Origin of the sequence: Desulfovibrio sp. SGI.230, from assembly GCF_050313065.1 — a bacterium.
Lineage (GTDB): Bacteria > Desulfobacterota > Desulfovibrionia > Desulfovibrionales > Desulfovibrionaceae > Desulfovibrio.
The window spans coordinates 55392-170734 of the sequence record NZ_JBNPKS010000002.1 but is presented as its reverse complement, the minus strand read 5'-3'; the positions used below and the strand labels follow the sequence as shown (position 1 = coordinate 170734).

The 115343-nt window shown below is 60.1% G+C and carries 95 protein-coding genes, 6 tRNA genes and 1 CRISPR repeat array (2 of these 102 cut by a window edge); of the genes, 38 read left to right on the top strand and 63 right to left on the bottom strand.

Translation table 11 applies throughout. From position 1 onward, the window contains the following. Nucleotides 1–34, bottom strand: partial view of a sirohydrochlorin cobaltochelatase gene (locus ACQRAG_RS02795; RefSeq protein WP_168936105.1) — the 5' end (the start) only. Its footprint begins 764 nt before the window's first position; only the first 34 of its 798 coding nucleotides appear in the window; the start codon lies at nt 32–34; its stop codon lies beyond the left edge, outside the window. A 106-nt stretch (nt 35–140) separates the two neighbouring features. Here ACQRAG_RS02795 and ACQRAG_RS02790 point away from each other — a divergent pair, with 106 nt between their 5' ends. Then, the gene (locus ACQRAG_RS02790; protein ID WP_289616286.1) at nt 141–1001 is read left to right on the top strand and encodes an SDR family oxidoreductase; all 861 of its coding nucleotides are present in this window, start codon (nt 141–143) and stop codon (nt 999–1001) included. A gap of 522 nt (nt 1002–1523) precedes the next feature. Here ACQRAG_RS02790 and ACQRAG_RS02785 read toward each other — a convergent pair. From ACQRAG_RS02785 to purM, 5 genes are all read right to left on the bottom strand, one after another. Continuing rightward, nucleotides 1524–2144 (bottom strand): hypothetical protein, encoded by a 621-nt coding sequence (locus ACQRAG_RS02785; RefSeq protein ID WP_427803848.1) that lies wholly within the window; start codon nt 2142–2144, stop codon nt 1524–1526. Continuing rightward, nucleotides 2128–2964: an HD domain-containing protein gene (locus ACQRAG_RS02780; protein WP_204625072.1), complete on the bottom strand. Its 837-nt coding sequence runs from the start codon at nt 2962–2964 to the stop codon at nt 2128–2130. Before ACQRAG_RS02780 ends, ACQRAG_RS02785 begins: the two co-directional genes overlap by 17 nt. Nucleotides 2965–3040: 76 nt before the next feature. After that, nucleotides 3041–3508: a YccF domain-containing protein gene (locus ACQRAG_RS02775; RefSeq protein WP_239464943.1), complete on the bottom strand. Its 468-nt coding sequence runs from the start codon at nt 3506–3508 to the stop codon at nt 3041–3043. A 249-nt stretch (nt 3509–3757) separates the two neighbouring features. Next, entirely contained in the window at nt 3758–4117 is a 360-nt protein-coding gene (locus tag ACQRAG_RS02770) for a hypothetical protein (protein ID WP_412388856.1), read from the bottom strand. Between the two features lie 71 nt (nt 4118–4188). After that, nucleotides 4189–5250: a phosphoribosylformylglycinamidine cyclo-ligase gene (purM, locus tag ACQRAG_RS02765; protein WP_006008254.1), complete on the bottom strand. Its 1062-nt coding sequence runs from the start codon at nt 5248–5250 to the stop codon at nt 4189–4191. 282 nt (nt 5251–5532) lie between these two features. On the opposite strand from purM, the gene amrS reads away from it, so the two are divergent. Both amrS and ACQRAG_RS02755 read left to right on the top strand, forming a co-directional pair. Continuing rightward, on the top strand, nt 5533–6543 hold the full coding sequence (gene amrS / locus ACQRAG_RS02760; protein WP_427803849.1) for an AmmeMemoRadiSam system radical SAM enzyme: 1011 nt from the start codon (nt 5533–5535) through the stop codon (nt 6541–6543). Then, a complete protein-coding gene (locus ACQRAG_RS02755) occupies nt 6540–7043 on the top strand; it encodes a cob(I)yrinic acid a,c-diamide adenosyltransferase (RefSeq protein ID WP_168936099.1) in 504 nt (167 codons plus the stop codon). Before amrS ends, ACQRAG_RS02755 begins: the two co-directional genes overlap by 4 nt. 145 nt (nt 7044–7188) lie before the next feature. On the opposite strand, the gene ACQRAG_RS02750 is transcribed toward ACQRAG_RS02755, so the two are convergent. Further along, on the bottom strand, nt 7189–7944 hold the full coding sequence (locus tag ACQRAG_RS02750) for a BON domain-containing protein (RefSeq protein WP_302260143.1): 756 nt from the start codon (nt 7942–7944) through the stop codon (nt 7189–7191). Nucleotides 7945–7966: 22 nt separating this feature from the next. Beyond that, a complete protein-coding gene (gene murA, locus ACQRAG_RS02745) occupies nt 7967–9217 on the bottom strand; it encodes a UDP-N-acetylglucosamine 1-carboxyvinyltransferase (RefSeq protein ID WP_204625079.1) in 1251 nt (416 codons plus the stop codon). Between the two features lie 220 nt (nt 9218–9437). Between murA and ACQRAG_RS02740 the strand changes: the two genes are divergently transcribed. Further along, nucleotides 9438–9513, top strand: a tRNA-His gene (locus ACQRAG_RS02740). Nucleotides 9514–9922: 409 nt separating this feature from the next. Further along, a tRNA-Pro gene (locus tag ACQRAG_RS02735) sits at nt 9923–9999 on the top strand. Between the two features lie 276 nt (nt 10000–10275). Here ACQRAG_RS02735 and ACQRAG_RS02730 read toward each other — a convergent pair. From ACQRAG_RS02730 to hpsG, 8 genes are all read right to left on the bottom strand, one after another. Further along, entirely contained in the window at nt 10276–11139 is an 864-nt protein-coding gene (locus ACQRAG_RS02730; RefSeq protein ID WP_427803850.1) for an NAD(P)-dependent oxidoreductase, read from the bottom strand. A 15-nt stretch (nt 11140–11154) separates the two neighbouring features. Next, complete coding sequence (locus ACQRAG_RS02725; protein WP_427803851.1) at nt 11155–12045, bottom strand: alpha/beta hydrolase fold domain-containing protein; 891 nt, start codon at nt 12043–12045, stop codon at nt 11155–11157. Nucleotides 12046–12107: 62 nt separating this feature from the next. Then, complete coding sequence (locus tag ACQRAG_RS02720; protein ID WP_289616193.1) at nt 12108–13019, bottom strand: amidohydrolase family protein; 912 nt, start codon at nt 13017–13019, stop codon at nt 12108–12110. Nucleotides 13020–13094: 75 nt separating this feature from the next. Continuing rightward, nucleotides 13095–14438 carry an MFS transporter gene (locus ACQRAG_RS02715; RefSeq protein ID WP_289616192.1) on the bottom strand — a complete coding sequence of 448 codons (1344 nt, stop codon included), beginning with the start codon at nt 14436–14438 and terminating at the stop codon, nt 13095–13097. Nucleotides 14439–14891: 453 nt separating this feature from the next. Further along, nucleotides 14892–15848, bottom strand: coding sequence for a (2S)-3-sulfopropanediol dehydratase activating enzyme (gene hpsH / locus ACQRAG_RS02710; RefSeq protein WP_303739827.1), 957 nt, complete (start codon nt 15846–15848; stop codon nt 14892–14894). 17 nt (nt 15849–15865) lie between these two features. Continuing rightward, entirely contained in the window at nt 15866–17269 is a 1404-nt protein-coding gene (locus tag ACQRAG_RS02705; RefSeq protein ID WP_302260042.1) for an MFS transporter, read from the bottom strand. A gap of 115 nt (nt 17270–17384) precedes the next feature. After that, entirely contained in the window at nt 17385–18215 is an 831-nt protein-coding gene (locus tag ACQRAG_RS02700; RefSeq protein WP_204625086.1) for an amidohydrolase family protein, read from the bottom strand. 62 nt (nt 18216–18277) lie between these two features. Further along, nucleotides 18278–20779 (bottom strand): (2S)-3-sulfopropanediol dehydratase, encoded by a 2502-nt coding sequence (hpsG, locus tag ACQRAG_RS02695; RefSeq protein ID WP_204625087.1) that lies wholly within the window; start codon nt 20777–20779, stop codon nt 18278–18280. Between the two features lie 270 nt (nt 20780–21049). On the opposite strand from hpsG, the gene ACQRAG_RS02690 reads away from it, so the two are divergent. Beyond that, nucleotides 21050–23083 carry a sigma-54-dependent Fis family transcriptional regulator gene (locus ACQRAG_RS02690; RefSeq protein ID WP_204625088.1) on the top strand — a complete coding sequence of 678 codons (2034 nt, stop codon included), beginning with the start codon at nt 21050–21052 and terminating at the stop codon, nt 23081–23083. A 134-nt stretch (nt 23084–23217) separates the two neighbouring features. Here the strand turns inward: ACQRAG_RS02690 and ACQRAG_RS02685 are convergent, their stop codons facing one another. Further along, nucleotides 23218–24723: an outer membrane homotrimeric porin gene (locus ACQRAG_RS02685; RefSeq protein ID WP_337382433.1), complete on the bottom strand. Its 1506-nt coding sequence runs from the start codon at nt 24721–24723 to the stop codon at nt 23218–23220. A gap of 418 nt (nt 24724–25141) precedes the next feature. After that, the gene (gene hisC / locus ACQRAG_RS02680) at nt 25142–26275 is read right to left on the bottom strand and encodes a histidinol-phosphate transaminase (RefSeq protein WP_427803852.1); all 1134 of its coding nucleotides are present in this window, start codon (nt 26273–26275) and stop codon (nt 25142–25144) included. 338 nt (nt 26276–26613) lie between these two features. On the opposite strand from hisC, the gene ACQRAG_RS02675 reads away from it, so the two are divergent. Both ACQRAG_RS02675 and ACQRAG_RS02670 read left to right on the top strand, forming a co-directional pair. Next, entirely contained in the window at nt 26614–28329 is a 1716-nt protein-coding gene (locus ACQRAG_RS02675; protein ID WP_427803853.1) for an aldehyde ferredoxin oxidoreductase family protein, read from the top strand. Between the two features lie 4 nt (nt 28330–28333). Then, nucleotides 28334–29062, top strand: coding sequence for a hydrolase (locus ACQRAG_RS02670; protein WP_418740745.1), 729 nt, complete (start codon nt 28334–28336; stop codon nt 29060–29062). A gap of 321 nt (nt 29063–29383) precedes the next feature. Here ACQRAG_RS02670 and uvrC read toward each other — a convergent pair whose 3' ends face one another. Further along, entirely contained in the window at nt 29384–31249 is a 1866-nt protein-coding gene (uvrC, locus tag ACQRAG_RS02665; protein ID WP_204625093.1) for an excinuclease ABC subunit UvrC, read from the bottom strand. Between the two features lie 97 nt (nt 31250–31346). Further along, nucleotides 31347–32468, bottom strand: a complete 1122-nt coding sequence (locus ACQRAG_RS02660; RefSeq protein ID WP_427803854.1) for a radical SAM protein — start codon at nt 32466–32468, stop codon at nt 31347–31349. Nucleotides 32469–32970: 502 nt separating this feature from the next. Here ACQRAG_RS02660 and ACQRAG_RS02655 point away from each other — a divergent pair. Beyond that, nucleotides 32971–33708 (top strand): sulfite exporter TauE/SafE family protein, encoded by a 738-nt coding sequence (locus tag ACQRAG_RS02655; protein WP_168936221.1) that lies wholly within the window; start codon nt 32971–32973, stop codon nt 33706–33708. Between the two features lie 144 nt (nt 33709–33852). Then, a tRNA-Glu gene (locus ACQRAG_RS02650) sits at nt 33853–33929 on the top strand. Nucleotides 33930–34169: 240 nt separating this feature from the next. On the opposite strand, the gene ACQRAG_RS02645 is transcribed toward ACQRAG_RS02650, so the two are convergent. Beyond that, entirely contained in the window at nt 34170–35717 is a 1548-nt protein-coding gene (locus ACQRAG_RS02645) for an outer membrane homotrimeric porin (protein WP_427803855.1), read from the bottom strand. Between the two features lie 109 nt (nt 35718–35826). Between ACQRAG_RS02645 and nikA the strand changes: the two genes are divergently transcribed. The 6 genes from nikA (at nt 35827) to ACQRAG_RS02615 (ending at nt 41874) form a co-directional block, all read left to right on the top strand. Beyond that, nucleotides 35827–37413: a nickel ABC transporter substrate-binding protein gene (gene nikA, locus ACQRAG_RS02640; protein WP_427803883.1), complete on the top strand. Its 1587-nt coding sequence runs from the start codon at nt 35827–35829 to the stop codon at nt 37411–37413. Nucleotides 37414–37472: 59 nt separating this feature from the next. After that, nucleotides 37473–38414, top strand: a complete 942-nt coding sequence (gene opp1B / locus ACQRAG_RS02635; protein WP_427803856.1) for a nickel/cobalt ABC transporter permease — start codon at nt 37473–37475, stop codon at nt 38412–38414. Beyond that, on the top strand, nt 38411–39256 hold the full coding sequence (gene opp1C / locus ACQRAG_RS02630) for a nickel/cobalt ABC transporter permease (RefSeq protein ID WP_427803857.1): 846 nt from the start codon (nt 38411–38413) through the stop codon (nt 39254–39256). Before opp1B ends, opp1C begins: the two co-directional genes overlap by 4 nt. Next, nucleotides 39253–40065, top strand: a complete 813-nt coding sequence (locus ACQRAG_RS02625) for an ATP-binding cassette domain-containing protein (protein WP_427803858.1) — start codon at nt 39253–39255, stop codon at nt 40063–40065. The genes opp1C and ACQRAG_RS02625 overlap by 4 nt, the downstream gene beginning before the upstream one ends. Continuing rightward, nucleotides 40065–40889, top strand: coding sequence for an ABC transporter ATP-binding protein (locus ACQRAG_RS02620; protein ID WP_427803859.1), 825 nt, complete (start codon nt 40065–40067; stop codon nt 40887–40889). The genes ACQRAG_RS02625 and ACQRAG_RS02620 overlap by 1 nt, the downstream gene beginning before the upstream one ends. Before the next feature lie 205 nt (nt 40890–41094). Continuing rightward, nucleotides 41095–41874, top strand: a complete 780-nt coding sequence (locus ACQRAG_RS02615; RefSeq protein WP_427803860.1) for a class I SAM-dependent methyltransferase — start codon at nt 41095–41097, stop codon at nt 41872–41874. A gap of 164 nt (nt 41875–42038) precedes the next feature. On the opposite strand, the gene ACQRAG_RS02610 is transcribed toward ACQRAG_RS02615, so the two are convergent. Both ACQRAG_RS02610 and ACQRAG_RS02605 read right to left on the bottom strand, forming a co-directional pair. Next, nucleotides 42039–42548, bottom strand: a complete 510-nt coding sequence (locus tag ACQRAG_RS02610) for a MucR family transcriptional regulator (RefSeq protein ID WP_204674841.1) — start codon at nt 42546–42548, stop codon at nt 42039–42041. A gap of 1048 nt (nt 42549–43596) precedes the next feature. Further along, entirely contained in the window at nt 43597–43824 is a 228-nt protein-coding gene (locus tag ACQRAG_RS02605; RefSeq protein ID WP_427803861.1) for a recombinase family protein, read from the bottom strand. A 150-nt stretch (nt 43825–43974) separates the two neighbouring features. On the opposite strand from ACQRAG_RS02605, the gene ACQRAG_RS02600 reads away from it, so the two are divergent. Further along, nucleotides 43975–44199, top strand: coding sequence for a helix-turn-helix domain-containing protein (locus tag ACQRAG_RS02600; protein ID WP_204626671.1), 225 nt, complete (start codon nt 43975–43977; stop codon nt 44197–44199). Nucleotides 44200–44201: 2 nt separating this feature from the next. Beyond that, nucleotides 44202–44966 (top strand): ScaI family restriction endonuclease, encoded by a 765-nt coding sequence (locus tag ACQRAG_RS02595; RefSeq protein WP_204626670.1) that lies wholly within the window; start codon nt 44202–44204, stop codon nt 44964–44966. On the opposite strand, the gene ACQRAG_RS02590 is transcribed toward ACQRAG_RS02595, so the two are convergent. The 10 genes from ACQRAG_RS02590 to ACQRAG_RS02545 form a co-directional block, all read right to left on the bottom strand. Next, nucleotides 44952–45800, bottom strand: a complete 849-nt coding sequence (locus ACQRAG_RS02590) for a DNA-methyltransferase (RefSeq protein WP_204626669.1) — start codon at nt 45798–45800, stop codon at nt 44952–44954. The genes ACQRAG_RS02595 and ACQRAG_RS02590 overlap by 15 nt on opposite strands. A gap of 234 nt (nt 45801–46034) precedes the next feature. Then, complete coding sequence (locus tag ACQRAG_RS02585) at nt 46035–46601, bottom strand: recombinase family protein (RefSeq protein WP_297230655.1); 567 nt, start codon at nt 46599–46601, stop codon at nt 46035–46037. A 1197-nt stretch (nt 46602–47798) separates the two neighbouring features. Beyond that, a complete protein-coding gene (locus ACQRAG_RS02580; protein WP_427803862.1) occupies nt 47799–49034 on the bottom strand; it encodes an AAA family ATPase in 1236 nt (411 codons plus the stop codon). Between the two features lie 468 nt (nt 49035–49502). Next, nucleotides 49503–51530: a DUF6538 domain-containing protein gene (locus tag ACQRAG_RS02575; RefSeq protein ID WP_427803863.1), complete on the bottom strand. Its 2028-nt coding sequence runs from the start codon at nt 51528–51530 to the stop codon at nt 49503–49505. A gap of 440 nt (nt 51531–51970) precedes the next feature. Further along, on the bottom strand, nt 51971–53689 hold the full coding sequence (locus ACQRAG_RS02570; protein ID WP_427803864.1) for a cobaltochelatase CobT-related protein: 1719 nt from the start codon (nt 53687–53689) through the stop codon (nt 51971–51973). A 4-nt stretch (nt 53690–53693) separates the two neighbouring features. Then, nucleotides 53694–54641 carry a DUF3150 domain-containing protein gene (locus ACQRAG_RS02565; protein WP_204626531.1) on the bottom strand — a complete coding sequence of 316 codons (948 nt, stop codon included), beginning with the start codon at nt 54639–54641 and terminating at the stop codon, nt 53694–53696. Between the two features lie 24 nt (nt 54642–54665). Continuing rightward, nucleotides 54666–55616: an AAA family ATPase gene (locus tag ACQRAG_RS02560; protein ID WP_427803865.1), complete on the bottom strand. Its 951-nt coding sequence runs from the start codon at nt 55614–55616 to the stop codon at nt 54666–54668. A 75-nt stretch (nt 55617–55691) separates the two neighbouring features. Then, on the bottom strand, nt 55692–56072 hold the full coding sequence (locus ACQRAG_RS02555; RefSeq protein ID WP_427803866.1) for a hypothetical protein: 381 nt from the start codon (nt 56070–56072) through the stop codon (nt 55692–55694). 13 nt (nt 56073–56085) lie between these two features. Then, complete coding sequence (locus ACQRAG_RS02550; protein ID WP_427803867.1) at nt 56086–57252, bottom strand: hypothetical protein; 1167 nt, start codon at nt 57250–57252, stop codon at nt 56086–56088. A gap of 9 nt (nt 57253–57261) precedes the next feature. Next, on the bottom strand, nt 57262–57933 hold the full coding sequence (locus ACQRAG_RS02545; RefSeq protein WP_427803868.1) for an ERF family protein: 672 nt from the start codon (nt 57931–57933) through the stop codon (nt 57262–57264). Between the two features lie 198 nt (nt 57934–58131). Here ACQRAG_RS02545 and ACQRAG_RS02540 point away from each other — a divergent pair, with 198 nt between their 5' ends. The 11 genes from ACQRAG_RS02540 (at nt 58132) to ACQRAG_RS02490 (ending at nt 75673) form a co-directional block, all read left to right on the top strand. Continuing rightward, nucleotides 58132–58353: a hypothetical protein gene (locus ACQRAG_RS02540; RefSeq protein WP_427803869.1), complete on the top strand. Its 222-nt coding sequence runs from the start codon at nt 58132–58134 to the stop codon at nt 58351–58353. Further along, on the top strand, nt 58350–58865 hold the full coding sequence (locus ACQRAG_RS02535; RefSeq protein WP_427803870.1) for a hypothetical protein: 516 nt from the start codon (nt 58350–58352) through the stop codon (nt 58863–58865). The genes ACQRAG_RS02540 and ACQRAG_RS02535 overlap by 4 nt, the downstream gene beginning before the upstream one ends. A gap of 1001 nt (nt 58866–59866) precedes the next feature. Further along, complete coding sequence (gene cas3 / locus ACQRAG_RS02530; RefSeq protein WP_427803871.1) at nt 59867–62233, top strand: CRISPR-associated helicase Cas3'; 2367 nt, start codon at nt 59867–59869, stop codon at nt 62231–62233. 8 nt (nt 62234–62241) lie between these two features. After that, a complete protein-coding gene (casA, locus tag ACQRAG_RS02525; RefSeq protein WP_427803872.1) occupies nt 62242–63711 on the top strand; it encodes a type I-E CRISPR-associated protein Cse1/CasA in 1470 nt (489 codons plus the stop codon). A 28-nt stretch (nt 63712–63739) separates the two neighbouring features. After that, entirely contained in the window at nt 63740–64279 is a 540-nt protein-coding gene (casB, locus tag ACQRAG_RS02520; RefSeq protein ID WP_304050830.1) for a type I-E CRISPR-associated protein Cse2/CasB, read from the top strand. Continuing rightward, nucleotides 64267–64869, top strand: coding sequence for a type I-E CRISPR-associated protein Cas6/Cse3/CasE (gene cas6e / locus ACQRAG_RS02515; RefSeq protein WP_427803873.1), 603 nt, complete (start codon nt 64267–64269; stop codon nt 64867–64869). Before casB ends, cas6e begins: the two co-directional genes overlap by 13 nt. A 46-nt stretch (nt 64870–64915) precedes the next feature. Then, nucleotides 64916–66058: a type I-E CRISPR-associated protein Cas7/Cse4/CasC gene (gene cas7e / locus ACQRAG_RS02510; protein WP_304050825.1), complete on the top strand. Its 1143-nt coding sequence runs from the start codon at nt 64916–64918 to the stop codon at nt 66056–66058. Continuing rightward, the gene (cas5e, locus tag ACQRAG_RS02505) at nt 66055–66753 is read left to right on the top strand and encodes a type I-E CRISPR-associated protein Cas5/CasD (protein ID WP_304050823.1); all 699 of its coding nucleotides are present in this window, start codon (nt 66055–66057) and stop codon (nt 66751–66753) included. Before cas7e ends, cas5e begins: the two co-directional genes overlap by 4 nt. Before the next feature lie 370 nt (nt 66754–67123). Beyond that, nucleotides 67124–68020, top strand: a complete 897-nt coding sequence (cas1e, locus tag ACQRAG_RS02500; protein ID WP_427803874.1) for a type I-E CRISPR-associated endonuclease Cas1e — start codon at nt 67124–67126, stop codon at nt 68018–68020. Nucleotides 68021–68045: 25 nt separating this feature from the next. Next, nucleotides 68046–68306 carry a type I-E CRISPR-associated endoribonuclease Cas2e gene (gene cas2e, locus ACQRAG_RS02495; RefSeq protein WP_304050819.1) on the top strand — a complete coding sequence of 87 codons (261 nt, stop codon included), beginning with the start codon at nt 68046–68048 and terminating at the stop codon, nt 68304–68306. A gap of 8 nt (nt 68307–68314) precedes the next feature. After that, nucleotides 68315–73713: a CRISPR direct-repeat array (repeat unit 28 nt; unit sequence GTCTTCCCCACGCTCGTGGGGGTGTTTC). 364 nt (nt 73714–74077) lie between these two features. After that, nucleotides 74078–75673: a hypothetical protein gene (locus ACQRAG_RS02490; protein WP_427803875.1), complete on the top strand. Its 1596-nt coding sequence runs from the start codon at nt 74078–74080 to the stop codon at nt 75671–75673. Between the two features lie 30 nt (nt 75674–75703). Here ACQRAG_RS02490 and ACQRAG_RS02485 read toward each other — a convergent pair whose 3' ends face one another. From ACQRAG_RS02485 to ACQRAG_RS02445, 9 genes are all read right to left on the bottom strand, one after another. Further along, nucleotides 75704–76186, bottom strand: a complete 483-nt coding sequence (locus ACQRAG_RS02485) for a hypothetical protein (protein ID WP_427803876.1) — start codon at nt 76184–76186, stop codon at nt 75704–75706. Nucleotides 76187–77550: 1364 nt separating this feature from the next. Further along, the gene (locus ACQRAG_RS02480) at nt 77551–79926 is read right to left on the bottom strand and encodes a VapE domain-containing protein (RefSeq protein ID WP_427803877.1); all 2376 of its coding nucleotides are present in this window, start codon (nt 79924–79926) and stop codon (nt 77551–77553) included. 1 nt (nt 79927) lies between these two features. Continuing rightward, on the bottom strand, nt 79928–81880 hold the full coding sequence (locus tag ACQRAG_RS02475; RefSeq protein WP_427803878.1) for a DNA polymerase: 1953 nt from the start codon (nt 81878–81880) through the stop codon (nt 79928–79930). 60 nt (nt 81881–81940) lie between these two features. Then, nucleotides 81941–82450, bottom strand: coding sequence for an ssDNA-binding protein (locus ACQRAG_RS02470; protein ID WP_204626625.1), 510 nt, complete (start codon nt 82448–82450; stop codon nt 81941–81943). Nucleotides 82451–82519: 69 nt separating this feature from the next. Then, a complete protein-coding gene (locus ACQRAG_RS02465; RefSeq protein WP_303933336.1) occupies nt 82520–82738 on the bottom strand; it encodes a helix-turn-helix transcriptional regulator in 219 nt (72 codons plus the stop codon). A 503-nt stretch (nt 82739–83241) separates the two neighbouring features. Then, a complete protein-coding gene (locus tag ACQRAG_RS02460) occupies nt 83242–84465 on the bottom strand; it encodes a tyrosine-type recombinase/integrase (RefSeq protein WP_304005869.1) in 1224 nt (407 codons plus the stop codon). Between the two features lie 185 nt (nt 84466–84650). Then, nucleotides 84651–84745, bottom strand: a tRNA-Ser gene (locus tag ACQRAG_RS02455). A gap of 96 nt (nt 84746–84841) precedes the next feature. After that, the gene (nadD, locus tag ACQRAG_RS02450; protein ID WP_427803879.1) at nt 84842–85555 is read right to left on the bottom strand and encodes a nicotinate (nicotinamide) nucleotide adenylyltransferase; all 714 of its coding nucleotides are present in this window, start codon (nt 85553–85555) and stop codon (nt 84842–84844) included. A gap of 2 nt (nt 85556–85557) precedes the next feature. After that, a complete protein-coding gene (locus ACQRAG_RS02445; protein ID WP_204625426.1) occupies nt 85558–86817 on the bottom strand; it encodes a glutamate-5-semialdehyde dehydrogenase in 1260 nt (419 codons plus the stop codon). Nucleotides 86818–87136: 319 nt separating this feature from the next. On the opposite strand from ACQRAG_RS02445, the gene ACQRAG_RS02440 reads away from it, so the two are divergent. The 4 genes from ACQRAG_RS02440 to ACQRAG_RS02425 all read left to right on the top strand — a co-directional run bounded on the left by ACQRAG_RS02440 (nt 87137) and on the right by ACQRAG_RS02425 (nt 90888). Continuing rightward, a complete protein-coding gene (locus ACQRAG_RS02440; RefSeq protein WP_168935979.1) occupies nt 87137–87844 on the top strand; it encodes a tetratricopeptide repeat protein in 708 nt (235 codons plus the stop codon). A gap of 49 nt (nt 87845–87893) precedes the next feature. Then, nucleotides 87894–89747: an indolepyruvate ferredoxin oxidoreductase subunit alpha gene (gene iorA, locus ACQRAG_RS02435; protein ID WP_427803880.1), complete on the top strand. Its 1854-nt coding sequence runs from the start codon at nt 87894–87896 to the stop codon at nt 89745–89747. A gap of 12 nt (nt 89748–89759) precedes the next feature. Beyond that, the gene (locus ACQRAG_RS02430) at nt 89760–90368 is read left to right on the top strand and encodes an indolepyruvate oxidoreductase subunit beta (RefSeq protein ID WP_168935977.1); all 609 of its coding nucleotides are present in this window, start codon (nt 89760–89762) and stop codon (nt 90366–90368) included. 217 nt (nt 90369–90585) lie between these two features. Beyond that, nucleotides 90586–90888 (top strand): hypothetical protein, encoded by a 303-nt coding sequence (locus ACQRAG_RS02425; protein WP_304038273.1) that lies wholly within the window; start codon nt 90586–90588, stop codon nt 90886–90888. A 231-nt stretch (nt 90889–91119) separates the two neighbouring features. Here ACQRAG_RS02425 and ACQRAG_RS02420 read toward each other — a convergent pair whose 3' ends face one another. The 4 genes from ACQRAG_RS02420 to ACQRAG_RS02405 form a co-directional block, all read right to left on the bottom strand. Beyond that, nucleotides 91120–91791, bottom strand: a complete 672-nt coding sequence (locus ACQRAG_RS02420; protein WP_006008344.1) for an amino acid ABC transporter permease — start codon at nt 91789–91791, stop codon at nt 91120–91122. A gap of 1 nt (nt 91792) precedes the next feature. After that, nucleotides 91793–92542, bottom strand: coding sequence for an amino acid ABC transporter ATP-binding protein (locus ACQRAG_RS02415; protein WP_006008345.1), 750 nt, complete (start codon nt 92540–92542; stop codon nt 91793–91795). Further along, complete coding sequence (locus tag ACQRAG_RS02410; RefSeq protein ID WP_412389819.1) at nt 92539–93210, bottom strand: amino acid ABC transporter permease; 672 nt, start codon at nt 93208–93210, stop codon at nt 92539–92541. The genes ACQRAG_RS02415 and ACQRAG_RS02410 overlap by 4 nt, the downstream gene beginning before the upstream one ends. Before the next feature lie 230 nt (nt 93211–93440). Then, nucleotides 93441–94184: an ABC transporter substrate-binding protein gene (locus ACQRAG_RS02405; RefSeq protein ID WP_006008347.1), complete on the bottom strand. Its 744-nt coding sequence runs from the start codon at nt 94182–94184 to the stop codon at nt 93441–93443. A 168-nt stretch (nt 94185–94352) separates the two neighbouring features. On the opposite strand from ACQRAG_RS02405, the gene wbaP reads away from it, so the two are divergent. Further along, nucleotides 94353–95750, top strand: coding sequence for an undecaprenyl-phosphate galactose phosphotransferase WbaP (wbaP, locus tag ACQRAG_RS02400; RefSeq protein WP_427804028.1), 1398 nt, complete (start codon nt 94353–94355; stop codon nt 95748–95750). Nucleotides 95751–95973: 223 nt separating this feature from the next. Here wbaP and ACQRAG_RS02395 read toward each other — a convergent pair whose 3' ends face one another. From ACQRAG_RS02395 to lysS, 8 genes are all read right to left on the bottom strand, one after another. After that, entirely contained in the window at nt 95974–97068 is a 1095-nt protein-coding gene (locus ACQRAG_RS02395; protein WP_427804029.1) for a glycosyltransferase, read from the bottom strand. A gap of 1 nt (nt 97069) precedes the next feature. Then, nucleotides 97070–97534 carry a 3-hydroxyacyl-ACP dehydratase FabZ gene (gene fabZ, locus ACQRAG_RS02390; protein ID WP_427804030.1) on the bottom strand — a complete coding sequence of 155 codons (465 nt, stop codon included), beginning with the start codon at nt 97532–97534 and terminating at the stop codon, nt 97070–97072. Between the two features lie 136 nt (nt 97535–97670). Then, nucleotides 97671–98207, bottom strand: coding sequence for an OmpH family outer membrane protein (locus tag ACQRAG_RS02385; protein ID WP_168935974.1), 537 nt, complete (start codon nt 98205–98207; stop codon nt 97671–97673). Nucleotides 98208–98313: 106 nt separating this feature from the next. Then, nucleotides 98314–100194 (bottom strand): N-acetylmuramoyl-L-alanine amidase, encoded by a 1881-nt coding sequence (locus tag ACQRAG_RS02380; RefSeq protein ID WP_427804031.1) that lies wholly within the window; start codon nt 100192–100194, stop codon nt 98314–98316. Between the two features lie 221 nt (nt 100195–100415). Further along, nucleotides 100416–103184 carry an outer membrane protein assembly factor BamA gene (gene bamA, locus ACQRAG_RS02375; RefSeq protein WP_239463782.1) on the bottom strand — a complete coding sequence of 923 codons (2769 nt, stop codon included), beginning with the start codon at nt 103182–103184 and terminating at the stop codon, nt 100416–100418. Next, a complete protein-coding gene (locus ACQRAG_RS02370; RefSeq protein ID WP_040369823.1) occupies nt 103165–103848 on the bottom strand; it encodes an ABC transporter ATP-binding protein in 684 nt (227 codons plus the stop codon). The genes bamA and ACQRAG_RS02370 overlap by 20 nt, the downstream gene beginning before the upstream one ends. Nucleotides 103849–103850: 2 nt before the next feature. Further along, nucleotides 103851–105077, bottom strand: coding sequence for a lipoprotein-releasing ABC transporter permease subunit (locus tag ACQRAG_RS02365; protein ID WP_289616579.1), 1227 nt, complete (start codon nt 105075–105077; stop codon nt 103851–103853). Between the two features lie 12 nt (nt 105078–105089). Then, a complete protein-coding gene (lysS, locus tag ACQRAG_RS02360) occupies nt 105090–106601 on the bottom strand; it encodes a lysine--tRNA ligase (protein ID WP_370684895.1) in 1512 nt (503 codons plus the stop codon). A 293-nt stretch (nt 106602–106894) separates the two neighbouring features. Between lysS and ACQRAG_RS02355 the strand changes: the two genes are divergently transcribed. The 3 genes from ACQRAG_RS02355 (at nt 106895) to ACQRAG_RS02345 (ending at nt 109897) form a co-directional block, all read left to right on the top strand. Beyond that, entirely contained in the window at nt 106895–107458 is a 564-nt protein-coding gene (locus ACQRAG_RS02355; protein ID WP_006008363.1) for a glycine cleavage system protein R, read from the top strand. A 60-nt stretch (nt 107459–107518) separates the two neighbouring features. Next, the gene (locus ACQRAG_RS02350; protein ID WP_006008366.1) at nt 107519–108901 is read left to right on the top strand and encodes a PFL family protein; all 1383 of its coding nucleotides are present in this window, start codon (nt 107519–107521) and stop codon (nt 108899–108901) included. A gap of 297 nt (nt 108902–109198) precedes the next feature. Further along, nucleotides 109199–109897, top strand: a complete 699-nt coding sequence (locus ACQRAG_RS02345; RefSeq protein ID WP_239463783.1) for a DNA-3-methyladenine glycosylase family protein — start codon at nt 109199–109201, stop codon at nt 109895–109897. 217 nt (nt 109898–110114) lie between these two features. Here the strand turns inward: ACQRAG_RS02345 and ACQRAG_RS02340 are convergent, their stop codons facing one another. The 9 genes from ACQRAG_RS02340 to ACQRAG_RS02300 all read right to left on the bottom strand — a co-directional run bounded on the left by ACQRAG_RS02340 (nt 110115) and on the right by ACQRAG_RS02300 (nt 115127). Beyond that, the gene (locus ACQRAG_RS02340; RefSeq protein ID WP_204625418.1) at nt 110115–110606 is read right to left on the bottom strand and encodes a GlcG/HbpS family heme-binding protein; all 492 of its coding nucleotides are present in this window, start codon (nt 110604–110606) and stop codon (nt 110115–110117) included. 214 nt (nt 110607–110820) lie between these two features. After that, nucleotides 110821–111600, bottom strand: coding sequence for a sulfite exporter TauE/SafE family protein (locus ACQRAG_RS02335; RefSeq protein ID WP_289616577.1), 780 nt, complete (start codon nt 111598–111600; stop codon nt 110821–110823). Nucleotide 111601: 1 nt separating this feature from the next. Continuing rightward, the gene (locus tag ACQRAG_RS02330; RefSeq protein WP_006008375.1) at nt 111602–111949 is read right to left on the bottom strand and encodes a DMT family protein; all 348 of its coding nucleotides are present in this window, start codon (nt 111947–111949) and stop codon (nt 111602–111604) included. Between the two features lie 61 nt (nt 111950–112010). Further along, a tRNA-Thr gene (locus tag ACQRAG_RS02325) sits at nt 112011–112086 on the bottom strand. 64 nt (nt 112087–112150) lie between these two features. Continuing rightward, a tRNA-Thr gene (locus tag ACQRAG_RS02320) sits at nt 112151–112226 on the bottom strand. Between the two features lie 55 nt (nt 112227–112281). Then, a complete protein-coding gene (locus ACQRAG_RS02315; RefSeq protein WP_427804032.1) occupies nt 112282–112557 on the bottom strand; it encodes a hypothetical protein in 276 nt (91 codons plus the stop codon). Between the two features lie 301 nt (nt 112558–112858). Beyond that, a complete protein-coding gene (yjgA, locus tag ACQRAG_RS02310) occupies nt 112859–113407 on the bottom strand; it encodes a ribosome biogenesis factor YjgA (protein WP_204673915.1) in 549 nt (182 codons plus the stop codon). A gap of 1 nt (nt 113408) precedes the next feature. After that, entirely contained in the window at nt 113409–114233 is an 825-nt protein-coding gene (locus ACQRAG_RS02305) for a 4-hydroxybenzoate octaprenyltransferase (protein ID WP_204625430.1), read from the bottom strand. A 111-nt stretch (nt 114234–114344) separates the two neighbouring features. Next, a complete protein-coding gene (locus ACQRAG_RS02300) occupies nt 114345–115127 on the bottom strand; it encodes a MogA/MoaB family molybdenum cofactor biosynthesis protein (protein WP_168935251.1) in 783 nt (260 codons plus the stop codon). Between the two features lie 125 nt (nt 115128–115252). Here ACQRAG_RS02300 and queF point away from each other — a divergent pair, with 125 nt between their 5' ends. Beyond that, nucleotides 115253–115343, top strand: the beginning of a protein-coding gene (gene queF / locus ACQRAG_RS02295; RefSeq protein WP_006008387.1) for a preQ(1) synthase. It continues 413 nt past the right edge of the window; only the first 91 of its 504 coding nucleotides appear in the window; it begins with the start codon at nt 115253–115255; the stop codon falls past the right edge of the window.

Sequence of the window (115343 nt, the reverse complement as noted above, 5' to 3'; positions counted from 1 at the left end):
TACCGTAGGCGACCAACAGGATAGCGGTTTTCATCTCTGCTGGTGTACGACACTTGACGCACGCTGGCAAGACGGAGCGCCTCACGGTTGACCGTGGGCAGAGGGGAGGCTACAGTGCGCTATACTTTGGAGGATTGTTCGTGAAAGCATTGGTTCTGGAGGGCTGCACCGGACTGCTGGGGCAGGCCCTGCGCCATGTCCTGCTGGGGCGCGGCTGGTCGGTGGAATCGCTGGAACGCTCGGACGGTGACATCCTGGATGCGGACTTCCTGCAGGCCCGTCTGGACAGTTGCGCGCCGGACGTGGTGTTCAGCTCCCTTGGCTGGAACACGGTGGACGATGCCGAGGACCATCCCGACGAAGTCCTGCTCTACAACCGCACCCTGCCGCATACTCTGGCCTGCCTGCTCAAGACCCGCGGGGAAGGCCATCTGGTGCACTTCAGTTCCGGGCTGGTCTTTTCGGGCCAGCACGGCAGCCCCTGGCGGGAAGAAGACGCCACGGCGCCCCTCAATGTCTACGGCAAGACCCGTCTGGCCGGGGAGCAGGCCGTCTTGCAGACCCTGCCCGAGCGGGCCTGCGTGGTGCGCACGGGCTGGCTGTTCGGCCCCGGCAAGCGCAATTTCGTGGACGACATCCTCAATGCCTGCCACCGGCGCGACAGCATCACCATCGTGGACGACCGCACGGGCTCGCCCACCTATTCGCTGGATCTGGCCCTGTGGAGCATCATGCTGGCCGAACGTCAGGCCACCGGCCTGTGGCATGCCGTCAACAGCGGTCAGGCCACGTGGTGCGAGCTGGCCTGCGAAGCCGTGGGCCTGGCCGGCAACGAATGCCGCGTGGAGCCCATCCCCTCGTCGCAATGGCCGCAAAAAGCGCCGCGTCCGCCCTATACGGTACTGGACTGCGGCAAGCTTTCCGAGTATCTGGGGATGCATCCGCGTCCCTGGACGCAGGCCCTGCGGGAGCATTTTTTCTGCGACCCGTTCGATGCCTAAAGGGTATCCGGCACGGGGACCGGTCGTTCACCGACACGTTCCCGGGCACGGAGGCGCGGAGAAGAGCTCCGGGCGAGAGACGCTCCTGCGGGCCGTCGATGGCAGCGGGGCATAGATCTTGAGAGGCTCTTCACGGCATGCGGGAGCACGGCCTTCCTGTGCCGGATCAGGGACGCAAAGCCCTCCATAGTGCAGAGGGATGACATATTTCCGGACTTGCATGGTTTGGACCTGAAAGGCCGCCTTCGGGCGGCCTTTCTCACAGACAGGGGGCTGCGGCTCCCTGTTTTTTTGTTGATGGGCCAAAAGAGGCGTGCACCGAGACCGCCAGCCGGAGATGGCCGGGCGATGAGCCTGCATGGCAGGGCAGGAAGAGCGGCAGAGCTGTTCCGGCAGATGGAGGCGGCGGAGATCGTGTCCGGCTTCCTTCACCGCAGGTATCGGCGGTGACGTCCGGCTTTCCGCCAAGGAGGAGAGGAACGCCGGTCTTTCGGTGGGGCGACTTGCTCCATCCAAAAAGTATCAGGGGCGCGCCGGACGTGGCGTCGTCTGCAGCCGGACGGGCGCCACCCGTATCAGGGCGGCGGCCCCGGCCAGCAGGGTGCGGCGCTGTGCCGCGGCCAGCCCGGCATCACACAGGCACCCTTCCAGCCCGCCACGCCGCAGCCAGATACGGGCGGGCGTCGCAGGCCCCCAGGGCAGGAAACCGGGCAGGAGGCGTCGCAGCAGGGCCGCAGGCAGGCCCAGGTTGCGTTCGGCCAGGATGAAGTCCGCCAGCCAGAGCTGCCGTGCCGCCAGGGCACAGGCCCGCAGCAGGCTCACGGCATCGGGCCAGGGCAGGGAGAACAGCACATAGCCCAGGCGCAGCCCTTCCAGCGAGCCCGCAGGCAGATCCGGCAGGGACGCAAAGGGCGCTTGCGCCGTCGTTCCGGGGAGGCCGGGCAGGGCATTGCAGGGCAGGGCACGGCTCACGTCCGGCCAGGGCACCCGGCGGCACAGGGCGGCGTACAGGCCGGGAACCGGCGGGGCCGGGCGCAAGGTGTGCAGGCGGGTCACGTCGGCAGCGGACAGAAGGTCGCGCAGCAGGGGGACGCTGCCGGTCGCCTCCGGGGAGAAGCAGGGAGCGCTAGGACAGGCAGGCATCAGGGGCCTCCGTGGTCGGGACGGCATCCAGACAGCGCAGCAGGTGGTCACGGGCCGCCGCATAGGCCGGTGTGGCGGGCAGGTCCGTCAGCAGACGGCGCGCGTGGCCCTCAGCCACGAAGCGGGCCCGGCTGGCCGGGAAGTGCATGTCGTAGAACCATGTCCCCAGCAGCACCCGGAAATCGTTGACGCTCTTCAGGTCGGCATAGGCCGCCACCCGCCCGGCCAGGGCATCGTCCAGCACTTTGTCGCTGTGGAGGGCGGGATCATCGGGCAGGCTCAGGACAACGGTGGGGCAGTAGGGCCGCGGGCCGGAAAGGTGCTCGTCCATGACACGCAGGATGTCCAGCTTGTCGGCATCACGCACGGCATGGCAGATGCGGGCCATCCCTTCCGGCAGGCCCGCGGGCAGGGCAAAGCGGTTGTGCAGGCCCACGGCGGCGAGCACCAGCTTGCGGACGGCGGGCGTTTCGTCCTTCAGGCGCTGTTCGCGTTTGAGGATGCGCACGCCCCACTGGCCGTGGTTGCAGGACTCCCGGTCGCGGAAGGTATGCCAGCGCAGGTACTGCTCGAAGCGGGCGACGTCATGGTACAGGGCCGCCAGCAGACAGGCGCGGTCCAGCGGCGGTGCGAAGCGGCCGCCCGCGACGATGGCACGGGCATGGGCCAGCACCTGCATGGTGTGGTGCAGTTTGAGATCCATGGGCGAAGGATCGCCGCCGTCGCGACGACATTCCTTTTCGCGCTCACGGGCCGCGTAGGCGGCGAACCAGGCTTCATGACGGCTGATGTCCGGCAGGACGGGGGATGCGGTGTTCATGTCTGTGGGTGTACGCCCCGGCCGGGAGGGAGGCAAGGGGCGTCGGTGCTGGGGCAGCGTCGCCCCTTGTTTTTCCTCAGCGCCGGAACTGCCCGCTGGCCTGGCGCCAGGCGGCGGCCTGTTCCGCGGCATCGGCCACGCGGGCGTCCACGATGGTCTTGCCGATGGGGCACAGGGCCAGGGCAGCCAGCTTGACGTGCTGCCAGGCGAAGGGGATGCCGATGATGGTCACGGCGCAGGCCAGGGCCGAGAGCAGATGGCCGCAGGCGATCCAGATACCGCAGAGCAGCAGCCAGACGATATTGCCCACGGTGCCCAGCGGGCCGGTGCCGATGTCGCCTTCGCCGGTAAGGACGTCACGGGAGACGGGCATGCGGCCGAAGGGCATGAAGGCGAAACCGGCCATGACGAAGCAGGCCCGGCCCCAGGGGATGCCGATGATGCTGATGAAGCAGAACACGCCCGCGATGCACCAGAGCAGGCCGGTACCCAGACCGAAGGGGAAGAACCAGAGGACATTGCCGAGACAGCCCAGAGCTTGCATGGGAAACTCCTGAAAAAGACGTGGATGGAGCATCCATGCTACACGGGGGCGGGATGCCTGTCCATGTGCCGGGGGAGGGATGGGCGAAGCGTGCGGGGAAGATGCCGCATGGTGCGGTCATCTCCCTCTCTCCATCGAGGAAGAAGGCCCTCACGCAGGATGGCCGTCGGGCAGGAGGCCAGGCAGGATCAGGCAATGATCCCGGCCGTCCCCGTCATGGAAGGAGAGCGGGCCGGAAAAGGCGAAAGGCTACAGTTCCGGCAGGAAAAAATGGAAGGAGGCCAGCATGGCGGCCAGCAGACAGAGCTGGATCAGGACCACCAGCCAGCAGGTCTTGCGGAAGGCGGCAAGACGGCCGTGGGCACGCCCGCACACGGCGCGGGCCTCGTCCCGCACCTGACGGAGGGCCGTGCGTTCCTGTTCCGGAAGAGCGACGGACGCGGCGTCGAGGGCCGTCCCCAGCGCATCGAGCCGGGCCCGGAGCGCGGCCTGTTCCCGCTCCAGTTCCCGCAGCGGTGATGACGGACGGCGGGAGGCCTTGCGCGTGGCCTTTGCGGGGCCCGGGGCCTTGCGGGGCAGGAGCCGCCCCAGCCATGCTTTGCCGTTCATGGAAGTCCTTTGCTAAGAAAAAAGGGGGAAGGCGCAGGCCTTCCCCCTTGAGGATCGGATGCAGGACGAGGCTAGGCCTTGTCGAAGTTGACGACCACCTGTTCGCCGTCGCCGTTGCGGCGGGCGATGGTACCGATGGACCAGGCGGACATGCCGAAGGCCTGGATGCGGTTGATGGTCTCTTCCACCTGCTCTTCGGGCAGCACCAGCACGTAACCGATACCGCCGTTGAAGATCTGCAGGATCTCGGGCCAGGAAAGTTCGCCCACTTCGTGCAGCCACTTGAAGACCGGGGGCATTTCCCAGCTGCCGAAGTCGATGTGGGCTTCCACCTGATTGGGCAGCACGCGCGGGATGTTGTCGTAGAAGCCGCCGCCGGTGATGTGGGCCATGCCGCGCACGTCCAGGTCGCGCAGCAGGGAGCGGACCACTTCCACATAGATCTGGGTGGGGGCCAGCAGCACGTCACGCACGGTGGCGCCGTCGGCACCCGGGAAGGGATCGTCCGGGCCCAGGCCGCTCTTGTCCAGGATCTTGCGGGCCAGCGAGAAGCCGTTGGAGTGCAGGCCGGTAGAGGCCAGACCCACGATCTTGTCGCCCACGCGGATGCCGGAACCGTCCACCAGCTTGGCGTTGTCCACGATGCCCACGCAGAAGCCGGCCAGGTCATATTCGCCATCGCCGTACATGTCGGGCATCTCGGCGGTCTCGCCGCCCAGCAGGGCACAGGCGGACTGGCGACAGCCTTCGGCCACGCCGCTGATGACCGTGTGGGCGGTATCCACATCCAGCTTGCCGGTGGCGAAGTAGTCAAGGAAGAACAGGGGGGTGGCCCCCTGGACCAGGATGTCGTTGACGCTCATGGCCACGAGGTCGATGCCCACGGTATCGTGCTTGTTGAAGGCAAAGGCCAGTTTGAGCTTGGTGCCCACGCCGTCGGTGGACGAAACAAGCACGGGGTCGCTCATGTTGCCGATTTCAGGTCTGAACAGGCCCCCGAATCCCCCGATGTCGGAGATGACCCCCTTGGTATGCGTGCGCTGCACCAGATGCTTGATGCGCGCCACGAGATCATTGCCGGCCTGGATATCGACGCCGGCTTCGGTATATGCTTTTGCGCGATCTGTGGACATGAGTATCCTCCTTGGTGGGAGACACCCTAGCAAAAAATTTGCCGAATCCCAAGCAGCTTTTTGGGGGAAATCCCGGCAGGGGGAGATTTTCGGTCACCTTTTTTCTCGTGGCAGCCGAGATTTTCCCCTGATATACCGGAGTGGCGGGCTTCCTGTTTTCTTCGGGCGGCAGGGCCGGGCCCGTACATGGAGGATGACGGTCCGGTGCAGGTGATGCGGACAGGCCGAGAGGGACAGTGTCATCGGCCGTCAGACCGGCACAGGCCGCCAGGGAGGACAGTTATGGAAAGCATGTTGTGGACACGGCTGACGGATGGCAGGCTGTGCTGCGGGCTCTGCGCCCATGCCTGCGTGCTCTCGCCTGGGCAGCGGGGACGCTGCGGTGTGCGCTCCAACCACGAGGGGCAGCCGCTCTCGCTGGTGGACGGGCTGGTGACGGGCGTGCAGGCCGACCCGGTGGAAAAGAAGCCCCTGTATCATTTCCTGCCCGGCAGCCGGACCTTTTCCGTGGGCAGTGCCGGATGCAATTTTTCCTGCCGCTTCTGCCAGAACCATCATATTTCCCGTGACCCGCTGGAGCAGGAGCGCATCCGCGGGCACGAAGCCACGCCGGAGATGCTGGTGGAGGCGGCCCTGCGCACTTCCTGCCGCAGCCTGGCCTTCACCTACAACGAGCCCACGGTCTTCGTGGAACTGCTGGCGGCCACGGCCGCGCTGGGGCAGGAGCGGGGCCTGCCGTCCCTCCTGGTGAGCAACGGGTTCATGAGCCCCGGCTGTCTGGAGCTGCTGGGCCCCCTGGTGCGGGCGGCCAATATCGACCTGAAGGCCTTCAGCGAGGACTTCTATCATCACTATTGCGGTGCCCGCCTGCGGCCCGTGCTGGACAATCTGGTGCGGATGCGCGCGCTGGGCTGGTGGCTGGAGGTGACGACCCTCATCCTGGAAGGTCTCAATGACGGGGAGGCGGAGCTGCGGGCGCTGGCACGCTTCATCCGCGACGAGCTGGGCGCGGACACGCCCTGGCATGTGACGGCTTTCCATCCCGCCTACCGCATGACGGATCATCCGGCCACAAGGGCGGAGACCTTGCGGCGCTGCCGGGACATCGGTCTGGAAGAGGGACTGCGCTTCGTGTATACGGGCAATGTCTTTTGCGCGGGCGGCGGCGACACGCTCTGCCCGCAGTGTGGCGCCCCCTGCCTGGAGCGGCAGGGATGGCAGGTTATCATGAGGACGGACACAGGCGTCTGTCCGCGATGCGGCAGCAAGCTGCCGGGAGTATGGAAATTATGATCATCGTCTATACGGGCAACGGAAAGGGCAAGACCAGCGCCTGCATCGGGCAGGCCATGCGGGCCCTGGGCCGGGATTTTGCCGTGGGTTTCGGCCAGTTCATGAAGCAGCCGGGCTGTGCCGGGGAACAGACCGTCCTCGCGCGCCTGCTGGGAGATGATTTTCTGGCCGGCGGCAAGGGCTTTTTGCGGCGCGAGGAAGACCGCCCCGCCCACAGGGAAGCGGCCCTGGCCACACTGGACTGGGCCCGGCAGCGTCTGGAACGTCTGGATCTGCTGGTGCTGGACGAGACGCTCTACGCTCTGAAAGCGGGCATCCTGGAACGGAGCGAGGTGGAAGAGCTCATGGACGCGGCGCGCCGTGCCCGGTGCCATCTGGTGCTTTCCGGCCGGGACGCGCCGGACTGGCTGGTGGAAGCCGCCGATCTGGTCACGGAGATGGGCGAAATCAAACATCCCTGGCGGGCGGGCATCAAGGCCGCGCCGGGCATCGAATTCTAGGGCGGGGCGTTTTGCCGGTATCGGCCGCCCCCTGTCGTGCACATTAAAAAAGGAAAGGGCCCGTTCCATCACTGGAGCGGGCCCTTCGTATGAAGGAAGATCGTTCATGACGGGGCGTGGCCCCGAAGATCCTGGGGAGTTTGGGTTAGACGGCCCCGGCGGCCTCGTCGCCCACCGGCGGCGGAGGCGGTGCCGTGGGCGGGGTCAGCTTGTGCGAGGAGTTGGCCGGGGGCATGGTGGGCACGTTCTGGGCCGCGGGCTGGGCGGCCGGTTCCGTGGACGGAGCCGCGGCGGGCGTGGCCGCCGGTTGTGTGCCCTGGCCCGCGCCGGGCACCACCTGGCCCTTGGGCACGGGCATGTCGGCCTGCTTCTGGGGCAGCATCAGATAGCTGATGACCTGCTTGACGCCTTCCACCTGGCGCGCAGCACGGATGGCCAGCTTGCGCTCGGCCTCATCCTTGACCACGCCCAGCAGCACCACGCGCCCGGCGTTGACTTCCGTATCGATGCGGGTGGAGCTCAGGCCCGAGGTGCCGATGAGTTCCGTGCGCAGCTTGGTGGCCAGGACAAAGTCGCCGGTGTCGCTCTTGGCCGGCGTGAACCAGTGCGAGGTGACGGAGCGCACGCCCTTGTGGCGGCGCGCAATGCGGATGGCCTGGGAGCGCATCTTCTCGGGAGCTTCGCCCACCAGGAAGACGTGGCCGTAATAGCAGTAGACCTTGATGCCCCAGCCCTGGGAAAGATTGGCGTCCATGAGGTCGGACTTGATGCCCAGGGAAATTTCCTTGTCATCGCTGATGGTGCCGCTCAGGCGCTGGTCGTCGTACACGCCGTAGAGCGAGGCACAACCGCTGCTGAGCATAAGGCAGCAGAGAAGCAGCAGGGGGACGATGTAACGCATGTATCCTCCTTGCGCCGGAGCGCTATTCCTTTTCACGCCGGATGCGGGCACCCACGGCGTTGAGTTTGTTCTCGATGCGTTCATAGCCGCGGTCCAGATGGTAGATGCGCTGGACATGGGTCGTGCCGCGGGCAGCCAGACCGGCCAGCACCAGCGAGGCGCTGGCGCGCAGGTCCGAGGCCATGACCGGGGCGCCGGTCAGACGGCTGACGCCGCGCACCATGGCCGTATGGCCGGAGATCTTGATGTCCGCGCCCATGCGTACCAGCTCCAGCACATGCATGAAGCGGTTTTCGAAGATGCTCTCCTCCACCATGCTGGAGCCTTCGGCCAGGCACATCAGGGCCATGATCTGGGCCTGCATGTCGGTGGGGAAGCCGGGGTAGGGGCGGGTCTTCACGTCCGCGCCGCGCAGCACGCCCTGGTAGCGGGCCAGCACGCCTTCGGGACGCTGCTCGATGGCCAGTCCCATGCTTTCCAGCTTGGCGATGACGGATTCCAGTTCGGTGAAGGGGCAGTTTTTGAGCAGCAGCTCGCCGCCGGTGATGCCCGCCGCCACCAGAAAGGTGCCGGCCTCGATGCGGTCGGCCATGATGGCATATTCCGTCCCGCGCAGGCTGCTGACGCCCTTGATGCGGATGGTGCTGCTGCCGTGGCCTTCGATCTGCGCGCCGCAGGAGATGAGGAAGTTGGCCAGATCCACCACTTCGGGCTCGCGGGCCGCGTTTTCCAGCGTGGTCTCGCCGTCGGCCAGCACGGCGGCCATGAGCAGGTTTTCCGTGCCGCCCACGGTGGGCATGTCAAAGGTGATGTGGGCGCCGCGCAGCTTGTCGCAATGGCCCATGATGTAGCCTTCTTCCAGCTCGAAGGTGGCGCCCATGAGCTCCAGGCCCTTCAGGTGCTGGTCCACGGGGCGGGCGCCGATGGCGCAGCCGCCGGGCAGGGCCACGCGGGCCTGGCCGATACGGGCCAGCAGCGGGCCCAGACAGAGCACCGAGGCGCGCATGGTGCGCACCAGATCATACGGAGCCTCGGGCAGCAGGCTGCCGGGCTTCAGCTCCACACGATGATCGTCATAGCTGCAGGAGCAGCCCAGCACGTTCAGGAGCTTGATGGTGGTATGGATGTCGCGCAGGTCGGGCACATTGGTGTAGACCATGGGCGCGTCCAGCAGGATGCCGGCAAAAAGAATGGGCAGGGCGGCATTCTTGGAGCCGCTGATATCTATGGTCCCTTTGAGCGGCGTACCGCCTTCGATAATGAGCTTGTCCATCAGGATCCTCGTGCGGCCTGCAGGCTCCGGCCTGCGGCGCATGCTGGGGGTTGCGGCAGCGGTCCCGTCCCCGTGCGGGGGCTGGTCCGTGCTCCGGCAAAACACGGTGTTTGGAGCCGGTATCGGATGCTAGTTTTTTTTCTATAAAAAATCCAGAAAGAGAAATGTAAATTTTTGCTTGCATATTTTTCGGGATGTGCGTATACACGTCTTCGTTACGGCGGAAGTAGCTCAGTTGGTAGAGCACCTGGTTGTGGCCCAGGTGGCCGTGGGTTCAAGTCCCATCTTTCGCCCCATAAGGAAATCCCCCCGCTTTCGAGCGGGGTTTTTCTTTTTCTGCCGCTGGTTACGGCCTGACAGCCCCTCAGCGGCGCTGTGCCGGGAGCCCCGGCCGGGAGTCCGAAAGGACAAATCCCGGCTTTATTCTCGTGTGCACGGAAGGGGATATGCCTCGTTCGCAGGAAAGGGCCTCCGGGAGATCCTTTTCCGGCGGGGAGGGAAGGGCCAGGTCCGTCCCGCGTGTTCCCTCTCGTCCTTATCTATAGATGGAGCCCTGTCCGCGGTCGTCATCTGCCTGGCGAGTGAGAGAGGCCTGCGGTCCTGTCCCGCAGGAGGCGGCTTTTCCCTCAGGCAGGCAACGCCCTTGGCCTCCAGACGGGCCGCCCTTGCCAAAGCAGGGCCTTTTGCGTACAAAACATCCCATCACGGAGCGTGGCGCAGCATGGTAGCGCACCTGCTTTGGGAGCAGGGGGTCGCTGGTTCGAATCCAGTCGCTCCGACCATACATAAAAACAAGCGGTCAGCTGTAACAGGCTGGCCGCTTTTTGTTTTTTCTGCTGCGAAGATCTGTTTGAGGGAACAGGAGCAGCCCCGCTCCGCATCGGGGCAGGCAGGACCGTGCCGCATCTGCCCGGCGGCTGCCGCGGGGGAAGAGCGGGGGATGCCTGTATCCGCCGGAAGGCGTTTGGGGGTAAGTCCCGCAGGGATGCAGCGTCAGTACGCTGCGCCTTCAGGCAAAAAGAAAGGGCAGCCGGCTTTGCAGCAGGCTGCCCCGGCTCTTAGGCTCCGGCAGGGACTTTGGCAATGGCGCTGCAGTCTTCTTTATCGAATGCTGCCGCAAGCTTGAAAAGGCGAAAGGCTTCTTCCGACAAGGGAAGGGAAAGCCCCTGGCTTTGGGCGCTGGCAAGAGCGATGGACATATCTTTCCGAAGCAGGGCAAGAGCAAAGGTCGGACGGTAGTCGTCTGCGACCATTTTGTTGAAGTTCCTTTCGAATTGCGTCGACCCACCGGCGCTGACGGCCACGACCTGCTGCAGGGTATCCATGTCGAGCCCGGCCGACTGGGCAAAGCGGTAGAACTCTCCCACAGCGGCAAGGTTGATGGCTCCCAGCAGGTTGGTCATGGCCTTGATAAGCTTGCCGTTGCCGATCTCTCCCAGCTGGAAGACACGCTCGCTGATGGCGGAGAACACGCCCTCAGCTGCGGCAAAGGCGGCGGGATCCCCCGCGCCCATGATGGTCAGGGTGCCGTCGATGGCCTTGGGAAGGGCCCCCGTGATGGGCGCGTCGATAAGGCGGACCTGTTTTTCGGCAAAGAAGCGGGCCACTTCACGGACGATTTCGGGCGAGCAGGACGTCATCTCGATGATGATGGTCCCGGGCCTGATGGCCTCGAGCATGGCCTGATTCAGATAAAGATCCCTGACGGCGGCATCGTCAGGGACGACACTGATGATGAACTCTGCATCCCCCACGGTCTCTTGCAGCGTCTCATGGATGCAGGCCCCGTATTCCTGGACGGCCAGCGGGCCGTCCATGTGGCCGTTATGGGGCAGGACATGGAGATGATGCCCGGCCTTGAGCAGATTGATGGCCATGGGGACGCCCATGGTGCCCAGTCCAAAGAAGGCGATTTCAGCCATAGTCGTATCCTTTTGTCACCGGCGGACATGCTTGAGCAGGAAATCCCGTGCCGTGCGATAGATGGTGAGCCTGTCGGGGATCGTCGGTGTCTCGGCCGTCGCAGGGGCAAAATTGTGTTCCCCGTTGATGACGGGCAGCTCTTCCCAGTCCAGGCCCAGCGATCTGGCGTAGCGGAAAAAGTCGGCAGCGTGATCGGGCGTGACCAGGGAATCTGCCGTACCATAGACGAGCAGGGCCGGGGCCGATCCGGCATGGAGATAGCTGCGGGGGCTGCTTTCTTTCCAGAGCTCCCTGTCATGGAGGCGCTGGGGGGAAAGCAGGCACTGCATGCAGTAGCGTATGCGGCCGTCTCCGGTCTCATCGACTTTGCGGTCCCCGGACTCCACGATCCAGGCGGTGTCCAGGACACCGGAAAACGATACGGCGGCCGCAAGATCGACATGCAGCGAGGCCAGCTCGGGCGCATCCTTCCAGCGTTCTGTCTCGCTGGCCATCATGATGGCCGCATAGCCGCCCGCAGAAGAACCCGCCGCGAAGATGTTCCGGGGATCGACATGATACTGGTCCGCATGCTTGATGAAAAAGCGTGCGGCGTCGCAGCAGTCCGTGAGCTGGTCCGGGAACACGGCATGTTCCCGCAGCATGCGGTACTCTACGGCAGCGATCTGCCAGCCATGACCGTTGATAAGGTCGGCCCCGACCGTATTGAGGAAACGGGGGACGATCTCCGTTTTTTTGCTCTGCCTGAACCATCCGCCCCCGTGCAGCAGCAGGAGCAAAGGCCCCGGCAGACCGGAGGGCCTGGCGGGGCCGTACAGGTCCAGGAGCAGACGGTGCCCTCCGCTCGTCTTGTAGACGATGTCTTCCGTGCATCGGACGGAATCAAGGAATTCTCTGCTGATCATGTGACCTCCTTTCCGGTCTGGAGGGCTTGCGGGAAGGCGCCTGCCCTCCCGCAAGGAGCGGACTAGTCCTCGATGCGCAGCAGGCGGGCCGCATTGCCGTAAGCGACTTTGTACAGGCTTTCGGGCTTGTCCCGCAGGGCGATCTCCACCTGGGCATAGGCATCGGCGATGGTGGTGAAGGGATAGTCCGTACCAAGGAGGATCTTGTCGTCGCCCATGACCTCGACGGCATCGGCGATCTTGGCGGCGGAACAGAAGGTCGTATCCGTATAGATCCTGTTCAGGCCGGCAGTCTTTTCCGCCAGTTCCCGGACGTAGTTGTTGACGCAGTGGGCGGCGATCAGGTCATAGTCCGGGAACATGTGGGCCACGGTGATGAAATCGTCCAGGCCGCCGTATTCCGGGGTCTCCTTGTAGGGCTGGCCAAAGGTGTAATAGTGGCTGACCCCCACATGGAAGAGCACGGGCAGGCCCGCATTGCCGAAGAGCTCGATGCAGGCCAGCGTGCGGGGATCGGTCATGGGCAGGTTGGAAAGCACACTGTGGATCTTCAGGCCGCGTGCGCCGTTGGCGATGTCCTGACGGAGCTTTTCCAGGGTCTCGTCCTGGGGCAGGGAATAATCGGGGCAGGAGAAGGGCAGGATGCGCGGATCCAGGCGGGAGGCCGCAAGGTATTCGTCGAAGCTCGTATAGGGAAGGATGGGCAGGGCCACGCTGTATGCGGCCTGGACGTCATCCATGCTCTTGCCGAGGTTTTCGCAGGTGGCGTGGGCCAGGCGGTTCTGGCCTTCGCGCATGCGGTCCTGGAGCTGTTCCGCCGTCCTGCCTTCCGCCTTGAAGACGAAGCCGTCGCGTGCGTTCTGGGCGAAGCTGTCGTCGATATGGTCGGGGCGCTGCAGGCGGGTCCGGAAGGTGATGTTCTGTCCGCAGAAAATGTCGCCGAGGTGGGCGTGGATGTCGATGATCTTGTTCATGGTAGGCTCGTTGTCGAAAGGTGGTTGCACTGGACGGGCAGGCGGGCCTCCGGGCCCGCCTGCCGGGATGTACGGTTAAGAGACGGATTCCAGGGACGCGTTACCGGTACGCCAGCCCAGCAGCAGGGTGGCCAGGCCGCCGAAGATACACAGGGCCACGATATAGCCGCACACACCGGAGAAAGACCAGGCGGCGAAGAGGTAGGGGACGATCTGCTGGGAAATGGCCACGGAGCAGCGGCCGCCGGCGATGACGACGCCCGTGCCGGTATTGCGGATCTCGGTGGAATAGGACTCCGACATGTACAGGTTGAGGCACATGGCGCAGCACATGGAAACGAACTGGAAGAGGAAGTAGAGGATCATGAGCATGGTCACGTTGGTGCCCACGTTCATGTAGGCCGAGATCAGGGCGCCCACCAGCAGGATCTGGACACCGATGGAGATCTTGCGGCCACCCAGGGGGCCGACGTAGCCGGAAGCGATGACGCCCAGCGGGATGCCCAGGGCACCCACCGTGGAGATGAGCAGGGAGTCGGCCTGGGAGATGCCGATCTGCTGCAGCAGCGTGGTGTTCCAGCCCAGGAAGACGAAGGAGGGGATGTTCTGGCCGGCGGCCACGCAGAACAGCACGAGGGTGCGGTACAGATACTTCTTGTCGCCGAAGATCTTCTTGAAGGTCTGGGCAACGGTCAGCTTCTGGGCAACGGTCTTGCGGTACTGTTCGGCGACCGCGGTCAGATCGACAGGCACACCGGTGTAGGCTTCCACGACGGCCTCAGCTTCGGCCTGGCGACCATTGGCGATGAGCCAGCGGGGGGATTCCTTCATGAAGAAGTAGGCAAGCACCAGCGGGATGTAGCCGATGACGCCCTGGTAGAAGAGCCAGCGCCAGGCTTCCGGTCCCATGGGGACGACTTCCATGGCGATGAAGCCGATGAAGGGGATGGAGATGTGGCCGACGCCCACGACGATGCCTGACCACTTGGAACGGTCCTGCGAGGAAATGGTCTCGGCCAGATAGGTGAAGGAGATGGCACCGGTACCAAGGACGGCAAAGCCCGTGATCACCCGCCACAGGGTGAAGGTATAGATGTTGTCCGTCATGCCGGTCAGGATCGTGGCGGTGGAGAAGGTGAAACACCCCAGCATGAAGGCCTTGCGGCGACCGAACTTGTCGGAGATGACGCCGGCAACGATACCACCAAGCATCATGCCAAAGAAGTACAGTGACTGCGCAGGGGCAAATTCCTGCATGCCGATGCCAAAGGAACGCATGACGGAAGGCGCCACATAGCCAAGTACCATATTGTCCATCTGGTCAAAGATATAGGCCAGAACAATGATCATGAAGACTTTTATCTGTCGGTGGGACGTGGGGATGTCGTCAAAATAGTTGTTGGGACGCTTCTCTGCCATTTTCTGTTTTCCTTTTTGTCTAGGAACTATCCTCTTGAAAATTTGCAGACCAAAATAGCTGACGTGTACGCGTCTTTTTTGTCTGTCAGGACCTTGCCGAAAGAACGTCGTGCGTATGACCGCTGGGGGAGAGCGGAGTGCGCCATTGGCAAGAGAAGCAGCAAAGATTGTGCCAAAAATATTTATAAATTATTTCAATATATTATTAAATGGTATTATACAAGTGTCCTTTTTGAATACATGAAATGTACATGATGTGTACATGTCGAGGACATGTTGCTTTTGTGGATGCCGGTCTGCAGGGTCCCCAAAGAGCCTAGCAGGATCTGCATAACCTATTAAAGCGATTTATTTACATCAGGAGAAGAAAAAAGAGGTATTGAAAAATCAATACCTCTTTTCTTTTACCTTTCGAAGAAAGGCGCCGGTACGGCATACGATAAGGAATGCTACTTATATAGACTTTCCTTTTGGCTGTATCAGGCGCTCACCAAGGATGTCATGCAGCTTATGCAGGGCCTGTTTGAAAAATTCATTATCCAGACGAACGTCCCCCATGGGACAGGTCTTGCCGATGAAGGTGTACTTTTGTGTCCCGAGGCGATGGTACGGAAGGGGCTCATAGCGGACCTGGGGGAAGGGACGCACCAGTTCCGCTATGGCGGTCAGCACGTCCTGCGTGTCGTTGAACCCGGGGATGACCGGCGTCCGCACCAGGATGTCCTTGTGGGGGAAGCGCGTGACCAGACGCTGGAAATTCTCCAGGATGAGGCCGTTGTCCACTCCGGTGCCTTTCCGGTGTTCCGAGGGATCGATGTGCTTGATGTCGAAAATGACCGTATCCAGCAGCTCCACGGCCTGTTCCAGGCGCTCCCACGGCATGAAGCCCGTGGTCTCCACGGCTGTGGCCAGACGACGGCGGCGTGCTTCCCTCAGGAGGGCCAGAGCGAATTTTTCCTGGAACAGGGGCTCGCCGCCAGAAAGGGTGATGCCGCCGCCGGAGGTACTGAAGAAGATCTCCTGCTTCTCCACTTCCTGGAGCACGGAATCCACGGTGCGGTGCTCACCATACACGATGGCGGCATGCGGCGGACAGGCCGCGGCACACTGGAACGCACAGTCGCGGCACAGCGTCCGGTCGATGACGGGCTTCCCGTCACTGCCGGGGCGGATGGCCTGGTGCGGGCAGGCCCCAAGGCAGCGGGTGCATTTGTCCAGACCGAGGCAGCGCCCCTCTTTGAAGGCCAGCTCCGGCCTGGGGGACTGGGATTCGGGGTTGCTGCACCAGCGGCAGGCCAGGGGACAGCCTTTCAGGAAGATATTGGAACGGATGCCGGGGCCGTCATGCACGGAATAGTGCTGGATGTTGAAAACGATGCCGGTCACTTGGGTATCTTCAGAAAACATCATTGGTTCTCCAGTTGCGGTTAGCGTTTCATTCGTCCGACAGAGCAAAGGATGCTGATCGTGCACATGGCGGCAAACATGAAGAAAGCCTGATGCATGGCCGCGAGGAGGTCGGGGATATTGCCGCTGCTGATGGGGGCGTCGCCGATATGCCAGCGGACGAGGCCCGTGGCGATCATCATGCTGCACAGCATGCCCATGGTCCTGACGGTCCCGACGAGCCCGGATGCCTGGCTCATGTGCTGCGGCGCCACCGATCCCATGATGACGACCGTATTCGGGGCGCTGAACAGGGCGATGCTCAGCCCGTTGAGGCAGAGGATCAGGTACAGCTGCCACAGGGCCGATCCGGCATCCAGAAAAGTGCCCAGCCCCAGGCTGACGGCGCCGACCCCGGCGCCGATCAGGGCGATGCGCTCGGCGCCGTGCTTGTCGGCCATGACACCGGCGATGGCCGTGAACGCCAGCTGGGCCAGCGGTTCGGCAAACAGCACGAAGCCCGCATCCCGGGCGCTGTAGCCTTTGACGTATTGCAGATACAGGCTGAAAAAGAAGGTGATGGCGAAAAGGGAACTGAACATGGCCAGGGAGGCGATGTTGCTCAGGACGAACACCCTGTTGTGGAGCAGGTGTTTGACGTCGAGAAGGGGCTCCGTCGAGGTGAGCCGCGTCTGGTGCATGCCGAACAGCACGATGCCGAGCAGCCCGGCTCCCGCACAGAAGGGGGCGACGGCGGGAGGCACGGGTCCCACGGTCCCCATGACGAAGGCCGTCATGCCGCCGGCAAAAAGGCAGAGGCCCGCCCAGTCATAGGGCGCCTCGGGCTTTTCCTTCCATTCGCGGCGGACAAAGACGCTCATGACGATGCAGGAGAACGCCCCGACGCCCCCAAGGACGCCGAAAAGGCTCCTCCAGCCAAAGGTCGTGTCCATATAGCCGCCCACCACGGGGCCCACAGCCAGGCCCAGATAAACGCTGGTCATGGTGAGGCCGAAGATGCGCCCCCGCAGGTTGGGCGGGGAACAGGCGACCATCATGGTCAGCGCGCAGGTATTGACCGTGGCTGTCCCCATGCCCTGCAGAAAGCGCAGGCCGATGACGGTCTCGATGCCGGGGCAAAAAACAGTGGCCGTGACGGCGGACGTGAGCAGCAGCATGCCGCACAGGCAGACGCGCTTGCGGCCCCACTTGTCGCCGGCCCTGCCCATGACGAGATGAAAAATGGCCAGAGCCAGGCAGTAAACGGTCCCCACAAGACCGAGCTGGGCGCCGCTGGCATGCAGTTCCCGCCCTATGGAAGGCAGCATCACGGCAACGCCGGAGTGCATGAACGGAGCCAGGAGCTGCCCCGCGATGACGGAGATGACGACGCCATGCAGCGTTCTGCGTTCTTCACGGGACATGTTGTCATAGGTTGGCGTCATAGGTTGTCCTTTGGGATGATATGCTTGAGAAGGCAGGCCCTCCTGGAGACGGGAACGGGATGCGATCCAAAAAAAATCCCGGGGGAAGCCGCCTTCCCCCGGGGACCGGTCATGGTTAGGCGATGTTCAGGAAGGCAGCGGCGTTTTCGTACATCACCTTGCGGCGGGCCTCTTCGGTCAGGCCGAAGCCCTGCATGACCTCGACCGCTTCAGCGATGTGCGTGAAGGGATGGGCACTGCCGAAAAAGACCTTGTCGGCGATGCGGTCGTTGATGTGGGGGACGTACAGGTCCATCCACATGTTCATGGTCATGTCCGAGATGTCCATGTACACGTTCTCGTTCCGGAACACGGTGGCCAGGGCCTCGTGGGGGTAGTTCCAGGCGGCGTGGCTCATGACGATGCGCAGATCCGGGAAATCGGCCGCGACGCGGTCCACGTTCACGGGGGAGGTGTGGGCCATGGAGACGCCGCGCATGGGAGCGGGGCCGGTGGTCATGATGACCGGCACGTTGAGCTCGCAGCAGACGGTGTACAGCGGATAGAACTTGGCCGAGCACACGTCCAGGTGGCAGATGTCGCCATCGATGGAGGCACCGGCAAAACCGTCTTCCAGCACGGCCTTCTTGAAGGCATAGATGGCGTCCATGCCCTTGTAGGGATCGATGCCGTAGAAGCCGATGACTTCATTGGGGTAGGCCTTCATGGTCTCCAGGACGCCGTCGTTGGAAGAAGCGGCCTTGGAGACGGATTCGCAGTCACGGCCGTTCATGACGAACTTGACGCCGCCCAGGCTCTTGAACAGCTCCACTTCTTCGGCCAGGGTCGGGGCGGGGCCGCTGCCAAAGCCGGTCTCGGCCACAAAGCCGCCGAACACGGGGTTGTTCAGGATGGAATCGACAACGGCCTTGACGCAGGGACGGAAACGAAAATCGATGAATTTCATGATGTTCTCTGGATAAAGGGTTGAGGCCCGGGCAGGGGGCTGGATCCCTGCCCGGAGTGGGGTTAATCGCAGTTTTCCTGTTCGGTACGGTCGATCAGGTCATTCTGCAGGTCAGGAGAAAGGTCGACGAAGTAGGCGCTGTAGCCCGCGATGCGGACCACGAGGTTCTTGTACTTCTGCGGATCCTTCTGGGCGGCCACGAGGGTCTCGCGGTTGATGATGTTCATCTGCAGGTGCCAGACGCGCAGGTTGATGAAGGCCCGGATCAGGTCGACCAGCTTCTTGGTCCCTTCTTCGCCTTCCACGGTCTTGGGGGCCATCTTCATGTTCAGCAGGCGGCAGGCGCGGTTGGCGGCGTTCCAGTTGGTGCTCTGGTACTGGGAGAGCAGCACGGCGGTGGGGCCGTTGCGGTCGCTGCCATGCGAGGGGGAGCTGCCGTCAGAGAGCGGCATCCAGGCTTTGCGGCCGTTGGGGGTAGCGCCGACGAACTTGCCGTGGGGCACGTTGGCCGTAACGGAGGTGGTGCGGATCTCCAGGGGCTGCACACCGTTCTTGCCGGCATAGCGGGCGGTGAAGTCCAGGGCGGACTTTTCCAGCATGCGGCCCAGGGTGTCCACTTCGAGGTCGCCGTTGCCGAAGCTCGGCGCGCCCTGCAGCAGGGCCTGGATGTCTTCCTTGCCCTCGAAGTTGCAGTCCAGGGCTTCCAGCAGTTCCTTCATGCTCAGGCGCTTCTGTTCGAAGACCAGGGTCTTGATGGCGGACAGGGAGTCCACCACGGTGCCGAAGCCGATGGCATCGAAGAAGGCGATGTCGAGGGCGCCTTCGGGGGCCACGTCGCTGTTGAGGTCCACGCAGGAATCCATGCAGAGCGAGTGCAGGCCGGAGGCCAGGGGGCTGGCGAAGAACTTGGCGCGCGTGTGGTGGATGGTGTCCTGCAGCATGAAGGAGGACTTGATCAGGTTGTTCTGCTGCTTCACGTAGGCATCCCAGAACTCTTCCCAGGTCTTGAAGCTGCAGGGGTCGCCCGTTTCAAAGGTGAAGAGCTCGTCGCCGAACTTCTTCAGGCGGCCGTTGCGCAGCACGAGTTCCAGGGCCGCGCCCAGGTTCACCTGCGTGCCGGGGCTCATGTAGGATTCGCGGTTGATCAGGCGGGTCTCGTTGCAGCCGCTGACCACGTAGTCGAACACTTCGCTGGCCGGGGCGCCCTTGGCCAGCATGCGGGGGATCAGCTCCTCGTCATTGAGCAGCTTGGGATAGCCCTGCCCCTGCTTGATGGTCTCGGCCACGTCCCACAGGAGGCGCTGCGGCGTACGCGCGTGGACGCGCACGGCCAGGTCGGGATAGTGGGTGGGGAACTCGCGCTTGGACTTGAGCAGCAGGTAGGTCAGCTCATTGGTGGCATCCAGGCCTTCGGTGGTCTGGCCGCCGATGGTCACGGCCTCCCAGTGGGCAAAGCCGGCCTGGGTGTCCATGACGCCGGGGGACAGGGGCAGTTCGATGAACTGGGCCATCTGGCACCACATGCAGCCCAGGATCTCCAGGGCCTTCTTCTCGTCCAGGATGCCGGCCTTGATGTCCTGACGGTAGTAGGAGATGAGCTGCTGGTCCATGCGGCCGTTGGAGATGATGCAGCCCGTGCGCTGTTCCAGGCGGGAGAAGGCCTGGGCGAACCAGTGGGACTGCACGGCTTCATGGAAGGTGCGGGCGGGATGTTCGGGCACCCATTCGCAGCGTTCGGCGATCTCCAGCAGTTCCTGCTTGCGGACAGGATCTTTTTCCGCCACGGCCTTTTCACGGGCCAGGGCAGCATGGCGGTGGGCAAAGACCACCACCGCGTCGCAGACCAGGGCCACGGCTTCCAGGAAGGGGCGCTTGTACAGCTGGTCAGCGGGGTTCTCGGGGTCCAGGGCCTCCAGGCGGCGCATGGCGTCGGCCTTCACGCCCGCAAAGCCCAGCTTCAGCACTTTGTCGAAGTCCAGCACCCACTGCAGGCTGGAACGCAGCGAGGAAGACTCGGAAACGATGTAGCGGGGCGAGAGGCCCTCGGCATCGGAATAGGCATTGTGGCGGCAGAATTCCGGCATGTTCTGGAACAGGGCGTGATGGTAGGTCTTGCCCTTCCAGTAGGAACCGATTTCGCCGAGGAGAACGGGGATGTTTTCCTTGTCGATGCGGATCGGCGGGTTCTCGCGCGTGGCGAAGTCAGCCAGGACACCTTCATAGAAGTCGCCGTCCAGTTCGGGATAGACGATGCCGTAGCGCCCCTTGTCGGTGCCCAGACGGCCCACGATGAGCTGGGTATCTTCGATATAGACGGGCATCTTCTGGGCCACGTTCATCAGGGCCTTGGCCCAGCGCAGGGTCAGGTGCTGGCCTTCCGTCTGCTTCATGGATTCGGTGAAATAGCGGGCGCGCTCGATGTCGACATAGGGCGGAGTGCAGTCAAAGGACTCCAGCATGTCGATGACGCGGGGGTTGTCCTTGCGGAACCGGTTGGGCTTGCCTTCGGCAGCTTCGCGGATCCACGCTTCTTGCTGACTTTCACAGCAGCAGCAATTCATCATGACACATCTCCTTGCATAGAAGTGAAATTTGTCCCACTTAATGCACAGGACATGCCAAATATAAAAAAACGAGAGTTTTTAGCCTGTTATATTTTGGTCTGCTTGTTGCTTGTGAAGAAAGGAGCACATGCGGGCGGCGCGGAAAGGCCGTGAGGACATGCTGATATGTCCAAATACAGGACATGTGCTTTCTTTGTGGACAATGTCCGGTGTTTGTGGTGTCCTGTTTCAGGTCATATAAACCGGTCGTCAACCTTGAGCGAGGTCTTTGTGGGGAAAACTATCGATTATCGTGATGCGGCGTACTGGAAGGATATCGTCAAGGCAAAGCAGGCATTCCTGGCAGGGGATCAGGCTGCGGCGGAAGGCCGGGTGCGTCCTCTTGTCCTGGAGTCGTGGAAACGCTGCCTTCCTTTTCTGGGGACGAAACTGGCCAAAAAAAGGACATGCCTCGAGCAGAGCGCCCTGACCCATGTCATGCAGCAGAACAGGGAACTGCTGGCCTGTGCCATCCCCGTCATCGAATACCTGAACACCATTTTGGGCAGTTCCTCCACCGTCGTCCTGCTCACCAGCGGCGACGGGGTGCTGCTGCACAAGCATGTGGGGACGAAGAGCCGCGCGGCGGCGGCCCTGCTTTCCCTGGGGATGCTGATGGGGGAAGAATACGAGGGGACCACCAGCACGGCCTTGTGCCTGCGCGAACAGAGTGTGGTGGAGCTGTTCGGAGCAGAGCATCTCATCCGGGAGGAAGAAGACCTGTGCTGCATCTCGGCGCCCATCTTTGGCGGCAAGCGGCGCATGCTGGGGGTGCTGACCATCGCCCTGCCGCTGGAGCTCTATCATCTGCATACCTCGGGCATGGTCCTGATGGCTGCCAAGGACATCAGTGACCAGCACCATCTGCATGACCTGCTGAGCGACCAGGAGGCCATCCTGGAACAGGTGGACACCGGGATCGTCGTCCTGGACAAGAACGGGGGGATCAAGGCCGCCAACTGCACCGGCCGGAGCATGCTCCACATCTCGCCGCCGCCTGCGCCCCTGGGCAACATCAATGATGTGCTGGGGAGCGCCGAGTCCCTGCTGATGATGATCCAGTCCCGCAAGAACATCCGGGACAGGGAGTGCTTTTTCAACCTGACGGACGGCGGATCGCTGCAATGCATGCTGTCCGCAGCGCCCATCCCCAACGACAAGGGCATGGTCCTCTTCCTCCATGAGGCCAGCAAGGCGCAGCGGCTTGCCGCCCACAGCGTGGGGGCCAAGGCGATCTATACGTTCTCCAGCATCATCGGCGAGTCCCCCAGCCTGCAGAAGGCCATCGAACTCAGCAAGGTCGCCTCGCACAGCAACATCACGACCCTCATCCTCGGGGAGAGCGGCACCGGCAAGGAACTGTTCGCCCATGCCATCCACAATGCCAGCGCCCGCAAGAATGCGCCTTTTGTGGTCGTCAATTGCGGCGCCCTGCCCCGAGACCTCATCCAGAGCGAGCTGTTCGGCTATGACCCCGGGGCGTTCACCGGCGCGCAGAAGCAGGGCAAGCCGGGCAAGTTCGAACTGGCGGAAGGGGGGACCATCTTCCTGGACGAGATCGGCGACATGCCGCTGGAGGCCCAGATCAACCTGCTGCGCGTCATCCAGAACAAGGAAGTGAGCCGTATCGGCGGCAAGTTCTCCCGGCCGATCGACGTCCGCATCATCGCCGCGACCAACAAGCGCCTGCAGCAGAGCGTGCGCGACGGCTCGTTCCGGGAGGATCTGTTCTACCGCCTGAGCGTGCTGACCATCGATGTCCCGCCCCTGCGGGAAAGACAGCAGGACGTCATGCTGCTGGCGGAATCTTTCCTCCGGGCCGGCGTGCAGGCCATCCACAAGCCATGCCGGGGGTTCTCGGCAGAAGTCGCCGAGATCTTCAGCCGTTATCCCTGGCCGGGGAACGTGCGGGAACTGGAGAACATCGTGGAGCGTTCCCTCAACATCGCCCGCGGGGATACCATAGAGCGGGAAGACCTGCCGCTTTCCCTTCTGGAGCGGGAAGACGAGGACCTGGGCGGCAGGAACAGGTGGCAGGCCGCGCCCGCTCCCGGCAATATCCCGGCCGCGGTCCTTCCCGGCAGGGACACGGGCCGGGGAGGGACCCTGCAATCCCGCGAAGTGGAGATCCTGCTGGATGTCCTGAAGGCCAACGGGGGCAATATGCGCAAGACGGCCCAGGAGCTGGGCATCGCCCGGAGCGCCCTGTATGCCAAGCTGCACCGGATGGGTATCGACATCGCGGCCCTGAGATCGGGCAGATGATCCGGGAAAGGAGGCCTGCCTTCGGGCATGCCTCCCTTCCCGGCAGGGTGGGCAGGCCGGGACGCGTGCCGCATCCCGGAACAAAAAAGGCGGCCAGTGGGCTGGCCGCCTGAACAGACCGGAGGAGGGCCTGCTTAGAAGGTATACGTGAAGCCGGCGGTGATGTTCCAGGCATCGCGGACGTCGTCATTGCGTCCGTTGATGCGGCTCTGTCCCCAGACGTCATCGCTCTTGTCGAGCCACAGGGCCATGTAGGAGAAGTCCAGGCTGAACTTGAGGTTTTCGTAGATCTGGTAGTCGTTCTTGATGCCGCATTCCAGGATGGTGTCATTGCGGGTCAGATACATGGTGTCCATGCCCATGATGGTCTGGCCGTCGTAGTTGTTGGGGGACATCCAGACGCCCGTCTTTTCATGGATGGACTTGAGGATGCCCGGGTCGTTGCTGCCGCCGATGAGGTTGACGCGCAGGTGGTGCTTCAGCTTGTCCATGAAGCTCAGGTCGCGGATGCGCAGGCCGACGCCCCAGGTGCCCGCCATGGAGCGGCCGATGAGGCAGTCTCGGTCGCTGCCGGGACGGCTGCCGTAAAAGGCGTAGGTGGCAAAGGAATTGCCCATTTCGTCAACGGACGTGTAGGGAAGGCGTTCCGAGCCGTTCCCCAGGTCGTCGTCATCGCCGGATGCGTACCAGCCGACGATGCCGGGGATGCCCCAGTCCAGCTTGTATTCCAGCAGTACCGAGGCCAGCCAGCCGCGGCGGCTGGCGGCGCCGTCGTCGTAGGTGACGGAGCCGTAGTTGAAGTCCCAGGCCAGGCGGAAGGGATCGAAGGCCGTGACCTCGCCGGTCAGGCCGGCCCAGAAGGCCGTGCCGTAGCCGGTGAGCTTGTTGCCGTGGAAACCGTAATTGAGCGCCGTCAGGTTGGGCACGAAATAGCAGTTGGCGATGTTGGTCAGGTAGCCGTCCTGCGTGCGGAAGGCATTGGGGCCGATCATGCCGCCCATGACCCAGGGCGTGATGCGGGCACCTTCAAAGGTGAGCGGCAGCACAAGCCCGAAAAAGTCCACGTTATCCATGAAATTCTGCTTGTTGTTGGGCGCATCGTCGTCGCTGCCGAGAAAATTGTCGTTGTAGGCACGGGCCCAGAAGGCGGTGAGGCCCACATTGTCATTGAAGGTGTAGCTGGCCGTGATGCCGGCCACGTCGGAACCCATGACCTGGGAGTCCGTGGCAAATCCGGGCAGGTTGATGGCCTGGATGCCCATGCGCAACTTCAGATCGGTCTCCGGAACACGCCAGTCGATATAGGCATGCTTGAGGCGGACCATGTTGGAGTCAGATCCCAGCTGACCGCCTGTGGAGGCCTGGCCCCAGCGGTGCTTGCCGATCTCGAAGTGCACCGTGCCGGAAAGGTTATCGGAAGCAACGGCATCCAGCTGGATGCGCCAGCGCTGCAGGGCTTCGAAGTTGTCAAAGCCCTTGGCATAGCCTGTCGATCCGTTGCCCCCCGTCATGTTCCCGTTCTGTCCGTAGTCGAAAAGGCTGATCCATCTTCCTTTTATTTTAAAGTCGACAGCATTGGCCTGCGCAGCTATGCCAAGAAGCAGACAGGCCGTCAGCGCTATTCTTGCAAATTTTTTCATACTTCCTCCCGAACATTACAATATCTTTGATAGACAACTTCTTTTGCGATTTTCCCCCATCATGATGCATCAACAGAGTTTTTTGCGTACACAAACAAATGCTGACGCATCCATGACATATTCGCAAAAGAGACGGTAACGGAGAAAATCTTCTTCCATGCCCCTCCGCATGCAGCGGATACATGGAAGAGAAAAACTCCCGGCTCGCTTGTTCATAAAATAGCAAGTTGCGTACCATCGAAAAAAATAAATTATTTCAATAAGATAATTTTTTAAGTGAAAAATATGTCCTGAGCATGTACAAGAAATGTCCTCAAAAAGAACAAACATGTTCTCTTTGAGGACATTTCTCCTGTCCCAGGCATGCGCAGGAACAAGCTTGTGAAGAGGGAGTCTTGGTATAAAAAATGTTATATCTTTAAAAGGATTTTTCCAAAAAAGATCTCAATGCCTCCAAAAAAGCTTCATTATCTTCTTTTGTCCCTATACTTATCCTGAGTTTGTCAGGCATTCCGTAGCTTGAAAGCGGACGGATGATGATACCGCACTGCAAAAGATGCTCAAAACATGAGGAAGCACTGTATCCTTCAGGCAGACGTATCATGAGAAAGTTTGCTTCACTCTGCCAGATATCACATCCCAAAAGTCGCAATCCTTCTGTCAGCCGGCACCGTCCGGAGCGTATGCACTCCAGGGTGGCCCTGCGAAATTCGCTGTCCCGGAGCACGGCCAGCCCGGCTTTTTCCGCAAGAGAGTTGACCGAGAACGGCAGCCGGGCCCTCCAGTAGAATCCGGCCAGTTCGGCAGGCAGCACTCCGTATCCCAAACGCAGCCCGGCCAGTCCGTAACTTTTGGAGAAAGTCCTGAGGATGGCCACATTGGCGGGCAAATCCCCTGAAGCCAGCAGGGAAAAGCGGGGGGCCTCCCCGCAGGAAGCGCCCGCAAAGTCCATGTAGGCCTCGTCCACCACCAGCAGGCAGCGGGGAAAATGTCTTTCCAGCTGTTCTGCCAGACGGCGCATGGCCGCCAGGGGCGGGCAGTAGCCGGAGGGATTGTCCGGCGTCGTCACGAAGACGAGACGGGTCCCGGCATCCACCAGGGAAAACAGGGCATCGAGGTCGAAACTGTAGTCAGGGGAAAGGGGGCAGCGACGCGTCTCCACCCCGCAGATCCTGGCCTGTATGGGATACAGGCTGAAGCAGGGCTCGAAGCAGACCACGGAATGTCTGCCCGGTACGGCCAGCATGCGGATCAGCATGTCGATGATCTCGTCAGAGCCGTTGCCGACGACGATGCGCTCCGGGGAGACATGGTGCGCACGGGCCAGGGCTTCCCGCAGCGCGGGATTGCCGCCCTGCGGATAGCGGAAGGCCTCTTCCAGACTGGTGGCGAGCACCTTTCGTACCAGCGGCGATACCCCCAGCGGGTTTTCGTTGCTGGCCATCTTGATGACACGGGAAAGCCCGTAGCGCTTCCTGACCTCGGCAATGGACATGCCGGGAACATAGGCGCTCAGGCTGGCTATCTCCGGGCGTACGGCACAGGTGTACATGGCGTCTCCTCATGGCATGGAAGTTTCCCTGTCGCCGTATCGCAGTGGGCGCAGGGGCGCCGCCCGTATGGCGGCCGGATACCGCGAGGGAAAATGCAAATCCTGTGCAAGGCCGCGGCCGGGGGCTGCGGTGCGGCCTGTATGCATCATGCCGACTGCCGGAAGGGCCTTTGCCGGTTTCCGGCAACAGCCGCTTTTCGTCCGAAGCATGGGCAGGAAAGAGCGGCCGGCAGCAGGTAAAAGCATCACGAGTGTGGCACGCAGCTTGCATTCAGAATCTGCCAATACAAAGAGACTGTTCCCGGATGGAACGCAGATATGGCAGATGGAGCAATGCAATGAAGATACTGCGACTCGATATGCGCACAGGAAACAGCAGCTATGAGGATGCAGACGAAACGTATCCCATGCTCGGCGGCAGGGGCCTGATAGCGGCCCTTTTGCTGAAGGAGATCGATCCCGCATGCGACCCGCTGGGGGACGACAACAAACTGGTGATCTGCAACGGCCTGATGGCGGGGACCCTGGCGGCCACGTCCGGGCGCCTTTCCCTTGGCGGCAAAAGCCCGCTCACAGGCACCATCAAGGAGGCGAACGCCGGGGGGACCGCCGGTCTTGCCATGGCCAAGCTGGGGCTGCGTGCCCTTGTGGTCTCCGGCAGTGCCGACGGCATGCGTGTCCTGGTCGTCGGCCAGGACCATGTTCGCCTGGATGATGCCGAGGGGCTGGCCATGCAGGGGACATACAGGACCTGCGAGCTCTTGCGCAGCCGCTACGGGGAGGGCATCTCCATCGTCTGTATCGGTCCTGCCGGAGAGCGGCGGTACCTCAACTCCTCGGTGCAGGTCACGGACAGGGAGGGGCATCCTTCACGGGCTGCGGCCCGGGGCGGTCTGGGGGCCGTCATGGGCCGCCGGGGGCTCAAGGCCGTCGTTTTCCTGGAGGGGAACCAGCGTCCCGCCATGAAAGACGCCGCCCGCTTCCGCGCAGCCAGCAAGGCCTATATGAAAGCTTTGCGCGAGCACCCCATGACGGGGTCCGTCCTGCCCCGTTTCGGCACGGCATCCCTGGTGACGGTCATCAACGAGATGGGGGCCATGCCCACGCGCAATTACCGGACCGGCAGGTTCGAAGGCGCGGACGGCCTTTCCGGGGAGCGCATGCAGGCCCTGCAGCAGGCCCGCGGCGGCCAGATGACCCATGCCTGCCAGGTGGGGTGCCCCATCGCCTGCTCCAATGTTTATCATGGCCCTGATGGTGAGTACCTGACTTCGGGGATGGAATACGAGACCATCGCGCTCAACGGCTCCAACCTTGATGTGGCGGACCTGGATACGGTCGCGGCGGTGGACCGGCTGTGCGACGATACCGGGCTCGATACCATGGAGACCGGGGCCACCATCGCCATGGCCATGGAAGCCGGGCTCCTTCCCTACGGTGACTCGGCCGGCATCCTCGACATGATCCGCCAGATGCGGGACGGGACGGTGCTGGGCCGGGAGCTGGCCGAGGGGACGGAACGCTTCGGCAAGCGATACGGGGTGCGGCGCATCCCTGTCGTCAAGCGTCAGGCGCTGGCGGGCTATGATCCGCGGGCGCTGAAGGGCACGGGCGTCACGTGCGCCACGTCGACCATGGGCGGTGACCATACCGCGGGCAATACCATCGGCATGCCGGGGCTGGATCCCCTGGGGACTGCCGGACAAGTGGAGGCTTCGCGGGCCGCCCAGACGCTGATGGCCGTCTTTGACAGCCTCGGGATGTGCATCTTTTCGGCCATGCCCTCGGAGGATGCGGCGGTCTTCGGCCTTGTGGGCGAGATGCTGGCCGGGGTCTACGGCGGCAGCTGGACGCCGGACGACGTGCTGGCGCTGGGACGGCAGACGCTGGAGAACGAAAAGCGCTTCAATGCCGGCGCGCATATTGACGCCTCCGAGGACGATGTCCCGGCCTTCATGCGGGAAGAAGCCCTGCCGCCGCATGACAGCGTGTTCGACATCCCGCGGGAACAGCTGGCATCGACGCTCGATTTCAGCGCGGGACAGCGGGGGTAGTCGTATGCAGGCAAGATTCGGCAGTCGTACGGCAGACCTCGTCTGCATGGGGGGCATCGCGTTCTGCGCCCTGGTCCTTTTGTGTTCCGAGAGCGTCATGGAGGCCTACACCTCCATGACGGCGGGGCATCCTTTCTTCATGGGCTTTTGCAAGTTCGCCTTGCTGGCGACCCTGGGCGAATGCCTGGCACTGCGGTTGACCAAAGGGGTCTATGTGACGGCCGGCTTCGGCCTCATCCCCCGCGCCGTGGTGTGGGGCTGCCTGGGGGTCGCCATCTCGGCAGCCTTCATGATCTTTTCTGCGGGAGCGCCGGTCATCCTGCACCTGCTCGGCATGGAAGCGGCGGAACAGGCCCTTTCCGGCCCGCTGGGCACGACGAAGATCCTGACGGCGTTTTCCGTCAGCCTGACGATGAACACCATGTTCGCTCCCATCATGATGATCGCGCACAAGGTGGCTGACCTGCACATCGCCCAGTATCAGGGGCGTCTGGCCTGCCTCTGGAATGCCCCGCAGACCGGCAGGCTCCTGCAGTCCGTGGACTGGAACGGCTTCTGGAAAAACGTGCTGTGCCGCTCCCTGCTCTGGTTCTGGATCCCGGTCCATACCGTGACGTTCCTGTTGCCCCCGTCCTTCCGTGTCCTGTTCGCGGCTGTCCTGGGAGCGATCCTGGGGCTGCTGCTGGCCCTGTTGTCCTCAAAGCAGACGGAGGCCGCATCGGAGGCCGCATAGCGCACGCCGGTTCCCCGAAGGACGGACCGGGGCGATCCCTCCTTGTGGCAGGAGAGCGCCCCCGTGCGTCCGGTATCCCCATCCTTGCATGGGGACAGGGGAAAGGCCTGCCGGATGTACAAAAAAGCCCGCCGGAGTCTTCTCCGGCGGGCTTTTTATCGTTCTTTGCCGCCATGGCGCTCTCGCGCGGGGCGGCCTGTCCCCTGTTCCCCGAGGGGAGCGGGAGGAGGCGTGAAGATTCCCTTTTCCTTCCCGCCATCCTGCAAGCCGCGGCAGAGCGGGAAGACGGGGGAAGGGCAGGGGAGACGAGCTCCCGTTTCCTCAGCCCTCCAGCCCTTTCAGCTTTTCGTGCAGCAGGGCGGCCCTGGAAGCCCCGATGCCGGGCAGGCGGCGCAGATCGTCCACGCTGGCGGCCCGCATGGCCTCCAGACTGCCGAAGGTCTCCCAGAGCAGGCGTGCCGTGGCCGGGCCGATGCCGGGCAGGCGCATGAGCTCGCCGGAAAGGGCGGCCTGACCGCGCGCCTTGCGGTGACGGCCGATGGCGAAACGGTGCGTGGCGTCTCGTACGTTCTGCAAAAAGAGCAGCTCCGCGCAGCCTTCGCGCAGGGGCAGGGGATTGCTGCGGCCGGGCAGGAAGATGCGGTCGGCCACATTGCCCGCGCGCCGGTCGGCATGGCCAGCCTCGTCCCGGGCCTTGGCGATGGCCGCCAGCGGGAAGAAATCGGCCTTGCCCGCATCGGCCAGAGCGCGCTCCACCACGGCCAGCTGGCCGCGGCCCCCGTCGATGAGCATCAGGTCGGGCCAGGGCGGGCCGCTTTCCAGACGCCGGGCCACCCAGGCATAGAGCGTGCCGTAATCGTCGCCGCCGTCGGGCATGGCATAAGCCCGGTACTGGTCGGGGCTGGGGCGGCCGTCCTCATAGACCACCATGCCCACGCGGGTCTGGCGGCCGCCGGTATGAGACACGTCCACGCATTCGATACGCCGGGGCGCGCCCGGCAGGTGCAGGGCCCGCGCCAGCCGTTCCGGCAGGGGCGTTTCCTCCAGCTTTTCGCGCCGCCGGGCCTCTTCGCGGGCATTGGACTGGGCCACGTCCACCAGACGGTTGTCGGCCGGGTTCTGCGGCGCCACCAGCCGCACCGGGCCGCCGCGCCGTTCGGAAAGGGCCTGTTCCAGCAGGCTGCGCTCGTCGGGGGCCCCGTCCGTGCCGCCGTCTTCCCCGTCAGCCTCCTGCACGGCTGCGGGCAGCCAGGGCAGCAGGATGCGCGGCGGCGGGGTGAGTTGTTCGTAATACTGGCCCACGAAGGAAAAGAGCAGCTCCGGCGCGTCGTCGAAGGTCAGGCCCGGCCAGTAAAAGGCCCGGCCGTCGGTCATGGCGCCGCCGCGTACGAAGACCAGCCCCAGGGCCAGGCCCCGCTCCGCCTGGAACAGTCCCAGCACGTCCATGTCGCCGCCGCCGGGCAGGACCGTGGCCTGTCGTTCCACGGTCTTTTCCACGGCGCGGATCTGGTCGCGCAGCACGGCGGCCTGTTCGAATTCCAGAGCTTCCGCAGCGGCTTCCATGCGGCTGTGCAATTCCTTGAGCAGGGGGTCGGCCTTGCCCTGCAAAAGGTCACAGACGCGGCGCACGCCTTCGAAATAGTCCTCGGCCGTGACCAGCCCCATGCAGGGGGCCGGGCACTGGCCCATATGATGGTAAAGGCAGGGGCGCACGCGGTTCTTCATGGCCCTGTCGGAGCAGCGGCGCAGGGGAAAGGCCCGGTGCAGCAGCTTCCAGGTCTCGCGGGCGGCCAGCGAGGACGTGAAGGGCCCGAAATAGCGGGCCCCGTCGCGCCGGGCCTTGCGCACCACCTCCAGCCGGGGGAAGGGGTGCTTGATGTTCACGCGGAAGAGCACGTACTGCTTGTCGTCGCGCAGCACGATATTGTAATGCGGCCGGTATTTCTTGATGAGGCTGGCTTCCAGCAGCAGGGCTTCCTTTTCCGTGGTGGTGGTCAGGAATTCGATGCTCTGCGCGTGGGCCAGCATGGCTTTTGTCTTGGCGGGCAGGCCTTCGGGGCGGAAATAGGAGAGCACGCGGCGGCGCAGGATGCGCGCCTTGCCCACATAGATGACCTGGCCTTTGCCGTCCCGGTACAGGTAGACACCGGGCGAGAGGGGGATGGAAGAAGGATCGGGTTTCTGCATGGCCCCATGCTACAGGCGGGCGCGGAGCAGGGCAAGCCGCGGGTCGGGGCCGGGGGAGCAGGAAGCCCCCTTCCCGCTCCCGCCACAGGATGCCGGCCTACGGGCAGCTGATGACGCCCTCGGACCAGAGGCAGCCGCCACAGGTGGGGGCATCGTTGCCGTAACAGTCGGTAAGGCCCTGTTCCCAGTTCTCGCACAGGCTGCACCGGTAGCAGGGCGAGAACTCGAAATTGAGCACCCGGCGGCGAAAGTCGGCATAGTCCGGGGCGTTCCAGATCTCGTCCAGGCCCTGTTCCGCCAGATCGCCGAAAAAGTGGCTGCGGGTCTCGCGCTGCTTCTGGCGCCAGTAAAGGGTGGCATTGCGCAGCAGGGACATGCAGGGGCTGACATGGCCGTCGAACTTGACGAAGGCCATGCCCTCGTCGATGAAGCGGCAGTGCCGGGCCGCCCGGCTGACGCGCTGGCCGGAAAGGTAGACGCTGCACATGGAGGTGGAGAGCAGGCTGCGCAGGCCTTCCTGGGCCGCCGGGTCCTGCCAGTCCATGAGCGGCAGGTGGATGCGCGGCGAGCTTTCCATGGGCGCGGGATCGCCCAGGCCCCAGTCCACCACGTTGTTGTAGAGCACTTCCGAGGCCGTATGCTCGTCCGTGGGGATGACGTTGGAGATGTTGACCTCGTTCACCTTGTAGTAGGTGGAGAAATAGGGCAGCAGGGCCAGCTCGTGGGCATTGCTCTTCATGACCACGAAGGCCACGCCCAGACGCACGGTCCTGTCCAGACGGGCGCGCTGGCGGTTGAACTCCACGATATGTTCCTTGACCAGCGCCAGCTGGCTGTTGCGGCGGATCTGCGCATAGCGGCCGTCGTCCAGGGCGTCGATGGACAGCCAGAGCATGTCCAGACCGGCATCCAGCAGCTCGGCCGTGCGCCGGGCATCCAGCAGGGTCCCGTTGCTCAGCAGCTCCACGCGCTTGCCCAGCGAGGATGCCGTGCGCACCATCTCCACGATGTCCGGGTGGGCCAGGGGCTCGCCCATGCCGCCGAAAAAGACGGTCTCCACGCTGTCGGGCATGGTCGTCATGGCCTTGCGGAAGGTCTCCGGCCGCATGTCGCCGATGATCTCGTTCTTCCAGCTGTTGCGGAAACACATCTTGCAGCGCAGGTTGCAGCGCGCTGTGGGTTCTATGTAGAGCTTTTTCAGACAGTCATCGGACGGCATGGACTTCTCCTGCTGTGCGCGGGCCGGGAAGGCGGGCGCCGGTTGGGCGACGGTCCTTCCGACATAGCACAGTCCGGGCAAAAGGTCGATGCGGCACGCTCCGGGACGGGGATGTTGTTCCTTTTGGCACATGCGGCGGGCAGGGAGAGGGCGGATGCCATGGGGAGGGTCTCCGCAGCCGTGGCCACAGGCGGACTGCGGGAACTCGCCGGGCACCGCAGCACGCGCGCCCCCTTTGGGGACAACGGCTGTTCCTTCTTTCCGGCAGGGGGCAGCCCGTCTCCTTCGTCCGCGTCGGGGAGGTCTGCGAGGCGGCGGGCGTGGCGTCCCGTCGGCTATTGGGGCTTTGCCATGGAGCAGGGCGGGGAGGGCGGAATGGACATCATCCCTCCGGGATGGCAGGAGAAAGCCATTCTTGTCTTGCCGCCGGAGGCAAAGCCCTGTAAGAGCCATGACGGCGGCAGGGGCACGGCCCCATGCCGGGGCGAGAAAGGAGGATGCCATGCCCGATGCACTTGATATCTTTGTTTTTGTCTGCTGGTTCGCCGGTGGTTTCGTCTCCGGTGTCAGCGGCATCGGCGGAACCATGTTCGCCTTTCCCTTCCTGGCGCTGGCCATCCCCATGCACGCGCTCATCCCTCTGAGCTGCCTGGTCTGCTTTTTCAAGGATGCCTGCATGATCGCCATGCATGTGCGCTTTTGCCGCTTCGATGCCATGCCCTGGCTGCTGCTGGGCGCGGTGCCCGGCTCCTTTGCGGGCGTCTATCTGCTGCAGATCTGTTCCGGCGCCGTCCTGCAGGGCATCGTGGGCATCCTGCTGCTGTTCTTCGTGTACTGGCAGCTCTATGTGCATGGGGGGCGCGGCGGCGGGGCCCGCTTGCAGCCGGTGGGCGTGGCCTGCGGCTTCGGCGCCGGTCTGCTGGGCACGGGCATCGCCCTGGACGGGCCGCCCATGGCCGCCTTTGGCCTGGCCGTGGGCTGGGAGCCGCGTGTCTTTCTGGGCACGGTGAGCGTCTTCTTCATGCTGCGCGGCATCATCACTCTGGTGCTGCAGTGGTGGCACGGCTTTTTCACGCCCGAGGTACTGGGCATGGCCATGTACGGGACGCCCGGCGTGATGCTGGGCAGCCTGGCGGCCTTCCCTGTGGTCAAGCGCATCAACGTGCTTTTGTTCCGCCGTGTCCTGCTGGCCATCATCGCCATCTGCGGCGTGGTCTGCCTGGTGCGCTCCATCTGGTAGGTGGCGGACAGCGGGGAAGGGCAGGCCGGGGGATCGGGCAGGCTGCGACGGATGTTTTCCGACCCTTTCAAAAAAAATTTGCAGATTCCAAAATTTTTGCTTGACCTTCGGCAGCATTTCCCATACATAGAACGAGTTCGATGCGTCCCCATCGTCTAGCCGGCCCAGGACAACGGCCTTTCACGCCGTCGACAGGGGTTCAAATCCCCTTGGGGACGCCAACAAGGAATCAAGGCACCTGCAGTGATGCAGGTGCCTTTTTCGTTTCAGCCCTTGCGGGAGACCGCGAGGGCTTTCTTGTTCGGGACATGCTTTGCGCGAGCGTCCACGGGGAATTGGGCTGGCTCAGGCAAGGTCGTGTGGCCTGTGGCGGAGATCTGTTTTTTCGAACAGAACAGCCGCCGCATCCGGGAAGCCCGGAGTAACGGCGGCTGCGGGAAACAGGCCTTGAGGCCCGCAGGCTAGAATTTGTAGATGAAGCTCACGTTCATGTTCCAGGCATCCTCGGTGCTGTTGGCGGCGTAGCGGCGTCCTCCGGCGTGGTAGCCGCCCCAGACATCCCGGCTGTTGTCCAGCCACAGGGCGATGTAATTGGCCTCCACCAGCAGCTTCAGGTTCTCGTGGAGGGTATAGGTGCTCATGATGCCCACTTCCATGGCCCGGTCCCTGTCGGTCAGGTACAGTCCGTAGTAATTGGCGGTATTGAAGTCCGTCCCGTTGGGGCGGACGATGTCAGGGCCGCCGGCCCCCTTGATGTGGCGGGCCATGCCGGCGCTGTTGGTGCCCTGATAATAGTTGAGATGGATCGTGTGGCTCAGGTCTTCGAAAAAGCTGATATCGCACACGCGCAGGCCCAGGCCCCAGGTGCCCACCAGTGTGGAGCCCAGCAGGGTGTCCCGGCCCAGGGTCCAGGTGCCCAGGGTGCCGAAGCCGGCCACGCTGTTGGTGCCCTCGTTGTTGGCCTCGATGGTGGGCATGCGCTCGGAACCGTTGGCGGGGTCCCCGTCATCGCCGCTGCTGTACCAGCCATAGATGCCGGGAGTGCCCCAGTCCAGCGCGTATTCGGCCAGGGCCGAGGCATACCAGCCGTGACGGTCGAGGGCGGCATCCCCTGTGGCGACGCTGCCCCAGGCCGCGCTCCAGGCCAGACGCAACGGCCGGGCCGCCGTGATCTCGCCGGTGAGGCCCGCCCAGAAGGCCGTGGCCTGGGCCAGGCTGCTCTCGCGGCCATCGAAGCGATAGGCGGACGGGGACAGGCCGATGCCGTAGCTCCCTTCGCTGTTGCGGCTGTAGAACCGTCCGTTGCCGTGGCGGAACGCGTTCTTGCCGATCGTTCCCAGCAGCGCCCAGGGGGTGAGGCGTATATCTTCATACGTCACCGGCAGCAAAAGGCCGAAGAAGTCCGCATTGTCCAGCCAGCCGCTTTGGCCGCCATCGGGGGCGGCCCAGTTGTCATTGAAGGCCCGCGCCCAGAAGGCAGTCAGGGACAGATGTTCCGTGAGCGGAGCGGCGACGCTGATCCCGGCCACGTCGGCATCGAAGACCTGTGAGGCATCGGTGACGAAATCGGGCAGGAAGATGCGCTGCAGGCCCATGCGTGCCTTGAGCCCCGTGCCGGGGAGGTTCCAGTCCAGATAGCTGTGCTTGATCTTGACGATCTGGCCGTCAGCCCCCAGGGCCCCGCCGCTGCGGGCACGGCCCCAGGTGGCCCCGCCTATCTCGAAATAGACGCTGCCGGAAAGGGCATCGGACACCGCGGCATCCAGTTGCAGGCGTACGCGGTTCTTGGCCTCGAAACGGTCCTCGCCCCAGCGACCCCAGCCCTGCACGTTTTTCCCTTCCCTGTCCTTGCGGACAAAGCTGCCGCCATCCCCGTATTCGAGCATGGCGATCCAGACGCCTTTGACACGAAAGTCCACGGCGTGGGCTCCGGGCGCGGTCATGAGCCCCCCCAGCAGGGCCCCGGCCAGCAGGGCGGCGGCTGCGCCATACGGCTTGTTTTTCTTCATCTGTCCTCCTCTGAAATGTGTGGCATGTTTTTAGAAAGTGTGCTACGATTTTCTGGTAGCACGCTTTTTAAAAACATGCCACTATTGTGGGGAGGTTCCTGTGGAAAAAATGAGGATGGGCAAACTGCTGGTATGCTGGCTGCTGCTCTGCGGCCTGAGCCTGCTGGCCGGCTGCCGGGAAGAGGAGAAGGGACAGGCCGGTGCGCCGCGCGAGGAGCTGGTCTATGCCAGCACCAAGGACATCCGGGACATCAATCCGCACCTGTACGGCGGCGAGATGGCAGCCCAGGGCATGGTCTTCGAGCCCCTGGTCATCAACACGGCGGAAGGTGTCCGGCCCTGGCTGGCCGAAAGCTGGGAGATCTCGCCCGACGGCCGCGTCTATACCTTCCATCTGCGCCGTGGTGTGACCTTCAGCGACGGGACGCCCTTCGATGCCGAGGCCGTCCGCCTGAACATGGATGCCATCATCGCCAATCGCCTGCGCCACGCCTGGCTGGACATGATCAACGAGATCGAACGCCACGAAGTCGTGGACAGCCACACCTGGCGTCTGGTACTCAAGCACCCCTATTATCCCACTCTCATCGAGCTGGGGCTGTTGCGGCCTTTCCGTTTCATCTCGCCGTCCTGCTTCATCGACGGCCAGACGCGCAACGGCGTGCGCGGCCTCGTGGGCACGGGCCCGTGGATACTGAAGGAACACAAGGAGAACCAGTACGCCCTGTTCACGGCCAATCCCTCTTACTGGGGAGAGAAGCCCCGTTTGCAGGCCGTGCGCTGGAAGGTGATGCCCGACCACCAGGCCATCCTGCTGGCCTTGCACAAGGGGGACGTGGATCTGGTGTTCGGGGCCGATGGCGACATGCTCAACCTGGACAATTTCGACGCCATCCGCCGTGAGGGGCGCTATGCGGCGGCCATCAGCCAGCCCATCGCCTCGCGGGCCATACTGCTCAATGCCCACCAGCCGTTCACCCGGGAGCGGGACGTGCGCCTGGCCCTGCAGTACGCGGTGGACAGGGAAGGCATCGCCGCCACCATCCTCAACGGTTCCGAAACCGTGGCCCCCAGCCTGCTGGCCTCCACGGTGGCCTATTGCGACCTGCCGCTGGAGGCGCGCGGCCATGACCCGGAAAAGGCGGCGCGTCTGCTGGACGGGGCGGGCTGGCTCATGGCGGCCGACGGCTGGCGCTACAAGGACGGACGGAGGGCCAGCGTGCGCCTGTACTACAATTCGCAGAATGCGCAGGAGCGCAGCATCGGCGAGTACATGCAGGCGGACCTGAAAAAGATCGGGGTGGAGATGAAGATCGTGGGCGAGGAGAAGCAGGCCTTTCTGGATCGCCAGAAGAGCGGCGACTTTGAATTGCAGTATTCCCTGTCCTGGGGCACGCCTTACGACCCGCAGTCCTATATTTCCTCGTGGCGCATCCCGGCGCACGGGGACTATCAGGCCCAGCTGGGTCTGGAGCGCAAGGAATGGCTGGACGCGGCCATCACCCGTTTGATGACCGAGACGGACGAGGAGCGCCGCAAGGCCCTGTATGCGGAGATCCTCGGTTATGTACATGATGAGGGCGTCTACATCCCGCTGACCTATTCCCGCACCAAGGCCGTCCACGTGCGGGAGCTCAAGGGCGTTTCGTTCGGCGTGTCGCAGTACGAGATCCCCTTCGAGAAGATATATTTTTGATGCACTGCGTCCCGGTGTCCGGCAGGCATGGCCTGGAGGCACCGGGACGGAGATGAAGGATGGACATGAAGCATTGCCTGTTGCGTCGCCTGCTGGGGCTCGTGCCGCTCTTGCTGGGGATATCGTTCCTGTCGTTCGTCCTCATCCAGCTCAGCCCCGGGGACCCGGCGGAAGTGGTCATCCGGGTCAATGACATGACCCCCACGCCGGAACTGCTGGCCGAGGTGCGCACGCAGCTCGGGCTGGACAGGCCCTTTCCGGAACGTTACCTACGCTGGCTCGCGGATGTGCTTCGGGGCGACCTGGGCATGAGCTATGTGAACGGGCGGCCCGTGGCCGGGGAGCTGGCCCGGGCCCTGCCGCCCACCCTGATGCTGGCGGGGACGGCCGCGGCCATCACGCTGGCATGCAGCCTGGCCGTGGCCCTGGTCTGTGTCCGCCATGAGGGCAGGGTGGTGGACCGCCTGCTGCGGGCCTTGCTTTTCCTGGGTACCTCCGTACCGGCCTTCTGGGCGGGGCTGCTGCTGATCTGGCTGTTCTCCGTCCATCTGGACTGGCTGCCCACCGGCGGCCTTGAGGGGCCGTCCTCGCTGGTGCTCCCGGCCGTGACGCTGGCCCTGCCCTATCTGGCCGCCTATGCCCGGCTGTTGCGCAACAGCATGGTGCAGACCGCGCAGGAAGACTTCGTCCTCTACGCCCGGGCCTGCGGCCGCAGCCGGGGGGCCATCCTGCACATGGTGCTCCGTAATTCCCTGCAGGCCAGCCTCACGGCCCTGGGCATGAGCCTGCCCAAGCTGGTGGCAGGCAGCTTTGTGGTGGAGTGCATCTTTGCCTGGCCCGGTCTGGGGCGCTTGTGCGTCACGGCCATCTTCAACCGGGATCTTCCCGTCATCCAGGCCTATGTCCTGCTGATGGCCGTGCTGTTCGTGGCCGGCAACCTGTGCATGGACATTTGTGCGGGCCTGCTGGACCCGCGTCTGCGTGAACGGGGGCTGCGATGAGGTGCGTACGGGCATTGCTGCATGACAGGGCTGGCCTGGCCTGCCTGCTGTTCCTGGGCATCGTGCTGCTGGCGGCCCTGCTGGCCCCGTGGCTGACGCCCTGGGATCCGCTGGCCGTGGACGGCAGCCGCAAGCTGGCCCTCTGCGGGCCCGAACACTGGCTGGGCACGGACAGGCTGGGGCGCGACATCTTTTCCCGCCTGCTCTACGGGGCCCGGGCCACGCTGGGCGTCTCGCTGCTGGCCATGGGGGCCACGGTTTCGCTGGGGGCCCTGCTGGGCATGCTGGCGGGCCTTGTGCGCGGGCGGGTGGAGTCCTGCCTCATGCGGCTGTGCGACGTGATGCTCTCCTTCCCCGGCGAGGTCATGGTGCTGGCCATCGTGGGCATGCTGGGGCCGGGGCTGGAAAACGTGGTGCTGGCCTGCGTGGTGGCCAAGTGGCCCTGGTACGCGCGCATGATGCGGACCATCACCCTCCGTTATGCGGACAGGGACTTCGTGCGTTTTGCGCGTGTGGCGGGCTACGGCACGGGCCATATCATGAGGCGTCATCTGCTGCCCTGCGCTGCCGGGGAGATCAGCGTCCTGGCCACGCTGGATACCGGCGCGGTGATACTGATGGTCTCGGCCCTGTCCTTTCTGGGGCTCGGCGTGCAGCCGCCCACACCGGAATGGGGCATGATGCTGGGCGAGGCGCGCGAGGTGATGGTCCTGTACCCGTGGCAGATGCTGCCGCCCGGGCTGGCCATCCTGCTGGTGGTGGCGGCCTGCAACTATCTGGGCGACAGCCTGCGTGATGCTCTGGATCCCAGGCACGCCATGCACAAGGAGCCTGTGCTGTGAATCATGGACATCCCGTGCCGCTGCTGGAACTGCGGCATGTCTCCGTCACGGAGGGCCTGTCCGGCAGGCCGCTGGTGCAGGACGTGAGCTTTTCGCTGCAACGCGGGCACTGTCTGGGCATCGTGGGCGAGAGCGGCAGCGGCAAGAGCCTGCTCTGCCGGGCCCTGCTGGGCCTACTGCCGTCCGGTCTTGTCAGGAGCGGGCAATTGCATTTCGACGGCCGCGATTTGGGCCGTCTCGATCCCGCAGGCTGGCGGGAGCTGCGCGGCACGGGTATGGCCGTCATCCTGCAGCAGGCCATGACGGCCTTCGATCCTCTCAGGCCTTTGGGAAAGCAGCTGGAGGGGGCCTTGCGGGACAGGGGGCGGATGTCCGCTGCCCGGGCCCGGGAGGTTGTTTGCGAGGCCCTGCAGCGGGTGGACCTGCCGGAGACCATCCTGAGCAGCTACCCGCACCAGTTGTCCGGCGGCATGCTGCAACGCTGCATGATCGCCCTGACACTGGCCCTGCGGCCCGCGCTGGTGGTGGCCGATGAGCCTACCACCGCTCTGGATGCCTGCCATCAGCAGCAGGTGCTGCGCTGTCTGGCCGACGTGGCCCGTGATGCCTCACTGATCTTCGTTTCGCACGATCTTGGCGCCGTACAGCAGCTGGCAGACGAGGTGCTGGTCATGCAGGCGGGGCGCTGCGTCGAGTATGGGCAGGCGGCACAGCTTTTCGATGCGCCGGGCCATGCCTGCACCCGGCATCTGGTCCGTACCCGGCTGGCCCTATGGCGGGGCTTCCGGCAGGCTCTGGGAGACAGGTGATGAGCGGCAGCGACATATTTCTTTCCGTCCGGGATATCTGGAAGACCTATGCCGTCCCCCATGGAGGGGGCTCCCGGCCCGTGCTGCAGGGGCTGGACTTCTGTCTGGAGCGGGGCGAGATGGCGGGCCTGGTGGGCGAGAGCGGCAGCGGCAAGAGCACGCTGGCCCGTCTGCTGCTGGGGCTGGAGCGGCCCGACCGTGGTATCGTGCTGCTGGAAGGTCAGCCCTTGCGGCAATGGCGGGCCCGGGGCGGGAGGCTCTCCGTGGTCTTTCAGGACTATGTGACCTCGGTCGATCCGGGCTTTACGCTGGCGGAGGCCGTGGACGAGGGCCTGGGGCCGGGCTGCCGCCTTTCCCGCCGGGAGCGGCGACGGGAAGTGGACAGGCTGCTGGAACGCGTGGGGCTTTCGCCTTCATTGTCCGGCCGTCTGCCGCATGAACTCAGCGGCGGCCAGGTGCAGCGGGCCTGCATCGCGCGGGCGCTGGCCGCGCGACCGTCCTTTCTGGTGCTGGACGAGGCCGTGAGCTCGCTGGATGTCCCGGTACAGGTGCAGATACTGGAATTGCTGCGGGACATTCGCAGCGACACGACCTGCCTTTTCATCACCCATGATCTCCAGGCCGCAACACTGGTCTGTGACAGTTTGCTGGTCCTGGATCAGGGCCGCTGTGCGGAGCATCTGCCGGTGTCGCAGCTGGGGAGCGCCCGCAGCCCGAGCTTGCGGCGGATGCTGGAAACAGTCGTCCCGTTCCGCTCCGCATGGGAGGGGCGCTGTGACGAAGCTGCCGGGGCAGAAAGGGCCACCGGGGCGGCGAAGGTCTGAACGACAGGAGCGCATGGCTCTCCGCCGTAAAGCATCCTGCGGGCATGGCGGCAGGGTGGCTGCAGATTTGTGGCACGGCACCGGCAGGGAACGACCGGCCGCATCCCGTCCGTGAGACGGGCAAGATTTCGTGATCGTGCCGCAGGGAAAAAGACGGCCCAGAGGCAAGGGCTGCCGATACCCGCACGACACCGTAAAGGAGCATATGATGGAGCAGACTGCCGGCATCCCCGGGGATGCTGTTAAGGCCCGGCCCGGGCTCGACGGGCGCATCCGGCGTTACTGGACCCGGCGTTCCGACGCTTTCGGGCAGGTACGCCGTGAGGAATTGCAGAGTGACAAGTCCTCCCTGTGGCGGGCGGAGATCCTGCCCTGGCTGCCGCGCAGGGAAGACGGGACCGCCCTGCGCATACTGGATCTGGGCACGGGCGCGGGATTTTTTGCCATCCTGCTGGCACAGGCGGGCTGCGAGGTCACGGGCGTCGATCTGAGCGAGGGGATGCTCGCCCAGGCCGCCGCACTGGCCGAAGAGGCAGGCTGCACGGTGGACTGGCGCTGCATGAGTGCCACCGAGCTGGATTTTGAGGATGCGTCCTTTGACGGTGTCCTGGCCCGCAACCTGACCTGGACGCTGACGGATCCCGAGGCGGCCTATGCGGAGTGGTTGCGGGTGCTGCGGCCCGGCGGCGTGCTGCTCAATTTTGATGCCGATTACGGGGCGGTGGACTTTACCCGGCTTGCCGATGAAAAGGGGCAACATGCCCATGCCGACGTGGATAGTGCCCTCCTGCAGGAAGGGGAGGACATCCGCCGGGCCCTGCCCCTGAGCCGCCGGGAACGGCCGCAGTGGGACATGGAGGCCCTGGCACGGGCGGGCTTTGTCCGTTGCAGCTGTGATACCGGGCTCAGCGGGCGGATCTTCGTCCGGCGGGATGCCACCTACAATCCGGTGCCCATGTTTGCCCTGCGTGCGTATCGTCCCTGATGCTCTGCCCTGTGGCGGGATTCGGAGGAACTTTGCCGCGACTGCCGGCATGTCGGAAAAAACAAAGAAGGGGGTGCCCGTGGGCATCCCCTTCTTTGTTTCTTTTTACTACGGGACGGATCATGCCCGCTCCTGGGAGCAGAGCAGGTCATGCCATGATGGCGTTAGGCGTTTTCAGCCCGGCGCTTTTCCTTGCGCGCCTGCTGGGCCCTCTGGACATTACGGCGCATCTTGGCTTCGAAATTCCGGGACATCAGCTTCTGTTCGGAAGGATAGCCGCAGAGGTATTTGTACTCTTCCACATTGATGCCGTGATTGGCCAGATGGCGGGACGTCAGGGAGCAGGCCGCCTTGCCGCACAGGCAGCAGGTGATGGTGTTGTCGGTGATGGCTTCCGCGGGATTGAAGACCAGATCGGCCTTGGTGAAGATCTTTTTGGGGGCCGGGGCGGGCTTCTTTTCCTCTTCGACGGGAAGGGGCTCGTCCACGGGGGGCAGAGCGGCAGGCGCGGCCTCTTCGACCTTCACAGGCTGTTCGGCCTGGGCGTTGATCCGGCGCTCGATGGCCATATTAAGGATCTTTGCCTTTTCGTACTGCTCCATGATGAATTCGATGGGCTGGTCGCTGTATTTGTTGAAAATGGCATTAAAAATATCTTTGTCTTCCAGAGCCATAAAAGTCCCTCCTTTTATTTCATATGCCAGAGGCGACCGTATATGAGTAAAAGATATTTTTCAAGAAATAACTGGTTTGTTTTATTTTTTATTGAAACATATTCAAAATAATATTTTTTCTATAGAACAAAATAAATCAATATCTGTTTTTATTAGCCAATGAATTATGAGGCAGATAATCAGGACGGTCTATGCGGGAACGCGATTAGCTCTCGTCTTGTCTGGAGAAGTAAGCATCCCGTGCGATAGTCCAGGGGTGATATTGTGAGACAGCTCCAGGACAATGCGCAGGGATGGATACTTGCTGCGAAACTCGGACAGAGAACAAGTCTTATGTTCGGTATGATTTACTACGGTTCCCTGTCTTGATGAGGCCGTATGGCTGGAGAGCTGAAACTCCTGCCCTTCTTGGGCGAAGGGCATATCTGCATGCAAACGGCTGCGGCCTCCTGTCTTGTTCGGGCAGGCTTATTGCCCAGCTTCCCGCTGGGATGGCCAGGAGAGAGCGGCGGGAAACTATCGCATGGACAGTCTCCAAGATCGAAGATGGTCTGCTGGCCTATGTCTGCCGGGCAGATCTGCTTCGGTAAAGGAAGGGGATCAAAACTCTGGGGCAACGGTGTTGCTATCGGATCGACGGCCTCATCGGGGCAACTTTCAGACAGAGGCCGCCGCCATCCGTCAGCTTGCAGGCTTTTTCCTGGGCTTCGCGCCGCGAATGGCGGTATCCGTGAGCTTTCCGGGCATTGGGGGCAACTCCTGTTTGAAATATATGGGGCAACGTTACTTGCCCCCAAAGTTGCCCCTTTTTTTGTGGCTGTCTGCGATTTTTCGTGAGTCTTCTTGAACCTCAAAAACAGAAAAAGTCCGCTCAGCTCAAGGCTTTGCGGACTTTCTTGGATCTCGGTGGTCTTTGGTATGGCGGAGAGGGTGGGATTCAAGGGATCACATCCTAACAATGCGAAAATATAAGCACTTTTTATTTTCGACTGCTTCCGTGTGTAGCATATTTCCGTTCCTGTGGGAATCGCCTTTTTCCCTCTGCTCGTCAAGCGTCCTGCCCGTCGGTGAGGACCTTGTATAAGGTGGTCCTGCTCACGCCGAAGTGCCGGGCCACGTCCGTCTTGCTCTGTCCCGCCGCGACCATCTGCCGGGCCTGCTTCGCCTGTTCTGCTGAGAAGGACGGCTTGCGTCCCTTGTACTTCCCCGCCGCTTTGGCAATGGCTATACCCTCCCGCTGCCGCTCCTTAATCATGGCCCGCTCGAACTGGGCCACGGCCCCGATGATTTGAAGCTGTAGCTTTGGAAGGGGTCTTCCTTGCTGATTGGAACGTATTGGTACCATTATTACTTTAGATGTGACGTATAGACCGTTGTCTTAAAGTCAACATCATATATTTTATGTAAAAAATATATGGAATGATGTATGGCAGATATCAGGGAGAAAGTTGGCCAAAGAATCAGGGAATTGCGGAGAGAAAAAGGTATTTCTCAGGAAAAATTAGCACTCTTAATCGGTATTGATAGGACATACATTGCTAGTGTTGAAGGAGGCCATAGGAATATATCAATAATAAATCTGTCTAAAATATGGGAAGGCCTTGGGATTAATGCAAAGGATTTTTTTGATACTTCTATTTTTAGGGGGTAGTTATGAATTTAAGCCCGTATAAAAATATAAAAAATGATGAATGGATAAGTATTACTGAAAGACTAATTAGAGAATTCCCTATAGAATTAGGTACCATCGCTGAATGTGTAGATGTTGCTTGGCGCCGTGTGTGGCAGACTCGCATCGGTACAGATAATGTAATTTTTCAATTGAATGAAATAAATCCTCCTGCACCTGTTATTGGATATCTATTTGAAAAGCTATTCGCTAAAGAACTATCGATATTATTTCCAGAGATATGGCGTGGAGGTTCAGGGAATGAAAAAGATGTTGTTAATATTCATGATGAAAAATTTTCATTTGAAATAAAAACATCAGGGCAGCTTGGTACAAAAATATACGGAAATAGAAGTTATGGACAAAAGGTTGAACATACAGAATTAGAGAAAAAAGATAAATCAGGATATTATTTAACTGTCAACTTTTATAAAGATCATATTAATTTGATTCGTTTTGGCTGGATTGATGCAAATGATTGGCGATCTCAAAATGCTGCGTCAGGACAAATGGCAAGCTTACATAAGGATGTATATAAGTACAAATTAAAAAAAATAATATGCCCATATATCCTTAAAGCAGATATTGAGATTATTGATAATATTGGAACGAAGACAGCACAAAAGTTTTATAATTTGAATGTATATACAGTAGGTGATTTGTTGAAAGCAAATAATCTTCCAAAAAAACTTGAAAAATTAAAAAATACAGCTTCCGCTTACTACGGAGCTTTATTACAAATTGAATAGGGGGAGCTTGCTATAAGCATTGCCTGCTGCTTGGATGCGCGTATAGGCAATAGAACAATAGGACTTGTTGATTTCAAATCCGATAGAGTATCGATTATGGCGTAGGCAAGCTTCAATGGTGGAGCCCGATCCGAGAAAAGGATCGATCACAACCTCATTCTCTTGGGAAAACCCCTTAATTACTCGTTCACATAAGTCGAGTGGGAATTGAGCAGGATGCTTTGTTCTTTCTGCGGAAGAACGATTTTTTCCAGAAGTGACTTTTGCAATTTGCCAAACATCAGAAGGGTTTTTCCCAAGAGTATTGCACCGCAATTTTCCCTTCTTTTTTTGATTTGGATAAAGGACATTAGGGTCACGTATATCATCAAGATTAAAACAATAATTATCTTTATCTTTCACATACCATAAAATTTTTTCATTCCGTGGAGAGAGATATTTCTTCATAGCAACGCCTGCTCCATAATTCCAGATAATCTCTTGCTGGAGATAAAATGGGATTTTATCCCATAATAAATATATAATTGGGATTGCATGAGCTATGTTTTCCATGTTTATATATCCTATGTTATATAAAAAAGCTCCATTATGTTTTGTTGCTGTATAAACAAGGCTTATCCATTGCTGACTCCATTTTATATATTCATTAATAGGCATTATTTTTTCATATTCTTTTCCTATATTATAAGGAGGAGAGGTAAAAAATAGATCTATGCTATCGGCAGGAAGTTTTTTTAGTAAAAGTAGAGCATCACCATTATATATTGCATATTTTTCTCCTCTGTATGTTGGTGCCCCAAGTGAGTTTACGATGGACTCAAATTTTTTTTGCATTATACTAGCTCCTTATAGAGAAAGGGTCATATATTTTAATTCAATAGGTCTTATATAATGAAGAAGCGCTTATATCTCCGGTAGGTAACATGCTGATATAGCAACCGGAGCATAAGCGCTTGCTTGTGCTGTTCGGGTCTAATTGCTAAAAAATGCTGGGCAGAGTGGGATTCAAAAGAACCCATCCTAATAATTCACCTATTTTTGTAAATATCGCCTTTTTCTTTCTGCCCGTCAAGTCTCCTGCCCGCCGGTGAGGACCTTATATAAGGTGGTCCTGCTCACGCCGAAGTGCCGGGCCACGTCCGTCTTGCTCTGTCCTGCCGCGACCATCTGCCGGGCCTGCTCCGCCTGTTCTGCTGAGAAGGACGGCTTGCGTCCCTTGTACTTCCCCGCCGCTTTGGCAATGGCTATACCCTCCCGCTGCCGCTCCTTAATCATGGCCCGCTCGAACTGGGCCACGGCCCCGATGAGCTGGAGCTGGAGCTTCTGGAAGGGGTCTTCCTTGCCGGAGAAGGTCAGGCCCTCCTTGTGGAAGACCACGGCCACGGCCCGCTGGTTGAGGCTTTCGATAAGGTGCAGCAGGTCTTGCAGGTTGCGGGCCAGCCTGTCGATGCTGTGGACGTGCAGGGTATCGCCTTCCCGCGTGTAGTCCAGGCAGGCCATGAGGCCGGGACGTCGGGTGTCCTTGCCGCTGCATGTGTCAGTGAAGGTCTTGTCCAGCGGGACCCCTTCAAGCTGACGGGCGGTGTTCTGGTCGATACTGCTCACGCGGATGTAGCCGATGTTCTTCCCGTTCATGGTCGCTCCTTTGTTGTGTTCATTTAGAGTTATAAACTTAAATAGTATTTGTCAAATAAATCGTAAATAGACCCTAGATGAACGTTTAGGGGGATGATGGTCTATGTCCGTCTGATGTGTACCCTAATTGGACAGATGGTAGGCTGCCAAAGTGTTTTTTTAGGCACCGTTGGCGGAGAAAGAAATCTGTACCTTACTGTTTATCCATCAACGCTTAGACCCAATTGGAGGGATGGTAGAATCATATTTATTGAATATATTATATATACGGTTTTATACATTAAGATGACTTTAGTTGCCTTATCCTTCAAACAACTAACAACATCTTGATTCTACTGCTAAACAATTATAATATGGGTGGCGTCTGGAGAATCTAGGGACTTGATGGTAATTAAGGCAGATAAAAGAAAAAAGAGGTCGCTATTATGACGATGAGTGAATCTAATTTGGCAGAAAAACTTGCGTCTTGCAAAACGCAACTTGGGCGTCTTGCAACCTTCGAATGGATTGGATGCTGTATTTGGCATATTTATGCGAGTAATTCTATATCATTGTCTATATATAGTGCATCTGTGATTATTATAGGAATGTTTATATCCGCTGTTGTGTTTGGTGTCATAATGTATATTCCGAGAAGAATTGGAATTAACATTATTTTAAGAATGAAGGGTGATAAAAGTGACAATATAAAATATTATGGAATGAAGTGCGTGTCATTTATTGTTGATGTGATTTCTTTTTTGTGTATATACAATGCTACAAAATTTGCTTTACTATATAGAATATAATTTATACAGTCTATTGATATAAAGCTATTCAAGGAAAGAGAAAGTATAGTTTTTTCATACCTATCTTTAGGTTCGAAGAAAAGCATCTCCGTAACATGGGGGGAAGACCTCCTTTCGTGGATAGGTATAAGCGTTTCACATTTTTTTCGCCTAAAATAGTCGGGAAAGCCTGAAACGCATCTTACTTTGGATGACCGGGAACACCGCGCCAGTCAAGGATATTTCGCGTTCCATGCCTTAGAGATACTGAAACGTGAAATCCTGTTTCCCTTGGGGTGCGCCCAGAGCTTCCCCATATCCGGGAATCGTTGAAACGAGGCGTCCCGTCCGTGTATGATGCGTGGACGGGGCGCTTTTCGTTCCTTTCCCTGCTCCGGGGCTGTCTGGGCTATCCGGGCATGGACTTACATCAAAATTCTGTCTCTTGCGGGGCGTTGCTCTGGCCTGCGGCTTTGAGGAGCGCGTCCCACTCCTTCTTCGTGATGCGTCCTTCCTTCATGGCCTTCTGCTTCATGCGGGACAGTGTGGCGGGACTGGTCCCAAGGGCTTCGGCCAGCTCCCGCTGTGTCGGGCATTGCTTGCTCCGCACCATCTCCAGCATCGCCAGCATCATACCGGATTCCGTATCCATGACGTGCCATCTGGCGGCGTTGCCCTGCGTGTCCACGGACAGGATGAAGATGGCCTTGTCTTGAATGGAAGTATCCCGCCTTCCTCTGTATTTGCGCCACTCAAGAGTAAACGCGCTTGCAGAGCTGTCGCTCTCCCCGTCGTCTTCCTGTCCGTCTTCTATAAAAGGAGGGGCGGCGGCTGCTTTGAGCAGTGCAAGGGTCTCAAAAGTCGTGGCGATACGGCTGGAGCCCCTGAACTCTTCCCCGCCCTTGTTGGTGTGGTGTACGAGGATACAGGCGGTGCCGATGCTCTTGAGACGTTGCAGGAAGTCTACGGGGCCGTTGAAGGAGCTTGCCGCGTTCTCATCCTCAAAGGCCGCGAGGGTGGAGAGATTGTCCAGAATCACAAGGTCGATTCTTTCCCGCTGGATTCGTGCCAGAAGGTTGCGACGGCTGTCGGCATCGGCAAGGTCAACGAAGTCGGCCAGTATATCGTCCTGCTGATGGCGGGCCATGAAGTGCAAGTTCTGTCCTGCCTGCTCCCTGTCGAAGCCGTCTTCCTGCTGTATCTTGCCTTGCATGAGCATGTTTGCTCTGTCGCGGATATCATCGAGCGGCATTTCTCCATCGACATAAAGGACCTTCCAGCCGCAGGGGGCAGTCTCCGCGTTGCTGTCTCTTGTGGCCTCTGGAGCTTTTTCTCTCTGTCCTCCTTCCGTTTTGCTGTCGCCTGCTCCTGTCTGCCACACGCCGAGGGCCTTCCCGCCTCCTGCGACACTCAAGGCGATATCGAGAGCGAAGAGCGATTTACCGACACCGGGGGCTGCGAAAATCATGGAGCTTTCTCCCTGCCGCAGCCACGGAATGACAAGATGGCGGCGGTGAGGGAGCTGCATCTCCATGAGCTCCCGGAGAGTACAGGTCTTGATGGGATGCCCCGGTATGGGGGGCTTGTGCGCCAAGTCTGGCATGATGTGTCCTCCTTTCAGGCCGTGCGGCAACGGCTTTTTGGGTAAAAAGACAATCTGGCTCATAGGCCAGGCCATGCTGAAAAGGTATTTTCCCGACAGCGCGGGTCCTCTTCTTCTACTTAGTGCACCATAATCATGTGAGCTCTATATGGATGGAAATATGACTTACATCATGGAGTAAAATCACATACAAGATGATTTTAGACATTGATAAATCTATGTTTTGTGGAAAACATCAAGTGAAAAAAATACTGTATATAATCAATAGTTACATAGAGTTTCTGAAAATAAAAATAGGGTAAGATGGGAAATCTGCGTCCCTTGCATGGAAAAAGAAAAAAGCTGCCTGAATATCTTTCAGACAGCTTGTTGTTCTTTGGGGAAATCTTGATATGCCTCATTTTGGCCCAGATTTCCCGTCTCCCGCGTTTTTGCCAAAAACGTGATTCGTCATCTGGAAAAAAATTTTCGAGGCATCAAAATTGAAATACGGGGCTCGTAAAAGATTTTTCCGGATGTGATATCAAGTTCTTACAGCATTATGGATGATTCAAGTCCTTGTATCACATCGCTAAAATCAATCTTCTCCAGTGCCTCCTGCAATACAGGCAGGGCGTACTGCTTTCCTTCTTCATCACGTCCGTAGTTCGCGGCGACACCTTGCTGTGCATGTCCCTGTAGCGCATCAAGGAGTTCCGGGGCAATCTGGCCGCTGTTGCGTCCTTCGCGCTTGAAGGTATGCCGGAAGGAATGGAAGTGTTTCCTGTCCCCGTTCTCCAAGTCCAGACTGGTAAGGAAGCGCCGCCACCACTGCGAAAAGGCGTTGCTGCGCTTGCCGCCGTCCTGCTTGTCCGAAAGGAGGGAGAACAGCTTGCCCGTCCCTTCCCCCTGCCGGGTGAAGTCGAGGAAGCCCAGCTCCAGCAGACGGGAATGCAGCGGGACCTTGCGGATGGAGGCTCTGTTCTTCACTCGGCGGCCTGTGGCCATCTCGGCGCGGATATGGATGAACCAGACACCGGCCTCCTGCCGCACGTCCTGCCGGTCGAGCTGGGCCAGTTCTTCTATGCGGGCACCCGTGTACAGGGCCAGCAGGACGAGCCACCTGTAGTCAAGGAGCTTGGTCTTGCTGACATAGAGCCGCCCCACAGCGCCGCAGCCGTGCGGATGGTACAGGCCGGAGCGCTGGAAAATGACGGACAAATCCTCCTTGGAGAAGGGCAGGACGGACACGTCTTCCAGCTCCGTCGTATTGCTGGCGGCCCGTACCCCGGTGCAGGGATTGACCTCCACAAGCCCGTTGTTCACGGCATAGGAGAAGACCACCTGCACGAAGGCAAGATATTTTTCGTTGATGGTACGGGCCGACAGCTTCGGGGCCTGCTGGAGATGGGGGAAGGCCCCCTTGCGGATGCGTTCCAGCACGGTCGGCATGGGCAGCTTGGCGAGGGGCGCGGGCAGGTTCTTGGGCAGGGCCAGCAGGGCGTCCTTGTAGCGGATGATGTGTTCCCGCTTCCTGTAGGCTTTGATGGGAAGGTCGCCTGCCTGCTCCATGAAGCGGCGCACGGCCAGCTGGACAGATAGGAGGCTGGAGGGGGCAAGGCTTGCTCTCTTCTCCCGGATGTAGGCTTCACAGACTTTGCTGAAACGGGGATTGTCCGGGCCTTCCTGTGTGCTGGCATCGCCGCCGGGGACAGCTCCGGCCTGTGCCGGGGACTGCCCTGTGCCGTGCGGAGGCAGCGGGGCCGTGACGAGGGCAGGCTGCCGCATGGAGGCCCACGCTTCCCCGTCCAGATGGGCCAGAAAGAGCTTCTTCACCTGCCATTCCTCGGCCAGCAACTGATGGCATATCTTCCTGAATCGGGAGCGCACAGCGGCGGCTTGCGGGCTGTCGTCTTCCCCGCTGGCGGGCGGCATGGCGTAGCCGTGGCGGGCAAGGAAGGCCTCCACCATGCCCAGCATGGGGGAGACATCCCCGTCCCGGAGGCAGAGGGGCGCGGCCTCAATGAAAAGGGACGCATCCCTGCGGAGCTGTTCCTTGTAGCGGGCGCTGGGAGGGAAGAACAGGGGCGGCTCTTTGGGCGTATAGGACGGGCCTTCCAGCTCTTGCATAAGTTCCTGCTGCTCCTGCCATTCCTTGCGGGCCTGTGCTTCATCTTCGACGGGAGGCGTGTTCAGGGCCTCCAGAGCGGCCTTGAGGGATTCGTCAGGATAGAGGGCCAGCAGGCGTTCCTGCTCCTGTTCGTCCATCTCGGCAAAAGGACGCAGCGGCGCGGTGGCGGGAGAGGGCGCGGCAAGAGCGGCGATGGCCGCAGCCGGGGCAAGGGCCTGCTCCTTCTGTTCGGCAAGGCGGCGGCGATGCTCGCGGAACTCTTGGTCTAGCTGGATGGCACGCAGGCGGGCGTTCTCCAGCGCCTGATGGAAGTCCCGTGTCTTGAGGGAGAAGGTCAGCTCTTTCTTGGGGTAGTAGACAGGCAGGAGGTCTTGCGGGACACGCAGCCGGAAGTAGTAGGTGCGTCCCCGCAGGAAAGGAGTGGGTGTCTTGAATGACAAAGCGCTCATACCTCCGGTGTGTAGCATGTTTGTGTAGCAACCGAAAGTATAAGCGCTTATTTTTCTTGTATATTCTATTATTACAATGCGTTATAATAGAATGGCGGAGAGGGTGGGAGCCAATTGTATTACTCAATATATTGAAATAATTGGATTACACTTCCCCGGGAAAAGCTGCTGTACCACCGCTGGTACCACCGGACTTCCTATCACGATTTTCTTGTCATAGAAGGGCATTCGCGCTTTTTGGGGATTCGCCCGACACCGCCAGACGTTCCCTGCGCTTTTGAAGTATCTCTTTGAAGAGGAAAGGCGTCAAGGTCTGTCTCGTGCCTTTCCTCTGCTTTAGGTTGCTTATTGCCGTTCCGACATGGCCCCACGAAGAATCGTCAGGGCGGCAAGAACGATATCTACGATCACGACAGGGTTCATACTCTGCTCCTTTGCATTTACAAGGTTAAGGTGAGCAGGCCGAATAAGGCCTTCGGTAGTTCTTCGACAGTGCGGATGACGGCTGACTTTAAGAACAGGTTCGTCACGGCGCGGGCGTCGATACCAATACCGCAGACCTCAATACCGAGCCGTTCTGCAGTGTCGATAACGTCCATTGCCGTCCTGAAATCGTCAGGGCTGCCATCGGTGAGAACGATAAGCAATTTACGGCGTTCCCTCTGTCTGAGCAGCTCGCGCAAGGCGTAGAGCATGGCCTCCGCCATGGGTGTACTGCCGTGGGCGGTCACAAGACAGGCATCGGAGATACGCTCTCCGGGACGAAACACAGGGCACACGGACGTATTGTCATCTGTGGCAGGGAAGGCGGTAAGGGCTACCCGGACGCCCTGGATACGCGACAGGGCAGAGGCTACGACATAGCATGACGCACAGGCTGTCTTGAGCTTATGTGCCATGGAACAGGAGCAGTCCAGCAGGATATGGACAGTCGTATCCAGACCCCTGATTTCAGCCTGCTGCCTGAATACCTGTGCGCTACCTGTCGCCAGACGATGCAGCAGGTGGCCGTCGAGCCTTCCGCTACGGCTTGCCCGACTACGACGCAACACTCTGGTTTGCAGTCGGGCTCCCAAGCGTGTCTGGAGAGCATTGCTCACCCGTTTACAGGCTGCCAGCTGTGCAGGATCCAATCTGTGGAGAGGGCAGCGCTGTTCTACGAGCATAGCCGTGTGCGGACGGCAATTCTTCGATTGCTTCAGGCAGGCTTCGAGTTGTTTTGCGATGCGTTCTCCTTCATCAGCGGGCAAGCCTGTGCTTTCTCCGTCCAGAGCTTCCGCCAGCGCCTCCTGTGGCGTGGGAGATGCTTTGCTGTGACCGGAAACTTCGCTTTTTTGATTCTCGCCAGCCGGTTGATCTTCATTTTCTTGCAGTGCCCCCTCTGCTTGTCGCTGCTTTTCCCGCTTGTTCCTTTTGGGGGATGTCGGCTGCCCGGACTGCGCGGGAGCAATAATAGCGGCCGAGTTCGTCTGCGATGGGAGTGGGGCGTTTATTTCAGGTGGTTCCTCCTGTTGTGTGGGGGAGTGCAAATAGCCGCGCAAAAGGATTGCCGCCTCTCTGGCAAGGGAAAGGCAGTCGCGGGTGCTTCGGCAGTCCGTGACTCTGCTGATGAGTGAGGTGAACCCGCCCAGCAGGTTGGGATAATGGTTTTCGACGATCTGTCCCAACAGACAGACTGATCCCCGCAAGACGGGTAGGGAGAGAGCCCTGACAGAGTACAGGACATAGTCCAGCAAGGCGACCAGTGGTTGTGCCGCATAGTTCTCTAGCTCCTCCCGAGAGAAGGGAGTCGCGAACAGATGCCGTATCAGCCAGAGAAAGTCCTGGCGACAGCCGGGATAACGTTCTGCCATGCGCTGCTCGACCCGGTAATCTTCAAAATAGTTGAAGAGACGCTGTTCCAGTGCTGTGAGTGCCTTTGCCCGCAGGTCGACAAAATCCGTGTATCGGATATGTCCGGCCTCATGGCTGATGTACCCCCGCACCAGCCCCAGCTCTGTTTCATCGCCTTCAACACTAAGTTTGGGCAGGAATATGGAAGTTCCATCCGTCCAGGCTGTGCTGTGTTCACCGATGCTGACTTTCACGCCCAGTGAATCCCCTAGTATGGAGGCCACAACTGGCAGGGCCGACATGATATGTTTGGTTTCTGCTTGCATGGTGTCACCACAGGCCGCCGGAATTGAGGCACGCGGGTGTGACCGGTACCACTGTTTGCTTGTTCGGAGAGAAGGCGGAGACGATAGTGTTCAAGGTTCGCTGTGCATTGGACGTATTTTGCATGGCCTCTGCCTGCTTGAGCAGCGCTTGCTTGTCCTTGAGCAGGCAGACAAGGCCTTGCAGGTTCAGCAGCGATTGGCCAGCAATGTACTTGCCTTTGTTCGGTACGCCTCCCAACACCGTATCCATGATGCTGATTACGGGCATGGCGTGGGGAGAAACGAAACTCAGCCCCTTGAGCTTCTCCCGCAGCGTCAGCAGCGGAGACAGGGCTTTATGCGTGACTTCTGTCTTCCCTTCGTAGACCCGAGTCCAGATGTCGGCCGCATCTTTGGCGATCTCGGAGAAGAGCTTGTTTCCCAGGTCGGAGAGACTTTCGTCCAGCGTCGAATCCACCTCAGACGATTTGACACGGAAGAGCTGCCAGGCAAACGTGAGCCTTTGAGCGACATAGTCTGCCGAGACCGTGCTGCTGGCGAGAAATTCCCGCCATACCTCATACTTGCTTATCCACTCCGCGATGAGGCGGTCATAGTTTTGCAGGAACAGGGTCTTTTCGGTATAAAATTCATCTTTGATGGCCTTCAAACCGTCGAGGATGCCGTCAACCTTGGTTGAAGGCACGGCCCAGCCACCGAGAAAGCGGACAGCGTGCCTGTCAAGAAGAGAAACGGCTCTGGCCTTGAGCCTGCTGAACACAGCCATATGGGCCGGATCACAGATTTTCTTGAAGCCCAGACTGGCAAGAGCGGAAGGCGGCAGCTGGTTTTCACTGTCAAAATCGGAGGCCGTGAGTTTGCGGCAAGCAGACCAGATGGTCGTGTCGAGGTTGAGGACATACAGCTTGTCGAGGGCGTCAGGGGGTGTGAGGGTGATGATGTCGTTGGGCATGGAATATGACCTTACGGTTGCTGGTTAGTGAGATGCGGGGAAATATTTTCGTGCGAGTTCGTGCAGTACGGCTTTGTCAGAAGCGGAGGCGCGGGAGGCCAGGGCCCTGTCCAATGCATGTATGATAGGGCTGATGCCCTGCGCCGAAAGCGGGTGGTACGCCAGAGTCAGCCCTGCCCAGCGCAGCAGTGTGCGTGTGGACAGGGTGATAGAGAGCGCGTCGGGACCGCTGTCCGTCCCCATGAATTGCTTGCGGATGTCATTGGCGTAGCTGACCATAGCGATGACAAGCTCCTGGGGCAGGTGCGGGAAACGTTGCTGGAGCAGCGCTACTTCGGTATCGGCTTCGGGATAGCCCATTTCGATCAGCATAAATCTGTCCATGAAAGCCAGATTCAGTCGCAGCACGCCCTGGTACAAACCGGTGTCATCACTCCCGCCATTGCTGTTTGCCGTAGCGATGAAGCGACACATGGGGTGGGGCTTGACGAGTTCGCCGTTGTTTTCGGCGATACACAGTGGCGCGCCGTCCAGGATCGTATTCAGTCCGGCCAGTGTGGCGGGAGAGCAAAGATCGATTTCATTGAACAGCAGTAGTCCCCCCTGCCGCAGAGCCAGGGTGAGCGGTCCGTCAACAAAGCACATTGAGCCATTCTGTACGGACAGATGACCTATGAGGTCAGAGCTTTCCAGACGCTCGTGGCCGTTGACTTCGAAAACAGGATAGTTGAGACGCGCCGCTATCTGGCGTACGGCACTGGATTTGCCACAGCCAGTGGGACCACTGATCCAGAGTGGGTCGGGGTGTTCCATCAGAAACCAGAGAACAAGGTCCCTTCCTGACGTAGGGTTGAACGAATACTGCGAATCCAGGGCCGGAGTATAAGCTGTAGGGGCGTCATACCCTCTGATTTTCGTCCCCGATGCTTTGCCGGAAAAAACAAGGCCGGCGTCAAAGTCCGTGATTTTTGCCATGAGCGTGCTCCCATAAGAAAAAGGCTCGCCGTGCGGGACACGACGAGCCTTCGGTAAAGATGAAAAAAGCCGGTCTTATTTACCGGCGTGGTGTCTTGGCTTTCTGAATGACAGGCTGCGTTTTACATCGAGCCGGAACGGGTTATCCCGGTAGTCGCCGCTTGCCTCTATGTCATCGATTTCTTCGCCGATGCGTAGGAATCGGAAGGCCTCCATTTCCAGCGAATCCAGAAAATATTCCACATATTCGATCTCAGGTTTGTCCAGAGACCAGGAGACGTCGTTCCAGAGGAAAACCTCGGCGCCATCTTTGGTCTTGTAGCACTCCGCGCTATTGAACAGGGCAAGGATCTGGACATTTTCTTCCTTTTCCTTGCTCAGGTGAGACAGCTTTCTCGTCAAACTGCCGGCAGCGGCCCTGTTCAGGCACAAGGCCACATTCGAGGAGTAATCCATATCAGTTCCCGTATTAGGCGTCAGTTATTGTGTTGGAGAAGGGCAGCAGCATAAGGCGCTTGCCGGGGGCCCCCTGCTTCTCATGCTTTGCAAAGAGCGCCGGTACGTCCAGAGCGATTCCCTGATCCCGCATCAGACTGGAGAGTTCGTTGGCCAGCCCGTGTTTATCCAGAGTACGTCGGCCAGCCAGAGGAACGACTTTGAAGCGGTGTTTTCCGGCTATGACCCAATCTCCCTGAGCGTCCGCCCGGGCATACCATTCTTTCATATCGGACTCTGCCTCCTTGATACGTTCATCCAGCGCAGTGCGGTCTGTTTTCCAGTCAACCAGCTTTTGCAGGCGTTGCTCCAGTTCAGGATGCTCAGGACCGGCGAATTTGGGGCAGGTCACAGCATGATCGCAGCAGGAGCAGAGGGGATGAAAGCCCTCAGCCACAGGCAATCTGTCAACAGGATGAGGGAGAAGGCCGTACATCTGCACCGCCATATCAAGGATCGCAGTCTTCATAGTCTTGTTGTAGTGATAAGGGCCGAAGCCTTTGCCGTCGGTCATAGTCAGGGCCAGAAGCCAGGCCTCGACATTTACCTTGCGGATGTTGTCCGGGAAAGATTCCCCCCAGAGTCTGGCGACCACTTCAGGGAAAGACAGCCCCGTGAAAACCGGTGTGCCCTGTTCGTCCCGCAGACTGAACACATGCCTGTTGTAGTAGGCATGGAACAGCGCGATCTGTCCGTAGGCCTGAAGTTCATGGTTGGCGTAAACATGTTCGGGCAGGGCTGTCATACTTTTCACTTCAAGGATACGGATGGTTGGCGTCGGGGAAGAAGACACCAGCACAAGATCAAGATGCGCCTTGATGGGGACGCCCTTGTAGGTCACAGCTATTTCAAGCTGGCGCAGAGGGGACAGGCCTGTGGCTTCCAGAGCGGAAGCTATGCCGTCTTCATACCAGTGTCCCCGCTGAAGCGTCAGTGTCTTGGTAAAATTCGCTGTTCCGGGCTGCTGTTTTTGCAGGACAGCTTTACGAGGGCAGACGCTGAAGGCGGCGATGTCGGACAACCCCACATAGCGCTTCCTGTCTCCCAGCTGGGCCTGTGTCGTCTTTGCAGCATGGAGCCGCAAGCCATTGTGCAGAAGGGACATCAACGCCAGGGGGCGTTGCGAGTTAGTTTCTTTCATACAGACTCCTCACAGCGAACAGCTCTGGGCGCTGTCCTGATTTTCAATGTCCGCGTATCTCCACCAGCACCGCTGCTTGTTGTCCCATCGGAAGCCCGCCTTCTGGAGAAGGACTTTCTTTTCCATTGTTCCGCCGACAGCGACAACATATGTTCGGCCCTCGGAGCTCGTGGCCGTGCTGTAGCTGACCCCATCGAGCTTTGGCAAAGATGCCAGGAGAGAACGTGCTTTCTTGGGGCCGGGCGTTACGTTTGGCGCTTGTCGATTCTCCGGACAGGATGCGGCATTGCCGTCATCATCTTCTGTAATAATGCCCAATATGGCGCAGAGGGCATAACGCCTTGCGTAGGTAATGGCACTGCCCAGGCCTTGGGGATCCGCCTTGGGCAGAGGGACAATGGCAGTGCTGGTAAGATATTCACCGGTATCCACATGAGTGAGTCGCGTTTCGAGAGCAAGGACGTTCTGACCAAGTTCTACAGGCTGGACGACAGGCATCTGGGTAAGCAGGATTCCGTGGCTGATAAGCAACTCACGGCAGCTTGCCATGACACTGTTGAGGGTGGCGTAACGGGTGGCATGATACGGATTTTTGCCATCTTTTGCTGCGGGTTGCAGCGCCTGCTGGACGCAGAGAAGAGCCGATGCAAGGCTGGAAGACTGATTTGTGGCAGTATGCATAAGAAGCCTCCTAACATGCTTTTTTCTATACCCTTATAACAAGTGCCAAGGCTTTTTTTGACTGCTGGCTGCTTTTATCCATGCAATCTTTTTGCGAGGCTTACGTTCTGTATGCAGAAGAAAAAGGAGTTCCTTTCTGAAATTTTGGAAAAGAGGAGGCCAATATTTCTGCATCAAGAAAAAAACACGAGGTGACTTATGCAAAATAGTGATAAGATTAGAGTTATTGGTGCAGGTCTTCCGATCGAGACTCATGCGGCGCTGCGTGATGTGTTGGACAGAAAGCTCTACGGCATGGGGCCGTCGGCTTTTTACAGAAGAGTGACGGAGATGCTGCTCAAGCTTGATGACAAGGCTTTGTATGCCATTTTTAATGATCCTGATTACCTGGCAAATACGCTGAACGAGTCGGTGCGATGACTCAGGCAACCTGCACGAGCGAGTCTGTTTTCGTCCAGAAAACAGAGAATGGCATTGCGCCGGTGCTGCACACTGGCGAGTGCCCGGCGCAATGGAAAGAGCGACTCATGGCCGCATTCGGGGTGAAAGACGAGCCTGCGGCGACGTATTTGCTTCATTGCTTGTCAAGAACAGCCAGAGGAAAACGCTCGGATTTGCTGTTCAATGCCTGCATTGCCGCCATCCGGGAGCTTAGGCCAGGCAACAGCCTTGAGCGCATGCTTGTGGTGCAGATGTGTCTTGCCAATGAGTACGCAGTGAATGCCTTGAGCAGTAGTGACACGGCTGTGTTTACGGAAGACAAGGAACGGCTTTCGGCTATAGCAGCCAAGATGATGCGTCTGTACCTGCAACAGTTTGAGGTACTTCGACGCTACCGCAACGCCGGAAGGCAGAACATCCAGGTCACACACGTCTACGCCGATCAGGACATTGTTGGAGATGTCGTCCAGGGGGGAAATAAAAATGGCTGAATCAACGCCCAAAGGCGGTGCGCCGTACGGGAATCGGAATAGTTTCAAGCACGGGATGTATAGGCGGCAGGAAATGGCAGCCGCAAAGGAGCGGGGACGATTTTATCGCGACTGCGGCAGGCTGTTGAAAGAGATACGTAAGGCTGTAGTGGAAGGACGAAAATTGCCATAAGGAGCAACGTAATTGAGTGCATAGGCTCCCAAAAAACTTCAACAAAGTAAAGGTTCGTTTCCCACTCTGTGGCAAGTTGGGTATTTTGATATTCCTGTGCTTCTTTCCCCTCCGGCTATTGAAAGTGCTCATGGATAATACTTTTTCAACCACAGTACGCGGGAAGCATAACCTATTGGCCTCCGTTCCGGCATTTGTAGCAGATTCCGACAAGAACAGTACGCTGTGAAAGCTGTCTGCTGCCGCCTCTTCTTTTTTGTTTGAAGAGGGCAGTAGCGGCTTGATTCGTTCCCATAGCTCATCAGGCACATCACGAAAATCTGCATGCTTCATGGGACAAGCTTACCTCACTTTTCAAAATCAAAAAGCGTGTCGGACATTCTCCTAGCCAACTGGATGGACATATGCATGATTACAATGAATGTCCTCTCTTTCTCCAAGAGAATTCATCCGTTCTCAGAGAATCTGAAGCAGTCCGTTTTACAGAGAAAACTTCATGTTAGTAATATAGGTTCAAGCCTGAGCCAAAGGTCTTCAGAGATGTCATAGTAGCATATTTCTCAAACGTAACATTGTGAAAATATTAACCAGTCTAGCTTCTCTCTTAGAGAAAAGGATGTGCAGTAACATCTTAGTATCTTTATAGACAAAAGTATGCTACCTGTAGCGCATGAAGATCCCCCTCAAAAATACTTTATCCTCCTGTTGTCCAGAAGTGTCCTTGCCATTGGAAAGATGCTTGGCAAAAACATGGGGTTTCCCGGAACGCCGACTGGCAGGTCGTACAGTGGAAGCACATTGCCGTATTGCTGGTGCTGTAGCTGTAGAGTTGTGTGCTCGCTTGGAGGCCATCCTGCCGGGGCTGCTGCCCCAGGGGGCGGCCCTGCCTGCTCTGCTCCATGATGTGGGCAAGATCTGTCCTCCTTTCCAGCTACGTCTGTACGAGGCGGTCAACGGGCCGGATGTCCGGCAGCGTATGCCGGAGCTGGCCCATGCGGACACGGCACTGGAGAGGACTGTGGGCGGCCATGCTGCCGTAAGCAGTGCCTGCCTCACCGGGATGGGGGCCCCGATATCTCTGGCCCGCATCGTGGGCGCCCATCACGGCAGACGGGTCCGAGCTATCGCGGAGGACGCTGCCGTTGCCGGCGGGACGGCCTGGATGGAGGTGCGCCGCGAGCTGTGCCGCCGTCTCCTGGGCGAACAGCCAGGCTGGCCCTGCTTCGATGGCCTGTGGGAGCGCGTGGTCTGTGGCCTGACGGTCACGGCTGACTGGATCGCTTCCGGGCCGCTCTTTGATGCCCCCGGGGAAGACTGGGTCCCTCTGGTCGAGCGCGCCGTGGACGAGGCCGGCTTCTGCTGGCCCGGTATCCGGCCGGATCTGTCCTTTGAAGATATCTTTTCTTTCTCTCCGCGTCCGGCACAGCGTGCCCTGTATGAAGCCATCACCGGTCCGGGTGTCTTCATCCTCGAAGCCCCTATGGGGCTGGGCAAGACAGAAGCCGCCCTCTATGCGGCCTACCGGCTATTGGAGCAGGGCAAGAGCAGCGGCATCTATTTCGCTTTACCCACACAGCTGACGTCCAACCGTATCCATAAAAGGGTCGATGCCTTCCTGTCCCGCATCCTGGAGAACAGGCAGGGGGCCCTGCTGCTGCACGGCATGGCTTGGCTGGAACGTTTCCGGCAACAGCGCATGGGACAGGATGCCGCACCGAACCGTTCGTGGTTTGAGCAGGGCAAACGGGGCATACTGGCACCGTTTGCGGTCGGGACCATCGACCAGGCGTTGTTCTCTGTCATGAATGTTCGGCACGGAGCCCTGCGTACCTTCGGGCTGGCAGGGAAGACTGTCATCCTGGACGAGGTGCACAGTTACGATGCCTATACCGGGACCATACTGGATGCCCTGGTGGCGCAATTGCGAGCCATTGGCTGTACCGTCATCATCCTGAGCGCCACCCTCACGGCCAGGCGGCGTGCAGCCCTGATGGCCGGAGATACCGCATCCACCGCCTATCCCTTAATTAGTGCCGCTCCTGTCGGGGACGGAGCTCGGGAAATCGCCTGTGATGCGGGGGCTCATGGGGATGTGATCGTGACGCATGCCACGGATGATGCGGCACTGGAAGAGGCCCTGGAGCGGGCAGAGCAGGGGGAGCGGATCCTCTGGATAGAGAACACTGTGGCTGAGGCGCAGGAGCATTTCCGTCTGCTGGCTGCGCGGGCCTCCTCCGTGCCCGGCCTGTCCGTGGGGCTACTGCATTCTCGTTTCACCCCGGTAGACAGGGCACGGAACGAGGATTGCTGGGCGTCCTTCTTCCATCCGCAGGCGGAGGGGCGCGGGCAGCAGGGCGGTATCGTGGTCGGTACGCAGGTGGTGGAGCAATCGCTTGATTTGGACGCGGACTTCCTCATCACCCGTTTTTGTCCCACGGATATGCTGTTGCAGCGCCTGGGGCGCTTGTGGCGGCATGGGGGGCAGGTACGGCGCCCTGCATCGGCCCGACATACCGTCTGCCTCCTGCATCCGTCGCTGGAAGAGGCCACAGCGTCTCCCCGGTGGGCCTTCGGCACTTCGGGCCGTGTATATGCTCCCTATGTTTTATTCCGTAGTTTGGAACGATGGCATGACAAAGTATCCCTGCAGCTCCCTGGAGAGATTCGTCCTCTGTTGGAAGCTACCTATGCTGATCGAGAGGAGAAAGAGCCGTCGGTTGTGAAAGCCTGGCGGGAGCTGTGCCAGGTCAGGGAGCAGTTGCAGCGGCAGGCTCTGCTCACCCAGGCGGATACCGTCGTGACCGGTGAGGACAGCGAGGTACGTACTCGCTGGCAGGAGCAGGAAGATGTTTCTGTGGTGCTGTACCGGCACTGGGATGCGGGTCGTCGCCGTCTGGTGCTGGCGGACGGAAGCGAAGTGTTTCTGATCCTGCCGCAGGGCGGTTCGGATCGGGAGGAACGCCTCGCTTGCTGGCAAAAACGGCAGGAAGTCGCCGTGGCTCTGGCCGGCAATACCATTCGAGTGACTGCTTCACATGCACCGGAACGAGATGCCCCCTCATGGCTGGCCCCTTGGATGCAGAAGGGGATACGGGCCGCATGGTTGGCGGAGGATGGTTGTGTCCTGCATGAGGATGGAGTGCCGCTGGCACATCCTGCCCGCTATGATGCCCGATTGGGTTATGTCGTGAAATGAGGAGTATTATGGACGGGAAACGACGATTCAATCTGACGGATGAACCCTGGATTCCTGTAGCTTCAGGGCGTATCAGCCTGCGCGAGGTCTTCAGTAGACCGGACGTGAGGGGCTTGGGCGGGAACCCGCTGGAAAAGATTGCCCTGCTCAAGCTCTTGCAGGCCGTGGCCCAGGCGGCGCGGACGCCCCGGGATGATGCAGAATGGGCACAGCTCGGTACCGAGGGGCTGGCTGAGGCCTGCCTTGCCTATCTGGAAAAGTGGCATGAAGCCTTCTGGCTGTACGGCCCCGCCCCCTTCCTCCAGGTCCCTGCGGTGGCGAGGGCAAAATTGTTGCCTTATGGCAGTCTGTTGCCGGATGTGGCCACGGGCAATACGTCGGTCCTGTTCCAGTCCCAGAAAGAACAGCCCCTGGACGATGCGCAAAAGGCCCTGCTCTTGCTGGTGAACATGTCCTGCTGCTTCAGCGGCAAGAAGGTGGACAAGTCCGTGGCGCTTTCCCCCGGCCTCACCAAGGGGGCCAGCGGCAAGGCGGGTCCGGCGCTTTGTGCCCTGGGATTGCTCCATTCCTTCCTGATGGGGCGTTCCCTGCGGGAGACGGTCTGGCTCAACCTGCTGACGCAGGAACAGGTGGCGCAGGACATCTATCAGGATGGTGTGGGCGTCCCGCCGTGGGAAGTCATGCCGCAGGGCGAAGTGGATGATGTCGCCACAGCGCTCACGCGCAGCCTCATGGGCCGTCTGGTGCCCCTGGCCCGCTTCTGTTTGCTGGAGGAAGAAGGCATCCATTGCGTGGAGGGCATCCAGCACCCGGACTATCTCCAGGGCGGCATGGTGGATCCCAGCGTGACGGGGGACCGCTCCGCCAAAAAGCCCCGGATGATCTGGGCAGACCCGCAGAAGCGCCCCTGGCGTCAGCTGACTTCCCTGCTGGGCTTTTTGCGGCATGAGCAGGCCGCCGCCATGCGCTGCCTGCAATTGTCCTGGTGCCTTCCCCGTCTGGCTTCCGGCCCTCTGGAAGAAATCACCATCTGGGCCGGGGGTATCCGGGTGCGCAGCAATGCCGGTGAACAGTATCTGAGCGGCTCGGACGATGTAGTGGAATCGGAAGTCTCCTTGCCGGTCGCCTGTCTTGGGGATGGCGAGGAGAGCTCATGGTTCCTGTCCTTCCAAAAGGGCATGGAGGATGTGGAGAACCTGGGTAAGACGGTCTATGCCGCTGTGGCAGGCTACTACAGGGAAGAGAAGGCGGAGTCCGCTGAGGGCTGGGCCGCGCGTGCGTCGCTGGATTTCTGGCAGCAGGCGGAAGGCTTTTTCCCCACTCTGGTAGAGGCGTGCGCCCAGGATGGCCCCGATGCCCGGGAAGCGGTCGTACGCCGTCTGCGTGGCTGTGTGCTGGAATGCTATTCCCGGGCCTGCCCGCAGGAAACGGCCCGGCAGCTGGCGCTCTGGGCGCGTCATCGCCCTTTTTCGGGATAACGCCTGTTTCAGGAAAGGATAGTGATCTATGGAAAACAAGGAACTGACACGGTCGCAGCGTTTCGTGGCCGCCGTCCTGGCGAGGTGCCGGGAGGACAAGGGCTTTGCCGCACGTCTGCGTCGGGCCGACAACCCTGATACGGAGCATTATGCCTACGGCTTGCTGGTGGCGTTCGGCATCGCTCTGGAGCGTGACGGGGAACGCCGTGCCCATGCCCTCATCGGAGCCAGTCTGAGCCGCGGCAAACGGGAACAGGACGGTACGCTCGGTCTGGGCGAGGCCCTGCGGCGCTGCGTGGAGAGTGAGGAGCAAGGGGAAGCACGCCTGCGGCGGATGCTGGCCTGCCGCAGTCAGGAGGAGGCCTGCCGCATGCTGCGGCCGTTGCTGGCGCTCATCGCCTCACGGGACATGCCATTGTGCCATGCCCGGCTGCTGGACGACCTGCTGGCCTTCCATTTCGATGATGCCCGGCGGCGTATCTGCCTGCGCTGGGCCCAGGAGTTCTACGGCAAGCCTGTTCCCGCGGAACCCGTCCCGGGTGGGGAGGAGGGCGCATGCGACATCTGAGCCGTTATCTGCTGAGCGCTGCCGATAGGCGGGCATTGCGCTGGACGGACAGCTATTCCCTGCACCGTATCGTGTATGACCTGTTCGAAGACATGCGGGGCGACGACAGGCAACGCGGCAGCGGTATCCTATTCGCGGACAAGGGCGTGCGTCAGGGCGTGAGCCGGGTCATCATCCTCTCGGACCGTCTGCCGCGTACGCCGCATCGGGGCGTACTGGAGACGCACCCCTTGCCCGAGAGTTTCCTGCAGGCGGCCTCCTATCAGTTCGAGGTCGTCGTGAACCCTGTCTGGCGCGACAGCCGCAGCGGCAGGATCATGCCCGTGCGCGGGCGTGATGCCATCGCTGCCTGGTTCTGTGACCATGCCCCCCGCTGGGGGTTCGAGGTACATGCGGCATCCCTGCAGGTGACGGACGTCCAGGTGGACCGCTTCAGCAAGGGCACGGGGATGGCGACAATCGCGCGGGCTACGTTGACGGGCAGCCTGCGGGTCAGGGAGCGCGAGGCCTTCGTCCGTGCCGCCTGTCAGGGCATCGGCAGGGCCCGGGCCTTCGGCTGCGGCCTTTTGCAGATAGTCCCCTGCCTGTGACCATAACGAAATGACATGTGTCATTTTTGAAAAAAGGACAAAACATATGGCTACCAACATCTTGAAAGGCATCGGCATAGAGTTCCACATCCTGCAATCCTTCCCCGTGACCTGCCTCAACCGGGATGACGTGGGCGCGCCCAAGAGCGCTCTTGTGGGCGGCGTGCCGCGTGCCAGGGTCAGCTCGCAGTGCTGGAAGCGTCAAGTGCGCCTTGCCCTGCACGATCTCGGTCTGTCCACCGGTATCCGCACCAAACGCCTTGCCGAGATGATCGCGGACGCCTGCCTCGCCCTGGGGGCTTCCGGGGAGCAGGCGCTCACCTGCGGCAACGCCATCGCGTCCGGTCTGACGGACGATACGCTGTTCTTCATCTCGCGGCAGGAAGTGGAGCGTCTGGCCGCCTATGCGGCGGAAAGCGGCTTCGAGCTGCCCGTGGAGGCGGCGAAGGCCAAAAAGGGCAAGAAAGGGGACGAGGCCGATACGGGCAAGGTCGCACTCCCCAAAACCGAGCTGGCGAAGATCAGAAAGTGCCTGAGCTTTGCCAAGAGTGCTGCCGACGGGCTGGACATCGCCTTGTTCGGCCGTATGGTAGCCCAGGATCCGAGCCTGAACGTACAGGCCGCCGCGGCCTTTGCCCATGCCCTGTCCACCCACAAAGTGGTCAATGAAGTGGAGTTCTTCACCGCACTGGACGATTACAACCGTCTTGTCAAAGAAGACGGAGAACGACTGTCCGGCTCCAGCCATATGGGCACGCTGGAATACAACGCAGCGACTTATTACCGCTACATCTCTCTGGATCTGGGGCAGTTGTGGGACAATCTGGGCGGCGAGGATATTGTCGCCGCTGTGGAGGCCTTTACCAAGGCCCTGTATCTGGCGGTACCGGCGGCACGGCAGAGCACGCAGTCCGGTGCCTGCCCCTGGGATTATGCCCGTATCCTGGTGCGTCGCGGCCAGCGCATGCAGCTCTCCTTTGAAAAGCCGGTACGCAGTGCCGCTGGTGGCGGCTGGCTGGCCCCCAGCATGGAGGCCCTGGATGACGGGCTCGCGCGTCAGGAAGAGCTGGCTGGTTCCCTGTACGGCAAGCTGGCCGAGGTCACATACGGCGCCGGGGCGGGCAGCATCGATACTGTCTGCACGGTGCTGCGTGATACTGTGGCGGGCCTGGTGGAGTCGGCGTCATGAGCGTCCTGCTTCTCTGGCTGGAGGGGCCGCTGCAGTCATGGGGGGCCGATTCCCGCTATGGAAACCGCACGACGCTCCCCTTTCCTACGCGCTCCGGCGTCCTGGGCCTGCTGTGCTGTGCGGCCGGACGGGGAGGGGAGCAGCGGGAATGGCTGGCCCGCATGGCGGACTGGACACAGACCGTACGTGCCTATGCCCGCCGAAAGGGCGACAGGGCGGCTCTCGCGCCCCTGTTGACGGACTTCCAGATGGTGGGCAGCGGCTATGATGAGGCCGATGCCTGGCAGAGCCTGCTGGTGCCCAAGACGTCCGAGGGGAAAAAGCCCGTCGGTTCCGGCGCCAAGATGACGTACCGCCATTACATACAGGATATGGCCTTCGCCTGCGCCCTTGAACTGCCGGAAGAGGAGGCCGTCGCACTGGCCGCGGCGCTGGAGCATCCTGTCTGGGAGCTCTCGCTGGGACGGCGGAACTGTCCGCCGTCGGACATCATCGGGCGTGGCGTCTTTCCTTCGGAAGCCGGGGCACTAGAGGCTGCGGACGTCCTGGCTGCCCGGAAAGACAGGTCTGCCGTGCTGACTGTACGCGATGGCGCACAGGCTGATGGTGATGAGGTCTGGACCTTGCGGGATGTTCCGCTTTGCTTCGGGATTGTCAAACGCTACCGGGAACGGCAAGTGACCCTGTATCGCTGACAAAGATCCTTCCCCACGCCCGTGGGGGTGTTTCCATGGTCGGGTCCGCATGGCCCATGACCTCTGCGTCTTCCCCACGCTCGTGGGGGTGTTTCTAAGCAAATCGTCGAGGCATGGCAGATTATGACGTCTTCCCCACGCTCGTGGGGGTGTTTCCCATGAGCACCAAAAAGAGTTCGCGCAGAACGGGTCTTCCCCACGCTCGTGGGGGTGTTTCTTGCCAGCACCAAAAAGGTTTTACCCCAAACGTTTTTTCTCCGCATCCGTGGGGACGGGTGTCAAAAAGATCCGCCCGGTATGGGGCTGCCTGTGACCGCGGGCTGTATACGGCTGAAGGCGGTACCATCCTTTCCGGGCGCGAGGAGGTGATATGGCGGAAGAAGGCGGTACGAAGCAAGAGGGCAAGCGTCTTTTTGTCCGGATTACACGGGATACGCTCCCGCGAGTGACGGACAAATATCCGTATCTGTATCTGGAGCGCGGGCGTCTTGAAGTGGATGACAGCAGCGTGAAATGGCTTGATGCCCAGGGCGGCTGTGTGCATCTGCCTGTGGCGACCATATCCGCGCTGTTGCTGGGGCCGGGAACATCCATCACCCATGAGGCCGTCAAGGTGGCGGCTGCCACCAACTGCAGCCTGTGCTGGGTGGGGGAGGATTCCCTGCTGTTCTACGCGGCGGGCATTACGCCTACGTCGCATACGCGCAATATGCAGCGGCAAGCGTGCCTTTCCACAGACCCAGCCCTGTCGCTTGCTGTGGCGCGTGCCATGTTTTCCCGGCGTTTCCCCGGTGTGGACATCACGGCAAAGACGTTGCCGGAATTGATGGGTATGGAGGGCCTGCGTGTCCGTGATCTTTATGTCGAGACGGCAAAAAAATACGGTGTAGGCTGGAAAGGGCGCAGTTTCGTGCCCGGAAAATTCGAATTGAGCGATCTGGCCAACAAGATCCTTACGGCGACCAATGCGGCCCTGTACGGGATCATTGCTTCCGTGATCCACAGTCTGGGCTATTCGCCGCATCTCGGTTTTATTCATTCCGGCAGTCCGTTGCCCTTCGTTTATGACATGGCTGACCTGTACAAGGGGGAATTCTGCATCGACCTGGCTTTTTCTCTATGCCGGGAACTGGCGGGGACATATGACAAGTATGCTGTGGCGACCGCATTTCGGGAACGCGTCATCCGCCAGGCGCTCCTTGAGCGTATAGTCAAGGACATAGACCAGCTGATAGGGGAAAAAAGTGCTCGTCGTTATAGCAAATGATCTGCCGCCGGCGGTGAGGGGACGCATGAAGCTCTGGTTTGTGGAGCCACGTGCCAATATTTTCATTTCCGGCATCAAGGATAATGTAGCACAGAAAGTCGTTGACTATCTGTTGGAACATTGCCCTGCGGAAAGTGGACTGCTAATTTTTCAAAAGATTCCGGAAGCTCCCGGCTACCGGATACATGGCAGGGGAGACCATAAACGGGAAATAGTCCTACTGGATGGCTTGCAACTCGTTCGCGATAAGGATACTTCCAATTTTTTGCGTGATAAAATCCAATAAAATCACGCTGTCTTCCCCACGCTCGTGGGGGTGTTTCCACGACCGGCGAACCTGTTAGCACACAGAAAAGGTCTTCCCCACGCTCGTGGGGGTGTTTCCCAGCTACGCAGCGAGATGGGCGGCGGCCCTGAGTCTTCCCCACGCTCGTGGGGGTGTTTCTGGACAGACACGCTGCGCCTTTCGACCGACCAGGTCTTCCCCACGCTCGTGGGGGTGTTTCCAGCGGTTCGGTTCCGTGCGTGATGCCGTCGACGTCTTCCCCACGCTCGTGGGGGTGTTTCCTGGAGACGAGAGTATGTTCCGTAAATTCGTAGGTCTTCCCCACGCTCGTGGGGGTGTTTCCAGCGACATGGAAGTCAGGTCGAGAACGTAGGGGTCTTCCCCACGCTCGTGGGGGTGTTTCCGTCTCGACCAGAAGCAGGAAGACAAGCGGCAGCGTCTTCCCCACGCTCGTGGGGGTGTTTCTATTTACGATGATTACCGGAGCATTCCTTCTCAGTCTTCCCCACGCTCGTGGGGGTGTTTCCATGATCGCTCGGCGCCGGCGCGACTATCCGCGGTCTTCCCCACGCTCGTGGGGGTGTTTCTTCGTGAGCGGGCAGCCAGCGAAGCCTATGACAGTCTTCCCCACGCTCGTGGGGGTGTTTCTCACCTCAACCACCACACCAGCATCCCGCAGCAGTCTTCCCCACGCTCGTGGGGGTGTTTCTGGATAGCCAGCTCAAGCCATGCCCGCACTGCGGTCTTCCCCACGCTCGTGGGGGTGTTTCCATCGAGGGCGCGTTGACAAGCGCTTTCAATAGGTCTTCCCCACGCTCGTGGGGGTGTTTCGGTGCCCGTAATACGGCCAATCCCTACGGCTACGGTCTTCCCCACGCTCGTGGGGGTGTTTCTACTTACCAGCATCACCAGAAGCAAGAGCTAGCGTCTTCCCCACGCTCGTGGGGGTGTTTCTATTAGGACGCGGAGCGATGCGGCGACCCCTGGGTCTTCCCCACGCTCGTGGGGGTGTTTCCACGTCTTTCATGCTTCGACGACCGGCGACGACGTCTTCCCCACGCTCGTGGGGGTGTTTCCTACTACCGCAAGCGCACCGGCCTTTCCGTGATGTCTTCCCCACGCTCGTGGGGGTGTTTCCAGCTTGCGCCCCGTGAAATGCAGCCGCGCCGCGTCTTCCCCACGCTCGTGGGGGTGTTTCGGCTTCCTTGTACTCCTGCTGCAAAGCCGTGATGTCTTCCCCACGCTCGTGGGGGTGTTTCTTCCGCCCCATGCAGGTACGGGAAGACGATGACGTCTTCCCCACGCTCGTGGGGGTGTTTCTGAGAGCCAGACGTGCAGTCAGACCAGAAGAGGGTCTTCCCCACGCTCGTGGGGGTGTTTCCCTGCCCAGACAGTTGGAGTGGAAAGCAGAAGAGTCTTCCCCACGCTCGTGGGGGTGTTTCCATGCAAGGATGCACGTTCTGTAGGCTTTACTAGTCTTCCCCACGCTCGTGGGGGTGTTTCCGCGGGCATACCATGCTGGCATGGCGTCGGGCCGTCTTCCCCACGCTCGTGGGGGTGTTTCTATTCGATCTTGACCTTGATGGTTCGCCATCCCGTCTTCCCCACGCTCGTGGGGGTGTTTCCCATCGTGATGGACGCCTTGCAAGCCATGCGGCGTCTTCCCCACGCTCGTGGGGGTGTTTCCACGTCTTTCATGCTTCGACGACCGGCGACGACGTCTTCCCCACGCTCGTGGGGGTGTTTCCGCGGTCTGCTTATCCGTCAGCTTGGGCATCCCGTCTTCCCCACGCTCGTGGGGGTGTTTCCACTGCCCAAAAGCTGACAATATGCATCCGCACGTCTTCCCCACGCTCGTGGGGGTGTTTCCCTTTTTCGTGACCTTACGGAAATGGTCTGGGAGTCTTCCCCACGCTCGTGGGGGTGTTTCCGCACAGCAGCCCGTGTGGCCAGATAGGCCGGGGTCTTCCCCACGCTCGTGGGGGTGTTTCCCTGTGAGCGCCTGCTGCGTCCCGCTGACGTTAGTCTTCCCCACGCTCGTGGGGGTGTTTCCGGGTATTTCATCACCGTTCTGCTGGGCGTGGTGTCTTCCCCACGCTCGTGGGGGTGTTTCCGTGAGGGGGCGTTGCAGCAGCTTGGCGAGATAGTCTTCCCCACGCTCGTGGGGGTGTTTCTCAGGGCGTCCGTGTCACAGGCCAGCGAGGCCCGTCTTCCCCACGCTCGTGGGGGTGTTTCTCCTGACGATATTGTGCTTGTGAACCGGGCCGAGTCTTCCCCACGCTCGTGGGGGTGTTTCTATTCCACCAGCGACCTGAAACCCGTCCGTGAGGTCTTCCCCACGCTCGTGGGGGTGTTTCCCCATTCACCTGCGTCTCCGTAGGATCGTTGAAGTCTTCCCCACGCTCGTGGGGGTGTTTCTCCATGTGCCATCCTTATGCATCGTTTGTTACTGTCTTCCCCACGCTCGTGGGGGTGTTTCCATCATGTCCATGATGCGATTGAGGCTGGCGAGGTCTTCCCCACGCTCGTGGGGGTGTTTCCTTTTTGCGCCAGCGGCGGGACTGTTGCCGCAGGTCTTCCCCACGCTCGTGGGGGTGTTTCCTCATCCACATCGAAGACGGGAAGCGGGACGTTGTCTTCCCCACGCTCGTGGGGGTGTTTCTGCCCGTCAACGACACTTTCCATCGCTGCGGGCGTCTTCCCCACGCTCGTGGGGGTGTTTCTGATGGTGGCTATGTCCCCGTGATGTCGAATGAGTCTTCCCCACGCTCGTGGGGGTGTTTCTTGGTGCCCGCCGCCGTATGCCGCTGCTGGCTCGTCTTCCCCACGCTCGTGGGGGTGTTTCCTCGATCCACACCGGCGCTATATCATGTGCCGTGTCTTCCCCACGCTCGTGGGGGTGTTTCTGTTTGCGACTATGCACACCGTCATGCTTTTGTGTCTTCCCCACGCTCGTGGGGGTGTTTCCCTCGCATTGTTAGATGATTATAGTATCGTTTGGTCTTCCCCACGCTCGTGGGGGTGTTTCCTCTAAAAATATGAGGATTTGATCATGGAAAAAGTCTTCCCCACGCTCGTGGGGGTGTTTCCATAGATCGCAAGCACAGACATGATCTGCATCTGTCTTCCCCACGCTCGTGGGGGTGTTTCCCTCGTCACACGCGATCAGGGCCTGACCATACTGTCTTCCCCACGCTCGTGGGGGTGTTTCCTCAGGCTGAAAGCCGTCATTCTTCTTAGTAATGTCTTCCCCACGCTCGTGGGGGTGTTTCCGTCTTGGCTGGTGACTTCGTATGGATCCACGAGTCTTCCCCACGCTCGTGGGGGTGTTTCTCGCACATCATGAGGATACCCGATCAGGTGGCAGTCTTCCCCACGCTCGTGGGGGTGTTTCTCATCTGCCCCCATTCTATGCAGCGACAACCGTGTCTTCCCCACGCTCGTGGGGGTGTTTCTGAGCCCGTGCTTAATGCGGATTTTATTAACGCGTCTTCCCCACGCTCGTGGGGGTGTTTCGGTGGAAAGAACAGAGTGGCACCGCATCACAGTGTCTTCCCCACGCTCGTGGGGGTGTTTCTGTCTATTTTCAATGATTCATCCTCTGATTTTAGTCTTCCCCACGCTCGTGGGGGTGTTTCTCTTTTGCATGTTAGACCCCCAAGGCCTTCACGGTCTTCCCCACGCTCGTGGGGGTGTTTCCGTTTGCAGCTCATGCCGTTCAGCCGTGCCAGCGTCTTCCCCACGCTCGTGGGGGTGTTTCCAACCTTTTTGACCGTGTGGAACGCGTGCGTTTGTCTTCCCCACGCTCGTGGGGGTGTTTCCTTGCAGTGCCTGGACAAGCTCTGTGCCCCGCAGTCTTCCCCACGCTCGTGGGGGTGTTTCCTCTCCGGGCGGCGTGGCCGCCGGGGTCAAGGAGTCTTCCCCACGCTCGTGGGGGTGTTTCCCTGCCTACCAGTGAGCAGCTGGCGGGACTGCGGTCTTCCCCACGCTCGTGGGGGTGTTTCCGGTCCACACCGCTGGCGGCATCGCGCTGGTAGGTCTTCCCCACGCTCGTGGGGGTGTTTCTTGATACGGCAGAGCACAGTGGCGTCATTGGCCGTCTTCCCCACGCTCGTGGGGGTGTTTCCGTATCCCAACCAGAAAAAGAGCGACGCTAAGAGTCTTCCCCACGCTCGTGGGGGTGTTTCCAACCAAGGCAAAGCCCCCGCGATGGCCGTCTCGTCTTCCCCACGCTCGTGGGGGTGTTTCCGCATGATGATCCACGGCCTGCGTCCGCTGGTGGTCTTCCCCACGCTCGTGGGGGTGTTTCTGAATCATGACCTGTCGTTTTTTGACCGATGCCGTCTTCCCCACGCTCGTGGGGGTGTTTCTGACCTTGTGCTGTACGACAGCAGACCACGGGGGTCTTCCCCACGCTCGTGGGGGTGTTTCGGTAATTTCAGCCGTCAGCTTTTCGCCGGGACGGTCTTCCCCACGCTCGTGGGGGTGTTTCTGTCTATTTTCCATGATTCATCCTCTGATTTTAGTCTTCCCCACGCTCGTGGGGGTGTTTCTCTTTTGCATGTTAGACCCCCAAGGCCTTCACGGTCTTCCCCACGCTCGTGGGGGTGTTTCCTGCCTATGTTGATCTGATTCCGCCTTGATTCTGTCTTCCCCACGCTCGTGGGGGTGTTTCCCATGACTGACCGCCACATCAGCAAGCGAGACAGTCTTCCCCACGCTCGTGGGGGTGTTTCTGTGACGCCGTTGTCCTCCACGGGCGCGTCGGTGTCTTCCCCACGCTCGTGGGGGTGTTTCTTTGACCACCGGGATGCGCCACACGCAGGCCAGGTCTTCCCCACGCTCGTGGGGGTGTTTCCGGACAGCGAGACCCTGACCGGACCCACGGTGAGTCTTCCCCACGCTCGTGGGGGTGTTTCCAGGCCGTCGATCCATGTCCCGATGCTGCGGACGTCTTCCCCACGCTCGTGGGGGTGTTTCCAAGCTGCCTCTGATGCCCCTGCGTTTCAGCGGGTCTTCCCCACGCTCGTGGGGGTGTTTCCAGGCCGTAGTCGCCTTGTTTCCGCCGCATGACGTCTTCCCCACGCTCGTGGGGGTGTTTCTATCTCTGGTCGGGGTGATGACATGATCCGGGAGTCTTCCCCACGCTCGTGGGGGTGTTTCTCTATGGCGTCGGCTATTCCACCGCGTGGAGCAGTCTTCCCCACGCTCGTGGGGGTGTTTCTTCTCAGGTCTGACCAGCCAGGCCAGATCGGCAGTCTTCCCCACGCTCGTGGGGGTGTTTCTCGTCCCGGCGGGCTTTGGACAGCAGCATCTGGGTCTTCCCCACGCTCGTGGGGGTGTTTCCGTGAGGGGGCGTTGCAGCAGCTTGGCGAGATAGTCTTCCCCACGCTCGTGGGGGTGTTTCTAATTTATTTCAAAACAATCCAGTGAGTGGTAAAGTCTTCTCCATGCTTGGGGGGTGTTTCTTTGGGGTGTAGGTATCCATGGCCTTGCGGGCGAGCAGCTTCGCTTCATTGAAGAGGATCTCACGCGGGGCAGAACTGGCCCATTTGCAACCTGGTTGTTGAAGCCCCACTGAATCTGTCCAGCAACTTGCCGAGATTATCTAGGGTAGAGCTGCGTCTGTACTCCTGCCACAAGCGCATCTCTTCATCGGCATAGGTGGCATTGGTCGGTTGGATTACTGACATAAAAAACTCCGCGGAAAGATTGCTCACAGGGCACAAACGTTTACAGGTTCATTATATTTGAAATGATCAGGAGGGAGTATGCGAAATATCGTTATTGTTGCTGTAATATTTATTGTGATAATCTTCAGTAGTAGGGCGATATATGCAGCTAGTTTTGCTGAGGAAAAATATTCGGAATTCATTGAAAAATACAGTAGTATAAAAGACTCAGATATATACCTCAATAATATATGGAGGTGTGGGCGAAAAATACTTGGTAAAGAAGAATTTTCAAAATTATTACGAGACCAAAGGAAATGGATTGCTGATAGGAATAAAGTTATTCTAGATGTCAAAGTAAATAATGCTGGAGCTAAGAGGCTCGAACAATTTATATCTGATAGAATCGTTATGGTTAATAGATATATATATGAATGTAAAGTGGTTGATGAAAACAATGAATTTAAAAAAATAGACAAAAATATTACAGCATATTCAGCAGTGCTAGATTTACGCAGGAAAGATGGATGGCAGCAAGAAATTTGGTATCACCTAGAAAGAAATAACATTATTTCTTCTGAACAACAAAGGGGAGAACATGATAATAATGTTGGATATTGGTATGTTGAAGGTAATAAAGTAAATTTAGTGATAAGAAAGAGCTATGATGTATTGTCACTAAGAATAGATGATAATAATAAATTTATTTTTGATGAAGAAGATGGAAGCTATTTTTCTGTCTCATATTGTGATGAGATTGATAATAAGAATGTAAGTCTTTCAAATTTGGAATCGTTAGAAAATAACGCGAATGATGGTAAATCTGCTTATTTAGTGTCGAGAAAATATAAAGAGGCTAAAAACGATATTAAGAGCGCGATATGGTGTGTCAAGGCTGCCGAGTATGGATATAAAAAGGCATACGAGGAAGCTGCTGAGTTATTGATTTCTGGAGAAAATGTACCCAATGATTTCAAGAAGGGACTATATTACTATAAAAAGGCAGAAGAAAGTGGAACTCTCTCTGCTGCAGGTAAAGTAGAATATGCTATCTGTTTAAGGAGGAATGAAAATGGAGTGGCAGGAACTCAAAAAGTTCTGGCGCTAGCTAATCAGACTGATTTCTTAGATAAACTTCCAGTATGGACTAGGGATAGGTTACTTATTGTCGCTGCATATATTGAGCTTGATTTACATAATACTGATAGTGCGATAGGATTCTGGGATAAAATATTAAATAAAGATGAGTACAGAGACATCCATACTGATGTTGAGTACGAATTCAATTATTTGGATACTATGATTCCTAAATTAAAAGCTGAAAATGCTCCAAAAAGTAATGAAGATGTTCTCAATGCTTTTAAAGAATTTTATTTTTCAAAGTTCCCCCAGCAGGAAGGATATAAATCTATACGGGAAGCTTTTTCCGCATTTTTCACTGATCCAGTGTGGAACGTGTATAGGATGGAAAAATATAAAAATACATATGTAATTGTTTTTAAAGGAATTTCAAGCCATCGTGGAATTAAAAAGCTATACGAGTGTCCATTTGTATTGAAATATAAAAATGGGGTACCTAAAATAGAGGCCAGTGCTCATTATGGTTTGTTCTGTAAAGCTAACGGAAAATTCCTTTCAGATGACGACTATATTGACATGCTGTATACTATCATGCTCGAAACAAAAATGTGGTAAAAATAAATGGGGGCCGAATGGCCCCCATTTCTATAGGAGCAGACTCCGCACGTCAGATTCAACTTCGGTAAGAGAGGCGCTGACGGCTGTTACGCCCTGTTCATTTTCTTTATCAGATGCTTTCTCCATGATTTTGTTAGCGGCTCCTATGTTAGATGACCCATCATTGGCATAATCCTCCGATGATCCCTCATTATTTTCGGCGACTGTCCTGAAGATCTTGAGAGGGCGCCTTTTCTCAAGGAACTCACCGTTCAACTGCAAAGGTGTTTGCTGTCCCTCAGGGCCATTGCCGTATGTCGCTGTAAACTCCATGAAAGAGCAGTAATCCTCGAACGTGACGATGTTGCGCCGCATGTACCTGTAGGCCTCACGAGGGTTGCTATATGGAGATGCTGAGGACGTGTCAGGCGCTGTGAGTTCGGAGAGAAGGGTGTCGTAGGTGATGGCGTCGGCTCCATTGATCCCAGGAGCAGATGGTGTACCCAAAATTGTCTGATAGATTTCTGTCATCTGCCCCTCAGACTGCGTGATATTATCTATAGCGGTGAGGGGGGGATTGGTACCGTAGCTGCTTCCTTGAGCAGCCGGGCAAAATTCATACTGATGCTCGTTCTAACCTCAGTCGGAGATATGCTATGCTCAACGGCCAGGACATGGCCGGCAAAGACGAAATGGGTGTCGTTGTTATCAAAGACAACACCAGGAAATCCAGGAGTCACATAAGGGGCGAACTGGCACGTCGCCGTGAGCTGCTAGGTGCAAATTTGAGATTAAGAAGCTGACGTCGCAAAATCTCTCCTTACACTTTGGGGGCAGAGAGTCGGTAAGAAGTGGTTTCATGCAGAAAAAGATGAGCTTCGCCGGGATCTCCTCAGTCCCTGCCTCTTCGTCTTTCGGTATGGCGGCGTGGTAGGCCGGATTCGAGATGCAGAGGTATTTATACTCTATTTCATCCACAAGAAAGGTCAGCAAGTCACGAAGAGTCTGCCCCTCCAAGACATCACGGCACCACGTACCAGTAATTCCATGGCGTGGAATGTCTGCATGCCATAAATCATGGGAAATGCCGTGCTAGGTCGTCTGTTTCCAGCAGACCGGCTATCTTCCAAGCTGTCCTCTCCTTACCGGCTTTTGTCGAAATAGGGAAGGTAATTAAATCTGTCCAGGAGCTTGAGGGCTTTCGATACCTTCGAAAATACTTGGACAACTTTGAGCGTGGAGCTGACCAAGAGGTGGTTGGTATTCCTCCCCTGTTTTTGGGGCGGTTTGCCCTGCAACCTGTCTGAATGCATAGATATTCTCCAGATATTGCGACGGATATTTAATAGGCGTGCCGTTGTCCAGGGACTTTACCCCGTAGCTGAACAGGTAGTGAAGAAATGTGGTGTCTGGCGTGAGTTTTCCCCACGCTCGTGGGGGGCCAAGGAGTCTCCTGCATGGGGGGACTATCCGTTCAAAATCGGGGCTACTCCATGTCCTGAGTTCTTATGCAAAAGAGAGAACGCTAACGGAACATTTTCGGAACACCAAAAAAGCCTTATGTAGAGCCACTTTTCTTCTGTTTGTTCCTATATTCCATAAAAGTTAAGAAAATATGTTTCAGCGAAGCAAGTAACCTACATAGACGATATGTATACACAGGAAAAGTTTTAGTTCGCTTGGAGCAGAGCGATGAAACAATTGTCGTAATATACAAGCCTGTCTGGAGATTTCTTTGTTCCGAACAAAAATTTGACGGAACACATCGGAACCCGTGAGGTCTATGGCGTGTGTCAACTGGTGAAAATGCCCCAGAGCTCAGCCCTATAGTGGGATACTTCTTAGGAGATGAAAGGGAGAGACGGTTGGCCTCTCCCTTCCGTCAGCAGTAGTCATCAGACGTTGCGCTTGAATACGTTCTGAGGGCCGTAGAAAGGTACGCGCCGTTTCTTCCCACGGGTCCAATGGTTTTTGAGCAGGACGGTTATAATGCGCCTTCCATCCGTTTTACCGTTGTAGTCAGCCTTGTTTTTCTTGAAGCATTCACACCAAATTTCTATGGGAGAAATCTCCGTACGTCTTTCTGCGCCCGTTCTTTGTGTACCCGGGCCGCTGTTTTCGTTTTGCAGAAAGTTCAGGCGCTGGGGCAGATCCATCTGTGACCATTCCAAGGGGATCGGGGTATCAAGATAGTCCAGAATCACGCCCTCCAGCTCGTCGGTTTCAAGTTCCTGCCGCTGGCGTGCGCAGGCTTCCTCCTGTAAATTGGGAGGGAGGCACAGCGATTCTCCTGCCTGAAAATAGTGTTTGGCCTCCGCCCATATCTGTCGCACATCGTCATCCGTCATATCCCAGGATTTTTTGTGACCTGTTCCGGGGGCATTGATGGGCCAGTAGCGCCTGTTGCCCGTTATGTCTCGTAAGAAGCCGTTCTGGGCATTTGTCGTCGCGAAGAAAACGCACTGCCTGGGATGGGATATGACCCTGCGTCCGTAGGCTTCACGAAATTTATCATCCGTCCGGGTGATAAAGCTGCGGATGGACTCCTCCTCAGCTTTGTTACGTCCGGCAAGCTCGCTGATCTCAACGATCCAGATGCCCATCAATTTTTCTGCCCCGGTTTTGTCCCTGGTGTCCGCTAGCGTCAGGTTATCCGTGTACCAAGTGCCCCCCAGCTTTGAGATGAGGGTGCTCTTTCCGGTTCCTTGGGGGCCTTTAAGAACAACCATAGTATCAAACTTGCAACCGGGCTCTAGTACACGCTTGATTGCCGCACACAGGATCTTCCTCGCGACCGCTCTGGCGTAGGGAGTATCCTCCTCTCCGAAATAGTCAATGAACAAGGTGTCTACACGGGGAACTCCGTCCCACAATGGCAATGTATTCAAATAGTCACGGATGGGATGGAAGCCTTTGTCCATTGCTGAAGTTGTCAAGGCAGATAGCATGTGCTGTTTGCTTATCTTGGTATAGTTCCTGTGAAGATAGCTTAGCAGATAATCATCGTCCGCGTCACTCCACAGGCGCTCACCCTGTTTGTCCCAAGGCACAGCACCGGTAAGAACGGTCGTTTGCGAGAGCTGATCGTAAGCAATGTTTTTCAACAAAGGATCGTGCCGCAGAATTGTATTGGCGTTATTAAGGCCTGGCAAAATCTTCCTTTGAATAGGATCGTACTCAAGTTCGTCCAGCCAGAGCCCTTCTTCGTCATCCTCTACGTCCAGTCCGCACGCCAGTGCGGCCTCCTTCATTATCTCCATGAATTCCCGATCCCGCTGAGCCTTTACACGCTCATCCTGTAAAGCGTGCTCAAGCATAGCCTTGAAGGACGGCGAATTGGGGCTCTTTTTAGTCGTGCCGACGTCCAGTTTGCCGAAGGCGTGAATGCGCCAGAGGTCAAAGGCGTTTAGAAGTTGGTGGGCGGCAGGGTCGGAGTCATGGTGACTGTAGACAAATTTGTCCTCATAGACGACCAGGCCTCCCGAGGTACTTCCTTTGGTGTAGGTATATCGGCTCCCCTCTTTGAGGGGCTCGTAGATATCCGAGAGATGCTCTTCCAGAAGCAGCTGTATAGGATAATACGCCCGGCATATTAGTCCGACGGCACCGTCTTTTGTGAGAGGATCTGCCACCTTGGCAGCCTGTCGTAAAACCACGGGGTCTTGCCGGGAAGAGACAGGCCATTCCTCCGTATTCCGCCAGTTTTTATACCTGGAAAGGACGGTGTCCGGGGCAAGGGGCTGTCCCTCAATGACTTCAAAAATATACTCACCGTCGCAGGACACTGTCGGCCAGAACATCATTCGGTTGGCTTCGTAGGTGCTGTCATCGAACAGCTCAATGCCTATGTCCGCCGCTATCCTTCTGGCCACAGCCGGATATTCATCTTCGCTGATCTCTCTGGACAGAGGTATGATAAGGCGGAAGCGTGGTTTTTCCGGCGTGTGTTTGTGCGTGGTATGCACAAAGCAACGGTACGGCAACCCTTTCAGCAGTGCCAGGGTGTCAGGTTGTCCTGAGTCCAGGTCAAGGGACAGCAGTGAGCGTAAAAGAACGCCGCCTTTGCGTCTTTGGCCATCACGCAGATGCCCGCCAACAAAACCGCCTTTATCCTTGATTTCACCCTGTTGCGACTTGGACATCTCCATGAAGGCGCTCAGCGTTTCGGGGGTACGAACGGGCGAGCGAAGCTTGGCGAGCAGTTCCTCTTCAGACCAGTCAACGTTTTGCCACGTAACTTCGGTACGGCTGGTTGCTATGGCTATCTTCATACTAGTCCTTGCAGTAGTAGTTGGTGGTATAGCCGTCGGCACGGAGAAGAAGGCCTTCTGCCCACGCTGGTGACTGTGCCATGAGCGTACATACAGCATCTGCCGATGAGGTCGCCGGTGCTTCGATGATGACCTCGTCATGTACATGGGCGACCGTGCGGTAGCCGTGATTGCGAAGATTTTTCAGGGCGTGGCAAAGGATGTCCCGCGCTGTGCCCTGCACGATGTTTTCGACAAACTTGGGACCGTAGGAGTCGATGCTTCCCCAGGCATGGTGGTAGGAATCCACACCTTCGTAGGTGATTTTTTCGCGCCCATCAGCTGAAGGCAGCAGCAAAGGATACGGGTAGGCAAGCCGACGCCCGGAAGGAAGGATGATGAAAAGCCACTTGCCGCTATGGCGCATTTCCAGTCCGTAGGGCACTAAGGCGCTGTACCCCACGGTAAGGGCCTCTCTGACAGCGTTGTCCACCTCCCACCAGAAGGCTACGATACGCGGATTCGCGGCACGCCAGGCATTGACAAGGGATTGCAGCTCCTCTTCTTCCAGCCCCATTTCCAGCGCGCCCATGCTCTTGAGAGCACCAACGGAACCGCCATAGCCCAGCGCGAGTTCCGCTATCTTGCCTTTCTGACGGAGTTCGGCATTTTGGCCGTGCTTCTCGACAGGGACGCCGAACATTTTGCTGGCCGATGCGCAGTAGATGTCCTTGCCCTGGACAAAGGCCTCAAGACGCCAGTGCTCTTTGGCGTACCAGGCGATGATGCGGGCTTCGATAGCCGCATAGTCGGCAACGATGAACTGATTGCCGTCTCCAGCCACAAAATTGGTGCGGATCAGTTCTGACAGCGCTCCCGAGACGTCAGGAAAGCGCGCTTTGACCTGCGCATAGCTGCCGGAAAGAACGAGATTTCGCGCCGTATCGAGATCGCTCATACTGTTGCGCGGAAGGTTTTGGAGCTGGACAAGCTGTCCTGCAAAACGTCCTGTGCGGGCGGCCCCATAGAAGCGGAACATGCCGCGAACACGCCCGTCAGCGCATACGCATTCCTGGATGGCCGCGTATTTGCCTATGGAGGTGCGGGTGATGCGACCATAGTCGTTGAGCACCTCGCGCACGTCATCCGTTACGCTCTTCTTCAGGCACTCCACCGCTTTTTTATCCAGACTTTCCGCTTCGTAGCCCTGTGCCAGCAGCCATTTCAGCATCTGCTGACGGGATTTCGGGTTAGCCAATCCCGTGCGCTGCTGGAGAGAGTGGAAGAGTTCCTCCGTAAAGGTCTTATCCAGGGCAAGAGCCTTGTGAACCAGTGCCCGGTCAACAGCAATGCCTCTGTCGTTGATTTCCTGATCGATGGCGTATTCTTCCCAGAGCAACTGAGGTACCGGGAAGTCGGCCAGCCTGGCACAAACATCCATCTCCACTTCCACGTCCCTACGATTGTAGGCCTTGAACTGTGCCCACTTTTCAGCAGCATGGGCAGGCAGGTTTCTTACTCGCAGGCCATTCGCCTTGGTGGGTTTGCATGGCTTGGAGAAGAAAGAGATGAGCTCGCGTCCCTCACGGAGTTTTTGCTTGGTCAGTCCCAGTACTACCCCAAGGTTCTCCAACGAAGCGGGAAAACCCAGAGTAAGCGCCCAGACCATACTGCACCGCCAGGACGCCGGATCAAGGTATCTGCCTTGCGGCAAGCCCAGAAAACGGCTGAGGCAGATACGTTCAAAGGCGGCATTGTGTGCCCACTTTTGTATGGTATCATCAGTAAGAGCTGCCAGAATATCCGTCGGAACCTGTTCTCCACTGGCGCAATCGACGACATGCACCGGGCCATCGTCAACGGCGTAGGCGAAGAGCAAGATTTCAAAGGAGAGATCTTCGGCATAGCGGTAAACACCGCATTCGGAAAGCTCTCGGTCACAGTAGGTTTCAAGGTCGATATGAATCTGCTTCATTAGAATAATCCTCGCTCCTAGTGGCGGAGCAGACCTCCGCCACTAGGGCTTGCTGATGCCTTATAAGTAGCGGTCCGCCTCAGCCAACTGTTCAGCAGAGAGTTTATGCGGAGACTCATCTTCCAGCTTACGTACACAGTCCAGGCTGAAGCCAAAACCCTGATGTGTGTTCTGTGGGTAGAGTTTCATAACCAGCTGTACGACACTGCCATCCCGAACAAGGCTCCTGTCCTTTATTGGATTACCTTGTCTATCAGCTATCACGGGCATGAATTTGCTACTGGCAAACAACTCCCAGTGATTGGGGTATCTTGGACTCCTACAGTCTCGGACAGGACCGACTATCTTATCAAAAGCAGGCCAGTCAGAGCTATCTTGGGTCTGCTTCGCGATGTCGTAGGCTTCACGAAGTGCTTGCTTGTAGCGCTCATAGCTTGCAGTATCCTCTTTGGGGAAGATGAATGTTGTACTAAACAGCTCCTTGCCATTTTGCGTTTTCTTGGGCTCCCAGCCATGGAAGAACATAAGATGACCCTTTCCTGTATGAAAAATAGGATATTTAATCGACATAACTATCTGCCTCCATTTTTTGAATATATGATACATTATAGTCGGTTATGTATTCCGAAGACTTTAAACTTAGCATGTGTACCTCTCTAATTGTGTTTGCTTCTCGCGCTTCTCAATGAAGGCATTTACTGTTGAGGCACGCCATCGGACACAGTTCGGGCCAAGGCGTAAACCTGGCTCAAAGAAACCCTCGTCAATCCAGCGATAAAATGTTGTTTTACTGATGGAAAACATCTTGTAGATCTGGGCCGCAGACAAAAGTTGATGGGATGGAGAGACTTCAATCATAATGATGCTCCTGGGTTAAAGGATTGATGGCAGATATGCCCTTTTCGCTGCTATGGCCCTGTTTTCCGCAGATCTGTGGCAGCTACATCGCCTCGAAACGTCGGTTGGGATAGACTTTTCCCCAGGGAAAAAATGGAGAACATTCCGCGTCTGTTTCTCTTTCGGGGGCATCGCCCCAGCCGGCTAAAGAAAGGTTGGCCTCTCCCCGGAAGGCGTTCAGTAAAAAACAGCAAATTCGAAAAATATTTTTTCCACTTGGGGCACGCCGCCCCAACCGGCTGAAGAAAGGTTGGCCTTTCCTCGGAAGGCGTTCAGTAAAAAACGAAAGATTTTGCAAATATTTTTCTTCCCGAACCGCGCTGCCCCCAAGCGACAACAAGATATTGGGGGCCTCCGCAAAAACGTTTAGAAAAAAATAAAAAAAGGCCGTTTTCCTTTACTGGAAGAACGACCTTTTGAGATAAATAGTGTATATTATCAGTTGGTTGGTGTGTTTCTTGGGCCTATTTTGTCGATGGTTTGTGGCAAGCGCTGGTCCGCAGCTCATCCAGGTAATCGGCCCAGGACTGCATCATCTTCGCTCTCTCGGGGAGGTACTGGGCGTGGTTGTATGCCGCACGTACCGCATTTTTTTCCCTGTGTGCAAGCTGTGCCTCAATGACATCCGCGCGGAAGCCTTGCTCGTTAAGGAGCGTACTTGCCATTGCCCGGAATCCATGGATGCAGAGCTCTTCCTTTCCGTACCCTACGCGACGCAAAGCGTTAAGCAGGCACATGTCAGTGATGACTCGTGCTCTGGATTGAGGGGAGGGGAAGAGGAATTCTCCACCTCCAGTCCATGTGTGAAGCTCTTTGAGCAGGTATTCCACCTGTCTAGCAAGAGGGACAACATGCAGCCGCTTCATTTTCATGTGCTCAGGGGGAATCACCCACAAATGCTTTTGAAAGTCTATATCTGCCCAGCGAGCACGGCGTAGTTCTTGCGAGCGTACAAAAACGTAGGGGAGGATTTTCAGCGCGTACTTTGTGACGATACTTCCGGGGTAGTCGTCGATGTCTCGAAGAAGGTAACCGATTTTCTTCGGATCCGTGATCGTGGCCCTGTGCTGAACAGGGCCTTTGGGTTCCAGAGCTTCGGTGATCCCCGAAGAAATATCGTACTCCAGATAGCCTACTACTCTGGCATAGCGGCATATTTGGCCTATGATTTGCCCCACACGCCGGGCCATTTCCCGACGTCCCTGACTTTCGATGGCATGGAGGGCAAGAATAATATCCCGAGGCTTGAGCTGCTTTATGGGAAGGTCCCCAAACGAGGGAAAGACGTGTCGTTCCAGCCGTTGCATCTTGAGGCGGCGGGTGCTTTCTGTCTGGGTGACCGTGCGCTTTTCATACCACTCTTGAGCGACAACGCGGAAGGTAAGGTTGGTCTCCTCGTCCTGTTGCTCCTGTTCAGAACGATATTGCTCGTTGGGGTCAAGGCCTTGCACTAGCAGCCCATTGACGGCGTCGCGTTTTTCGCGGGCTTCTTTTAGGGAGATGGTAGGATACGGGCCTATGGTGAACTGTTTTTGCGTGTTCCCTTCTTTCCAGAGCATCCGCCATACTTTGATGCCCGAAGGTGAGACGAAGAGCCAAAGTTTATCACCGTCGCCGATTTTGATCCGCCGTGCTCCGGGCTTGAGATTTTTAATTTGTCTGTCCGTCAACTTGTTGATTCCGCTCATAAAGACTCCATTGGGTGGTACAGGCGAGCGTGGAACGGTGGTACACGAGGCCTGTACCACCCGCTGTACCACCCGTGCGCTGAAATCGACAAGGTACGGATAGGAATCGATGGGACTATAGGAAGTAAAAAAACAAATCCCGCCAAGCACTTAGGTACTTGGCGGGATCGTATAGGTCGCTTTTCTGGCGGAGAGGGTGGGATTCGAACCCACGTACCGGCTATTAACCGATAACTCGATTTCGAGTCGAGCGCGTTACGGCCAACTTCGCTACCTCTCCGCTCTTTGGAGCTGTGCATGCACAGCAAGGCCGAAGGCATTATTTAGTCTGTTTCGGTGAAAAAAGCAATAAGTTTTCTTGCAGCCCCGGACGGCATCAGGCATCGTCCGTTTTGGCCTCGGGCAGCCAGTGCGCCAGCACGGTCTCCCGGTGGGCGTCCAGCAGCTCCAGTACGGGCTTGGGCACCAGAAAATCCACGTTCAGGCCGTGCAGCCAGCGGTGGCGGATGCGCGAGGCACTGACCGAGATCCACGGCAGGGGCACGAAGTGGACCTGCCCGCCGCCGGGCAGGCGCATGCGGCGGCTCCCGGGCAGGACAGGCTCGCACGCCCGGGCACCGGGCCACATGCTTTCCGTAGCGGCAAGAAAGTTCTTTTCCGAGCCCTCACCGCGCGGCACCACCACCAGCTGGCAGAGTTCGGGCAGTTCCAGCCCCCGGTGCCAGTGGGGCAGCAGGGCATAGTCCGGGTTGCCGAGGATGAAGAACAGGGGCCGTTCCGGTGTTTCTTCACGACAGGCCTGCAACGTATCCCAGGTATAGGAAAGACCGGGACGTCCGGCTTCCATGCGATTGCACGAAAGGCCGGGCAGGCCGTCCAGACAGGCTTCCACCATGGCGGCGCGCAGGTCGAAGGGCAGCAGGCCGCTCACCACCTTGTGCGGCGGTGCGGCGCAGGGCATCAGCTCCACGCTGTCGGCCAGGGGGCGCAAGGTCTCCGCCATTTCGATGGCCAGACGCAGATGCCCCACATGCGGCGGGTTGAAACTGCCGCCGAACAGGGCCCGGCCCGCTGCGCGCTTCCCGTCCATGTCTATTGCCGCACCTGCCCCTGACCGAAGACCACGAACTTGGTGGTGGTCAGTTCCTGCACGCCCATGGGGCCATAGGCATGGAGCTTGGAGGTGGAGATGCCGATCTCCGCACCAAGGCCCAGCTGGCCGCCATCGTTGAAGCGGGTGGAGGCATTGACCGCCACCATGGAGGCATCGGCCTCACGCAAAAAGCGCATGGCGTGCTCGTGATCGTTGGTGCAGATGATCTCCGTGTGATTGGAGCCGTAGCGGGCGATGTGGGCCAGGGCCGCATCCATGTCGTCCACCACGCGGACGGCCAGGATCAGGGCGTGGAATTCCTGTCCCAGATCGTCGGGGCTCTGGGCCTTGGCCGTGGGGCCCAGCAGCGGCAGGGAAGCGGGGCAGGCACGGAACTCCACACCGGCTTCGCCCAGACGCCGGCCCACTCGGGGCAGGAAGGCCGCGGCGCAGTCCTTGTGCACCAGCAGGCATTCCAGAGCGTTGCAGACGCCGGGACGCTGCACCTTGCCGTTGAAAACGATGTCCAGGGCCTTGTCCAGATCGGCATCCGCGTCCACGAAGGCATGGCAGACGCCCTTGTAATGCTTGAGCACCGGCATGGTGGCGGCTTCGGTCACGGCACGCACCAGACCTTCGCCACCGCGCGGGATCATGACGTCGATATACTGGTCGAGCTTGCACAGCTCGGTGACCGCGGCGTGATCCGTGGTCGTCACCAGCTGGGCCGCATCGGCGGGCAGACCGGCTTCTTCCAGGGCCTGGCGCAGCAGGGCGGCCAGAGCGGTGTTGGAGTGCAGGGCCTCGCTGCCGCCGCGCAGGATCACGGCATTGCCCGCCTTCAGGCAGAGGATGGCCGCGTCGATGGTCACGTTGGGGCGGGCCTCGTAGATCATGGCGATGACGCCCAGCGGCACGCGCATGCGGCCCACCAGCAGGCCGTTGGGGCGCTGCCACTGGCTGTCCATGGCGCCTACGGGGTCGGGGAGACCGGCCACATGCAGGCAGGCGGCGCGCATGTCGGCCAGTACGGCGGGATGCAGGGTCAGGCGGTCCATGCGGGGGGCGTCCAGGCCCCGGGCGCGGGCCGCGTCCAGATCCTGCGCGTTGGCGGTGCGCAGCTCGGCTTCCCGCTCTTCGAGCAGGGCGGCCAGACGGGTGAGGGCGGCGTTCTTGGCCGCGGGGCTGGCCTTGGCCAGCAGGCGGGCGGCTTCCTTGGCCTTTTGGCCGAGCAGGGTCATTTCTTGTGCCAAAGTCATACGGGCTCCTTGGGTTGGCTCGTCTCTCTATACGCTGCCGCAGGAACGAGGGCAAGGGGACGGCCCCCTGTACGGGATGCCGCTGTACGCCCGGATATCCTTCTTTTTTTGGGGGGAAAGGCGCCGGTGCGGAAGGCGGATATGCCTCCGGTTTCCAGCCGAGGCCCTCTCGGGAAGAGGAGCGTCCGGCTTCGGGATTCCCTACTGCCGGCAGGGGTTTTTCTTTGACAGAAGGCCGCTCCCTATCCTACATAAATAGACCGCACCGTGACAGCTCCGGCGACCGCGGGCGAAGCTTTTGCAAGGAGCACTGAAAGAAATGAATCCTGTCAGACCTCAGAATACCCCTGAATCTCCTACCCTGCTCAATGACCTCAAGGCTGAGGTGAGCGCGGAAAGCGCACCGCTGCTGCAGTTCATCGTGCGCAACAGCGGGCTGATCGTGGGCGTGGTGGTCGTCCTTCTGGTGGCCCTGGTAGGCACCGCCGTGTGGCGCTGGCATCAGGGCGGCCTGCAGGCCGAGGCCCAGACCGAACTGGCGCGTATCGGCATCACCATGAAGGGCGGGGATCGCCTCAAGGCGCTGGACGACCTGGCAGCCAAAGCTCCCGAGAACATGCGTTACAGCATCTATCTGATGCAGGCCGAGTTCGCCATGCAGGATCAGGATTACAGCCGTGCCGAACAGGCCTATGCCACGGCGGCCAAGCTGGACGCCGACGGTGCCATGGGCCTGATGGCCGCTCTGGGCCAGGCCGGCGCGCTGATCAAGCTGGATCGTCCCGCTGATGCCGTGACCCTGCTGCAGGGCCTGGAGAGCCGCGCCACCGAGGACGGCCGTGCCACCCTGCGCATGCTGCTGGGCGAAGCCGCCGAAGCGGCGGGCAAGACCGATGTGGCCGTTGCCGCCTATGAAGCCCTGGCCGCCTCGCAGCCTGGTCTGGACGGTGAATTTTACCGCTCGCGCGCGGAAGCGCTGGGCGGTGGCAAGACCGCGCCCGTGAAGGACGGCGCGGAGAACAAGTAGTAAGAACGTTGGCGGCCCCTCTGCCGACGCGCACGGGCCGGGAGGACACATGAGCAAACATCCTCTGCTGCACGGGGCGCGTGGCGAGCGCCACGTTTTGCTGGGCAATGAAGCCATCGTACGCGGCGCGCTTGAAGCCGGCGTGAACATGGTCACCTGCTATCCTGGCACGCCTTCTTCCGAAGTGCCGGATACCTTTTACAAACTGGGGGGCGAGGGCCGCTACAAGATCGAGTACGCGGTCAACGAAAAGGTCGCCTTCGAAGTGGCCGCCGGTGCGGCCCTGGGCGGTGCCCAGGCCCTGGTGACCATGAAGCACGTGGGCCTCAACGTGGCGGCCGACCCGCTGTTCACCTCGGTCTACACCGGTCTGCCCGGCGGTCTGGTGGTGCTCTCCGCCGATGACCCCGGCTGCCACTCCAGCCAGAACGAGCAGGACAACCGCTACTATGCGCGCTTTGCCTCCCTGCCCTGTTTCGAGCCTGTGTCCGCCCAGGAAGCCAAGGACATGACCCGCGAGGCCTTCCGCCTGGCCCGCGAGCTCCAGCAGCCCGTGCTGCTGCGTACCACCACCCGCGTCAGCCATATGCGCGGCAATGTGGAATTCGACGATCTGCCGGCGGGCCCCGCGCCCATCGTGGACTTCCAGCGCAATCCCGGCCGCTTCGTGCCCGTGCCCGCCGTGGCCCGTGGCCGTCACCGCTCCCTGCTGGAGATCATGGAAAAGGCCCGCGCCTTTGCCGAGTCCAGCCGCTTCAGCCGTGAATACGGCCCCGAAGGCTGCCGTCTGGGCATCATCGCCAGCGGTGTGGCCCGCAACTATCTGGCCGACGCCCTGGCCTCCGGCGGCTGGGAAGAGCGCGTGCGCGTGCTCGAGCTGGGCATGACCTGGCCCCTGCCCGAAGGCCGTATCGAAGCCTTCCTGCAGTCCTGCGACCGCGTGCTGGTGCTGGAAGAAGGCGAGCCTCTGCTGGAAGGCAGCGTGCGCGCCCTGGCCCAGAAGTGCGGCTGCAAGGCCCGCATCGAAGGCAAGGACGAGACCCTCACCGTGCTGGGCGAATACTCCACCACCCTGGTCCTGCGCCGCGTGGCCGATTATCTGGACTGCCCCTGCCCGGTCAAGGCCTCTTCGCCCGTGGTCCGCGAGCTGCCCGTGCGTCCGCCGAACCTTTGCGCCGGCTGCTCCCACCGCGCCGTCTACTACGCCGTCCGCCACACCTTTGGCGACGACGCCTACTATTCCAGCGACATCGGCTGCTACACCCTGGGCATGCTGCCGCCCCTGCGCATGGCCGACTTCCTGGTCTGCATGGGCTCCTCCGTGTCCGCCGGTAGCGGTTTTGCCCGGGCTTCCGGCAAGCCGGTGGTGGCCTTCATCGGTGACTCCACCTTCTTCCATTCCGGCATGACCGGCCTGGCCAACGCCGTGTTCAACAAGCACGACATCCTGGTGGTCATCCTCGACAACGGCACCACCGCCATGACCGGTCACCAGCCCAATCCCGGCATGCTGCAGGACATCCTCGGTGAAGAGGCCATGCATCTGGATATCGAATCCGTGGTGCGCGGCCTGGGCGTCACCGAATGTGTGAAGGTCCGTTCCTACAACCTCAAGGCCCTGCATTCGGCCCTGGAAGATATGCGCGACAGGAAGGGCGTGCGCGTCATCATCGCGGAAGAACCCTGCGTGCTCTATGCCCGCCGCCGCCTCAAGAAGGCCGCCGCCCAGGTGGCCTATGTGGCCGAGCAGGGCGCCGATGCCCAGCGCTGTCTGGAAGAACTGGCCTGCCCCGCTTTCTATCGCAATGGCGAGGACGTGGCTGTGGATGAAAATCTCTGCACCGGCTGCATGGTCTGTCTGCAGGTGGCCCCCAAGGCCTTCAAGGCCAGAAAGCGCGCCTAGGTGAGGTGTATTATGCAACATAGCGACAAACAAAAGCGTCTTCGTATCTTCTTCACCGGCGTGGGCGGGCAGGGCACCCTGACCGCCACCACCCTGCTGGCCCGCACCGCTCTGGATGCCGGGCAGGAAGTGGTGGCCGGCGAAGTCCACGGCATGGCCCAGCGCGGCGGTGTGGTGGAATCCGTGCTGCTGCTGGGCGGCTGGCGTTCGCCCAAGCTGGATCTTGGCGAGGCCGATATCCTGCTGGGCTTCGAGCCCCTGGAGACCCTGCGCGGTCTGCCGTACCTGCGCCCCGGCGGCGTCATCTTCTCCAGCCGTGATCCCATGCCGCCCCTGAGCGTGTCGCTGGGCATGGCTGCATATCCTTCCATGGAAGAGATCGAGCAGAAGTCCCGCGCCGTTGCCAGCCAGTGCCATTTCTTGGCCTGCCGCGAGCTGGGCATCCAGGCCGGTGCCGCCCAGGCGGGCAATACCGTGCTGCTGGCCGCTGTCTGTGCCTCGGGTCTGCTGCCCTTCGGTATCGACGCCCTCAAGGCCGCCATCGAAAAATATCTGCCCGCCAAGCTGCAGGCCTCCAACCTCAAGGCTTTGGAACTTGGTCAGGCCGCCCTGCACATGTAACGGCAGCATGGCCGTGTTGTTTTGCTGAGGGGCGGGGGACCTCCGCATCTCCGCTGTCGATGCCCGTAGCTTCCTCCGTCGCAACGGGCACGGCCCAAGGGGCGCCATCCGGTCGCTGCCAGCGCGAGAGGTGTTCCCCCGCCCCTCAAATTCCCCACCCCCTCCCCAGCGCGCTTCAGCGGGGAGGGGGATTTTTTACATTATAAGAGAGATAAAAATGGAGAAGAACTTAACTCGGCGTTTAATGAGTATAGGTAAAGAGTGTTTTGTAAGAGATTTTGCTTGGTTCCAGGAAGCGCAACGTACAGGTGATAATACGAGGATCGTGGATAGGTTGATGAAAACGTATGGCTATACGGAAAAAGGGGCAAAAACGAGGGTCTCAGGGGCAAAAGGGCTTCTCAGGGACAAGGTAGTGTTGCGTACTTGTTTGGAACACATTTTTCGAGAAGCGAAAAAAGTTCCTCTGCCTATCCGGGAAAAAGCTCGAAAGCTATGGGAGGATCAGCAGGAAGGCTAATGCGGTGATGATGGGAGGGAAGGCTATCAGGCAGATACTCCTTTGAAAATGAAGAAAGGCGCTGTCCGCGTATGCGGGCAGCGCCTTTTGTTGCCTTGCAGATAAGCTTCCCTGCCTGTTGGCGCAGCTTTTTAAGCAAAACGCGCTGGGGGAAGGGAGGGGAGTTTGAGGGGAGGGGAACCCCCTCTCGCGTTAGCAGAGGGGGTTCCCCTCCCCTCATGAAAAAGGAAACTAGCGGTTGCCGAAGCCGGGGATGCTATAGCGCTTTTCCAGCCAGCGCAGGCACCAGGTGGCCAGGGAGACCAGGATGAGGTAGTAGAGGCCCACGGCCAGGAAGACTTCCGTATTGCGGAAGGTGTCCGAGGCCAGCACCTTGGCTTCGCTCATGAGCTCGTTACAGGTCACGAGCATGGCAAGGGAACTGTACTTGATGAGGTAGATGATCTCGTTGCCGCAGCCGGGCAGGGCACGCCGGGCTGCCTGGGGGATGACGATCCAGAACACGGTCTGGAAGGTGGTCATGCCCAGGGCCTGGGCCGCCTTGATCTGGCCCTGACGGATGGAGAGCAGGGCCCCGCGGATATACTCCGAATGATAGGCGGCGCTGCAAAGGATGAAGCTCAGCAGGGCGGCGCCGTAGGGCTCGAAATAGATGCCCATCTTGGGCAGGGCATAATAGATCATCATCAGCTGCACGGCCAGCGGCACACCGCGGATGATGGCGGTGTACCAGTTGCCCAGCCGGCTGCTCCAGGGGCCGCCGAAGGCCCGCAGACATCCCAGTGCCACGCCGCCCACGAAGCCCAGGATACTGGCCGGGACGATGAGGGCGATGGACACTTTCAGGCCCTGGTTGAGGGCCGGGATGACGTCCTGGGTGAAAAAGGGGATGTCGATGACCACGCTAGGCTCCCATATCCAGCAGGTGCGCGCAGAAGTCGCGGGTACGGGTATTGCTGCCTTCGGCCAGCAGGGTCTCGGGCGCCCCCTGTTCGATGATGACACCGCGCTCCATGAACAGGATCTCGTGGGCCAGGGCACGGGCGAAGTCCATCTGGTGGGTGGCCATGATCATGGTCATGCCGCCCTTAGAAAGGTCACGGATGACGGAGAGCACTTCGCCCACCAGTTCCGGGTCCAGGGCGGAGGTAGGCTCGTCCAGCAGGATGACCTTGGGGTCCATGGCCAGGGCGCGGGCCATGGCCACGCGCTGCTTCTGGCCGCCGGAAAGCTGGGCGGGGTAGAGCAGGGCACGGCGGGCAAGGCCCACGCGGGCCAGCTCGTCCATGGCGCGTTCACGGGCGGCCGCGGCGGACATGCCGCGCACCTTGCGCAGGGCGATGGCCACGTTCTCTTCGGCGGTCAGGTGGTCGAACAGGTTGAAGTCCTGGAAGATCATGCCCACCTGGGCCCGGAAGGCACAGAGCTTGGACTTGTTGGAAAAGTCGAGCTTTTCGCCTTCGAGGATGATCTCGCCCTTGTCCGGGGGGATGAGGCAGTTGATGCACTGCAAGAGCGTGCTCTTGCCCGCACCGGAAGGACCGATGAGGACCTTGAGCTCGCCGCGTTTCATGTTCAGGGAGCAATTGTCCAGGATGGACTTGCCGCCCAGGCTTTTGCTGATGCCTTTTACCTGCAAGACAACTTCGTTCATGCGTTCTTTACCCCATGCTGCGTGTTTTTGGCCATGCTGCCCACCGTGCCGGCGGAGTAGCCGGGGATCTGGACCTTGTTTTCCAGGCGGCGCAAGAGCTTGAGCACGATCAGCGTCAAAACGAAATAGATGACCCCCGCCAGGGCGAAAAATGCCAGATGTTCATGCGTACGCTGGGCCACGGCATTGACGCGGGCCATGATCTCCATGGTGCCCAGCAGGTAACAGACGGCGGAGTCTTTGAGGAGGATGGAAAATTCGTTGGCCCAGCCCGGGATGGAAAGGCGCAGGGCCTGCGGCAGGATGATGCAGGTGATGGCGGTCAGGTCGCGCATGCCCAGGGCGCGTGCGGCCTTGAGCTGTCCCTGGGGCAGGCTCTCGATGGCGCCCCGGAAGATCTGGGACTGATAGGCCGTGCTGATGCAGCCCATGACGAGGCAGGAGAGCAGGAAGGGCTCGAGGATCCAGCCCATGGAAAGGAAAAGCCCCTGGGAAAGGAAGAGCAGCACCAGGATGGGGACGCCGCGGAAAAACCAGACATACAGTCCCACCAGACGGCGGGCCAGGGCGTTACCGTACACCTGCAGCACGGCCATGGGGACGCCCAGCACCAGCCCCATGCCCAGCGCCAGGGCCACCGAGCCCACGGTCACCAGCGTGCCTCCCATGATGAAGGGGAAGGCATCCACGATGGTATCGCCTACGATGGGGCGCAGGACGACGGCCAGGCAGAGCCAGGCCTGCATGAGGATATCCCGCAGGAAATCCAGGATCGCGCTGAAGGGAAAGATATCGGACATGAGAAAAACGGGCTGTATGGACATGGCGAACCGCCGCGACAAGGGCGGCGGTTCACCTTGGAAAAGCGGCACGGGCCGCTGTATCAGTCAGTAAGAGATTACTTGCTCAGGTACTTGGCCTGCAGTTCCTTCCAGTAGGGATCGGCCTGCAGCTTGCGGAAACCTTCGTCGATGAGGGCGCGCAGTTCCTTGTCGCCCTTGCGGATGGCCACGCCGAACTGGTCGGGTTCGCCGTGCACACCGGCCTTCTTCACGGCCTTGCCGCGGGCGATGGCGTCACCGGCGGGCAGGGAGTCCATGAGGGCGGCTTCGATACGGCCGTTGACCAGGTCTTCCACGGCCAGCGGACAGGATTCATAGAAGCGCAGCTCAAAGGGATAGCCCTTTTCCTTCTGTTCCTGCTTGATGGCTTCAGCTTCGGAGGTGCCGCGCTGCACGCCCAGCTTGATGGGCTTGGACAGGATGTCGGCAGGGGTCAGCTTGGAGTCGGCAGGCACCAGGAACACGCGGGAGACTTCCCAGTAAGGATCGGAAAAGTCCACCACCTTGCGGCGCTTTTCAGTGATGCTCATGCCGGAAGCGATCATGTCGATCTGCTTGTTGGCAAGTGCCAGCACGATACCGTCCCAGGCCACAGGCTTGTGGACGACCTTGAAGCCCATGGTCTTGGCGATCCAGTTCATGGCATCCACGTCAAAACCGGCAGGCTGGCCGGTCTTTTCATCGACATAGGCAAAAGGCGGATAGTTGGAGTCGATGCCGTTGACGTAGGTCTTTTGGGCAAAGGCCGGCACAGAGGCCAGCAGGCCGAACAGCAGGGCGCAAACAAAAAGTTTTTTCATGGTGCTTCCCTTGTAAAATGTGAGGGCCGGGTATAACCTGATGCCGTATCGCGCGGCAACAAAATTTTTTAGCAAAAGCCGCGCACGGGCGCAAGTGAGAAGGCGTCACAAAGCCGCTCTCCTGCCCGTCCCCGCCTTTTTTCTTCCTTACCGGAGACCGGAATCAAGATGGAATTTTCCCGTCTAGCTCAGCGCATGCTACAGAGTCTGGGGGTGCCGCCCCGCGTCATCCTGCTGGTGTGTTGCGACTTCCTGACGCTTTTTGCCTGCACGTTTTTTGTTTTGTGCCTGCGCGCCCTGTGGGGCGATCTTAACATCACCAGCTATGACTGGATGCTTTCCATGCTCCTGCTGGCGCCGTTCATGGGGCTGGCCCTGGGCCTTTACGGGGTCATCTCGCTGCCTGCCTATGTGGAAAGCCGCAAACTCTGCGCGCTGAGCACACTGACCTTCGGCCTCATCCTTGCGCTGTTGTTCGCGGGCAAGGCCAGTGTGGCCTATTCGCGTATCGTGCTCGTGGGGGCCTGGCTGCTGAGCATCTTCCTTTTGCCGGTGACACGGCGCTTCTGCCGTCACTATTTCGGCAAGTTCCGCTGGTGGGGGACCCCTCTGGTGATCCTTGATCGCAGCAATACGGGCCGTGAGCTGTGGCATTATCTCAAACGCCACCCCTGGCTGGGCCTTTCGCCGGTAGACATCTTCACGCTGCCCTCGGACATGGAAGAAGCCAGACGCCAGCTGAAGGACGCGGAGCGTCGCCATCCCGGGGCCATCGCCCTGATGCTGCAGCCTTCCGATGCCCATACGGCCCGCTTCGTCCATGAAGCCAGCCGCTATTTCGTCAAGATCCTGGTGGTGCCCGCCCAGAGCAGCGGCGTCCGGCAGCACTGGTTCCATGCCTGCGACCTGGGGACCATGACGGGCTTCATGCTCATGCAGAATTTGCGCCGTCGCTGGCGGCAGCGCCTCAAGAGAGCCCTGGACCTCGTGCTTTGTCTGCCCGTGGTCGTGTTGTGTTCTGTGCCCGGCCTGCTGCTGTGCCTGCTGATCCGTCTGGACAGCCGCGGGCCGGTGTTCTACCGGCAGCGTCGTCTGGGCAAGGACGGCAAGGCCTTTGACGTGTTCAAGTTCCGCACCATGCGCCAGGATGCGGACGAGGTGCTTGCCCGCTATCTGGAGGAAAATCCCGACCTGCGCGACGAGTGGGAAAAGGACCGCAAATTGAAGCATGACCCCCGTATCACCCGCGTGGGCCGTTTCCTGCGCAAGAGCAGCCTGGATGAACTGCCCCAGCTGATCAATGTGGTACGGGGCGAGATGAGCCTGGTGGGGCCGCGTCCCATCGTGGAGGCCGAGATCGCCAAATACGGCGAAGTCTACGCGGATTACTGCCGGGTGCGCCCGGGCATCACGGGCCTGTGGCAGGTCTCCGGACGAAACAATACGACCTACGAGGAACGGGTCAACCTGGACCGCTATTATGTGACCAACTGGTGCATCTGGATGGATCTCTGGATCCTGGCCCGTACCTTCCCCGTGGTGCTCACCGGCTACGGCGCATACTAGCGGGGCCTGCAGGAGCCACGAGTCCGGAAGCAGATAGTGCTCCGCCGGAGCAGCGGAAACATCGCTTCTTTGCAAAAGAGCGGGGCTGGGCAGTACCTTGCCCGGATACAAGCGCGTCGCCTATGCCTGTATGGAACGAGGACAGCCCCGAAAAGGCTCGCGAGACAAAAGAAAAGGACAGCCATGAAGGCTGCCCTTTTTTCTTTACGGACTGTTTTGTCCTTTACATGAGGGCCATGGCCGCTTCCACCTCATGGCGGAAGCCGGTCAGGAAATTCTCGGTAGAGAACTTTTTCGCATGCGCGTGCAGGTGTCGGGGATCGAAATCCCCTTCGCACTGTTCGAAGCGCTGCAGGGCCTCGGCCAGGCTCTCCGGGGTCTGCTCGCTGAAGAGCAGACCGGTCTCGCCGTCCACCACGGTCTCGGTGGCGCCACCGCGTCCGTAAGCGATGACCGGGACCCCGGCCGACATGGCTTCCACCGGGATGATGCCGAAGTCTTCCTCGCCGGGGAAGAGCAGGGCCCGGCTGCGGGCCATGAGCTCGCGCACGGCGGCATCGTCCTGGCGGCCCACAAAGCGCACGCTGGGGCCTGCCTTGGCCTTGAGTTGCTGCATCATCTCGCCGTCACCGGCCACCACCAGCGGACGGCCAAGGCGGGTGCAGACCTCCACGGCCAGATCAACGCGCTTGTACGAAGCCAGACGGCCGAAGCAGAGGTAGTGCTCCCCGCCCGGTTCCGCGCGGGGCGTGAAGGCGTTGGTGTCCACCGGCGGATGGACCACGGCGGCCTCGCGGCGCCAGTACTTGCGGATGCGCCGGGCCACATGACGGGAGTTGGCCACGAAGTGGTCCACCCGCTGGGCGCTGAGGCAGTCCCACTGCCGCAGGGAGGGCAGCAGCAGGCGCATGGCCAGACGGGAGAGCCGCCCCGTGCTCCGCATGTAGGCCGGCCAGTTGTCCCACAGATAGCGCATGGGAGTGTGGCAGTAGCAGACGTGCAGGCAGTCGGGCCGGGTGATGACCCCCTTGGCGGGCCCGGACTCGCTGGAGATGACCAGATCGTAGTCTGTCAGGTCCAGCTGCTCCAGGGCATGCGGCATGAGGGGCAGGTACTTTTTATACAGCCTGCGGCTGGCGGGCAGGCTGTTGATGAAGGTGGTGCTGATCTTGTGCCGGCGGAATTCGGGCAGGAGCTTTTCCCTGTCCACCACGTGGGTGAAGATGTCCGCCTGCGGATAGAGACGGCACAGGGCCTCCAGCACCTTTTCGCCGCCGGCCATGTTGACCAGCCAGTAATGCACCAGAGCGACTTTCATGCTAGGCCTTGGGGCGGTCGCCGATGGCGGCAGTGATCTGGGCCTCGGCGGCCAGTTTGCCGTCCACATACGCGCGGGCGTCCATCTTGCAGAGCTTGAGCTTCATGCGGATATTGTCGCAGTGCAGTTCCAGGCGGTCGCCGGGCACCACCTGGCGACGGAATTTGACGCCGTCCAGGCCGGTGAAGAAGAAGAGCTTGTCCGACAGGTCGCCTTCCATGCCGGAGACCGCCAGCAGGGCGCCGGTCTGGGCCAGGGCTTCAAGGATGATCACGCCGGGCATGATGGGCGCACCGGGGAAATGGCCCTGGAAGAAGGGCTCGTTGATGGTCACGTTCTTGTAGGCCTTGATATGGGAGCCTGGCACGCATTCCAGCACGCGGTCCACCAGCAGGAAAGGATAGCGGTGGGGCAGGATGGAGAGGATGCGCTGGATGTCCATGGTGATAGGCGTAGCGTCCGACATGGAAAACTCCTTTGATGGGTATGATGGCGCAGTTTAGCCCGATGCCTGGCGCAAGACAAGGCGGCCTGCTGCCGGCAGGCGGGCAAAAAAAAGCCCCCTGCGGACAGGGGGCTCGAGATCCGGCTGTGGGGGGCACTTACTTGCTGCCTTTGGCCTTGTCTTCCTTGTGGAGACGGTTGACTTCGGCCAGCACGTCCTGGGTCAGGTCCATGGTCTGGTCGGCGTAGAGGACGCCACCGGCGGTGATGTCCACCACGAAGTTGAAGCCCTTCTTCTGGGCCACGTTGTAGGTGGCGTTGAAGACCATGGTGACCATATCCTGGCGCAGCTTCACTTCGTCCTGTTCCACCTTGCGCAGGAAGTTGCGGGTCTTCTGGTCCAGTTCCTGCTTCTTGCGGATGAAGGCCAGCTTCTTTTCATCAGAGGCCTTGGGGCCCTTCAGTTCCTCGGCAGACTTCTTCAGGGCTTCGCCCTGCTTTTCCAGAGCGGCACGCTCTTTGCCGTACTTGCTTTCCATCTGCTTTTTGGCGGCCTGGGCAGGTTCGCTCTGGGTGGCGACAGCCTGCATGTCCACGACGCCGATCTTGGCGGCAGCAGGTTCAGCGGCATTGGCGGCAACGGCCCCCGCCATCATCAGGCAGACCGCAAGGGTCAGATACATCAGTTTGCGCATGGAAAAAACTCCCTTTGATCGAATGCTCCGCGGATCGAGGATGCCGCCAGGCAGTGATTGTGTAGGTTTTCTGGTAGCAAGAGGGAAACCTCTTGTTTACCGTTCATCACATAGCACCAGAGGCAGGGGGCGTCAAGGAATTCTGGGCCGTGCGGTTCTGCCGCACGCGGTCGCTGTAGCTCAGGATGCCCTCGGCCAGACCTTCGGCCAGGATCATGCGGTAGCGGGCGTCGAGCAGGTTGCGGGCCTCATGCGGATTGGAGCAGTAGCCCACTTCCACCAGGACGCAGGGCATGCGCGCACCCAGCAGGACGATGAAGGGGGCCGCCCGGGTGCCGTTGTCGCGCACGGTATAGCCGCGGCGCTTCAGACGGGCCAGGGACTGCTTCTGGATGTCGGTGGCCAGCCGGCGGCTCTCGTACTGGCGGGCCGTGAGCATGCCGTCGGACAGGATCTTCTGGACCTCGCCCAGGTTCCTGTCGTTGCGGGCGTTTTCCTGGCTGGCCACACGCACGGCCCGGGGATCGCGGGAGATGTCCAGATAATAGGTCTCGAAGCCGTTGATGCCGCGGTCCTCATGGGCGTTGACGTGGATGGAGACGAACAGGTCCGCGCCTGCCTGGTTGGCTTTGCCGGTGCGGTCCCGCAGGCTCACGGCCACGTCCTTGCGCCGGCTGTAGATGACCTCCAGGCCGTTGTCCTCCAGCAGGCGGCCCAGACGCAGGGCGATGTCCAGCGTGATGTTGCGCTCGATCACGTCATTGTGGATGGTGCCCGGATCACGTCCGCCGTGCCCGGCGTCGATGAACACGCGCTGCACGGAAAGGCCCGGCTGCCCGGCCACCACATTGTTGACCCGGACGGCCTTGCCCTTGCCGGCGGAGGCATCCGCCAGACGGCTGTCCGCAGCGGCGGGGGCCAACTGCTGCCGCATGGCCGTGGCCTGGGGGCGCATGTCGCCACGGGGATATTCTTTTTCCAGACGGGCCAGCAGGCGCACGGCCTCGGTGCGGTCTTTCAGTTCCTCGGCACTGATCTGCGCCGCCTGCAGCAGGGCATCGTCAGCCAGGGCGCTGCCGGGGAATTCTTCCGGCACACGCAGCAGCAGGGTACGGGCCGTGCGGTAGTCGGCGGCAAGGTGGGAACAGTCGGCCAGAGAACGGGCGCTGACTCCGGCACGGAACAGGGCCGCCGCGCTGACCGTGGCATTGGGACGGCTCTGGTAGACCTGCATGAAATCGCCCTGCAGGTTTTCCCAGGGTTCGCGCCAGCAGGAACGACGCTTGTCGGCACGCAGGAGCTCCATGGTCTTCTTGGCATTCTCATAACGCTGCAGGGCCTGGCGGGCATCGTCTGCCGGAGGGGTGTCGGATATCTGACGGGCAGGCTGCACGGACGGCTGCGGGGCATCCTTGCCCGGGGCCAGTTCCTGCCGCAGGCGGCGGGCTTCGGCGTACATGTCGCCGCGCGGATAATCCCGGCAGAGCGTATCCAGCAGCTTCAGCGCGCCCCGGGTGTCCTTGAGCCTGTCGGCCCGGATACGGGCGGCACGCAGCAGGGCATCATCGGCCAGGCGGCTGCTCTCATGCTGCCGGGCCACTTCCTCGAAAGTCCCGGCGGCCTTGCGGGCGTCGGAGATGGCGAAGGAGCGGCGGGAAAGCTCTTCGTAGCATTCCGCGGCCTTGAACAGGGCGGCAGGACGGTTGGCCCAGGTGGTGGCGTTCTGATGGATGGCATGGAAGGACGCGGCCACTTCTTCCCAGGGGGCACGCTGCATGCCGCGCTTGTTGTCCTGGCGCAAGGCATCCATGTCGTCCTTGGCGGCTTCATAGCGCTGCGCGGGGGACAGTGTGGCGCTATGGCTGATGGTATGGCAGAAGGCCGCCAGGAGGGAAAAGGCCAGGATGAATCCCAGAGGAGGCAGGATACGGGCCATCATGCCGGGGGACTGGGGACGGGGAGCGGGGGTGACTTTTTTCCTGGCCATGACACAGAACTCGCTGGATAGTGGCTGCTCCCGGGAGGGGAACTTTGCCGTAGCCTGTCCTTTGCAGGTTACGTGCCATGAAGATGTTTTTATTAAAAAGCTTGTGTTTTCAGGATGCTACAAGCGCTCCGTGTAGGCCCATCCAAGGGAGTGTCTGTTTTCCGACATAAAAAAAAGCTCCCCGAAGGGAGCTTTTTTGACGCGAAGGAGATCAGCCCGGCCTAGAAGAACTGGCCCATGCTGAATTCCAGACGGCCCTGCTCACGTTCGCCGTCGTAGTCCTTGGACAGGGGATAGCCATAGGCCAGGCGCAGGTCGCCCATGGGCGAACGCCAGCGCAGTTCCAGACCGGCGGAGTAGACGATCTTGTCGTTGAAGTCGTCGGCCATGGTCTTGTGGTCGATGTTGAAACCGGCATCGAAGAAGGGCACCAGGGCCAGGCCCATGTCCTTCTGGAAGGTCCAGATGTATTCCACGTTCAGCACGCCCATGCGGTCACCACCGATCTGGTCGCCGCCATACTTGTCGTCGCGGGGCGAGAGGTCGGAGTAGGAGTAACCGCGCACGGTATCCATGCCGCCCAGCCAGAAGCGTTCGAACACGGGCACGCGGCTGCTAGTGTTCTGGAACACCCCGCCCACGCGGGCGCGCAGGTGGAAGGTGTTTTCGGGATTGATGGACCAGAAGCCCTGCCAGTCGGCCACGGCCTTGATGAAGTTGTCGGTACCGCCCAGGCCGCCGCCGCCGTATTCGGCCCACAGACGGGCGATGGTGCCCTTGGTGGGACGGGCGCGGTCGTCGGTGGTATCGCGCAGGATGCGGGCGGAGATGGCGCTGGTCCAGTTGGTGCCCTTGTAGTCGGAGATGTAGGGCGAAGCATCGGCATCCACGTCATAGAGGTCGTAGCGCTCCAGGCGGTAGCCGATACCCACGGACGTATATTCACCGATGGGATAGCCAAAGCGGATGGTGTCACCGATGGTTTCCTTGGTGAAGTCGTCCCAGTAATCGTAGATGTAGTAGATGTCGTTGCCGAAGGACAGGTCGGTATCGTAGACGCGCGGGTTGGTGAAGGAGAACACGCCCGACGTACGGCGCCAGGAGAAGAAGCCCTGCAGCTGCACCTGATAGCCGCGGCCGAAGAGGTTGCGCTCCATGATGGAGGCCGTCACGCCCACGTCATAATAGGTGGAGTAGCCGATGCCGCCCATGAGGGCGCCGGTGTTGTCTTCCTTGACCTTGATCTTGAGGTCCACTTCGTCAGGACGATCGGTGGGGATCAGTTCGCTGTCGATGGCGGAGAAGTAGCGCAGACGGTTCAGGCGTTCGGCGGAACGGCGCATCTTTTCGCCTTCGTACTGGTCGCCGTCGCCCAGGCGCATCTCGCGCAGGATGACGTTGTCACGGGTCTTGGTGTTGCCGTCGACCATCAGGCGGCGGATGAAGACCTTTTCCTTCTTGTTGACCATGTAGCCCACGTCCACCATGGGCTCGTCGCCTTCCACCTTCATGACGCGGGTGTCCACCTCGGCAAAGGCGTAACCGCGGTCGGTGTAGAAGTTGGTCAGGCGCTTGCTGTCTTCCTGCATGACGGTGATGGAGAAGTAGTCGTTGTCCTTCTTCCATTCGTCCATCTCGACCACGTCCAGCATGGCCTGTTCTTCGTCGATGATGTCTCCGCCGAACTTGATGTCATGGATCTTGTAGCGGGGGCCTTCATGGACCTTGAAGGTCACATAGATGCCGTCTTCCTTGTACTGTACGTCGGGAGCGGCCACCTGGATGTCCACGAAGCCCTGGTTCAGGCCGTAGGCGGCGATGGCGTTGGTATCACGCTCCAGATGCTCTTCCTTGAGCACGCCGGTGCCCGTGAACCAGGAGAAGATGTTGCGGGGCTTGAGGGCCAGGTACTTGTCCATGTCGCCCTTGTCCAGCTGCTCCAGGCCCTCGATCTTGACTTCCTTGATGTAGAGCTTGTTGCCTTCTTCCACCTGGATGACCAGCACGGCGCCGCGGCCGCCGGAGCGGCTGTCCAGACGGTAGCTGGAACGGGCCAGGTAGTAGCCTTCCTTGCGGTAGAGTTCGTTGATCTTCTGCAGGTCGTCGGCGATGAGCTGTTCGTTGAGCACGTTGCCGGACTTGGTGCCCATGGCGGCGATCACGTCCTCGGCATCGATCTCGTGGGAACCTTCCACGATGATGTTCTCGATGCGGGGCTTTTCCGCCACGGTGAAGACCAGCACGTTGCCTTCCATGTGGGCCTGGACGTCACTGAAGTAGCCCAGTTCCCAGATGCGCTTGACTTCTTCGTTGATGTCATTGGCGGAGGGGGTGTCGCCCTTGCGGATGGAGAGGCGCATGAGGACCACTTCGGGGTCCATGACCTGCAGGCCGCGCACCTGCACGTCGGCCAGAGCACCCTTGGCGGTGCCCATGGGCACGAAGTCGGCGCGACCGATGGGATCGTTGGGTTCGGTGCGGGGAGCGCTGCTGGCCGCAGGGGCGGCGGCAGCGGCACCGGCCAGCATGCCGGAAGCCTGACCGGCCATGGCGGCGGCGCATTCATTGAGGCTCAGCAGGGAGGGGCGATCGAAGTTGGCAGGCTTGGCCTGGCCTTCGTTCACCGGCACCAGCAGGGACTGCAGGGCAAAGCCTTCGCCGTTCTGCTTGAAGCTGCCGAACAGCACCAGGTCGGCTCCCGCTTTTTTGCCCAGCTCGCGGGCAGCGGCCATGTCGATGCTGCCGCCGCGGGAGGACAGCAGGCTGCGGGCCTTGTCCATGGGGATGACGGACAGACCGCGCTGCTGCATCTCCGTACCGATGATCTGCGGCACATCCCGGGCCGCATTGGGCATCTCAGGGCCGGCAGTGACCTGGAAGGGCAACACCAGCACCGTGTTTCCCGCAGCCTGCAGCGGGGCGGCTCCCCACAGGCAGGCCAGCAGGGCGAAACAGAACAGGCCCAGCCAATTACGCAAATGTTTTTTCATACAGAGTCCCCGCTCTCAGTTCCAGACTACGATTCATGGTGGCGGCCAGCTCGCGGTTGTGGGTGACAATCACGAGGGTCATGCCCAGTTCGCGATTCAGTTCGCGCATCAGGGTGCTGACCTGCTCACCAGTATTTTCGTCAAGGTTGCCCGTGGGTTCGTCAGCCAGCAGCACCCGGGGGCGCAGCAAAACGGCGCGAGCGATGGCTACCCGCTGCCGCTCCCCGCCGGACAGGGTGGAGACCTTGCTCTCCACACGGTGGGCAAGACCTACGCGTTCCAACATGGTACGGGCATCGGGCAGCACATCGGCACGACAGGCACCGCCTATCAGGGCCGGCATGGCCACGTTTTCCAGAGCCGAGAATTCCGGCAGGAGATGATGGAACTGAAACACGAAGCCCAGCGTCCTGTTGCGGAAGCGGGCCTTTTCGTCAGGCTTCATCTCGGACATGTCCCGGCCGTCAAAAAAGATTTTTCCACTGCTTGGAGTATCAAGAGCCCCCATAAGATGCAAGAGGGTACTCTTGCCGGAGCCGGAGGTCCCCACGATGGCCAGGGACTCTCCTTCTTCCACGGAAAGGTTGATATCCTTGAATATCTCGAGGTTCTCCGGGCCGGAGAACCGCTTGCCCACATGTTCGAATTTGTAGAGCTCGGCCATGATCACTCGTAGCGCAGGGCTTCCGCGGGCTCAAGGCGTGCGGCCTGCCGCGCCGGGTACAGGGTTGCCAGGAAACAGAGCAGCATGGCGCTGGCCCCGATGATGAGCACGTCCTGCCAGGTGATGATGATGGGCAGGTGATCCAGGGTGTAGACGTTCTCGGGCAGCTTGATGAAGCGGTAACGCTTCAGCGCCCAGCCCAGGCTCAGGCCCATGCCGTAACCCAGCAGGGTGCCCACGAAACCGATGATGGTGCCCTGGAGCATGAAGATGCGGCGGATCATGGAACGGGTGGCGCCCATGGACATGAGGATGGCGATGTCGCGGGTCTTCTCCATGACCAGCATGACCAGGGAGGTCACGATGGAGAAGGAACCGATGAGCACCACCATGGTCAGCAGGATGAACATGCCGATCTTTTCCAGCTTGAGGGCCGCGAAAAGGTTGGCGTTCATCTCCATCCAGTGGCGCACATAGAAGGGGGAGCCCAGGGTGTCCTGCACGCTCTGGGCGATGACGTCGGCCTTGTAGACGTCGTCCACCATGATCTCGATGCCGGTGAGGAAGCCGTCGGGCAGGCCGAGGATGTCGCGCGCGGCCTTGAGGTCCACGAAGGCCAGGGTGGCATCGTATTCGAACATGCCGGTCTTGAAGATGCCCACCACCTCGAAGGGGCGGATGCGCGGCGAATAGCCGGTGGCGCCCTTTTCCCCGGAGGGGGAGAGCAGGTTGACGCGGCTGCCCAGGCCGATGCCCAGACGCTTGGCCAGCTCCTCGCCGATGACGATGCCCGGCGTGCCCTCGCGCTTCAGATCGGCCACGGAGCCGCGACGGATCTCGCGCAGCATGCTCAGGACCTTGGGCGCGCTTTCGGGATCGATGCCGCGCAGCACCAGGCCTTTGACGCCGCCGGCGGCGGAGAGCATGACTTCCGTATAGATGAAGGGCGTGGCGCCGCGCACATGCTCCACGGCCTCCACGCGCCGCACCAGGTCGGGGTGCTGCTGGAAGGCCGCGGGCACGTACGACATGACGATGCCGTGGGCATTGGCGCCGATGATCTTGTCACGCATGTCGGTGGTCAGGCCGTTGTAGACGCCCAAGACCACCACCAGGGCGCCGACGCCGAGGGCGACGCCCAGGATGGACATGATGGAGATGATGTAGATGAAGGTCTGTTTGCGGCGCGAGAACAGATATCTCAGCGCCACAAACAGCTCAAAGGGCATGCGCATGCTTGTTTAGAACTCCGGACGCAGCAGCGGGAAGAGGATGACTTCGCGGATGGAGGCGGAGTCCGTCAGCAGCATGACGAGGCGGTCGATACCGATGCCTTCGCCGGCCGCCGGGGGCATGCCGTATTCCAGGGCGCGCAGGAAGTCCTCGTCCATGGCGTGGGCTTCGTCGTCGCCGGCCTCCTTCTCGCGCACCTGCTCTTCGAAGCGCAGACGCTGGTCCACGGGGTCGTTGAGCTCGGAGAAGGCGTTGGCCAGTTCACGACCGGTGATGAACAGTTCGAAACGGTCCGTCAGGTCGGGGTGCTCGTTGTTGCGGCGCGACAGGGGCGAGATCTCGGTGGGGTAGTGGTAGATGAAGTGGGGCTGGATCAGCTTCTCTTCCACATCCAGATCGAAGAGCTTGGCGTGCAGCTTGGGCAGGCTCTCGCTGTCGGTGGCCTTTTCGCCGCGGCTGCGGATGTAGTCGCGCACCTTGTTGTAGTCGTTGTAGAATTCGGGGCTGTGGCCGCCGATCTTGGTCAGCGATTCGTAGAAGGACATGCGGGTCCACTTGCCGGGGGTGAGGTCGATCTCCTGGCCCTGGTAGGTGATGACCGTGCCGCCGCAGACCTTGTTGGCCAGACGGGCGAAGAGCTCTTCGGTCAGGTCCATGAGGTCGTGGAAGTTGGCGTAGGCCCAGTAGAATTCACAGGAGGTGAATTCCGGGTTGTGGCGGGTGTCGATGCCTTCGTTACGGAAGTTCCGGTTGAGCTCGAAGACCTTTTCGAAACCGCCCACCAGCAGACGCTTGAGGTACAGCTCGGGCGCGATGCGCATGTAGAGCTTGAGGTCCAGGGCGTTGTGGTAGGTCTCGAAGGGGCGGGCGGCGGCGCCACCGGCCACGGCCTGCATCATGGGAGTCTCCACTTCCATGAAGCCGCGTTCTTCGAGGAAGCGGCGGAACTCGCTCACGATCATGCTGCGCTTGCGGAAGATCTCGCGGGCGCGCTCGGTGACGATGAGGTCCACATAGCGCTGGCGGTAGCGGGTCTCCATGTCCTTGAGGCCGTGGTACTTTTCCGGCAGGGGACGCATGGAGCGCGTGATGAGCTTGAGGTTGCGACAGGAGATGGTCAGCTCGCCCGTCTTGGTATGGAAAAGATGGCCGGACACGCCGACGATGTCGCCCACGTCCAGCTTCTTCACTACATTATAAACCTCTTCGGGCAGTTCCTCGCGGCTGGCGTAGCACTGGATGCGGCCGCTCTCGTCCATGATGTGGAAGAAGGCCACCTTGCCGAAGGAACGCAGCGAGACGATGCGGCCGGCGATGGCGAACACGTCCCCCTTGGCTTCCAGCTCTTCGGCGCTCAGGCTGCCGAAATTGTCCAGCACCCAGCTGACGGCATGTTCCTTGCGGAAATCATTGGGGAACAGCGGCACACCGGCGTCCAGCAGGTCACAGGCTTTGACGACGCGGTTTTTGATGACTTCGTTGAGCATGTCGCGCTCGGCAAAGCCCTCAAGCATGGGCATGAAATAGGCGGCGTGCTGCGACTTGGTATTCAGCTTGATCTTTTGCTTCTTAGGACTCTTTTCCCGGTTTTCCACTGCAAACTCCTGCTTCGGGCATGGCCCGGCCCTCTTTCGGGCTCAACGGTTGAATGGCTAGAGGTATGCCATTCAGGCCCCGTCGTCAAGGTTCGGGGCCGGGGGACCTCTGCGGCCCAAGGGTGCCTTTCGGCCAGGAAAATGATAAAGTAGTCATACTTGAATTTCATTGAAGCATAGTTTACCGTTTTCAAAACGTAACCCCGCAAGGACCAAACATGAAAAAATTGACCATCTCCTTTCTCGGCCGGGACTGTCCCGGCATCGTTTCCGCGGTAAGCCAGATCCTCGGGCAGACCGGCTGCAATATTATCGAGGTCACCCAGACCATCCTTTGCGGTGAGTTCGCGGCCATCTTTATCGTCCAGGCCCCTGAAAACGTGACGGAAGAATCCCTGCACACCCAGCTGGCCCTGGGCCTGGTGGATGCCAAGCTCGACCTTTCCGTGCTGGTGCGCCCGGCCGTGGAAGGCCGCTGGGAAGACTCCGTGGTCAGCCAGCCCTTCGTGGTCACGGTGGACGGCCCCGACCGCCCCGGCCTCATCGCTGCCATGAGCCGCGTCTTTGCCCGTCACGGCGTCAACATCGACAGCCTCAAGGCCGTTCTGGGCCAGGATCACAGCAATCACGCCCTGTTCGTGTTCGAGGTCAAGGTCCCCGAAAATGCGGACCTCGGCCGTCTGCGTCGCGAGCTGGCCAGCGAAGGCCAGGCCCAGGGCCTGCGCGTCAGCGTGCAGCACCGCGACATCTTCGAAGCCGTCCATCGTATCGGCTCCTTCTAGGATCCCGTCCGTCCCGGGAGCGCGGCAGGACCGCCTCCGCAAGTATCATAAGGAATATCCATGCTTTCTGAACGCGAAGTTATCAATACGCTCAACATGCTCCGCAACGAGCATCTGGACGTGCGCACCGTGACCCTGGGCGTGAGCCTGTTCGACTGTGTCAGCCACGACATCGACCTCTTCACCGGCAACGTCAAAGCCAAGCTGCACCGCTATGCCTCCCAGCTGGTCAACGTCTGCAACGAAGTGGGCGACAAGTACGGCATCCCGGTGGTCAACAAACGTATCAGCGTCAGCCCCATCGCCGTGGTGGGGGCCCCCTTCGGCCCCGACGGCATGGTGCGCGTCTGTCAGGCCCTGGACGAAGCGGCCAAGGAAGCCGGCGTCGACTTCCTGGGCGGTTTCTCCGCCCTGGTGGAAAAAGGTTTCGCCAACGGTGACCGCGCCCTCATCGAGGCCCTGCCCGAAGCCCTGGCCACCACGGACCGCATCTGCTCCTCCATCAACGTGGCTTCTTCCCGCTCCGGCATCAATATGGATGCCGTGGCCCTGATGGGCGAACAGATCCTCAAGGTGGCCCAGGCCACGGCCGACCGCGGCGGCCTTGGCTGCGCCAAGCTGGTGGTCTTCGCCAACATCCCGCAGGACGTGCCCTTCATGGCCGGTGCCTACCTGGGCGTGGGCGAGCCCGACGTGGTCATCAACGTGGGCGTCTCCGGTCCCGGCGTGGTCAAGAAGGCCATCGACCGCGCCCTGGAGCACAGCCGCAACGGCGGCAAGCCCATGACCCTGCTGGACGTGGCCGAAGTCATCAAGCGCACGGCCTACAAGGTGACCCGCGTGGGCGAGATGATCGGTAACGAAGTGGCCCAGCGTCTGGGCCTGCCCTTCGGCGTGGCCGACCTTTCCCTGGCCCCCACCCCGGCCGTGGGCGACAGCGTGGGCGAAATCTTCCAGAGCGTGGGCCTGTCCAGCATCGGTGCGCCCGGCACCACGGCCGTGCTGGCCATGCTCAACGATGCCGTGAAAAAGGGCGGCGCCTTCGCCTCCTCTTCGGTGGGCGGCCTGTCCGGCGCCTTCATCCCCGTTTCCGAAGACTCCAGCATCGAGGCGGCCGCCACCTCCGGCCTGCTGAGCCTGGAAAAGCTGGAAGCCATGACCAGCGTCTGCTCCGTGGGCCTGGACATGATCGCCATTCCCGGCGACACCCCGGCCAGCACCATTTCCGGCCTCATCGCCGACGAAATGGCCATCGGCATGATCAACCACAAGACCACGGCCGTGCGCGTCATCCCCGTGCCCGGCAAGGGCGTGGGCGAAGAAGTGAGCTTCGGCGGCCTGCTGGGCAAGGCGGCCATCATCCCCGTGCCCAAGGGCGATGCCAGCGCCTTCATCGGTCTGGGCGGTCGCATCCCGGCTCCTATCCACAGCCTGAAGAACTAGCCGGCAGACAACAACAATACGGAAAGGACGGGATATTTTCCCGTCCTTTTTGTTTTGGGGAGAAGGCGTCCGCCATTCCCCAACGTTCGGGCCGTTGATACGGACAGACGGCGGGCGAGTCCGGCAAATCGTCCGGGGCCTCTCTCTTTTTATGGCTGTCGGCAACTGGATGCCTGGACACGCACAGGACGATAACCGCCTGTTCTCATGCAGGCGGTTTTGCTTTTTGCTGAGCTGTGGCATCAGAAGGGCAGGGACGATGGCCGGAAGCGGCCGGACAGACAGGGGAGGGCATCGATGCCGGAAGGGAATTTTTTCCACTACGATCAGGCGGCTGTGGATCATCTGGCCCGCAAGGACAAAAAACTGGCAGCGGCCATGCAGGCCATCGGCCCGGTGCGCCGGGAGGTCATGCCGGATCTTTTCCAGGCCCTGATGCATGCCATCACGGGCCAGCAGATCAGCATGGCGGCCCAGCGCACGGTCTGGGGACGCTTGTGCGGCCTGCTGGGCGAGGTCACGCCGCAAGCCCTGCTGGCCCAGCCGCAGACGGCCTTGCAGGCGCTGGGGCTTTCCGCGCGCAAGGTGGACTACATGCGCGGCATCGCCCGGCAGGTGGTGGACGGGGAACTGGATCTGCCGGGCATGGCCGCTCTGGAGGACGCCGAAGTCTGCCGCCGTCTTGCCGCCCTGCGCGGCATCGGCGTCTGGACGGCCGAGATGCTGCTGCTTTTTTCCCTGCAGCGGTCCGACATCCTGAGCTATGACGATCTGGCCATCCGGCGCGGCCTGCGCATGCTCTACCGCCACAAAGAGATGCCGCGCGAGCGCTTCGAGCGGTACCGCAGGCGCTTCTCGCCTTATGGTTCGCTGGCCTCGCTCTATCTGTGGGCCATCGCCGGCGGGGCATTGCCGGAGCTGGACGATCCGGCGGAACGCAAAAAGGGGAGATCCCGCCCTGCCGCGAGCCTCAAAAGCACGGTGACGAAAGACTGAGCGGCCCCTTCCCTTTCCATGACAAGCTGCCCGCGCGCATCGCTTCTTTCCCACGTTGGGCGACCGGCCGTGCTCCTGCCAGTCCATGAAGATAGGTGCCATGAAGAGAGCCGCATGGTGGGGCGCATCTTGCCGCGCCTGCCGGTTCTCCGGAACGTTGCACAAAAAAAGGCCCTGCGGTGTGTGTTCCGCAGGGCCTTTGCGTACGAGAAAAAGCCTACTTGAGGGCAGCGGCACCGGCCTTGGCCACGTTGGTGTCTTCGGCCACGCTACCACCGCTGACGCCGATGGCGCCCACGATGACGTTGTCGCGGATCAGCAGCTCACCGCCGCCGAAGATCACCAGACCGCCGTTGGTGGCTTCGATGCCGAACAGTTCCTGACCGGGCTGGGAAGCGGCGCCCAGCGTGGAAGTGGGCATGTTGAAGTAGCGGGCCGTGACGGCCTTCTTGGTGGAGACGTCGATGCTGCCGATGAAGGCGCCGTCCTGACGCACGAAGGCCTTCAGGTTGCCGCCAGCATCCACGATGGCGATATTCATGGGCACGCCCTGGGCTTTGGCCTTGACCAGAGCCGCATCGAGCACCTTCTGGGCTTCGGCCAGGGTCAGGTCGCCGGGGAGCTGGGTCGCGGGGGCCTTGGTCTTGGCCTGGGCCAGACCGGCGCAGAGAACGAGAGCCAGAACGAGAGGAACGATACGCTTCAGCATACAGGACTCCTTTTGCCCGCAAGGGCTGTTTTCTCCTGCTCTAGCACTCCGCCGGGGCATGGGCAAGCGGTAACTCTTTTTTTCATATGATGGTTGGGCAACCAATCATCGCCGCGCCGCAGCTCGTACGTCCGCTCCCTGTCCGCATCAGGGCCAAAACAAAAAAGCCGGCAGCGCATGGCTGCCGGCCTGGTATCGAAACGGAGCGGGAGGATCAGGCCCCAAGCAGATAGGGAGAGATAAAAAAGCGCCAGATCAGGGTGGCCAGCAGCAGGGAGAGCGAGACCCAGAGGAAGCGACGCACGGCTTCGGTACCGACCTTGATGGCCAGACGGCTGCCCAGCCAGTTGCCCGCGATGTTGGCGGCCATCATGGGCAGGCCGACGCTCCAGATGACGGCGCCGTTCCAGATGAAGAGGATCATGGCGCCGAGGTTGGAGGCAAAATTCATGACCTTGGACGTGGCCGAGGCTTCGAGGAGGCTGATGCGCAGGACCCAGTGCAGGGCCAGGATCAGGAAGCTGCCGGTGCCGGGACCGAAAAAGCCGTCATAGATGCCCACGATGAGGAAGCAGAGCGGCGCCAGTATCCAGTAACGGCGACCGGAGGTGAGCGGCGGATTTTTCTGCTCCTTCTTGGGCATGAGGGTGGCCAGCATGGCGAAGGGCAGCAGGAGCACCAGCACCTTGCCCAGCAGGTCGGGCGAGATGTAGAGGGCCAGCTCGGTGCCGATACCTGCCCCTACCAGCGAAAAGCCCACGCCCAGCAGGGCCAGCCGCCAGAGGATGAGGTTGCTGCGGGCGAAGTTGAGCATGGCCACGCCGGTGCCCAGGCAGCAGCCCACCTTGTTGGTGCCCAGGGCCAGCTGGGGCGGCAGGCCGGAAAGCAGCAGGGCGGGGATGGTGATGAGGCCGCCGCCGCCCGCGATGGAATCGATGAAGCCCGCCACGAAGGCGGCGCAGGTACAGAAAAGGATGATAGCCGTGCTGACCATGCTACCATTCCTTGAAGATGACGTAGGCGGCCAGCACGATGAGGGCGAAACCCAGGATGTGGTTCCAGCGCAGGGTCTCGTGCAGGTAGAAGACGGAGAAGAGCGAGAAGACCGTCAGGGAGATGACCTCCTGGATGGTCTTCAGCTCCGCCGCATTGAAGTAGCCGTAACCGATGCGGTTGGCCGGGACCTGCAGCACGTACTCGAAAAAGGCGATGCACCAGCTGATGAAGATGACCATGGGCAGGGCCATGCTCTTGTGCTTCAGGTGACCGTACCAGGCGAAGGTCATGAAGACATTGGAGAGCACCAGCAGGCCGACTGTGGCGACCGGGACGGGGATCTGCATGACAGGCTCCTTGGAGCAGATAAAGAAAAAACGCCCATGTTTCCACAGGCGTTGAAATTTCTGGAGCCCTTGACCAGGATTGAACTGGTGACCTCATCCTTACCAAGGATGCACTCTACCGACTGAGCTACAAGGGCGGTCCTATATGTCCGGGTTTCCCCAAAAAAACGCCCATGTTTCCACAGGCGTCGTGTTGTTTGCTGGAGCCCTTGACCAGGATTGAACTGGTGACCTCATCCTTACCAAGGATGCACTCTACCGACTGAGCTACAAGGGCGTGCTCAACGAAGAAGACTTCTACGGAAAAACTCCCTCGGGGTCAAGCGATTTTTTCATTTTTTGCCGAGAAAAATTTTCAAGCCAATAACATATTGGAATATAATGATTAAATTATAGAGCTTTGAGCGGGCAAGCCGGACATAGGGACTTGCAACGTCCGGCTGGCAGCGCGGGCGGCAGTTTTGGGAAAAAAATCTCGGCGCCTGCGTGACAAGCGATGGCGGCAGAAGGGCGCGGACGTGGCCTCTGGTGACCACACCATCTGCCGTATGCGGCCGGGCGGCATCGGCGCAGGCGGACACACGGGAGCCATGCAGGGAAAGGAGCATACGGAGATCCCGCTGACCACTCATGGCAAGAGGGCTTTTACGCAGGATGAGGGGGGCAGACAGCCTTTGCGTGAACGGCCTTTTCACGGACAGTCAGCGCACTGCCGTGGCAGGGCAAGGTGGAAAGGCCGGGGAAGAAGGAAAGGAGACGCCCACAAAAGAGCGAATCAAGACTGGGGCCCGCAGGTCGCACCTTTCGGGCAGGCCACGGACCCAGATAAAAGTTTTAGGGGGGATGGGGGTGCAGAGGAAAGGGAGACCCTTTTTCAAAAGGGGCCCCTTCCCCTGCCAAAAGAATTCCCTAACGCTGTTCCAGCAGACGCATGATGCCCCGGAAGAGGGCGCGGCGGGCGTGGGGCGGACGCCGGTCGTCTTCCTTGCGGGCTTCGGCCAGCAGTTTTTCCAGCTCCGGGCGTCCCGCGGCTTCGGCATCGGGCCAGGGGAAGGCAGCCAGAAGATCCTCCACGTCCGCCTCGGCAGCGGAGAGCAGCTTTTCGCGCCACTGTTCGGCCAGGTGCAGACGGGCGGCATCGGCCTGCTGGCCGTTCTTGCGGGCCTCGATGGCTTCGGCCAGCGGCCCGGCGTCCACCTCGCGCATGAGGCGGCCTATGAACTGCAGCTGACGGCGCTTGCCTTCACGGTTGCTGATGCGGGCATAGAGGCGCAGGGCCTCCAGAAGATCGGGCGTCAGGGGCAGTCTGTCCAGTTCGTTGACGGGCAGCTTGGTCAGCTCGGCGCCCAGATCCTGCAGGGCCGAGCTCTGGCGCTTTTTGGCCGAGCGGCTGAGCTGTTCGGGGGCTTCCTGCCCGTTGGTCTCCACATCCCACTGATACTGTTTCTTGCGCGGCATCTTAGAGCACCACTCCCAGGATGACGCCCACCAGCACCAGCGGCGAGATGATGCCGTTGAGGGTGAAGAAGACCATGTTCACGCGGCTGAGGTCCTGCGGACGCATCAGATGATGTTCCCAGAACAGGATGGCGGACACACCGGCCCAGAGCACGTACCAGGGCCAGGCCAGACCGGCGGCGATACCGGTCAGGAACAGGAAGATGGACGTGACGGCATGGGAAAAACCGGCAATGGCCAGCGCGGTGTCCGGGCCGTAGACCGAGGGCACGGAGCAAAGGCGGAAGGCCACGTCGAAATCATAGTCCTGGAAGGAATAGTAGATGTCGAAGGCACCCACCCAGAAGGTCACGGCAAAGAAGAGCATGATGGGCCCCATGGCCAGGCCCTCGGGATTCACGGCCAGGGCCCCGGCCAGCGGCGCCAGGCCAAGGGTGGCCCCCAGCCAGAAGTGGCAGACGGCCGAGAAACGCTTGGTCAGACTGTAGACGGCGGCAAAGATCAGGGCAGGCACCGAGAGGATGAGACAGACCGTGTTGATGGCCGCACAGGCCAGCACGAAGATGGCCGCCATGACCAGGGAGAATATCCAGGCCTGGCGCACGCTGATCTCGCCGGTGACCAGATGGCGGTTGGCGGTGCGGGGGTTCTCGCGGTCAAAGGGCAGGTCGAAGATACGGTTGATGCCCATGGCGAAGGAACGCACGCCCACCATGGCGATGGTCAGCAGGACGAGCTTGTCCCACGGCGGCATGCCGCCGGCGGCCATGACCGAACCGGCCCAGGCATAGGGCAGGGCGAAGATGGAGTGCTCGATGCGGATCATGCGGCAGAAGGAGACGAAGCCGCGGACGGAAAAACGTCCGCACAGCGCCCCCGGCCGGCAGGAAGGCAGGGAAAAACGGGGCAGGGTGAATTTGGGCAGTTTCATCAGGGATTAACCTCCACAGTCGGCGGGATCGCCGTGCAACTTGTCCAGCGCATGGGGCAGGGCGGGCAGGACAGCTTCCAGATTCTCCACGACAGCTTTGCGGCTGCCGGGCAGGTTGATGATGATGCTTTGTCCCAGCACGCCGGCCACAGCGCGGGAGATGGCCGCATGGGGCGTCTTGGCCAGGCTGGCCTGCATCATGGCCATGCTGAAGCCGGGCAGGGGATAGTCCAGCACCGCGGACGTGACCTGCGGCGAGATGTCGCGCGGGCCCACGCCCGTACCGCCGCTGGTGCAGATGACGTCATAGCCCTGGTTCAGGGCCAGATCCACCAGCAGGGCGCGCAGCTGCACCGCATCATCGGGCAGCAGGAAGCCCTGGCTGTGGCACAGGGGCAGGGTATCGGCCACCAGGGCGGCCATGGCCGGGCCGCTGGTATCGTCGCGCATGCCCTGGGAGCCCTTGTCCGAAAGGGTCACCCAGGCCAGGGCACGGCCCGTGCGCCGCGTCTCGAGGCTGATCTCGCCCACGGGCAGGTCCACCAGAGCGCGGGTCATCAGGCATTGCAGGGCGTGGCCGCCGTCATCGGCGGGCAGCCAGCAGCGGCCCGTGACGCGCAGCAGTTCCACATCGTTCGCATCATACAGGCCGGTGCCCACAGGGATGAAGGGGCACTGGCGCACCAGCGGGGACGCCAGACGATGGCTGGGCATCCCTGCGACCCGGGCCACGGACAGGGGCATGAGGCCCCCGGCGGAACAGGCTCGCAAGGCAACAGAAAGTTTCATGCATCCTCCACAAACTGCCGGGACGGCAGATAACGGCCGCTATTGTAGCGGCAAGCACAATAAGTTACAAGGACGGCAGCCGTGGCCCGTTCCCGGTGCCCGGCAAGATCAGAAAAGGAGTTTTCATGTCCACCACCCGCAGCCAGGACCAGACGCAGCACCTGCATGTGCTGGGGACCGGCAAGATGCCCGAATTGCAGGGCGGCCCCAGTACGG

What these genes read in the sequence shown, in the direction of transcription:
- bamA (WP_239463782.1), bottom strand. Translation starts at nt 103,184, where the DNA reads ATGAAAAAACATTTGCGTAATTGGCTGGGCCTGTTCTGTTTCGCCCTG.
- casB (WP_304050830.1), top strand. Translation starts at nt 63,740, where the DNA reads ATGGAAAACAAGGAACTGACACGGTCGCAGCGTTTCGTGGCCGCCGTC.
- ACQRAG_RS02555 (WP_427803866.1), bottom strand. Translation starts at nt 56,072, where the DNA reads ATGGATTACTCCTCGAATGTGGCCTTGTGCCTGAACAGGGCCGCTGCC.
- ACQRAG_RS02385 (WP_168935974.1), bottom strand. Translation starts at nt 98,207, where the DNA reads ATGCGCAAACTGATGTATCTGACCCTTGCGGTCTGCCTGATGATGGCG.
- hisC (WP_427803852.1), bottom strand. Translation starts at nt 26,275, where the DNA reads ATGTACACCTGTGCCGTACGCCCGGAGATAGCCAGCCTGAGCGCCTAT.
- ACQRAG_RS02595 (WP_204626670.1), top strand. Translation starts at nt 44,202, where the DNA reads ATGAATTTAAGCCCGTATAAAAATATAAAAAATGATGAATGGATAAGT.
- cas2e (WP_304050819.1), top strand. Translation starts at nt 68,046, where the DNA reads ATGAAGCTCTGGTTTGTGGAGCCACGTGCCAATATTTTCATTTCCGGC.
- ACQRAG_RS02750 (WP_302260143.1), bottom strand. Translation starts at nt 7,944, where the DNA reads ATGCGTTACATCGTCCCCCTGCTGCTTCTCTGCTGCCTTATGCTCAGC.
- cas5e (WP_304050823.1), top strand. Translation starts at nt 66,055, where the DNA reads ATGAGCGTCCTGCTTCTCTGGCTGGAGGGGCCGCTGCAGTCATGGGGG.
- ACQRAG_RS02540 (WP_427803869.1), top strand. Translation starts at nt 58,132, where the DNA reads ATGCAAAATAGTGATAAGATTAGAGTTATTGGTGCAGGTCTTCCGATC.
- ACQRAG_RS02770 (WP_412388856.1), bottom strand. Translation starts at nt 4,117, where the DNA reads ATGAACGGCAAAGCATGGCTGGGGCGGCTCCTGCCCCGCAAGGCCCCG.
- ACQRAG_RS02550 (WP_427803867.1), bottom strand. Translation starts at nt 57,252, where the DNA reads ATGAAAGAAACTAACTCGCAACGCCCCCTGGCGTTGATGTCCCTTCTG.
- hpsH (WP_303739827.1), bottom strand. Translation starts at nt 15,848, where the DNA reads ATGATGTTTTCTGAAGATACCCAAGTGACCGGCATCGTTTTCAACATC.
- ACQRAG_RS02480 (WP_427803877.1), bottom strand. Translation starts at nt 79,926, where the DNA reads ATGAAGATAGCCATAGCAACCAGCCGTACCGAAGTTACGTGGCAAAAC.
- ACQRAG_RS02365 (WP_289616579.1), bottom strand. Translation starts at nt 105,077, where the DNA reads ATGCCCTTTGAGCTGTTTGTGGCGCTGAGATATCTGTTCTCGCGCCGC.
- ACQRAG_RS02350 (WP_006008366.1), top strand. Translation starts at nt 107,519, where the DNA reads ATGCTTTCTGAACGCGAAGTTATCAATACGCTCAACATGCTCCGCAAC.
- ACQRAG_RS02590 (WP_204626669.1), bottom strand. Translation starts at nt 45,800, where the DNA reads ATGCAAAAAAAATTTGAGTCCATCGTAAACTCACTTGGGGCACCAACA.
- ACQRAG_RS02675 (WP_427803853.1), top strand. Translation starts at nt 26,614, where the DNA reads ATGAAGATACTGCGACTCGATATGCGCACAGGAAACAGCAGCTATGAG.
- ACQRAG_RS02600 (WP_204626671.1), top strand. Translation starts at nt 43,975, where the DNA reads ATGGCAGATATCAGGGAGAAAGTTGGCCAAAGAATCAGGGAATTGCGG.
- ACQRAG_RS02380 (WP_427804031.1), bottom strand. Translation starts at nt 100,194, where the DNA reads ATGGCCAGGAAAAAAGTCACCCCCGCTCCCCGTCCCCAGTCCCCCGGC.
- ACQRAG_RS02570 (WP_427803864.1), bottom strand. Translation starts at nt 53,689, where the DNA reads ATGCAAGCAGAAACCAAACATATCATGTCGGCCCTGCCAGTTGTGGCC.
- ACQRAG_RS02465 (WP_303933336.1), bottom strand. Translation starts at nt 82,738, where the DNA reads ATGATTGAAGTCTCTCCATCCCATCAACTTTTGTCTGCGGCCCAGATC.
- ACQRAG_RS02415 (WP_006008345.1), bottom strand. Translation starts at nt 92,542, where the DNA reads ATGAACGAAGTTGTCTTGCAGGTAAAAGGCATCAGCAAAAGCCTGGGC.
- ACQRAG_RS02620 (WP_427803859.1), top strand. Translation starts at nt 40,065, where the DNA reads ATGAGCGGCAGCGACATATTTCTTTCCGTCCGGGATATCTGGAAGACC.
- ACQRAG_RS02475 (WP_427803878.1), bottom strand. Translation starts at nt 81,880, where the DNA reads ATGAAGCAGATTCATATCGACCTTGAAACCTACTGTGACCGAGAGCTT.
- ACQRAG_RS02425 (WP_304038273.1), top strand. Translation starts at nt 90,586, where the DNA reads ATGGAGAAGAACTTAACTCGGCGTTTAATGAGTATAGGTAAAGAGTGT.
- ACQRAG_RS02715 (WP_289616192.1), bottom strand. Translation starts at nt 14,438, where the DNA reads ATGGCAGAGAAGCGTCCCAACAACTATTTTGACGACATCCCCACGTCC.
- ACQRAG_RS02785 (WP_427803848.1), bottom strand. Translation starts at nt 2,144, where the DNA reads ATGCCTGCCTGTCCTAGCGCTCCCTGCTTCTCCCCGGAGGCGACCGGC.
- ACQRAG_RS02460 (WP_304005869.1), bottom strand. Translation starts at nt 84,465, where the DNA reads ATGAGCGGAATCAACAAGTTGACGGACAGACAAATTAAAAATCTCAAG.
- ACQRAG_RS02395 (WP_427804029.1), bottom strand. Translation starts at nt 97,068, where the DNA reads ATGAAAGTCGCTCTGGTGCATTACTGGCTGGTCAACATGGCCGGCGGC.
- ACQRAG_RS02315 (WP_427804032.1), bottom strand. Translation starts at nt 112,557, where the DNA reads ATGCTCCTTTCCCTGCATGGCTCCCGTGTGTCCGCCTGCGCCGATGCC.
- ACQRAG_RS02405 (WP_006008347.1), bottom strand. Translation starts at nt 94,184, where the DNA reads ATGAAAAAACTTTTTGTTTGCGCCCTGCTGTTCGGCCTGCTGGCCTCT.
- yjgA (WP_204673915.1), bottom strand. Translation starts at nt 113,407, where the DNA reads ATGCCGCGCAAGAAACAGTATCAGTGGGATGTGGAGACCAACGGGCAG.
- ACQRAG_RS02300 (WP_168935251.1), bottom strand. Translation starts at nt 115,127, where the DNA reads ATGAAACTTTCTGTTGCCTTGCGAGCCTGTTCCGCCGGGGGCCTCATG.
- ACQRAG_RS02725 (WP_427803851.1), bottom strand. Translation starts at nt 12,045, where the DNA reads ATGATCAGCAGAGAATTCCTTGATTCCGTCCGATGCACGGAAGACATC.
- ACQRAG_RS02780 (WP_204625072.1), bottom strand. Translation starts at nt 2,964, where the DNA reads ATGAACACCGCATCCCCCGTCCTGCCGGACATCAGCCGTCATGAAGCC.
- ACQRAG_RS02615 (WP_427803860.1), top strand. Translation starts at nt 41,095, where the DNA reads ATGATGGAGCAGACTGCCGGCATCCCCGGGGATGCTGTTAAGGCCCGG.
- ACQRAG_RS02575 (WP_427803863.1), bottom strand. Translation starts at nt 51,530, where the DNA reads ATGAGCGCTTTGTCATTCAAGACACCCACTCCTTTCCTGCGGGGACGC.
- cas6e (WP_427803873.1), top strand. Translation starts at nt 64,267, where the DNA reads ATGCGACATCTGAGCCGTTATCTGCTGAGCGCTGCCGATAGGCGGGCA.
- ACQRAG_RS02430 (WP_168935977.1), top strand. Translation starts at nt 89,760, where the DNA reads ATGCAACATAGCGACAAACAAAAGCGTCTTCGTATCTTCTTCACCGGC.
- ACQRAG_RS02345 (WP_239463783.1), top strand. Translation starts at nt 109,199, where the DNA reads ATGCCGGAAGGGAATTTTTTCCACTACGATCAGGCGGCTGTGGATCAT.
- ACQRAG_RS02470 (WP_204626625.1), bottom strand. Translation starts at nt 82,450, where the DNA reads ATGTCGATTAAATATCCTATTTTTCATACAGGAAAGGGTCATCTTATG.
- ACQRAG_RS02490 (WP_427803875.1), top strand. Translation starts at nt 74,078, where the DNA reads ATGCGAAATATCGTTATTGTTGCTGTAATATTTATTGTGATAATCTTC.
- nikA (WP_427803883.1), top strand. Translation starts at nt 35,827, where the DNA reads ATGAGGATGGGCAAACTGCTGGTATGCTGGCTGCTGCTCTGCGGCCTG.
- ACQRAG_RS02335 (WP_289616577.1), bottom strand. Translation starts at nt 111,600, where the DNA reads ATGGTCAGCACGGCTATCATCCTTTTCTGTACCTGCGCCGCCTTCGTG.
- casA (WP_427803872.1), top strand. Translation starts at nt 62,242, where the DNA reads ATGGACGGGAAACGACGATTCAATCTGACGGATGAACCCTGGATTCCT.
- ACQRAG_RS02705 (WP_302260042.1), bottom strand. Translation starts at nt 17,269, where the DNA reads ATGACGCCAACCTATGACAACATGTCCCGTGAAGAACGCAGAACGCTG.
- ACQRAG_RS02545 (WP_427803868.1), bottom strand. Translation starts at nt 57,933, where the DNA reads ATGCATACTGCCACAAATCAGTCTTCCAGCCTTGCATCGGCTCTTCTC.
- cas1e (WP_427803874.1), top strand. Translation starts at nt 67,124, where the DNA reads ATGGCGGAAGAAGGCGGTACGAAGCAAGAGGGCAAGCGTCTTTTTGTC.
- murA (WP_204625079.1), bottom strand. Translation starts at nt 9,217, where the DNA reads ATGGACAAGCTCATTATCGAAGGCGGTACGCCGCTCAAAGGGACCATA.
- ACQRAG_RS02305 (WP_204625430.1), bottom strand. Translation starts at nt 114,233, where the DNA reads ATGATCCGCATCGAGCACTCCATCTTCGCCCTGCCCTATGCCTGGGCC.
- ACQRAG_RS02580 (WP_427803862.1), bottom strand. Translation starts at nt 49,034, where the DNA reads ATGAGCCAGATTGTCTTTTTACCCAAAAAGCCGTTGCCGCACGGCCTG.
- ACQRAG_RS02655 (WP_168936221.1), top strand. Translation starts at nt 32,971, where the DNA reads ATGCCCGATGCACTTGATATCTTTGTTTTTGTCTGCTGGTTCGCCGGT.
- ACQRAG_RS02370 (WP_040369823.1), bottom strand. Translation starts at nt 103,848, where the DNA reads ATGGCCGAGCTCTACAAATTCGAACATGTGGGCAAGCGGTTCTCCGGC.
- ACQRAG_RS02645 (WP_427803855.1), bottom strand. Translation starts at nt 35,717, where the DNA reads ATGAAGAAAAACAAGCCGTATGGCGCAGCCGCCGCCCTGCTGGCCGGG.
- cas7e (WP_304050825.1), top strand. Translation starts at nt 64,916, where the DNA reads ATGGCTACCAACATCTTGAAAGGCATCGGCATAGAGTTCCACATCCTG.
- ACQRAG_RS02410 (WP_412389819.1), bottom strand. Translation starts at nt 93,210, where the DNA reads ATGGGAGGCACGCTGGTGACCGTGGGCTCGGTGGCCCTGGCGCTGGGC.
- ACQRAG_RS02440 (WP_168935979.1), top strand. Translation starts at nt 87,137, where the DNA reads ATGAATCCTGTCAGACCTCAGAATACCCCTGAATCTCCTACCCTGCTC.
- ACQRAG_RS02755 (WP_168936099.1), top strand. Translation starts at nt 6,540, where the DNA reads ATGATCATCGTCTATACGGGCAACGGAAAGGGCAAGACCAGCGCCTGC.
- opp1C (WP_427803857.1), top strand. Translation starts at nt 38,411, where the DNA reads ATGAGGTGCGTACGGGCATTGCTGCATGACAGGGCTGGCCTGGCCTGC.
- ACQRAG_RS02445 (WP_204625426.1), bottom strand. Translation starts at nt 86,817, where the DNA reads ATGACTTTGGCACAAGAAATGACCCTGCTCGGCCAAAAGGCCAAGGAA.
- hpsG (WP_204625087.1), bottom strand. Translation starts at nt 20,779, where the DNA reads ATGATGAATTGCTGCTGCTGTGAAAGTCAGCAAGAAGCGTGGATCCGC.
- amrS (WP_427803849.1), top strand. Translation starts at nt 5,533, where the DNA reads ATGGAAAGCATGTTGTGGACACGGCTGACGGATGGCAGGCTGTGCTGC.
- ACQRAG_RS02730 (WP_427803850.1), bottom strand. Translation starts at nt 11,139, where the DNA reads ATGGCTGAAATCGCCTTCTTTGGACTGGGCACCATGGGCGTCCCCATG.
- ACQRAG_RS02535 (WP_427803870.1), top strand. Translation starts at nt 58,350, where the DNA reads ATGACTCAGGCAACCTGCACGAGCGAGTCTGTTTTCGTCCAGAAAACA.
- ACQRAG_RS02330 (WP_006008375.1), bottom strand. Translation starts at nt 111,949, where the DNA reads ATGCAGATCCCCGTCCCGGTCGCCACAGTCGGCCTGCTGGTGCTCTCC.
- ACQRAG_RS02670 (WP_418740745.1), top strand. Translation starts at nt 28,334, where the DNA reads ATGCAGGCAAGATTCGGCAGTCGTACGGCAGACCTCGTCTGCATGGGG.
- opp1B (WP_427803856.1), top strand. Translation starts at nt 37,473, where the DNA reads ATGGACATGAAGCATTGCCTGTTGCGTCGCCTGCTGGGGCTCGTGCCG.
- ACQRAG_RS02685 (WP_337382433.1), bottom strand. Translation starts at nt 24,723, where the DNA reads ATGAAAAAATTTGCAAGAATAGCGCTGACGGCCTGTCTGCTTCTTGGC.
- ACQRAG_RS02585 (WP_297230655.1), bottom strand. Translation starts at nt 46,601, where the DNA reads ATGAACGGGAAGAACATCGGCTACATCCGCGTGAGCAGTATCGACCAG.
- nadD (WP_427803879.1), bottom strand. Translation starts at nt 85,555, where the DNA reads ATGGACGGGAAGCGCGCAGCGGGCCGGGCCCTGTTCGGCGGCAGTTTC.
- lysS (WP_370684895.1), bottom strand. Translation starts at nt 106,601, where the DNA reads ATGCCCATGCTTGAGGGCTTTGCCGAGCGCGACATGCTCAACGAAGTC.
- purM (WP_006008254.1), bottom strand. Translation starts at nt 5,250, where the DNA reads ATGTCCACAGATCGCGCAAAAGCATATACCGAAGCCGGCGTCGATATC.
- ACQRAG_RS02560 (WP_427803865.1), bottom strand. Translation starts at nt 55,616, where the DNA reads ATGGCAAAAATCACGGACTTTGACGCCGGCCTTGTTTTTTCCGGCAAA.
- ACQRAG_RS02610 (WP_204674841.1), bottom strand. Translation starts at nt 42,548, where the DNA reads ATGGCTCTGGAAGACAAAGATATTTTTAATGCCATTTTCAACAAATAC.
- ACQRAG_RS02355 (WP_006008363.1), top strand. Translation starts at nt 106,895, where the DNA reads ATGAAAAAATTGACCATCTCCTTTCTCGGCCGGGACTGTCCCGGCATC.
- ACQRAG_RS02485 (WP_427803876.1), bottom strand. Translation starts at nt 76,186, where the DNA reads ATGACAGAAATCTATCAGACAATTTTGGGTACACCATCTGCTCCTGGG.
- iorA (WP_427803880.1), top strand. Translation starts at nt 87,894, where the DNA reads ATGAGCAAACATCCTCTGCTGCACGGGGCGCGTGGCGAGCGCCACGTT.
- fabZ (WP_427804030.1), bottom strand. Translation starts at nt 97,534, where the DNA reads ATGTCGGACGCTACGCCTATCACCATGGACATCCAGCGCATCCTCTCC.
- wbaP (WP_427804028.1), top strand. Translation starts at nt 94,353, where the DNA reads ATGGAATTTTCCCGTCTAGCTCAGCGCATGCTACAGAGTCTGGGGGTG.
- ACQRAG_RS02700 (WP_204625086.1), bottom strand. Translation starts at nt 18,215, where the DNA reads ATGAAATTCATCGATTTTCGTTTCCGTCCCTGCGTCAAGGCCGTTGTC.
- ACQRAG_RS02565 (WP_204626531.1), bottom strand. Translation starts at nt 54,641, where the DNA reads ATGCCCAACGACATCATCACCCTCACACCCCCTGACGCCCTCGACAAG.
- ACQRAG_RS02775 (WP_239464943.1), bottom strand. Translation starts at nt 3,508, where the DNA reads ATGCAAGCTCTGGGCTGTCTCGGCAATGTCCTCTGGTTCTTCCCCTTC.
- ACQRAG_RS02340 (WP_204625418.1), bottom strand. Translation starts at nt 110,606, where the DNA reads ATGCTGAAGCGTATCGTTCCTCTCGTTCTGGCTCTCGTTCTCTGCGCC.
- uvrC (WP_204625093.1), bottom strand. Translation starts at nt 31,249, where the DNA reads ATGCAGAAACCCGATCCTTCTTCCATCCCCCTCTCGCCCGGTGTCTAC.
- ACQRAG_RS02720 (WP_289616193.1), bottom strand. Translation starts at nt 13,019, where the DNA reads ATGAACAAGATCATCGACATCCACGCCCACCTCGGCGACATTTTCTGC.
- ACQRAG_RS02660 (WP_427803854.1), bottom strand. Translation starts at nt 32,468, where the DNA reads ATGCCGTCCGATGACTGTCTGAAAAAGCTCTACATAGAACCCACAGCG.